We start from the raw sequence: 115,343 nt of genomic DNA on the forward strand, positions 1-115,343 counted from the left end.
GTGTCACTTTCGCTTTGGCAGCAGTGTCTTGCCCGATTGCAGGATGAGTTACCAGCCACAGAGTTCAGTATGTGGATACGCCCGTTGCAGGCGGAACTGAGCGATAACACGCTGGCTTTGTATGCGCCAAACCGTTTCGTGCTTGATTGGGTAAGGGATAAATACCTTAATAATATTAATGGATTACTCAATAACTTCTGTGGAGCGGATGCCCCGCAACTGCGCTTTGAAGTCGGTACTAAACCCGTCACGCAAACGCTGAAAACGCCGGTGAACAACGTTGTTGCGCCCGCTTACGTGGCTCAGCAAGTGCAACCGCAACGTGCCGCTCCGGCGGCGCGCTCAGGCTGGGATAACGTCCCGGCACCGGCAGAACCTACCTATCGTTCTAACGTCAACGTCAAACACACGTTTGATAACTTCGTTGAAGGTAAATCTAACCAACTGGCGCGCGCGGCGGCACGTCAGGTGGCGGACAATCCTGGCGGTGCCTACAATCCGTTATTCCTTTATGGCGGTACGGGTCTGGGTAAAACCCACCTGTTGCACGCTGTCGGTAACGGTATTATGGCGCGTAAGCCAAACGCGAAAGTGGTGTATATGCACTCCGAACGTTTTGTGCAGGACATGGTTAAGGCCCTGCAAAACAACGCGATCGAAGAGTTTAAACGCTACTACCGTTCCGTGGATGCGCTGCTGATTGACGATATCCAATTCTTCGCGAATAAAGAACGATCGCAGGAAGAGTTTTTCCACACCTTTAACGCCCTGCTGGAAGGCAATCAGCAGATCATCCTGACTTCGGATCGCTATCCGAAAGAGATCAACGGCGTTGAAGATCGTCTGAAATCCCGCTTCGGCTGGGGACTGACTGTTGCGATCGAGCCGCCTGAGCTGGAAACGCGCGTCGCGATCCTGATGAAAAAAGCCGACGAAAACGACATTCGTCTGCCGGGTGAAGTGGCGTTCTTTATTGCCAAGCGTCTACGCTCTAACGTACGTGAGCTGGAAGGCGCACTGAACCGCGTGATCGCCAACGCTAATTTTACCGGCCGGGCGATTACCATCGATTTCGTGCGCGAAGCGTTGCGCGATCTGCTGGCTTTGCAGGAAAAGCTGGTCACCATCGACAATATTCAGAAGACGGTGGCGGAGTATTACAAAATCAAAATTGCGGATCTGCTTTCTAAGCGTCGATCTCGCTCGGTAGCTCGTCCGCGCCAGATGGCGATGGCGCTGGCAAAAGAGCTCACTAACCACAGTCTGCCGGAAATTGGCGACGCGTTTGGTGGGCGTGACCATACTACCGTGCTTCATGCCTGTCGAAAGATTGAGCAGCTGCGTGAAGAAAGCCATGATATTAAAGAAGATTTCTCCAATTTAATCAGAACATTATCTTCGTGACGCTATGAAATTTACCGTTGAACGTGAACATTTATTAAAACCGCTTCAGCAGGTCAGCGGCCCGCTGGGTGGACGTCCTACACTGCCTATTCTCGGAAATCTGCTGCTGCAGGTTGCTGACGGTGCGCTTTCTCTGACCGGTACCGATCTCGAAATGGAGATGGTGGCGCGCGTGGCGCTGATCCAGCCTCATGAACCTGGTGCGACCACCGTTCCGGCGCGTAAATTCTTCGATATTTGTCGTGGGTTGCCGGAAGGCGCGGAAATTGCCGTTCAACTGGAAGGCGATCGCATGCTGGTGCGTTCTGGCCGCAGCCGTTTCTCGCTGTCTACGCTGCCTGCCGCTGACTTCCCGAATCTGGACGACTGGCAGAGCGAAGTCGAATTCACTCTGCCGCAGGCCACGATGAAGCGCCTGATTGAAGCCACGCAGTTTTCGATGGCGCATCAGGACGTGCGTTACTACTTAAACGGCATGCTGTTTGAAACCGAAGGGGAAGAGCTGCGTACCGTGGCGACCGACGGTCACCGCCTGGCGGTCTGTTCAATGCCAGTCGGTCAGCAGTTACCCAGCCATTCGGTGATCGTTCCGCGTAAAGGCGTGATTGAACTGATGCGTATGCTCGACGGCGGCGACAACCCGCTGCGCGTGCAGATTGGCAGCAACAACATTCGTGCGCACGTGGGTGACTTCATCTTTACCTCCAAGCTGGTTGATGGCCGTTTCCCGGATTATCGCCGCGTATTGCCGAAGAATCCGGACAAACATCTGGAAGCCGGTTGCGATATCCTCAAACAGGCATTTGCTCGTGCGGCGATCCTCTCTAACGAGAAATTCCGCGGCGTGCGTCTGTATGTCAGTGAAAACCAGCTGAAAATCACCGCCAACAACCCGGAGCAGGAAGAAGCGGAAGAAATTCTGGATGTCTCCTATCCTGGTACCGAACTGGAAATCGGTTTTAACGTTAGCTACGTACTGGACGTACTGAACGCGCTGAAGTGCGAGAACGTTCGTATTCTGCTGACCGATTCCGTATCGAGCGTACAGATTGAAGATGCTGCCAGCCAGAGCGCGGCTTATGTTGTTATGCCAATGAGACTGTAATGTCGCTCACCCGTCTGTTGATCCGCGACTTTCGCAATATCGAAAGCGCGGATCTCGCTTTATCCCCTGGCTTTAACTTCCTGGTTGGCGCGAACGGCAGCGGCAAAACCAGCGTGCTGGAAGCCATCTATACGCTCGGCCACGGCCGGGCGTTTCGCAGTTTGCAGATTGGCCGCGTAATTCGCCACGAGCAGGAGTCGTTTGTTTTACACGGGCGTTTGCAGGGGGAAGAGCGTGAGACATCGATTGGCCTGACGAAAGACAAACTGGGCGACAGCAAAGTGCGCATTGACGGCACTGACGGGCACAAGGTCGCGGAACTGGCGCACCTGATGCCAATGCAGCTGATCACGCCAGAGGGGTTTACTTTACTCAATGGCGGCCCCAAATACAGAAGAGCATTCCTTGACTGGGGATGCTTTCACAATGAAGCCGGATTTTTCACCGCCTGGAGCAATCTGAAGCGACTGCTCAAGCAGCGCAACGCGGCCCTGCGCCAGGTGAGTCGTTATGAGCAACTGCGTCCGTGGGATAAAGAACTGATCCCGCTGGCGGAACAAATCAGCACCTGGCGCGCGGAGTACAGCGCCGGTATCGCGCAGGATATGGCGGATACCTGTCAGCAGTTTCTACCCGAATTTTCTCTCTCCTTCTCATTCCAGCGCGGCTGGGAGAAAGAGACCGATTATGCCGAAGTGCTGGAACGCAGTTTTGAACGCGATCGCATGTTGACCTACACCGCGCACGGTCCGCACAAAGCGGATTTTCGCATTCGCGCTGACGGTGCGCCGGTGGAAGACACGTTGTCGCGTGGGCAGCTAAAGCTGCTGATGTGCGCCTTACGTCTGGCGCAAGGGGAGTTCCTCACCCGCGAAAGTGGGCGGCGGTGTCTCTACCTGATAGATGATTTTGCCTCTGAACTTGATGATGCCCGTCGTGGGCTGTTAGCCAGCCGCTTAAAAGCGACGCAATCTCAGGTCTTTGTCAGCGCAATCAGCGCTGAACACGTTCTGGACATGTCGGACAAAAATTCGAAGATGTTCACCGTGGAAAAGGGTAAAATAACGGATTAACCCAAGTTTAAATGAGCGAGAAACGTTGATGTCGAATTCTTATGACTCCTCCAGTATCAAAGTCCTGAAAGGACTGGATGCGGTGCGTAAGCGCCCGGGTATGTATATCGGCGACACGGATGACGGCACCGGTCTGCACCACATGGTATTCGAGGTGGTAGATAACGCTATCGACGAAGCGCTCGCGGGTCACTGTAAAGATATCGTTGTAACGATTCACGCTGACAACTCCGTGTCCGTTACCGATGATGGCCGTGGTATCCCAACCGGTATCCACCCGGAAGAGGGCGTTTCGGCGGCGGAAGTTATCATGACCGTTCTGCACGCAGGCGGTAAATTCGATGATAACTCCTATAAAGTTTCCGGTGGTCTGCACGGCGTAGGTGTTTCCGTAGTAAACGCCCTGTCACAGAAACTGGAGCTGGTGATTCGTCGTGAAGGCAAAGTGCATCAGCAAACTTACGTGCACGGTGTGCCGCAGGCGCCGCTGGCGGTAACCGGCGAAACAGAAGCGACGGGTACTCAGGTACGTTTCTGGCCAAGCCACGAAACCTTTACCAATGTCGTTGAGTTTGAATACGAGATTCTGGCTAAGCGTCTGCGCGAGCTGTCGTTCCTGAACTCCGGCGTCTCTATTCGTCTGCGCGACAAGCGCGATGGTAAAGAAGACCATTTCCACTACGAAGGCGGCATCAAGGCGTTTGTTGAATACCTCAACAAAAACAAAACGCCGATTCACCCGAATATCTTCTACTTCTCCACCGAAAAAGACGGTATCGGCGTTGAAGTTGCGCTGCAGTGGAACGATGGTTTCCAGGAAAACATCTACTGCTTCACCAACAACATTCCGCAGCGTGACGGCGGTACTCACCTTGCAGGCTTCCGTGCGGCGATGACCCGTACCCTGAACGCCTACATGGACAAAGAAGGCTACAGCAAAAAAGCCAAAGTCAGCGCCACCGGTGATGATGCCCGTGAAGGCTTGATTGCCGTTGTTTCCGTGAAAGTACCGGATCCGAAGTTCTCCTCACAGACCAAAGACAAGCTGGTCTCCTCTGAGGTGAAATCGGCGGTAGAACAGCAGATGAACGAACTGCTGAGCGAATACCTGCTGGAAAACCCGTCTGACGCGAAAATCGTCGTTGGCAAAATTATTGATGCTGCACGTGCCCGTGAAGCGGCACGTCGCGCGCGTGAAATGACTCGTCGTAAAGGCGCGCTGGACTTAGCGGGCCTGCCGGGCAAGCTGGCGGACTGTCAGGAACGCGACCCGGCGCTGTCCGAACTGTACCTTGTGGAAGGGGACTCCGCGGGCGGTTCTGCGAAGCAGGGCCGTAACCGTAAAAACCAGGCGATTCTGCCGCTGAAGGGTAAAATCCTCAACGTCGAGAAAGCGCGCTTTGATAAAATGCTCTCTTCTCAGGAAGTGGCAACGCTGATCACCGCGCTCGGCTGTGGCATCGGTCGTGACGAGTACAACCCGGACAAACTGCGTTATCACAGCATCATCATCATGACCGATGCGGACGTCGACGGCTCGCATATTCGTACGCTGCTGTTGACCTTCTTCTATCGTCAGATGCCGGAAATTGTGGAACGCGGCCACGTTTACATTGCACAGCCACCGCTGTACAAAGTGAAAAAAGGCAAGCAGGAACAGTACATTAAAGATGACGAAGCGATGGATCAGTACCAAATTTCTATCGCTCTGGATGGCGCAACGCTACACACTAATGCCAGCGCACCTGCTCTTTCAGGTGAGTCGTTAGAAAAACTGGTTTCTGAATACAACGCGACGCAGAAAATGATTGGCCGTATGGAACGTCGTTTCCCGAAAGCGCTTCTGAAAGAACTGGTTTATCAACCGACGCTGCCGGAAGCTGATTTGGCGAACGAGCAGACCGTTACCCGCTGGGTTAATTCGTTGATTACCGAGTTGAACGAAAAAGAACAGCACGGCAGCCTGTGGAAGTTTGATATCCACCACAACGCAGAGCAGAACCTGTTTGAGCCGATTGTGCGCGTCCGTACTCACGGTGTGGATACCGACTATATTCTGGATCACGAGTTTGTGACCGGTGGCGAATACCGTCGTATTTGTACGCTCGGTGAGAAGCTGCGCGGGCTGATCGAAGACGATGCGTTTATCGAACGTGGCGAGCGCCGCCAGCCGGTTGCCAGCTTTGAGCAGGCGCTGGAATGGCTGCAGAAAGAGTCACGTCGCGGCCTCGCTATCCAGCGTTATAAAGGTCTGGGCGAGATGAACCCGGATCAGCTGTGGGAAACCACCATGGATCCGGAAAGCCGTCGTATGCTGCGCGTTACCGTGAAGGATGCGATTGCCGCCGACCAGCTGTTCACTACGCTGATGGGCGATGCCGTTGAACCGCGTCGCGCGTTTATCGAAGAAAACGCCCTGAAAGCGGCGAACATCGATATCTAACTTGCACCCAGGTCTACAACCGTCCTGCAAAAGGGGAATCTCGATTCCCCTTTCTATCCCCCTTTTCGTAGCTGTTTTTTGAGCGGAATCGCGTTAGCATGAGGACGGACTCATTTAATCCGGGGAACTCATGGCTATCAAACTTATTGCTATCGACATGGATGGCACACTTCTGCTGCCCGATCACACCATTTCACCCGCGGTCAAAACGGCGATTGCCGCAGCGCGCGCGCGTGGCGTAAATGTGGTGCTGACCACGGGGCGCCCGTATGCCGGCGTCCACAGCTATCTGAAAGAATTGCATATGGAAGAACCCGGTGACTACTGCATTACCTACAATGGTGCGCTAGTGCAGAAAGCAGGGGATGGCAGTACTGTCGCGCAAACCGCGCTGAGCTATGATGATTATCGTTATCTGGAGCAGCTCTCCCGGGACGTTGGCTCGCATTTCCACGCACTCGATCGCAACACCCTGTATACCGCGAACCGTGATATCAGCTACTACACGGTGCATGAATCGTTTGTTGCGACGATTCCGCTGGTGTTCTGTGAAGCCGAGAAAATGGATCCCGCAACCCAGTTCCTGAAAGTGATGATGATTGACGAGCCGGAGATCCTCGATAAAGCTATCTCGCGCATACCTGCGGAAGTAAAAGAGAAGTACACCGTGCTGAAAAGTGCACCGTATTTCCTCGAAATCCTCGATAAACGCGTCAATAAAGGGACTGGCGTGAAATCGCTGGCCGATGCGTTGGGTATAAAAGCCGAAGAGGTGATGGCGATTGGCGATCAGGAAAACGACATCGCGATGATTGAATACGCAGGCGTGGGCGTTGCCATGGACAACGCTATTGGATCAGTCAAAGAAATCGCCAACTTTGTGACGAAATCTAACCTTGAAGATGGCGTCGCGTATGCCATTGAGAAGTTTGCGCTGAAATAAGATGTTATGGGCAAATGCCTTGGCGCATTTGCCCTGTTTCAGCAATTAGTTGTGATACTGAGTGGTCACCTTGAGGAATATGCGCCACGCCGCTGCGCATTATCCATTTACGGGAAAACGCCGACGTCAGGGCCCGACTTTTCAGGATCTTGCCAAACAGTTTGAGACGTAACTTGCGGGTGGCTTTGCGGTAAGCGTGATTCATATCTGGTGCATCCCGCAACAATACAGATTTGAGCGCCTCCGCGCTGTCCAGCGCATAGCTAATCCCCTCCAGTGAGCTGGCGCTGATAAAACCGGCCGCTTCGCCAATCAAAAATGCGTTGTCCTTGCCACAGACGAAGTCTTTCCAGCGTGAAGGAAACAGCACCGTACATTTTTCACTTTTCACCGGTTTGCCGAACTGAAATTGGAACGCTTCCATCTTCGCTTTCAGCGTGTCAAAGCGCGCCTGGCCGTCCTTCATCGGGTAGGCACCGCCAAAGATAAAATAGCCATCTTTGCTGATACTCCAGGAATAACAGTCGGTTGCGTCGTTATCAAAAATGCAGGAATAGAACGGGACGGGATGCTTTTCCGCAAACCATTGTTGAATAGCAACATATTTACGGATCTGGTGCCGGGGATAGAGATGACGGCGTACCAGTGAGTTCGCGCCGTCGGCTCCCACCAGATAACGCGCGGTGATCTGCTGCTCCCAACCGTCGGCGCGGAAGATAACATGCCATTTATCGCCCTCGCGCCAGATTTTCCGACACAGGCTGTCGTGGTACACCTGTACATCATCAGGAATGAGAGATTTAAGCCATAAATCAAAAGAATGGCGGTTGATATTAATGTAGCTACGCTGATAGTTACGCGTCAAAGAGGCTGCAACATCAACCGTTTTAACGCTAAATATTTGTGGGTTAGCGATGACATCAACGGGTAAGGTTATCCCGTCGCGGATAAACGAACGCTGGGCATCCGGGGCTAACAGACCGCCGCAGGGTTTGGTGAAACCTTCGTTGCCGCACTGGTGTTTTTTATCCAACGCGATCACGCGCATTTTTCCACTCAACTGCCGCGCCAGCGCTGCGCCTGCCGGGCCTAACCCGATAATGGCTACGTCAAAATGTTCCATCTTTCTGTCCGCAAAAATGAAGATGGCGATACGCTAAAGCCTGAAAGTGAAGTGCTTGTGAAGTATGATTGCTGAAATCGTCTTGTATCAGGGCATTCCATGAAGCAAATCACCTTTACGCCGCGTAATCATCAGCTTACCAATATCAATACCTGGACACCGGACAGCCAGTGGCTGGTCTTTGATGTGCGCCCTTCCGGTGCCTCTTTTACCGGCGACACAATTGAGCGCGTCAATATTCATACTGGCGAGCTGGAGGTGATTTATCGGGCCATGCAGGGATCGCACGTTGGCGTGGTGACCGTTCATCCAAAGTTGGAAAAATATGTGTTTATTCATGGGCCTGAAAATCCTGATGAAACATGGCATTACGACTTCCATCATCGGCGTGGGGTGATAGCTACGCAGGCAAAAGTGGAGAATCTGGATGCGATGGATATTACCGCCCCATATACGCCGGGTGCGCTGCGCGGTGGTAGCCATGTGCATGTATTTAGCCCGAGCGGCGAGTTTGTCAGTTTCACCTATAACGACCATGTGCTGCATGAGCGCTCACCGGCGCTGGATCTACGCAATGTCGGTGTGGCTGCGCCCTATGGTCCGGTGACGGTCTCCGCGCAGCATCCCCGTGAGTACAGCGGGAGCCATTGGTGCGTGCTGGTAACCCAGACGACACCCACGCCTAAACCGGGTAGCGATGAGATTAACCGCGCCTATGAAGAGGGCTGGGTAGGGGAAAACAGACTGGCGTTTATCGGTGATACGTTATCAGTCACGGGCGAGAAAGTGCCGGAGTTATTTATTGTTGATTTACCACAGGATGAAAGCGGTTGGAAACAGCCGGGCGACGCTCCGCTGGAGGGCACTGAGACGACAATGCCTGCGCCGCCATTCGGTATTAATCAACGCCGCCTGACGTTTACTCATGCGCGCGCCTTTCCCGGTCTGGTAAATCAGCCGCGCCATTGGGTGCGCAGTAATCCAAAGGCATCTGAGATTGCGTTTTTAATGCGTGATGACGTCGGCATTGTGCAACTGTGGCTGATTTCCCCACAAGGAGGGGAACCGCGTCAGCTTACCCGCTGCGCCACGGATATTCAGTCAGCATTCAACTGGCATCCGTCAGGGAAATGGCTGGGGTTTGTACTGGATAACAAAATTGCTTGTTGTGATGCTCAGACGGGAGAGGTTGATTTTCTAACGGACCGTCACGGCAACCCACCATCGGGCGATGCGATCATCTTCTCTCCTGATGGTCGACAGGTTGCGTGGATGGAAGACGTCGAGGGTTTCCGCCAGCTGTGGGTAACAGAGACAGGGCGTTAACTTAAGGAGCAGGCATTTCAGCCGGAGGGATAACGGCGTTCGCGGCCTGCGTTCTCTCCTCGCTTTTTTCTACCCGGGATCTCACCGAGTTATCTTTGCGAAAGAGATCCCACGGAAGTAATACTGTATCCAGTACTGCGGTAAACGGCATATCCAGAATCGCCAGTGACTTGGTTCCCCAGTTTGTATCACTTTCGCTAATCATTGTGGCGCTGGCGCGCGTGCCAGGATACGTCCCTTCTTTGCCCCCGGTATGCGACATAATGCTGGAACAGCCGCTCACAAACGCCATCCCGCTGCACATTGTCAGTGTTACCAACATTTTTTTTATCATCATTTTTTCATCTGTATTTATTGTGTTTGCATGGTGAGTTAAAGCGATCCGTTGCGAAAATAACATCACCATTTCGTCACACTGTGGCGGCTATCGCGATTTAACGATAACAACTGCTCCCACCAGTGTATGCAATAGACAACAAACTGCAAAAAAAGTCAGATGAATACGCTTGAAAAGTTTGTATTAAGACCCATTTTTAGAGCGTAGACAAATGAAGGGCATGCCTGATGGGTGTCCTGGCTACCTGACCTGTCCATGATGGAAGGTCTATTATTCTCGCTGATTTCAGGAGCTATTGATTATGCGTAACTTTGATTTATCCCCGCTGTACCGTTCTGCTATTGGTTTTGATCGCCTGTTTAACCTGCTGGAAAACAATCAGGGCCAGAGCAATGGCGGCTACCCTCCGTATAACGTTGAGCTGGTAGACGAAAACCATTACCGAATTGCGATTGCCGTTGCTGGTTTTGCTGAAAGCGAACTGGAAATTACTGCCCAGGACAATCTGCTGGTGGTGAAAGGCGCCCATGCGGACGATCAAAAAGAACGTACTTACCTGTATCAGGGGATTGCCGAGCGCAACTTCGAACGTAAGTTCCAGTTAGCGGAGAACATTCATGTTCGCGGCGCGAACCTGGTGAATGGTCTGCTGTATATCGATCTCGAACGCGTGATTCCCGAGGCGAATAAGCCGCGCCGCATCGAAATCAACTAATTCTGTGGGCCGCTTCAGGCGGCCCTGCTAAGCAATCGGCTTGCCGTCAGGGAGCCAAAAGGTACTTACTCGCTTCTTAGAAGGAGATTATTATGCGTAACTACGATTTATCCCCACTGCTGCGTCAATGGATCGGTTTTGACAAACTGGCCAATGCCTTGCAAAACACGGGCGAAAGCCAGAGCTTCCCGCCTTATAACATCGAAAAGAGCGATGATAACCACTACCGCATTACCCTTGCGTTAGCCGGTTTCCGCCAGGAAGATCTGGATATTCAACTGGAAGGCACGCGCCTGACCGTGAAAGGTACGCCGCAGCAGCCGGAAAAAGAGACCAAATGGTTGCATCAGGGGCTGGTCACTCAGCCGTTCAGCCTGAGCTTTACGCTGGCTGAAAATATGGAAGTCTCCGGCGCAAGCTTCACTAACGGCTTGCTGCATATCGATTTGAACCGGAATGAACCTGAAACCATCGCTCCACAACGTATCGCCATCAGCGAACGTCCTGCATTAGACAGTTAAATAGCTCCATGCCTTTGCCCCGCCAGAAATGACGGGGCTTTTTTGTGCGTCAGCCCACATGAAACTATGATCTGGGAGGGCAGGATGCCGGAAGCGCTGCCATTGCCAGAAAAAAGCATTCAGCAATTTCAAATCGACGTGAAGAAAAACAGTAAAGAACGCCCTTCTCAAGCGCTCCTGGGCGCTTTGTAGCATGATAATGTGCGCCACTCTGCATTCATGCCTGAACGGTTCAGTCATAATCTTCGTTAAATAAAATGTTATTCACAGGGAACAGGAAAATGAGTGATATAGCATTGACGGTCAGCGTTCTGGCAATGGTGGCAGTTGTCGGATTATGGATCGGCAACATAAAAATACGTGGTGTTGGTTTTGGCATCGGAGGCGTGCTGTTCGGCGGTATTATTGTCGGGCATTTTGTCGATCAGGCAGGGATGACCCTGAGCGGCGACATGCTGCATTTTATTCAGGAATTTGGCCTGATTCTTTTCGTCTACACCATCGGTATTCAGGTGGGGCCGGGCTTTTTTGCGTCACTGCGCGTTTCGGGCCTACGGCTGAATCTGTTTGCCGTGCTGATTGTTATCATGGGTGGCCTGGTCACCGCGATCCTGCATAAGATTTTTGCCATTCCCCTTCCCGTGGTGCTGGGCATTTTTTCCGGTGCGGTCACTAATACTCCGGCGTTAGGCGCGGGGCAGCAGATTCTGCGCGATCTGGGCACTCCTGTTGATGTGGTGGATCAGATGGGGATGAGCTATGCCATGGCTTATCCTTTTGGTATCTGCGGTATTTTGCTCACTATGTGGCTGATGCGCCTAATTTTTCGCGTTAACGTCGATGCCGAAGCCCATCAGCATGAATCCACGCTGACCAACGGACACGCGCTGATTCAGACGATGAATATCCGTGTGGAAAACCCGAACCTCAACAATATGGCGATTCAGGATGTCCCAATCCTGAACAGCGACAAAATCATCTGCTCACGTTTGAAACGTGAAGAAACATTGATGGTGCCGTCGCCGGGGACGATTATTCAGATGGGTGACCTGCTACACCTGGTTGGTCAGCCTGCTGATCTGCACAACGCGCAGGTAGTGATTGGGCAGGAGGTGGACACATCGCTGTCGACGCGAGGTACCGATTTACGCGTTGAGCGCGTGGTGGTGACCAACGAACAGGTGCTGGGGAAACGAATCCGCGACCTGCATTTCAAAGAACGTTACGACGTGGTTATCTCCCGTCTGAACCGTGCAGGGGTTGAGCTGGTAGCCAGCAGCGACGCCAGTCTGCAGTTTGGCGACATCCTCAATCTGGTCGGCCGACCTTCCTCGATTGATACTGTTGCCAATGTGGTGGGGAACGCGCAGCAAAAACTGCAGCAGGTGCAGATGCTGCCGGTATTTATCGGGATCGGGCTGGGTGTTCTGCTGGGTTCAATCCCGCTGTTCATTCCGGGGTTCCCGGTGGCGCTAAAACTGGGGTTGGCCGGTGGGCCGCTGATTATGGCGTTGATCCTGGGGCGTATTGGCAGCATTGGTAAGCTGTATTGGTTTATGCCCCCCAGCGCTAACCTGGCGCTGCGAGAGTTGGGTATCGTGCTGTTTCTTGCAGTGGTTGGTCTGAAGTCAGGCGGTGATTTTGTTCATACCCTGACGCAGGGGGATGGCCTGAGCTGGGTGGGCTACGGTATTTTCATCACCGCGATTCCGCTGATTACCGTGGGGCTGCTGGCGAGGATTTTCGTCAAAATGAACTACCTCACGCTGTGCGGCATGCTGGCTGGCTCAATGACCGATCCGCCTGCACTGGCATTTGCTAACAACCTGCATGCCACCAGCGGGGCAGCGGCGCTTTCGTATGCGACCGTTTATCCGCTAGTGATGTTCCTGCGAATTATCACGCCGCAACTGCTGGCGGTGATTTTTTGGGGGATGGGTTAGTCAGGCTGAGTCTGGGTGGACGCGCCGTAAGTGGTAGTCCACCTGGTACTCGCTGGCGTTTCTGAACATCACCGAATAATTCAAAAACTCCCCGCTATCGCTGTAGGACAGTGAGGTAATCCGCAGCAATGGCGTCTGTTCAGGTACGTTCATCTGCGCGGAAAGCTGCTTATCGGCAAGAACGGGAGTCAGACTTTCATAGTTGCCGCTGATAGTTATTCCGCACTCTTTCTCGATGTAATCGAATTTTGACCCTTCCAGATGCGCCAGCGATAAATTACGGAATAATTTTACCGGCATGTAGCTGTCTTCAAGCATCAGCGGCTTGCCGTCCACATAGCGAACGCGACGTGAGAAGTAGATGCGTTCATTAATCTGGATACGCAGTTGGCTGGCAATTGCTGGTGGTGCGGGCATCACTTCAAATACCAGTACTTCACTGGTGACCTCTTTCCCTTGTCGCTTCAGTACTTCCGCCAGTCCGGTAAGGTTTGTGGTTTCATGATGGACATCTTTGCGCGCCACATAAGTTCCACTCCCATGACGGCGTACGACCAATCCCCAGCCAATCAACATATCAATTGCTTTACGGATCGTCATTCGTGAAACCGCGAACTCTTGGGCAAGCTTTTTTTCACCAGGCAACGGGCTACCGATGTTGTAATCAGAAGAATTCAGGCGAATTCGTAGTCGTTCCGCAATTGATTTGTAGATCACTACCAGACCTCTTTTTTCTTTTAATTACCGCACCATAAACCTTTTAATGTCTAACTTTTACGTAAAAAGTAAACCTCATTGCCGAAATTAAAACCATGAAAGCGATCACGAATCGCAGCGGCATGCCATGTCTGAAGGATCGCAACTTTCTATTCTCGTATCAGGCCAGCAATCACTACAAAAAAGGCCTCTCCCCTACTGGTTGTTATATGAGGATGTGAAAATGCTCAGTCAAATACAACGCTTTGGCGGCGCGATGTTCACCCCGGTGCTGCTGTTTCCCTTTGCCGGTATCGTCGTCGGTATCGCTATTATGCTGCGCAACCCGCTGTTTGTGGGTGAAGCGCTTACCGATCCCAACAGTTTGTTCGCACAAATCGTTCATATCATCGAAGAAGGTGGCTGGACGGTATTTCGCAATATGCCGCTGATTTTCGCCGTTGGTCTGCCGATCGGTCTGGCGAAACAGGCTCAGGGGCGCGCTTGTCTGGCGGTACTGGTCAGCTTTCTTACGTGGAATTACTTCATCAATGCCATGGGCATGACCTGGGGAGATTTCTTCGGCGTGGATTTTAGCGCAGACCCGACGGCAGGCAGCGGCTTAACGATGATGGCCGGGATTAAAACACTTGATACCAGCATCATCGGCGCCATTGTCATTTCCGGTATTGTTACTGCCTTGCATAACCGTTATTTCGACAAACCCTTGCCAGTATTTCTCGGTATTTTTCAGGGAACATCGTTTGTGGTGATCATTGCCTTCCTGGTGATGATTCCCTGTGCCTGGCTGACGCTGCTGGGTTGGCCAAAGGTGCAGATGGGGATTGAATCTCTGCAAGCTTTTCTGCGTTCTGCGGGTGCGCTGGGGGTATGGGTTTATACCTTCCTTGAGCGTATTTTGATTCCGACCGGGCTGCATCACTTCGTCTATGGTCCATTTATCTTCGGCCCTGCGGCGGTGGAAGGCGGCATCCAGGTCTACTGGGCGCAGCACTTGCAGGAATTCAGCCAAAGCACAGAGTCGCTGAAAACGCTGTTCCCGGAAGGGGGTTTTGCTCTGCACGGCAATTCGAAAATCTTTGGTTCATTAGGTATTGCTCTGGCGCTTTACTTCACTGCCTCTCCGGAAAACCGGGTGAAGGTGGCGGGATTATTGATCCCCGCTACGCTAACGGCCGTGTTGGTTGGGATTACCGAACCGCTGGAGTTCACCTTCCTGTTTATCTCACCCTTGCTGTTTGCGGTACACGCCGTGCTGGCGGCCTCCATGGCGACGGTAATGTATCTCTGCGGCGTGGTAGGCAATATGGGTGGCGGCCTGCTTGACCAGTTCTTACCGCAAAACTGGATCCCAATGTTCCACAACCATGCCGGAATGATGTTCACCCAGATAGCGATTGGCCTGGCCTTTACCGCGCTCTATTTCACCATCTTCCGCACGCTGATCCTGCGCTTCAACCTGAAAACGCCGGGCCGGGAAGACAGCGAAATCAAACTCTACACCAAAGCTGACTATAAAGCCGCGCGTGGGCAAACCACCGCCGCTACGCCAGACACCAAACTGGGACAGGCGGCCGGTTTTCTACAAGCGTTAGGCGGCGCAGGCAATATCGAAAGTATTAATAACTGCGCCACTCGCCTGCGGATTGCGCTTCACGACATGGCGAAAACGCAAAGCGATGACGTCTTCAAAGCGCTGGGTGCACACGGTGTTGTGCGTCGCGGCAATGGTATTCAGGTCATTGTTGGTTTACACGTCCCTCAGGTACGCGACCAGCTCGAAACGCTAATGAAATCTAGTTTATCAAACGAACAGATCCCCATGACGGAGGCAGTATCATGAAAAAATTCTCAGTGGTTATCGCAGGTGGTGGTAGTACCTTTACGCCGGGCATCGTGCTGATGTTGCTGGCAAATCAGGACCGTTTCCCGCTTCGTGCGCTGAAATTTTATGACAACGATGGCGCGCGTCAGGAGGTGATTGCCGAGGCGTGTAAAATCATCCTCAAAGAGCAGGCGCCGGAGATAGAGTTTAGTTACACCACCGATCCCAAAACTGCGTTTACCGATGTTGATTTTGTGATGGCACATATCCGCGTGGGTAAATACCCAATGCGTGAACAAGACGAGAAAATCCCATTACGTCACGGGGTGTTAGGCCAGGAAACCTGTGGGCCGGGCGGGATTGCCTACGGCATGCGATCTATTGGCGGTGTGCTGGAACTAGTGGATTATATGGAAAAATATTCACCAAACGCCTGGATGCTTAACTACTCTAACCCGGCGGCAATTGTGGCTGAAGCCACGCGTAGACTGCGTCCAAATGCGAAAATCCTCAATATTTGCGATATGCCCATCGGTATTGAAGGACGGATGGCGCAGATCGTCGGCCTTAAAGATCGTAAACAGATGCGCGTGCGCTACTACGGGCTGAACCACTTTGGCTGGTGGACATCAATTGAAGATCTCCAGGGTAACGATTTGATGCCGAAGCTGCGTGAATACGTGGCGAAGCATGGTTATGTGCCGCCATCGAACGACCCGCATACGGAGGCGAGCTGGAACGATACCTTCGCTAAGGCGAAGGATGTGCAGGCGCTGGATCCGGACACCATGCCAAATACCTACCTGAAATACTATCTGTTCCCGGATTACGTGGTCCAGCACTCCAATCCGCAGCGTACCCGTGCCAACGAGGTTATGGATCACCGCGAAAAACAGGTGTTCGGTTCCTGCCGGGCCATTATTGAGGCAGGCCATTCTGCGGCCGGTGAACTGGAGATTGACGAACATGCTTCCTACATTGTCGATCTGGCGGCGGCCATCGCCTTTAACACTCAGGAGCGGATGCTGCTGATTGTGCCAAATAATGGTGCGATTCATAACTTTGATGATGAAGCGATGGTCGAGATCCCATGCCTGGTGGGGCATAACGGCCCGGAGCCGCTGACGGTGGGGGATATCCCGCAGTTCCAGAAAGGGTTGATGAGCCAGCAGGTGGCGGTTGAGAAGCTGGTGGTCGATGCCTGGGAGCACCGCTCTTACCAGCGTTTGTGGCAGGCTATCACCCTGTCGAAAACCGTGCCGAGTGCGTCTGTAGCTAAAGCGATTCTGGATGATTTGATCGACGCTAACAAAGAGTACTGGCCGGAACTGCGCTAACCCAGTTGACCGGCATCCTCTGGGTGCCGGTCCGCATGTTTCAATACCGCCGACGGCGCATAGCCAAATTTGTGTTTAAACGCCTTGCTGAAATGAAACGAGTCAAAGAAGTTAAGTATATCAGCGACCTGCCCGACCGTATTTCCCTCCTGCTTTAGCAGCGATAACGCCAGTTCCAGCCGCGCATCCAGATAGTATTCTTTCGGTGTTTTTCCGGTATAGCGTAAAAAAAGACGACGTAGCCAGGCTTCGCTACAGGGGATAGTGGCTGCCATATCCGCCACGCTCCACCGTTTTTGTAGACTGGCATGTAGAGTGGCAATCAGTTTTTCAATCTGTATTCGCTGTGGGTCTTTTTTACCTTCGGCGTAAATAAGACAAATCCATTGATAAATTATTTTTGTGAGAAAGGCGACTGCCAGATTATTTTTTATTGAATCTGGGGATGTAATTAATCGCGAAACTTCGGTCAGCTCATGATTATAAATATCACCATTATAAATAATGCTTTGTTGTCGTAGCGGAATATCCATTACGCTGGTTGGTGTGAATTCCATCCAGTATTGTTCCCATACCAACCCTTCACAGTGATAAGACTGTATATCGGTTGGTTTTAAAAAGATTATACAGTTTCCGGTAAGCGTGATTTGTTCACCGCCTTTAAGAAGGATTTTTCCACAGCCCTGGACGGTGTAGACCGCAACCCATGAATTAGCAATCAGCGGTTTTTTCTTATCACGTGGCCAAATAACCCGATAATGTTCGTCGGCATAGGTGTGCCACAGCGAGATCAATGAAATCCCGCTGGAGATCACACTTTCATGAATCAACAGGGGAATATTGTACGTAGTTTCGTTTTTTACATGCGAACTTTGCATCTTTCCATTCATTTTAATTTCCCACCGGAGAATTATGCCCACAACCTGAACTTAACAGAAAAAATCTGTTCAGGGATATGACGTTTTTATTTTAAGAAATCTGACTGCCTGACCCGGCGCACATTACCTTGCATTCCCCCTACAGCTGCCGGGACATAATGAAAAATAAGGGCTATGAGATGAATACGCTACAAATTCTGAGCTTTGTGGGCTTTACGCTGCTGGTGGCGCTAATCACCTGGTGGAAGGTACGTAAAACGGATACCGGATCGCAACAAGGGTATTTTCTTGCCGGGCGTTCATTGAAAGCGCCGGTGATTGCCGCGTCATTGATGTTAACTAACCTTTCAACCGAACAGTTGGTTGGTCTGTCTGGTCAGGCTTACAAAAGCGGAATGTCGGTTATGGGTTGGGAAGTCACCTCTGCGGTGACGCTTATCTTTCTGGCGCTGATTTTTCTACCTCGCTATCTGCAACGTGGTATCGCTACGATCCCAGATTTTCTGGAAGAGCGTTACGATAAAACCACGCGAATCATTATCGACTTTTGCTTTCTTATTGCCACTGGCGTCTGCTTCCTGCCGATTGTGCTTTATTCAGGGGCGCTGGCGCTGAATAGCCTTTTTCACATCGGTGAATCGCTGAATATTTCTCAGGGTACAGCAATCTGGTTACTGGTTATTTTGCTGGGCCTTGCCGGGATTATTTATGCGGTGATCGGCGGTTTACGTGCGATGGCGGTGGCCGATTCTATCAATGGTATAGGGCTGGTGATTGGTGGATTGATGGTCCCCGTGTTCGGCCTGATTGCGATGGGAAAAGGCAGTTTTTTACAAGGTGTTGAGCAACTGACCACCGTACATGCGGAGAAATTAAACTCAATTGGTGGAGCTAACGATCCGCTGCCGATAGGTGCAGCCTTTACCGGTTTGATTCTGGTGAATACCTTCTACTGGTGTACTAATCAGGGCATCGTACAACGTACGCTGGCTTCCAAAAGCCTAGCCGAAGGGCAGAAAGGAGCATTGCTCACAGCGGTATTGAAAATGCTCGATCCACTGGTGCTGGTATTACCAGGTTTAATTGCTTTTCATCTATACCAGGATCTGCCAAAGGCGGATATGGCATATCCGACACTGGTAAATAACGTGCTTCCTGTCCCTTTGGTGGGGTTTTTCGGTGCCGTTTTATTCGGCGCGGTAATCAGTACATTCAATGGATTTTTAAACAGCGCCAGTGTAGATTCAATTGGTCAACGCAACAGTTATGTGAAAACATGGGGTTGCGGAGGTTTTTTGAATGAGACGAACATTTACAGCAGAGGAAAAAGCCTCTGTTTTTGAACTATGGAAGAACGGAACAGGCTTCAGTGAAATAGCGAATATCCTGGGTTCAAAACCCGGAACGATCTTCACTATGTTAAGGGATACTGGAGGCATAAAACCCCATGAGCGTAAGCGGGCTGTAGCTCACCTGACACTGTCTGAGCGCGAGGAGATACGAGCTGGTTTGTCAGCCAAAATGAGCATTCGTGCGATAGCTACTGCGCTGAATCGCAGTCCTTCGACGATCTCACGTGAAGTTCAGCGTAATCGGGGCAGACGCTATTACAAAGCTGTTGATGCTAATAACCGAGCCAACAGAATGGCGAAAAGGCCAAAACCGTGCTTACTGGATCAAAATTTACCATTGCGAAAGCTTGTTCTGGAAAAGCTGGAGATGAAATGGTCTCCAGAGCAAATATCAGGATGGTTAAGGCGAACAAAACCACGTCAAAAAACGCTGCGAATATCACCTGAGACAATTTATAAAACGCTGTACTTTCGTAGCCGTGAAGCGCTACACCACCTGAATATACAGCATCTGCGACGGTCGCATAGCCTTCGCCATGGCAGGCGTCATACCCGCAAAGGCGAAAGAGGTACGATTAACATAGTGAACGGAACACCAATTCACGAACGTTCCCGAAATATCGATAACAGACGCTCTCTGGGGCATTGGGAGGGCGATTTAGTCTCAGGTACAAAAAACTCTCATATAGCCACACTTGTAGACCGAAAATCACGTTATACGATCATCCTTAGACTCAGGGGCAAAGATTCTGTCTCAGTAAATCAGGCTCTTACCGACAAATTCCTGAGTTTACCGTCAGAACTCAGAAAATCACTGACATGGGACAGAGGAATGGAACTGGCCAGACATCTAGAATTTACTGTCAGCACCGGCGTTAAAGTTTACTTCTGCGATCCTCAGAGTCCTTGGCAGCGGGGAACAAATGAGAACACAAATGGGCTAATTCGGCAGTACTTTCCTAAAAAGACATGTCTTGCCCAATATACTCAACATGAACTAGATCTGGTTGCTGCTCAGCTAAACAACAGACCGAGAAAGACACTGAAGTTCAAAACACCGAAAGAGATAATTGAAAGGGGTGTTGCATTGACAGATTGAATCTACAAGTACCTTATTTAGCATGGGAATATATCGGCGGATTATTAATCAACACGCCCAACCGGAACAGCTGGTTCGGGTTGGGCGTAAGTTCGGATTCTTTATCGCGGTAATTTCCGTGCTGGTAGCACCGTGGATCGCTAATGCACCGGAAGGACTCTACAGCTGGATGAAACAGCTCAACGGTATTTATAACGTGCCGTTGGTGACCATCATCATCATGGGATTCTTTTTCCCGCGCATTCCTGCGCTGGCAGCGAAAGTCGCTATGGGACTCGGTATCGTCAGCTACATCACCATTAATTATCTGGTGAAGTTCGACTTTCACTTCCTTTACGTACTGGCCTGTACCTTCTGCATCAACGTGGTGGTGATGCTGGTTATCGGCATTATCAAGCCGCGTGCGACGCCGTTTAAATTCCATGATGCTTTTGCGGTAGACATGAAGCCGTGGAAAAACGCCAAACTTGCCTCTGTCGGTATCCTGACCGCGATGCTCGGCGTCTATGCTGGACTGGCGCAGTTTGGAGGGTACAACACCCAATGGCTGACGATTCTCTGCTACTCAATTACGGCGGCAGTGATGATGTATTTAATTTACAGCACCTGGCAGACGCGTCGTTTGGCCACTGCACTTTCTGTCTCTGACGCTAAGGATAAAGCATGACCCGCCCTAATTTCCTGTTCATTATGACTGATACTCAGGCGACCAATATGGTCGGCTGTTATAGTGGTAAGTCGCTGAATACCAATAACATTGATAGCCTGGCGGCGGAAGGTATTCGCTTCAATTCTGCTTATACCTGCTCACCGGTGTGCACTCCGGCCCGCGCTGGGCTGTTTACCGGGATTTATGCCAACCAGTCCGGCCCGTGGACCAATAACGTCGCGCCGGGGAAAAATATCTCCACCATGGGACGCTATTTTAAGGATGCGGGCTATCACACCTGCTACATCGGCAAGTGGCATCTCGACGGGCACGATTACTTTGGTACCGGCGAGTGCCCGCCCGAATGGGATGCTGACTACTGGTATGACGGGGCAAATTACCTCGCGGAACTGACGGACAAAGAGATCGGTTTGTGGCGTAACGGTCTGAACAGCGTGGAGGATTTGCTGGCTAACAATATCAATGAAACCTTTACCTGGGCGCACCGCATCAGTAACCGGGCGATTGATTTCCTCCGCCACCCTGCACGTGATGAAGAACCCTTCCTGATGGTAGTTTCCTACGACGAGCCGCATCACCCGTTTACCTGTCCCGTGGAGTATCTGCAGAAATATCAGGATTTTTATTATGACCTGGGGATGAAGGCGCACGACTCTTTGAGTAACAAACCTGAACATCATCGTCTTTGGTCTGAAGCGATGCCTTCGCCGGTAGGTGATGATGGGCGCTATCACCATCCGCTCTATTTTGCCTGCAACGACTTTGTCGATGACCAGATTGGCCGGGTTATTAATACCTTAACGCCCATGCAGCGGGACAACACCTGGGTCATTTACACCTCCGATCATGGCGAGATGATGGGGGCGCATAAGCTCATCAGTAAGGGGGCAGCGATGTATGACGACATCACGCGAATTCCGCTGATTATGCGCTCGCCTCAGGGAGAATCCATGCAGGTAGACACGCCAGTCAGCCATATCGATCTGCTGCCGACGATGATGGCGCTGGCGGGTATTGAGAAGCCACAAATCCTGCCGGGTGAAAACATCCTTACCGTTGAAAAACCACGCGGTGTGATGGTGGAGTTCAATCGTTATGAGATTGAACATGACAGTTTTGGCGGATTTATACCGGTACGTTGCTGGGTGACGGATGACTGGAAGCTGGTGCTGAACCTGTTTACCAGTGATGAGTTTTACGACAGACGAAACGATCCCGATGAGCTACACAACCAGATAGATTCTCCGCAATTAGCCGATGTTCGCTGCCAGATGCACGATGCGCTGCTGGACTATATGGATAAAATCCGCGATCCATTCCGCACCTATCAGTGGAGTTTACGTCCCTGGCGTCCTGACGCCGTACCGCGCTGGATGGGCGCTTTTCGCCCGCGCCCGCAAGACGGCTATTCTCCGGTGGTACGCGATTACGACACCGGTTTACCAACCCAGGGCGTAAAAGTGGAGGAGAAAAAGCAGAAGTTCTGACTACAATGCCAATTGGCGCAGATACTCATATTTGCACTTACCTGTCGGCCGGATAAGGCATTAGCCGCCATCCGGCAATGACAGCCAGAGGAGTTTGAATGAAAATTTCCCGCCTTGGAGAAGCCCCGGATTACCGCTTCTCACTGGCAAATGAGCGTACCTTTCTGGCGTGGATCCGTACCGCGCTGGGATTTCTGGCGGCGGGGGTTGGTCTCGACCAACTGGCTCCGGATTTTGCCACGCCGGTAATTCGTGAGCTTTTGGCGCTGTTGCTGTGCCTGTTTGCCGGTGGTCTGGCGATTTATGGCTACCTGCGCTGGCTGCGTAATGAGAGGGCGATGCGCCTGAAAGAGGATTTGCCCTATACCCATAGCCTGTTAATCATCAGTCTGATTTTGTTTATTGTCGCGGTGATTGTCATGGGACTGGTGCTGTATGCCGGATAGCCGTAAGTCGCGACGTATCGCCGATCCGGGGTTACAACCGGAGCGAACATCGCTGGCCTGGTTTCGTACGCTTCTGGGTTATGGCGCGCTAATGGCGTTGGCGCTGAAGCACAACTGGCATCAGGCGGGCTTCCTGTTTTGGGTTTCAATTGTGGTGCTGGCGCTGGTGGCAATCGTTTTGTGGCGCTATACCCGCAGCCGTAATCTGATGGATGTTACGCATAGCGATTTTTCTGAATCTCGCGCGGTGCGTGACAAATTTATGATCTCCCTCGCGGTGTTATCCCTCGCAATACTGTTTGCTGTAACGCATGTCCGCCAACTTATTGCGTTTATCGGGAATTTAGCATGACAGGATGTCAGGTCATGGCCAAACCAGCCAGCTCTCGTTGTAACCTGGATTGTCGTTACTGTTTTTACATCGATAAACCCACTCAACCCGAAATGGATGACGCCACCTTAGAGACGTTTATTCGTCAGCATATCACCGCACAGCCGGGGGCTGACGTGATGTTCGCCTGGCAGGGCGGAGAGCCAACCCTCTGTGGCATCGACTTTTTCCGCCGCGTAGTGACGTTGCAAAAACAGTACGGGGAAGGGAAGAAAATCCATAACGCGTTCCAGACCAACGGGATTTTGCTCAACGACGAATGGTGTCAGTTTTTGCACGATAACGGCTGGCTGGTGGGGATTTCGTTGGATGGCCCCGCCGAGTTGCACGATGCTTATCGTGTTAACCGTAGTGGAAAACCGACTCACCATAAGGTGGTGGACGCCATTGCCAGGCTCCGTAAGCATCAGGTGGAGTTCAATCTGCTGGTAGTGGTTAATTCTCTGAACAGCCAGCAACCTGAGTTGATGTATCGCTACCTTCGCCAGCTTGGCACGCCTTTTTTGCAGTTCATTCCGCTGGTTGAATATGATGAAGACGGCGAGCTTACCGCCGAATCCGTCCCGCCTCAGGCGTGGGGAACCTTCCTGAATACCGTCTTTGATATCTGGGTCAGAGAAGATATTGGCCGCGTATTCATCCAGTTATTTGATTCAACTCTGGGCGTATGGTGCGGACACCCGGCGCAGATGTGTTCGCTAAGCTCCACCTGCGGACATGCTTTTGCTCTGGAAGCGAATGGCGATTTGTATCAGTGCGATCACTATGTTCACCCTGATTTTCGCCTGGGTAATATTCATCGCACGTCGTTGAGTGAGCTCAACGCCAGCCCGAGGGCAGCGGCGTTTGGTCAGTCCAAGAGAACCACGCTGAGCGCGGAATGCCAGGCGTGTTCGCTATTACGCTTTTGCCATGGTGATTGCCCAAAGCATCGCGACAGCAGTGGAAAGAGTGCGATTTGCGGCGGATACAGCGCTTTCTTCAATCATACCGCGCCGCATATGCGCGTGATGCGTGACCTTCTGAAGCAACATCGCTCACCGATGGAACTGATGGCGATGCTGCGTTAAGTTCAGCGGCGTTTAACGTCCTTTGGTCAGATACTGCGCCATTTCGGCTTCCGGCACCATGCCGCCGCCGGTCGCCCACACCAGGTGGGTGGCGTTATTGAGCTGCTCCGCGCTGAAGCCGTGCATTTGCTGATAGTCAGCAGAAGCGCAAACGTGCTGCGGACCGGCCATCCCGGCCAGCGCCGACGGCTCAAGGTGAATGCCTTCTTCCTGCGCCAGCCAGCCCAGCATGTCGTACATAGTCTGATCGTCCAGGGTGTACAGACCGTCGAGCAGACGTTCCATTGCCCGGCCAACAAAGCCGGACGCGCGGCCCACCGCCAGCCCATCTGCCGCTGTCAGGTTATCGATGCCAATGTCCTGCACAGAAATCGTATCGTGCAGCCCGGTATAAATCCCCAGCAGCATGCACGGTGAATGGGTCGGTTCTGCGAAGAAGCAGTGCACGTTATCGCCGAATGCCAGCTTCAGGCCAAACGCCACCCCGCCAGGCCCACCGCCGACGCCGCACGGCAGGTAAACAAACAGCGGATGGTCGGCATCCACCACGCGCCCCTGCTGCGCGAACTGCGCCTTCAGACGCTGGCCGGCGACCGCATAACCTAAAAACAACGTGCGGGAATTTTCATCATCGATAAAGAAACAGTTCGGATCGGACTGTGCCGCTTTACGGCCCTGCTCAACCGCCACGCCATAATCTTCTTCATACTCCACGACCGTCACACCGTGGCTGCGCAGTTTGGCTTTTTTCCATGCGCGAGCGTCGGCAGACATATGAACCGTCACCTTAAAGCCGATACGGGCGCTCATAATGCCGATCGACATCCCAAGGTTGCCAGTGGAGCCTACGGCGATGCTGTACTGACTGAAGAACTGTTTAAACTCAGGCGAAAGCAGAATGCTGTAATCGTCTTGTGTGGTCAGCAGACCGGCTTCCAGCGCCAGTTTTTCCGCGTGGGTTAGCACTTCATAAATACCGCCTCGCGCTTTAATTGAGCCGGAAATCGGTAGATGGCTGTCTTTCTTCAGCAGAATTTCGCCGTTGATGCGCTGCCCATACTCTTTTTCCAGCCGCTTTTGCATCGCCGGGATCGCGGCCAGTTCAGATTCGATAATGCCGCCGGTGGCTGCGGTTTCCGGGAATGCCTGCGCCAGATACGGCGCGAAGCGCGTCAGACGAGCGTGGGCATCCTGAACATCGTGCTCTGTCAGGCCAACATACGGTAAACCTTCCGCAAGAGAGGTAGTGCCAGGGTTAAACCAGGTCGTCTCCTTGAGAGCGACCAGATCTTTCACTAAAGGATGCTGGGCGATAAGTGTTTGAATGTTTTCCATAGTCAGTCTCTTTGCGCTTAGATAATAAAGGAAAGCAGGAATGTGCAAACCAGTGCAATAACGGACGCGATAAATGTCGCGGTCGTATAATATTTGAACGTCTCATTTAGGGTGGCGCCGCAGTACTGCTTCACCAGCCAGAAGAGGGAATCGGTGACGATCGTGCAGCCAATCGCGCCGGAACCGATGGCAATGGCGATGATCTCCGGGCTAACGTTGGGGTAGAGCGGCAGCATCGGGGCCACGATTGCCGTCGCACCCATCATCGCCACCGTGGCAGAGCCCACCGCAGCATGCAGGATTAACGCCACCAGCCAAGCCAGCAGAATCGGGTGCATATGCATGTTCGAGAGGATCAGCGCGAGGGTATCCGCCAGTCCGCTGCTCTTGAGGATAGCGTTGAATGCGCCGCCTGCGCCGATAATCAGCAAAATGTTAGCAATGGAGCCAAAACCGTTTTCGGTGTGGGTCAGCAGCGCACCCATGCCAATGTGCTGACGCAGGCCGAGAATGTAATAGGCCACGAAAACAGCAATAAACATCGCGGTGATCGGGTTACCAATAAACTCCAACAGCGTATAAACCGTGCTGCCTTTCGTCATGTTCAGCTCAGCGACGGTTTTTACCAGCATCAGGCCAATCGGCAGCAGTACGGTAAACAGCGTAGCGCCCAACGATGGCAGCGTACTTTCGTCGCGCACCTTGAGGTCGGAAAACTCAGCCGGAACCGGCTTAAACGGCAGACGGTTACCGAGGAATTTCAGATACAGCGGACCGCCGATCAGTGAAGCCATTAAGCCCACCAGTAAGCCGTAGACAATCACGGTGCCAATGTCCGCGCCCAGCTTGTTCGCCACGAACAGGGCGGCTGGATGCGGCGGCACGACGCAGTGTACCGCCATCAGCGCTGTACATAACGGAATCGCCAGCTTCAGTAGCGAGGTATTGGTTTTTTTGGCAATTGAAAAGGCCAGAGGAATCAACAGCACTACGCCGACTTCAACAAACAGCGTGATCCCGCAAATCAGCCCGACCAGTACCATAATGACGTCAGCGGAAAGCCAGCGACAGCGCTGTAGCGTCAGGCCGATACGTTCGGCCGCGCCGGACACTTCCATCATTTTGCCAAGAATGGTCCCAAGGCCGATAACCGCGGCGAGGAAGCCCAGCGTACCGCCGATGCCACTCTCAATGGCATTGACCATATCCAGCGGCCCCATACCCATCATCGTACCCACGAAGAAGCTGGCTAACAGCAGCGCCAGAAACGGGTGGAATTTGAACTTCACGATGGTCAAAACGATTAACACGATGCTTATCAGCAGCGTGCTCACAACCCAGATTTGAGAGTGCATAACTCACCTTGCCCTGTGATTAATATAGGGTTATTGGACAAAAATAAGGCATGGTCTGACAAACGATATAAATCCCCTTTCACATGAACCAGATTGCATCAAGTAGGTGATTTACGTCTAATTACGCTTTGTTTATGCGATATGGTTCACCTTGATTCATCTTTGTGCTGATTTTTGCAGCGAACTTTTTTACACTCCGGCGAATGAATCAGGAGGACAGGAGGTGAACATGGATCCCTTACGCGAGGTCAGAAATCGGCTGCTCAATGGCTGGCAGTTGTCAAAGTTGTATACCTTTGAAGTGGCGGCCCGACATCAGTCGTTTGCGCTGGCGGCAGATGAGCTGTCATTAAGCCCCAGCGCTGTCAGCCATCGCATTAATCAGCTGGAAGATGAGCTGGGTATTCAGCTGTTTGTTCGTTCGCATCGTAAAGTGGAACTCACCCACGAGGGCAAGCGGGTGTTCTGGGCGCTGAAATCATCGCTGGATACGCTGAATCAGGAAATCCTTGATATTAAAAATCAGGAGTTGTCCGGGACCCTCACCGTCTACTCACGGCCTTCTATCGCTCAGTGCTGGCTGGTTCCGGCGCTCGGCGACTTTACCCGTCGCTATCCATCGATTTCGCTGACCATGCTGACCGGGAACGACAACGTCAATCTGCAGCGTGCCGGGGTCGATCTGGCCATCTATTTTGACGACGCGCCCTCCGCGCAGCTCACGCACCACTTCCTGATGGATGAAGAGATCCTGCCGGTATGCAGCCCGGACTACGCTCGCCGCCATGACCTAACCGGTTCGCTGGTGAATTTACCGCACTGTACGTTGCTGCATGACAGACAGGCGTGGAGTAACGACTCCGGGACCGATGAATGGCACAGTTGGGCGCAGCATTTTTCGGTGAATCTGCCGACATCGTCGGGAATTGGTTTCGATCGTTCTGATTTGGCGGTGATTGCGGCGATGAATCATATCGGCGTGGCGATGGGCCGAAAGCGGCTGGTGCAAAAACGCCTCGACAGCGGAGAGCTGGTTGCGCCTTTTGGCGATATGGCGCTGAAATGCCATCAGCACTACTACATCACCACCCTGCCAGGCAGACAGTGGCCGAAAATCGAGGCGTTTATTCGCTGGCTTCAGGAACAGGTTAAATAAGCGGGCCGCGAATATTTTTTACGCTTTCTCGCTACACGCAAAGTGAAAAAGCATGCTAAATACGTGATATCACTCCTGATGATTTGCGTAAGGACGACCGTGTTAAAACCGATTGTTTCCCTTTTACTGTTAGCCAGCGCCACCGTGTGTGCCGCGCAACCTGTGCTGACTGCGGCGCAGTATGCGCAGCAGCTTGGCGTTGGGATGGACGTAGACTGGGCGCGCACCGATCGGGGTATCCGTGAATTCGATCCGCTGGTGGTGCGGGATTACAGGGCTAAAGGGTTAACCCACGTGCGTATTCGCGTGGCGGGAGAGCCCACGGAGGCGCGGCTTATACATCTGCGCAAGCTGGTGGAAGCCTGCGAGCAGTATGGCGTGATCCCGATAATTGCCTATCAGGCTGACGAATATAAAAAAGATCCCAGTACCGGTAACGAAAAAGAGGTGGTTAGCTGGTGGGTGGCGGTGGCGCATTACTTTGGTCAAAGCTCGCCGTTGCTGGGTTTCGACCTGATATACGAACCCTCTGATAAGCTCAACCATAATCAGGTATCGCTCAATCGGGTGTATGACAAAACCATTCGTACTGTCCATGCCATCGACCCGCAGCGGATGATTTTTATCGCGCCGCGACTACGCGCCGCGCCGGAAGATTTGCCTGACCTGAAACTGCCGCCGCAAAGTCAGAATACCGTGCTGGCTCAATGGCATATTTTTCCGTGGGGGCCGCTGAAAAATAACGGTAAATATCCGTGGACCTCAGGCACAGCGGCAGAAAAGGCCGCTATTCGCGCTCGTATCAATACCGCCATTCATTGGCAGCAGAAAACGGGTCATGTCAGTTGGGTGGGAGGGTGGTCGCCAGGAGAAACCATCAGGAACGCGCCTTCTGCCTCGCAAATGGCGTTTGCCCGCTTTATGGCGTGCGAACTGAAAAAAGCGAAAATTCCCTATGCTATCAATGCGGATACGCAGTTTTATGATGGCGAGGAAGGCGCCTGGCGTCCGGCGCTGGAGCCGTTACTGACGACTATGATCGCGCCTGAATGCGAAAAGCCCGGCGATAAGCCGGGCCATCATACGCTTAAACCGCCTGCCCCTGATGCGACACGCGTGACGCCAGCGGAAGCCAGCAAACAAAAATCAACAGTCCCATAAGGGTCATCAGCAGGCCCAAACTGGCTTGCCCGGTCTGCGGCAGCATTGCAGAGAACCACGCCAGCACGCCGGAACCAATATTCTGTAATCCCCCAACCAGCGCACCGGCAGTGCCTGCCAGGAATGGGAAAGGCTCCATTGCGCCACTGGTTGCCAGCGGAAACAGCATCCCGGCACCGAAGAAAAATAGTGCGGCGGGAATCAGCAGCGTCCAGACGTTCATCACGTCAAACAGACCCGGGATCCACATCATTAAACCGGCTACCAGACAGCAGATAACCGACTGCCACATCAGCGTCGAGAAACGCTTATTCGGGCGACCGGCGAACCAGGCGCCGAAAAATGCCGCCGGGATGGGCAGAATAAACAGGATACTGACCACCATGCTGCTTAAACCGAGCCTTGCGCCCAACAATACCCCGGAGCAGGCCTCGAAGACCGCAACGCCCGCCAGGCCGCCGATCAGCATCAGCACGTAACAGGTGAAAGAACTGTTACCAAACAGCGTTTTATAGCTGGCGATAAGGCGTGGACGCGGTGCGCCCGCAGGACGCGTTTCCGGCATCCAGCGCGCCATGCTAAACGTGACGCCCGCGCACAGAACCAGCAGGAAAATGTAACAGGCGCGCCAGTTCCACAAGGTATCCAGCATGCCGCCAATCAGCGGGGCCAGCAGCGGACTCACCAGAATCCCCATGTTTAACAAACTATTCGCGTGGCGCAGCTGCGTGCCTTCGTACAGATCGCGCGGTAAGGTTCGCGCCATTACACCGCCGACGCCTGTGCCCATGCCCTGGATTGCACTGGCGATAATCAGTACCGTCAGGCTGTGAGTGGTAATCGCGACCAGCGTGGCCAGCATAAAAATAGACATTCCGGCGAGGATCACCGGACGGCGGCCAACGCGATCGGAAAGTGGGCCGTAAAACAGTTGTGACAGGCCGTAGGTCAGCAGGTAGGCGGCCATTACGCTTTGCACCGCTCCTTCGCGAACGTTCAGTTCACGCGCCATATCAGCAATCGCGGGGATATAAATGGTTTGCGCCATCTGACCTACCGCCACCAGTAATACCAACATCAACAACAAATTGACGCTTCTATGCCTTTTCATTTCGCTGATTACTTTTAAAAAAGAGAAAAAAGAAGAATAAGGTGCTGTACTTTCCCGTAAATGCGCGTGGAATCTACCACAACAGAAAAAGAAGGCCAGATAGTGGGCTGGAATGTTTACGCGATGAACGGCAGGAAATGTAAACAAAAAGCGGCAACAAATGTTGCCGGATTGCATCGGCTTTACGGCGCGATCATGACAAGCGAAGTAAGACAGCGCCTACGGCAATACCGGCGGCCGCGACAAGGCGTATTCCGGCAACCTTTTCTTTCAGCAGTAGCCAGGCGAGCAGAGCGCCAAACAGAATGGAGGTTTCACGCAGCGCTGCGACCACCGCCAACGGAGCCTGGGTCATGGCCCACAGCGCCAGACCGTAAGAACCCATCGTACCAATTCCACCCAGAATACCTTTCTTCCACTGTTGTACCAGATAGCGTGACGCTTCCCGGCGCCGGGCGATCATCGCCCAGCCCAGCAGACAGGAACCGTTCAGAAAGAAGGTCCACAGCGTATAACCGAGCGCGGTTTCTGATAAGCGTACGCCGGTGCCATCAACCAGCGTGTAACCAGCGATAAAGCAGGCGTTAATGAGCGCCAGTACGATCCCGCGTTGTGAGCTGCTGCGTCCGTTAAATGCCATGCCGAGAATGGCCAGACAGATCGTAGCAATCCCCACCCAGGCAAACACAGACAGGCTATCGCCAAGGAACAAGACGCTGATAATCGCAACCAGCAGCGGTGCTGTCCCACGCATCAGAGGATAGGTCTGGCTCATATCCGAAACCTGATAGGTTTTGGCGACCAGGACCGTATACACCACTTGCAACGCGGTTGAGACGGCCAAAAACGGCAGGCTGGCGGTGGAAGGCTGAGGCGCGAAGGGTAAGCAGATCAATGCCATAATCGCCGCGGAGCCGCTGACGCCAATCGCCGAGTACAGTTTATCGTTTCCAGCTTTAACAATGGCATTCCAACTGGCATGCAGCAGCGCGGCAAACAGCAAAATGCAGAAAACAGAAAGCGTCATGGTGGCGTTCTTCCCTGAGAATGTCATAAAAACGTAACATATTGGCGCGAGACAAGCACCAGGGAGAAGGTGAAAGGGGAGCGGAGTGTTACCCGCTCCCCTTAGGTGCGACTTGAATCCGAATTACTTAACGTATTTCAGAACGGCATCAAGTAGTTGCAGTGCTGCAACAATGAGTTTGAGGATAAGAATAGCGATATCCACGAGGCTCATACGCTCTCCTTTTGGTACAAGGAGCACGGTGCTGACGTACCTCGCCGCTGCCTGTTGCCAGCACCTTTGTTGACATAACACAGTGTGCTCACACGGGGGTTAAGGCGCTGACGGCACCACCCGTTTCAGCCAGGACTTTGATGCGCCGGTTTACGATGCGGCCCCCGCATAACACATTGCGTACCGAGACATTATAGATATACACTGTATAAATTAACAGTATTTTGTGAACATTGTGCCATTCATGTTCCATACTCAAAACCATCAAAATTCGTGCCGAAATTGCGTGTTCTTCGCAGAACGCGTATACTTTTTCCGTTGACATAACACAGTGTGTTCGGCGGCTACCAACCGCACAGCGCTGAAAAAAAACCTCGCTCCGGCGGGGTTTTTTGTTTTCCGACTCTGCACAGCGAAATGTGATCGTTGACGCATTTTTATGCAGATGAAAAATTTTCCATTGTCACGCTGAAAAACCTGTGTTTGTATAAATCCAGTTAATCAACAAACAGACAGGTCCCTAATGAACCCTTCCATGCTGACTGCGACCCTACTAAAAACTGCGCCATCTCGCGCAGCGGTCGTCGTGCGTGTGGTGGTGGTCGTCGGCAATGCGCCGTAGGGTCCGGATCAACACACGATTCCAAAACCCCGCCGGCGCAAACCGGGCGGGGTTTTTCGTTTAAGAGACCTGCCCGAAGCAAAGGCCCAGAATAAAAGGACTGGAGCATGGCAAGTTCGGGCATAACATCCAAGCGTACGCGTTTTACGGGCGCAGAATTCATCGTTCATTTCATGGAACGCCAGGGGATTCAGGTGGTCACCGGTATTCCTGGCGGATCGATTCTTCCCGTCTATGACGCCTTGAGCCAAAGCACGCAAATCCGTCATATCCTGGCGCGCCACGAGCAGGGCGCGGGGTTTATCGCGCAGGGGATGGCGAGAACCGATGGTAAACCCGCCGTCTGTATGGCCTGCAGCGGACCGGGCGCGACCAACCTGGTGACCGCCATTGCCGACGCGCGGCTGGATTCCATCCCGCTGGTGTGTATCACCGGGCAGGTTCCGGCCTCAATGATCGGGACCGACGCCTTCCAGGAAGTCGACACCTACGGCATCTCTATCCCCATCACCAAGCACAACTATCTGGTCCGCCATATCAGTGAATTACCGCAGGTCATGAGCGATGCGTTCCGCATTGCGCAGTCCGGCCGTCCGGGCCCGGTGTGGATAGACATTCCTAAGGATATTCAAACCGCCGTTTTTGAGATTGAAGAGATGCCGGAGCCCGCGCAGAAAATGGCGGCACCGGCGTTCAGCCAGGACAGCATTCGCGATGCTGCAGCCATGATTAACGCCGCACAGCGTCCGGTGCTGTATCTCGGCGGCGGCGTGATTAACGCGCCTGAGCGGGTTCGTGAACTGGCAGAAAAAGCCATGCTGCCCACCACCATGACCTTAATGGCGCTCGGTATGTTGCCGAAAGCGCATCCGCTGTCGTTAGGCATGTTAGGTATGCACGGCGCGCGCAGCACTAACTTTATTCTGCAAGAAGCGGACTTATTGATTGTTCTGGGTGCACGTTTTGATGACCGGGCGATTGGTAAAACCGAGCAGTTCTGTCCGAACGCCAAAATCATCCACGTGGACATCGACCGCGCGGAGCTGGGTAAAATCAAACAGCCACACGTGGCGATTCAGGCGGATGTCGATGAGGTTCTGGCGCAACTGATCCCATTAATTGACGCGCAGCCGCGAGAGTCGTGGCATCAAATGGTGGCCGATTTACAACGCGAATTCCCCTGCAGCATTCCGCAGGAAAGCGACCCGCTCAGCCACTATGGGCTGATCAACGCCGTAGCGGCCTGCGTGGATGACAACGCCATTATCACCACCGACGTAGGCCAGCATCAGATGTGGGCCGCACAGGCTTACCCGCTGAACCGTCCGCGTCAGTGGCTGACCTCCGGCGGTCTGGGAACCATGGGCTTTGGCCTGCCGGCGGCAATTGGCGCAGCGCTGGTCAACCCGGACAAAAAGGTGCTGTGCTTCTCCGGCGACGGTAGCCTGATGATGAATATTCAGGAAATGGCGACGGCCAGCGAAAATCAACTGGATATTAAAATCATCCTGATGAATAACGAAGCGTTGGGTCTGGTGTATCAGCAGCAGAGTTTGTTCTATAAGCAGGGCGTTTTTGCGGCGACATATCCGGGGATGATTAACTTTATGCAGATAGCCGCCGGGTTTGGCCTCGAAACCTGCGATTTGAATAACGAAGCGGATCCACAGGCAGCGTTGCAGGAGATTATTAATCGCCCTGGACCTGCGCTGATCCACGTGCGCATCGATGCCGAAGAAAAAGTGTACCCGATGGTGCCGCCGGGTGCGGCAAACACAGAAATGGTGGGGGAATAAGCCATGCAACAGCAGACTCATGACAACGTAATCCTGGAACTCACCGTACGCAACCATCCGGGCGTAATGACCCACGTCTGCGGGCTGTTTGCCCGCCGCGCGTTCAACGTGGAAGGCATTCTCTGTCTACCGATTCAGGACAGCGACAAGAGCCGCATCTGGCTACTGGTCAACGACGATCAGCGTCTTGAGCAGATGATAAGCCAGATCGACAAGCTGGAAGATGTGGTGAAAGTGGCCCGCAACCAGTCCGACCCGTCGATGTTTAACAAAATCACGGTTTTCTTTGAGTGAGTTAGTCGCCGTCTGAATCCGGGGTGATGACTTTGACAGAACCGTTCCGGCAGTGGGTTGCGTAATCTGCCGGCAACGGGCGATCGCTTATCAGTACGTCAAAAGTGGAAAGCGGACCAATGCTGGCGGGAGCAACCTCATCAAACAGGGCGTGGCGGGTCAGCAGAATTTTGCGCAATCCGCGTTCCATCGCTTTGCGTTTGGTGGCCAGATCGTCCGGATTGAACCAGCTAACGCCGAAATGCTCATGGACTCCGCTGGCAGAGATAAACACTTTTCGTGGGTTGAGCGCATCCAGCGGAGAGGGATTGCTGGTGTCGTAAAAGGCATCACTTTTCGCCCGATAGGTGCCCCCGCAAAGAATCACCGTGGCGTTGGGTTTTTCATTTAGCGCCACGAATACCCGGTGTGAGTAGCAAATTCCGGTAAAGGTAATATCGTCCGGGATCATGCTGACGACTAATGGCATTTCGGCACCATTATCAAAAAAGACCAGATCGTTTTCACTGACCAGTCCCGCGGCCAGAATGGCAACCGGTAAATCGTCGCGATGATACTGCTTTTGCACGGGGAGCGGAGCGTTAACGAGGGTGGCGGGCTTGTTCACCATCACGATGTAACCACCGAGTAGCGTAAGCGGCAATGGTTCGTCATCCTGGCTGAGATCCCGACGGATGGTCATCACGGAAACCTCCAGCATGCGCGCCGCCTCTTTCAGATGGATTCTGTCGGTCTTCTTCAACAATTCCATCAGACGTCGAATACGTTCTTTTTGCTTGGTTTCCATGCACACTCTCCACGAATCATGTTTTCATGTTCCTTCAGTAACATTTATGTGTTTCTGGGAACATGACATTGCTGCATTACTATACGTCTGACCATTGGGAAATAAAAGCGTGTTTTTACACGTTTTATTGATTATAAGCAGCGAGTTTTCAGTCAATTGTAAGCAAGTTAATCATTTTGAGTGTGATAGAGACGCAACATTTAGCATAATAAATAAACAATAAAATGATCCTCCAATCGCGATCCTAGTCACAAATGATACGGAAGTAACATGATAATGTTATTTTAATATCATTGTTGTGTGATTGTTTCTGAGAGGTAGTAAAATGGATATCGCGGTTATTGGCTCCAACATGGTGGATCTCATCACCTACATCAACCAGATGCCCAAAGAAGGGGAAACGCTGGAAGCACCCGCCTTTAAAATTGGTTGTGGCGGTAAAGGGGCAAATCAGGCCGTTGCGGCTGCTAAGCTCAATTCCAAAGTGCTGATGCTGACGAAAGTCGGTGATGATATTTTTGCGGATAACACCATTCGTAATCTCGAATCCTGGGGGATTAATACGACCTATGTCGAAAAGGTACCCTGCACCAGCAGCGGCGTTGCACCGATCTTTGTTAATGCAAACTCCAGCAACAGCATTCTAATTATTAAAGGCGCCAACAAGTTTCTCTCCCCGGAAGATATCGATCGCGCGGCGGAAGATCTGAAAAAGTGTCAACTTATTGTCCTGCAGCTGGAAGTACAGTTGGAAACGGTTTATCACGCGATTGAATTCGGTAAAAAACACGGTATTGAAGTGTTATTAAATCCCGCCCCTGCATTACGGGAATTAGATATGTCTTATGCCTGTAAATGCGATTTCTTCGTGCCAAATGAAACCGAGCTCGAAATATTAACCGGTATGCCGGTGGATACCTATGACCATATTCGCGCCGCGGCACGTTCTTTGGTCGATAAAGGTCTGAACAATATTATCGTCACCATGGGGGAGAAAGGCGCTCTGTGGATGACGCGTGACCAGGAAGTCCATGTCCCGGCGTTTAAAGTGAACGCTGTCGATACCAGTGGCGCAGGTGACGCTTTCATCGGTTGTTTTGCCCACTATTACGTTCAAAGCGGTGATGTCGAAGCCGCCATGAAAAAAGCCGCTCTCTTCGCTGCATTCAGCGTTACCGGGAAAGGCACTCAATCATCTTATCCAAGCATCGAACAATTTAATGAGTTTCTTACCTTAAACGAATAATACTCCTGCATTGTAAAAGGTAGCACTATGAACGATAAAAACATCATTCAGATGCCCGACGGCTATCTGAATAAGACGCCTCTGCTCCAGTTTATTTTGTTATCCTGTTTATTCCCTTTATGGGGATGCGCAGCCGCATTAAATGATATTCTGATTACGCAATTCAAAAGCGTATTTTCACTCAGCAACTTTGCTTCGGCATTAGTTCAGAGTGCCTTTTATGGCGGTTATTTTTTAATTGCGATTCCGGCATCTTTGGTGATTAAAAAGACCAGTTATAAAATCGCCATCTTAATGGGACTGACCCTTTATATTGTTGGCTGTACGCTCTTTTTCCCGGCATCGCACATGGCCACCTACACCATGTTCCTCGCGGCAATTTTTGCGATTGCGATTGGCCTGAGCTTCCTGGAAACCGCAGCCAACACCTACAGCTCCATGATTGGCCCAAAAGCGTATGCCACCCTGCGCCTGAACATCAGCCAGACCTTTTACCCCATTGGCGCAGCCGCCGGTATTCTGCTGGGTAAATATCTGGTCTTCTCTGAAGGCGAGAGTCTGGAAAAACAGATGGCTGGGATGAACGCGGAGCAGATCCACAACTTTAAAGTGTTGATGCTGGAAAATACCCTTGAGCCTTACAAGTACATGATTATGGTGCTGGTTGTGGTGATGGTGTTGTTCCTGCTGACCCGCTTCCCGACCTGTAAAGTCGCGCAAACGGCGAGTCATAAACGTCCGTCAGCGATGGATACGCTGCGTTATCTGGCCAGCAATGCCCGTTTCCGCCGTGGGATTGTGGCGCAGTTCCTGTACGTGGGGATGCAGGTCGCGGTGTGGTCATTTACCATCCGTCTGGCGCTGGAATTGGGTGATATCAACGAGCGCGACGCCTCAACCTTCATGGTCTATAGCTTTGCCTGCTTCTTTATCGGCAAGTTTATCGCCAACATCTTGATGACACGCTTCAATCCGGAAAAAGTGCTGATCCTCTACTCCATCATTGGCGCACTGTTTCTGGTCTATGTTGCGCTGGCGCCAAGCTTCAGCGCCGTGTACGTTGCCGTACTGGTGAGCGTCCTGTTTGGACCCTGCTGGGCGACAATCTATGCCGGTACGCTAGATACCGTGGATAACGAACATACTGAAATGGCGGGAGCAGTCATTGTCATGGCGATTGTTGGTGCAGCGGTGGTTCCGGCAATTCAGGGCTATGTGGCCGATATGTTCCACTCGCTACAACTCTCGTTCCTGGTCTCCATGTTGTGCTTCGTGTACGTCGGTATCTACTTCTGGCGTGAAAGCAAAGTGCGCAATAACCTGGCTGAAGCGACTGTTTCCTGAGGAGAGCGATCATGACAACACGTATCACGCTGTGGCGGGAACTCTTTGCAGAGCATCCGCGAATCTTACTGAAGAATAGCGACTTCACGGTTACCGCATTTCGTTACGCCAGCGGTGTGGAAGGGCTGAAGATAGAAAACAGTCGTGGACATCTGGTTATTCTGCCCTGGATGGGGCAGATGATCTGGGATGCTCAGTTTGACGGGCATGAACTGACCATGCGCAACATGTTCAGTCAGCCGAAACCGGCTGCGGAAGTGGTAGCGACATACGGCTGCTTTGCTTTCCACTCGGGTATATTGGCTAATGGCTGCCCTTCGCCGGAAGATTCTCACCCGTTGCATGGCGAAATGGCCTGTGCCGCGATGGATGAGGCCTGGCTGGAGCTGGAGGGAGAGAATTTGCGCGTGAGCGGACGCTACGAGTATGTGATGGGGTTCGGTCATCATTATCAGGCGCATCCTGCGGTGGTTATGCGCAAAGCGAGTGCGCTGTTTGATATTCAGATGGCGGTCACCAACCTCGCCTCAGTGGCAATGCCTTTACAGTATATGTGCCATATGAACTATGCCTACGTACCGGAAGCGACCTTCAGCCAGAATATCCCGGATGAAGCCATGAAGCTGCGTGAGTCGGTACCCGCGCATGTTAAGCCTACCGAGCAGTGGCTGGCGTTTAATCAGCGGATCATTCAGGGCGAGACCTCGCTGGGGCGCCTCAACGAGCCCGATTTTTACGATCCGGAAATCGTTTTCTTCGCTGACCAACTGGACCGATACACGGATAAGCCTGAATTTCGCATGATCGCACCTGATGGCACCACGTTCGTGACGCGTTTCTCCAGCGCGGAGCTGAATTATGTCACCCGTTGGATCCTCTATAACGGCGATCAGCAGGTGGCAGCCTTTGCCCTACCTGCGACCTGTCGCCCTGAAGGCTTCCTGGCGGCGCAGCGAAAAGGCACGTTGATTCAGCTAGAACCGCAGCACACCCGCACATTTACCGTCACAACTGGCATCGCCTGATCGCTCAAGGCTTAAACAGCAGCGCGTCGGAACACAAAATCCTTCAAGCTGCATAAGGCGGCAAGTCTGCTCACCTCAGAAGCTTACTCAAGTCAGTGACTGGGGTGAGCAGACCAAGCCAACGCAGAGGCTGCTTGAAGGATAAAGTGTATATCGTTAAGGTAAGCACGTTTTTTATCCCCCAGGACAGAACCCATGATCACCGTTGCCCTTATCGACGACCACACTATCGTCCGCTCCGGCTTTGCCCAGTTGCTGGGGCTGGAACCTGATTTGCAGGTTGTGGCTGAGTTCGGCTCAGGCAGTGAGGCGCTGGCGGGATTACCGGGACGTGGCGTGCAGGTATGTATCTGTGATATCTCGATGCCTGATATCTCCGGTCTTGAACTGTTAAGCCAGTTGCCAAAAGGGATGGCGATTATCATGCTCTCCGTCCACGACAGCCCGGCGCTGGTGGAGCAGGCGCTCAACGCGGGCGCGCGTGGTTTCCTTTCTAAACGCTGTAGCCCTGATGAGCTGATCGCGGCGGTGCATACCGTGGCGACCGGCGGCTGCTATTTGACGCCGGATATCGCCGTCAAACTGGCGGCTGGTCGTCAGGATCCGTTGACCAAACGCGAACGTCAGGTGGCGGAGAAACTGGCGCAAGGCATGGCGGTCAAAGAGATTGCCGCCGAACTGGGCCTGTCGCCGAAAACGGTGCACGTGCATCGCGCTAACCTGATGGAAAAACTGGGCGTTAGCAACGATGTCGAACTGGCCCGCCGGATGTTTGACGGCTGGCAATGAACACGCTCTGTTCCCGGTTAATCACCGTTGTTGCCTGCTTCTTTATCTTCTCTGCCGCGTGGTTCTGCTTGTGGAGTATCAGCCTGCACCTGGTTGAGCGCCCGGAGCTGGCGGTACTGCTGTTTCCGTTTGGCCTGCGTCTGGGGCTGATGCTGCAATGTCCACGCGGCTACTGGCCGGTGCTGCTGGGTGCGGAATGGCTGCTTCTTTTCTGGCTGGCGCAGGAAGTGGCGCTGGCTCACTTGCCACTTTTGATGATCGGGAGCTTCCTCACGTTACTCCCGGTGATGCTGATTTCGCGCTACCGCCATCAGCGCGACTGGCGCACGCTGCTGTTACAGGGCGCGGCGCTGACGGCGGCGGCGTTGCTGCAATCGCTGCCCTGGCTTGGGCAAGGCGAAGAGGCGTGGAATGCCCTACTGCTGACGCTCACTGGTGGATTAACGCTGGCTCCGATCTGTCTGGTTTTCTGGCACTATCTTACCAGCACCACCTGGTTGCCGCTGGGCCCGGCGGTGGTGTCTCAGCCAGTGAACTGGCGCGGGCGGCATCTGGTCTGGTATCTGCTGCTGTTTAGCGTCAGCCTGTGGTTGCAGCTTGGCCTGCCCGATGAACTGTCGCGCTTCACGCCGTTTTGCCTCGCACTGCCGATCATTGCGCTCGCCTGGCACTACGGCTGGCAGGGAGCGCTGATTGCCACGTTAATGAACGCCATTGCGCTGATTGCCAGCCAGACCTGGCACGATCATCCCGTCGACCTGTTGCTCTCCCTGCTGGTGCAAAGCCTGACCGGGCTGCTGCTCGGCGCGGGGATCCAGCGTCTGCGCGAGCTTAACCAGTCGCTGCAAAATGAATTAGCGCGCAACCATCGTCTGGCTGAACGCCTGCTGGAGACCGAAGAGAGCGTGCGCCGGGATGTGGCGCGCGAACTGCACGATGATATCGGTCAGACCATCACCGCCATTCGCACCCAGGCGGGCATTGTCCAGCGGCTGGCGCCGGAAAACGCAGGGGTGAAGCGCAGCGGGGCGCATATCGAACAACTTTCTCTTGGCGTTTACGATTCGGTGCGTCGTCTGTTGGGTCGTCTGCGTCCGCGCCAGTTGGATGATCTCACGCTGGAACAAGCCATCCGCTCATTGATGCGTGAAATGGAGCTGGAAAGCCGCGGCATCGTCAGCCACCTTGACTGGCGAATTGACGAATCTGCACTCAGCGAAAGTCAGCGGGTGACGCTGTTTCGCGTCTGTCAGGAAGGGCTGAACAACATCGTTAAGCACGCCAACGCCAGCGCGGTGACGCTTCAGGGCTGGCAGCAGGATGAACGGCTGATGCTGGTGATTGAGGACGATGGCAGCGGCCTGCCGCCGGGGTCGAATCAGCAGGGATTTGGCCTCACCGGGATGCGTGAACGTATTACCGCCCTCGGGGGATCGCTCTCGATTTCCTGTACGCACGGCACGCGGGTCAGCGTGTCGTTACCCCAGCGTTATGTGTAAGGAGCGGTCATGTTTTCGTTTTTAAAAGCCCCAGTCAGCGCGCCGCTCATCACCGATAAGCGTGAAGTGGATGCCCTCTACCGCTACTGGCGGCGGCATATTCTGACCACTATCTGGCTCGGCTACGCGCTGTTCTATTTCACACGCAAGAGCTTCAACGCCGCCGTACCGGATATCCTCACCAGCGGCGTGCTGACCCGCAGCGACATTGGTCTGTTGGCGACGCTGTTTTACATCACCTACGGCCTGTCGAAGTTTGTTTCCGGTATCGTCAGTGACCGTTCCAACGCCCGTTATTTTATGGGGTTTGGGCTTATCGCCACCGGCGTGGTGAACATTCTGTTTGGCTTCTCCACCTCGCTCTGGGCTTTTGCGGTGCTCTGGGCGCTGAACGCCTTTTTCCAGGGCTGGGGGTCGCCGGTCTGCGCGCGTTTATTGACTGCGTGGTATTCGCGTACCGAACGCGGCGGCTGGTGGGCGCTGTGGAATACTGCGCACAATGTTGGCGGGGCGCTGATCCCGATCGTGATGGCGGCGACGGCGCTGCATTACGGCTGGCGTGCCGGGATGATGATCGCCGGGCTGCTGGCGATTGTAGTGGGGATTTTTCTCTGCTGGCGGCTGCGCGACAGGCCGCAGGCGATTGGTCTGCCGCCGATTGGCGACTGGCGCCATGATGAGCTGGAAATCGCCCAGCAGCAGGAAGGCGCAGGGCTGAGCCGTAAAGAGATCCTCACCCGCTATGTATTGCTGAATCCCTATATCTGGCTGCTGTCGCTGTGTTACGTGCTGGTGTACGTCGTCCGCGCCGCCATCAACGACTGGGGCAATCTGTATATGTCGGAGACGCTCGGCGTGGATCTGGTGACCGCCAATACCGCCGTGACCATGTTCGAATTGGGCGGATTTATCGGCGCGCTGGTCGCAGGCTGGGGCTCGGACAAACTGTTTAACGGCAACCGCGGTCCAATGAACCTGATTTTCGCTGCCGGAATTTTGCTCTCCGTGGGCTCGTTGTGGCTGATGCCGTTCGCCAGTTACGTGATGCAGGCGGCGTGCTTCTTCACCACCGGATTCTTCGTCTTCGGCCCGCAAATGCTGATCGGCATGGCGGCGGCGGAGTGCTCGCACAAAGAGGCAGCGGGCGCGGCAACCGGATTTGTCGGGCTGTTTGCCTATCTGGGGGCATCGCTTTCCGGCTGGCCGCTGGCGAAGGTGATGGAGGTCTGGCACTGGACCGGATTCTTTGTGGTGATCGCCATTGCGGCGGGGATTTCCGCGCTGCTGCTGCTGCCGTTTTTGAACGCCCAGGCTCCACGCGAACTCAACGAAGCGTGATGCACCTCACCTTTTTGTCCTGAGTAGGGCAAAACTAAGAAATTTTCCCGGTTTCACCTGGACGCTGTCTCAGGCGCGTCTCCCGGCTGATTTTTACAATGCCTGCCATTCGCATGTATAAAAATTAGCTCGGGAGTGTCAAATGCTGGCCTTTCTAAACCAGGTACGCAAGCCGACCCTGGATCTGCCGCTCGATGTGCGGCGCAAAATGTGGTTCAAACCGTTCATGCAGTCCTATCTGGTGGTCTTTATTGGCTACCTGACCATGTATCTGATCCGCAAAAACTTCAACATCGCGCAGAACGACATGATCTCCACCTACGGGCTGAGCATGACGCAGCTGGGGATGATTGGCCTGGGCTTCTCCATCACCTACGGCGTGGGTAAAACGCTGGTTTCCTACTACGCAGACGGCAAAAATACCAAGCAGTTCCTGCCGTTTATGCTGATCCTCTCCGCCATCTGTATGCTCGGCTTCAGCGCCAGCATGGGGGCGGGTTCAACCAGCCTGTTCCTGATGATCGCCTTCTACGCGCTGAGCGGTTTTTTCCAGAGTACCGGTGGCTCGTGTAGCTATTCCACCATCACCAAATGGACGCCGCGTCGCAAGCGGGGTTCTTACCTCGGCATGTGGAATATCTCCCATAACCTCGGTGGTGCGGGTGCGGCTGGCGTGGCGCTGTTTGGCGCCAACTATCTGTTCGACGGTCACGTCATTGGTATGTTTATCTTCCCGTCAATTATCGCCCTGATTGTCGGCTTTATCGGCCTGCGCTACGGCAGCGACTCCCCGGAGTCTTATGGCCTCGGTAAAGCTGAAGAGCTGTTCGGCGAGGAGATAAGCGAAGAGGACAAAGAGACTGAAGAAAATGAGATGACCAAATGGCAGATCTTTGTTGAATACGTGCTGAAAAACAAAGTGATCTGGCTGCTGTGCTTCTCCAACATTTTCCTGTACGTGGTGCGCATCGGTATCGACCAGTGGTCCACTGTCTACGCTTTCCAGGAGCTGAAGCTCTCCAAAGAGGTGGCGATTCAGGGCTTTACCCTGTTTGAAGTGGGCGCGTTGGTCGGCACGTTACTGTGGGGTTGGCTCTCTGACCTGGCTAACGGTCGTCGTGCGCTGGTAGCCTGTGTGGCGCTGGCGTTGATTATCGCGACCCTGGGCGTTTATCAGCACGCCAGCAACCAGTATGTCTATCTGGCTTCGCTGTTTGCGCTGGGCTTCCTGGTGTTTGGTCCTCAGCTGTTAATCGGCGTTGCAGCCGTCGGATTCGTACCGAAAAAAGCGATCGGCGCAGCCGACGGGATTAAAGGCACCTTCGCATATCTGATTGGTGACAGCTTCGCCAAGCTGGGTCTGGGGATGATTGCCGACGGCACGCCGATTTTTGGTCTGACCGGCTGGGCGGGCACGTTCGCCGCGCTGGATACCGCCGCCATCGGTTGTATCTGCCTGATGGCCATCGTGGCCGTGTTTGAAGAACGTAAAATTCGCCGCGAGAAAAAAATTCAACAATTGAAAGTCGCTTAAGTTAAGTGTGCATTGGTAACTTTTGCCCGCCTGAATGGCGGGCTTTTTTATGCCGCGGATCCATCCTGAATCGCGTTGATACGTTCAGTCGTCGACAGAGAGGAATTTGCCGTTATGATGGGCATCCTGTCTGGTAATGGATGTGCGCATGATTTGGATAATGCTGGCCACATTGGTCGTTGTTTTTGTAGTGGGTTTTCGGGTGTTGACGTCCGGATCTCGACGGGCAATTCGCCGTCTGAGCGAGCGACTGAATATTGATGTTGTGCCGGTAGAGTCGATGATCGATCAGATGGGAAAAGTACAGGGTGAGGCTTTTTTACAGTACCTCCACCGCCCAGATGAATCGCATCTGCAAAATGCTGCCCAGGTGTTGTTGATCTGGCAAATCGTTATTGTCGACGGCAGTGAGTCGAATCTGCTGCAATGGCACCGTTGGCTGCAAAAAGCCCGATTGGCCACGCCGGTTACTGATGCACAGGTGCGTCTGGCGCTCGGTTTTCTGCGCGAGATAGAGCCGGATATGCAGGAGTTTAATGCGTTTCAGATGCGCTATAACGCCTTTTTCCAGCCCGAAGATGGCGTGCACTGGCTGCACTGACAGTCATGCTTGTTGGCGTTACGTGACTCAGGCCGACAAAGGGACCCTGCCGCTGGTCGAATAAGACACGTCGACATTCAGCGGTAAAGTTGCCAAAACGTTAAATACGTCACAAATTTAATGTTACACTGCGTAACTTTTCTGCAATAACCCCACGCAGGTAACAAAATGAGTGAAGCTGTTGAACAAAAATCCCGCGCTGAGGCAAATGCCCGACCGAACTGGTCGGCGGTATTCGCCGTGGCGTTCTGCGTTGCCTGCCTGATAACCGTTGAGTTTCTGCCCGTTAGCCTGTTAACGCCGATGGCGCAGGATCTGGGGATTTCTGAAGGTGTTGCCGGACAATCGGTGACTGTGACGGCATTTGTTGCCATGTTCGCCAGCCTGTTTGTGACGCAAATTATCCAGGCGACCGATCGTCGCTACGTGGTGATCGTGTTTTCGGTGCTGCTGACGCTCTCCTGCCTGCTGGTTTCCTTTGCCAACTCTTTTTCACTGCTGCTCATTGGCCGCGCCTGCCTCGGTCTGGCGCTTGGCGGATTCTGGGCGATGTCAGCGTCGCTGACCATGCGTCTGGTTCCCGCCCGTACGGTACCGAAAGCGCTGTCGGTGATTTTTGGCGCGGTCTCTGTCGCGCTGGTGATTGCCGCGCCGCTGGGGAGTTTTTTGGGCGGTATTATCGGCTGGCGCAACGTGTTTAATGCGGCGGCGGTAATGGGCGTGCTGTGCACGATTTGGGTGGTGAGAGCGCTGCCGTCGTTGCCAGGTGAACCTTCGCATCAGAAACAAAATATGTTCAGCCTGCTGCAGCGCCCGGGGGTGATGGCCGGGATGATTGCCATCTTTATGTCCTTTGCCGGACAGTTCGCATTCTTTACCTATATTCGCCCGATCTATATGAATCTGGCAGGCTTTGAAGTTGATGGCCTGACGTTGGTGCTGCTGAGTTTTGGTATCGCCAGCTTTGTCGGGACGTCGCTCTCCTCGGTAGTTCTGAAGCGCTCGGTCAAACTGGCCTTAGCCGGTGCGCCGCTGTTGCTGGCGCTTAGCGCGCTGGTCCTGATCCTGTGGGGTAGCGACAAAGTTGTGGCGGCAGGTATTGCGATTATCTGGGGCCTGGCGTTTGCGTTAGTTCCGGTCGGCTGGTCGACGTGGATCACCCGATCGCTTGCCGATCAGGCAGAAAAAGCCGGATCCGTCCAGGTCGCCGTGATCCAACTTGCCAATACCTGCGGGGCAGCGGTGGGAGGCTATGCGCTCGATAACCTCGGACTGCTTTCACCCCTGATGCTTTCCGGCAGCCTGATGCTGCTGACGGCGCTTCTGGTCACGATGAAGGTCAGAATACAGTGAGATTGTTGCCTGATGGCGCGCAGCTTTCAGGCAACACCGTTATCTGACGACTGAATCAATCAAAACCCTTGTTTTCGGCGGTATGGGCAAACCATTCGCCGCTTTTCTTCACCGTACGTTTTTGCGTATCTAAATCTAACTGGACAAAACCGTAGCGGTTTTTATATCCGTTGAGCCAGGACCAGTTATCAATAAAGGTCCACATATGGTAGCCAAGACAATTACACCCTTCGCTAATGCCTTTATGTAGCCATTTAAGATGCGCGGAAACAAATTCAATACGGTAGCTGTCGTTGATTTGGTCCTGCTGAATAAAACGTTGCTCATTTTCGACTCCCATGCCGTTTTCAGAAATAAAACAGCGCGGGTTGCCGTAGTTATCACGCAGATTAGTAATAATATCGTAAATACCTGGCTCGTAAATTTCCCAGCCACGGTAAGGGTTCATTTTACGCCCCGGCATTTCGTAATAATCAAACAGCCACTCCGGCATAAACGGCGCGTCAGGATTGACGGCAGTATCACGACATTTCACGCGGCGCGGCTGATAATAATTAATACCGAGCAGGTCGATTTTGCCATCGGCGATGAGCTGACTGTCGCCTGGCTGACATGCTGGGAGTTGATCGTACTCTTTTAGCAGCTCTATCAGATCCGCCGGATATTCACCTTTTAGCACCGGGTCAAGGAAGCTGCGGTTAAACAGCAGATCCGCATGGTGCGCAGCTTTTACATCCGCCGGGTGTTGTGAGCGCGGATAAGAGGGCGTTAAATTCAGGATCACACCGATTTCACCGTCATAACTTCCGGCGTGGTACGCGCGTACCGCCGTGGAATGCGCCAGTACGGTGTGATACGCCACGGTGGCCGCGCGTTTGAAATCCACCACATTAGGGTAATGGAAGTCATACAGATAGCCGCCTTCTACCGGGACAATCGGTTCGTTAAAGGTGAACCAGTGCTTCACCCGATTGCCGAACAAGGTAAAACAGGTTTGTGCGTAGCGACCAAACGCCTCAACCACATCACGGTTTTCCCAGCCACCTTTCTCCTGCATCACCATCGGCATATCGAAGTGGAACAGGGTGATAAATGGCGTAATGCCTTGCGCCAGCAGCTCATCGATGACGTTGTTATAGAAATCAACTGCCTGCGGGTTGACGTCGCCAGTACCGTCCGGGATCAGTCGTGACCAACTGATTGAAGTGCGGAAGCTGTTGTGCTTCAGCTGTTTGAGCAGTGCGATGTCCTGTTTCCAGTGCTGATAAAAGGTCGAGGTGTTCGCCGGGCCAACCCCCTGATGGAAACGCCCAGGCTGGCGGTCGAACCACACGTCCCATGTCGTCTGGCTTTTGCCGCCGTTCAGACTATCCCCTTCGGTTTGCAGCGCCGAGCAGGCACTGCCCCACCAAAAGTTTTCGGGAAAACGGTATCGCATTATCTTGCTCCTTGATGTGTTTCATTTCCCTACACAATAGGCGATTTTTCAAAACAGAAACCGGTTACAGCACTCGTTTTTCAATGCGATAGTTACAAATCCGGGCATTCAACTTTGCCCAGCGCTTCCCAGTAGTTGTTCTGATTGTTTCTTTGTATGGCCAGAATGGCTTCGCGTATGTGTTGCTGATTACGGGTATCAGCCATAATCGTTTTTTCCCACACCTCATCCGATGGCGACCCCTGCGGGGTACAAATCTTGCGTAAATCCTTCAATACGGTGTTTTTTTCATGAACGGACTGTAGAGAGCCATAAGCCGAATCGGCCTGCGCCAAACCCGGCAGCATGAAAAGAATGGCAATAAGCGGTAAAACGGCTTGTTTCATGATAATAATCCTTGTTGTCGATGCGCATCATCTCAAGAGTAAGTGTAGACGGCATGCGCCTCACTCATCAGCCTGTGTTAATTTCTAAAAAGAAAATCAGCCAGAAGTTTTAGTTTTTCAGGAGGATAGGATGCAAATACAGATTACAGATACCATTACTGAAGACGATCAAAATGCTCTGCTTGTTGGACTGCGCGCCTACAATCGCCAGTTCCTGAGGACCACCAATTTTGGCGACCTGGCGGTGTACTGGCGCGATGAGCACAATGAAATACTGGGCGGGCTGATCGGTAAAATCAAAGGCGAATGGCTGTGTATTGATTTCCTGTGGATGCATGACTCGCTGCGTAAAGGCGGTTACGGCACAAAGTTGATGCAGGCCGCTGAACAGACGGCGCGTGAGAGAGGATGCCTGCATGCGCTGGTGGACACGATGAGTTTCCAGGCGCTGCCGTTTTATCAGAAAAACGGCTATCAGTTGCAAATGACCCTCGATAACTTTCCAGAAACCGGTTCCGCGCGCCATTATTTGTCGAAAACGTTTTGATGACCGGAAGGACTGCAAAAGGGATGAGCTAACGGCACATTCCGACTAACTTTCCTTTTCGCATTATGCTTTTTTCTTCTTGCTGATGCTTTTTCGTTTTTTAAACCGCAGCGGCCTTCCCGCTATAGTCATTTCATTACTCATCAGGCGGTTATTGCAAAAGGAAAAAACGTGAAACTGAAAATACCTTATTTCGGGGCTGGGGCGGCGTTATTACTGGCGGGATTATTGCTGGCAGGATGCGATCAGCAGAACAATGATGCAAAGCATATTAAAGTGGGCGTGATTAACGGTGCAGAGCAGGATGTGGCGGAAGTCGCGAAGAAAGTCGCTAAAGAAAAATATGGCCTGGAGGTGGAATTGGTGGGGTTTAGCGGTTCTCTGCTGCCCAACGATGCCACTAATCATGGTGAGCTGGATGCCAACGTCTTCCAGCATCGTCCGTTCCTTGAACAAGATAATAAAGCGCACGGCTATAAGCTGGTAGCGGTGGGCAATACCTTTGTGTTCCCGATGGCGGGTTATTCGAAGAAAATCAAAACTGTTGCTGAACTAAAAGACGGTGCGACGATTGCGATACCTAACGATCCGACCAACCTTGGGCGGGCGCTGTTGCTGCTACAAAAAGAGAAGTTAATCACTCTGAAAGCGGATACCGGCCTGCTGCCAACGGCGCTGGATATTACGGATAATCCGCGACATCTGAAAATTATGGAACTGGAAGGGGCGCAGCTACCGCGCGTGCTGGACGATCAAAAAGTGGATGTGGCGATTATCAGTACCACCTACATCCAGCAAACCGGGCTTTCTCCGGTACATGACAGCGTATTTATCGAAGACAAAAATTCACCGTACGTGAACATTCTGGTGGCGCGAGAAGACAATAAAGATGCCGAGAATGTGAAAGAATTCCTGCAATCTTATCAGTCACCGGAAGTGGCGAAGGCGGCAGAAACTATCTTTAACGGCGGCGCAGTTCCGGGCTGGTAATCATCACCCGTTGCCGCGCCGGTTGGGGTTAAACCGCTCTGGCGCGGCGACGTGAGTCCATTGAGATAAGCACGACCGATGAGAGGATCAAAAGCGTACCCAGCCAGTCTGGCAGGGTAAAGGTGATGCCTAACAGCAGCAGGGACAGCAACGCACTGCTCAACGGTTCCGCGCAGCTTAAAATGCTCGCTTTCGGTCCGCCAATCATCTGCGCGCCTTTCAGGTACAGGCTAAACGTGAGCGACGTGCCGATGACCACCAGATAGAAAAACGCCAGAATTAAACTGCCATTCACCACGAAATGAGTTCCCTGCCCGGCATAGAACGGCAGTAGGATCATTCCACCGATTAACATACTCCAGCCGACGACCGGCAACGTGCCGTAGCGCGCGATGAGCGTTGAGGGGTAGGTGGTATAGAACGCGGCGGCAAACGCCGAGGCTATTCCCCAAAACAGCGCGGCAGCTGAGATAGATAACGACGTCGGGTTACCGTGGGTGACCAGTAAGAAAGTACCGATGAGCGAGGTGAAGATCGCCGTCAGCACTAAAACCCCCGGCCGCGCTTTGCGCACCACGGAGAACCACGCCACGATAATGGTCGGTGACAAAAATTGCAGCACCGTCGCGGTGGCGGCGTTGGATTTTTCGATGGTCAGCAGGAAGGTTAGCTGTACGGTGAGTGCCCCGACCACGGAAAAAATCAGCAGGCTGATGGCGTCCTTGCGGTTTTTGATAATGGAGAATACGTTGTCGCCGTGAACGAAAGAGAGCATCAGCAGAATGAGCCCCGCGAAAATCAGGCGCGTCATGGTCAGAAACTGCGACGACATCTGGCTTTGTTCCATGATGTACTGCGCGCAAACGCCTGAACTTCCCCATAATACGGCGGCAATCAGGACGTTCATCATCCCTCTTCTGGTGGAACTCATCTTTCCCTCTGCATGTTGTTTTGTTTTATTTGTGTGCAGGCATCATAGCAGAGATAGCGAAGCGAGTGAGACATGACGGGCACAGCCCCCCACACCGCAGGGGGCTTCGGCAGTCATCTTACGGCGCAATCGGCGTCAGATAATCCAGTCGTAGCGGTTCGGCCAGCAGCTCGTTCATTTGCAGAATAAACGTCTGGAAATGGGGCAGGGCGATATGCTCGTCCAGACCGGCCTGACCGCGCCAGGATTCACGAACGTAGAAGACATCCGGTGTGTCGCGCAACTGGAACAGGGCATAGTCAATATTGCCCGGCTCCTGGCGCGTGGGCAGCAGCAGAGCCTGCAGCGCCTGTTTCAGTGCGTCGATTTTCCCCGGTCTGGCTTTCAGTACCGCAATAATTGAAATCACCTCTGAATCAGACATGTTAAAACCCCTCCAGCACAATCTTGCCGACTGAACGACCGGTTTCAATTTGCGCGTGCGCTTTTTGCAAATTCGCCGCGTTGATTGCGCCAAAATGCTCACCCAGTGTGGTGCGAATGGTGTTGTCATCGATCAACTGTGCCACGCGGGTTAATAGCTGATGCTGCGCAATGATGTCGTGGGTGGTAAACATCGAACGGGTAAACATAAATTCCCAGTGCAGCGAAATGCTTTTGGCCTTCAGTGGACGTGCATCGAGGGTTTGCGGATCGTCAATCAGCGCCAGTTTGCCCTGCGGCGCCAGGGCGGCAATAATTTGCGGGTAGTGCTGCTCGGTATTGTTCAGGCTGGCAACGTGCGTCACCTCTTTAATGCCTATCCGAGCCAGCTCTTCCATCAGCGGCTTGCTGTGGTCAATCACATGATGAGCGCCTGCTTCACGTACCCATTTCTGGCTCTGTGGACGTGAAGCGGTACCGATGACTGTCATTTTGGTCAGCTTACTGGCCAGTTGCGTCAGGATAGAACCGACGCCGCCAGCAGCGCCAACAATCAATAACACATCATTTTCATTGCCATTTTCCTCAACGCCCAGACGGTCGAACAGCATTTCCCAGGCGGTGATGGCGGTCAGCGGCAGTGCCGCAGCAGAAGCGTTGTCCAGCGATTGCGGCTTCAGCGCGGTAATACGTTCATCAACCAGCTGAAATTCACTGTTACTGCCAGCGCGACCCAGCGCACCGGCGTACCAGACTTCATCGCCAGGAGCGAACAGGGTGACTGCTTCACCCACGGACTTCACTACGCCAACGGCGTCCCAACCCAGCACGCGGGGCACATCAGCGTTAAAACCTTCGCGGACCTTGGTATCAACGGGGTTGACGGAAATGGCCTTCACTTCAACCAGCAGATCGTGCCCGGAGGCGACGGGCATGGGCAGGTCAATCTCTTGTAAAAATTCAATGTTACTGCCGTCGGTTGCGGCGCGGGTAATAGCGATGGCTTTCATAATCTCTCCGGTTAATAAACCTTCTATCTGTTGAATAATTCGATGGTAAACCGGTAGCAGAACGGGAAAAATAGCCCTTCGGCGACAGGACTTATACTCGGGGAGTGAAAATGTTCCGGCTTGAAGATCTCACGTTGTTTGTCCGCGCCGCGGCGCTAAATAGTTTTAGCGATGCCGCACGCGAAGTCGGCGTTCAGCCTGCTCAGGTCAGTTCTGCTATTAAGCGCCTGGAGTCTACGCTGGCTATCCGCTTGTTCGCCCGCTCCACGCGCAGTCTGCGCCTGACGCCGGAAGGTGAGGTCTGGCTACCCTATGCCCGCCAGATGCTGGACGTGATGCATGCCGGACTGCAAAAAATTCAGACCCCGGAAGATGAAGTTTCAGGCACGCTGCAAATCGCCGTACCTTCCGATCTCGGTCGGAACCTACTGCTGCCGGTCTTTCAGTCGTTTCGACGCCGCTATCCCGCGCTGCGCCTGCGGATTTTTTTCTCCGACCAGGTGACGGATGTCTTTAAAGACCCCGTCGATGTTGCGTTTCGCTATGGCAACACCGAAGACGCATCTTACATTGCGCTGCCTGTCGCACCGGGTAACCGACGCGTGCTGGTGGCATCACCGGAATGGGTTGTGCAAAACGGCGCGCCGCAAACTCCGGATGATTTAACACAGCTCAACGCCATGACCTTCGTCTTACGCGGACGCCTGCACGATCGCTGGACGTTTACGCATAACGGCGAGGTTAGCAGTGTGCAGGTTAACGGCACCATTATGAGCGACGATGCTGAAGTAATCCGACGGCTGGCGATTGCCGGAGAAGGCATCGCGTACAAGTCGTGGCTGGATGTCAGCGAGGATGTGCGTGATGGACAATTGCAGCTACTGATGCCTGATTACCTGGGCGAGAAAGCCCCGCTGAATATGATTTGCCCACATCGTAAGCAGCTTTCAACGGCGGTCCGTCTGCTGCATGACGCCGTGAAGGCGCGGTGTGACACGTTGGGCATTTCCCCGTGAGGTGTTCAATCGCAGGAATATTATTCGATAGCCATACGCATAAATAATAGCTAATCTCTGTTGCTGGCATTAATCTGATCGGAACGCCGATCAGTTAGTGATAATTGTTTCATTGAGTATAGTTTCTTCGATAAATATTATTTCTTAAACTAATGCAGTGTTTATAATATTTATGTTAAGAATTTTTTGGTCGATGATTTAATGACTTGTATATTTATTAAAAGATATTTGACGAGATGCCTTCCGCTACGATATAAAACATAATAGCCCCGATACATGCCTATTTCTTTACCTGATTGTTAAACGCATTGATGCTTTTTGTTATTACGTTATTTATTGGGGTAGGAGAGGGCCATTGAAGTCAAAGACTATAAATGATGTATTGTATTATATAGAAGATAATTTTGTTTCAGGCATTGGTATTGATGACATTTCACAGTTTTCCGGATACAGTCGCAGGCATATACAGAATATTTTAAAACAGCGAATAAATATGCCTGTGGGGCTTTATATTCGTAGGCGACGGATAACCAAAGCAGCAAGCTTGTTACGCCTTACTCATATGGATATTATCGATATTTCAGTGCGGGTGGGATTCGATTCTCAGCAATCTTTCTGCCGTGAATTTAAAAAACTAACCGGTTATACCCCCACAGAATACCGTAAAAATCCCAGTTGGGATCTTTCGCCGTTAATGTCGTTTGTACTGCGCAGTGATATTGTTGTCGGCGAATTGCAACTACGTACCTTACCTGCTGATACCGTGCATGGATTTCAGTACAATTATGACACACCAATCCCGCCTGCCAGTGACTCACATCTGCATCGATTAAATCTAATATTTGAGCAACTTACCAGTTCAAAACAAAATGTGTGGGCATTAACCGATTTCTCGTCTAATCCAAACTCAATGATGCGGTTGAAAGTTAAAAGCATCATTGGTAATAAAAGTCATCATTCGCCCAATGCCTATAATCGTTATGAGTGTCCTTCGGGAACGTATGCCTGTTTTTCATTCAGATTCAAGAAAGAGGACTATCCACTCTATTCAAGATATATTTATTTTAAGATGTTGCCGGAGAGTAAATTAAAAAGAAAGGCAGGTTATGATATTGAAATATTCCATTATAACCAAGAGGATCTTAAAAACAAAATAATTACCTGTGATCATTACATTCCGATAGATACGTAATGTAAAAAAGCTCCACTTGCGTGGAGCAAAGACCTCGCAGTACGCCTAGATTAGGATTGATTATTGGTACTCAGCATTGAAATACAAAACTGAACGTACAATGCCGGGACTGACATTGTTAGCTGTTTGATAATACTGAGCATAAAACGGGATGGAATGATTACCTTTATCTTGAGGTGCTACATTGATATATGAAGGTGTATTGAATTTAACAGGCTGTTGTTGTTGATCTAACACCTGAATGCCGATGCCAGCAGCGCCTTTGGGGTGGATATTCTTTAGTACGCCGATAATACTGCGGTGACCATTCTCTGTGTCGCTCCAGCTTAGAATAACCCGGGAAGGCGTCGTAAAATCACTTTTACAAAGAAGGTCGATAGTAAATGGTTTTCTTCCCGCAGTGCTTCCATAGCCTCTGAATTGCTCAAGTGCTATATCGGGCAGTTTGACGTTGATCGAGCGGTTACCTTTGATTGCGCATGACCGGTTGAGCATCGTGATATATTTTGCCGGCACAATGATATCCACCACGGGCAACGATTGAGCCTCACTTCTGATTTGCAGGTTGATGGAACCCGCAGCGGCTCCTGCCGCAAGCTGATCATCCAGTTTGATCAGCTCAATCTTTATTTTGCTGTTCCTGAATTCATCTGCCGTCGCTCTGAAAGTTGATGGCCACTGGATCGTTTGTCCGGTTGAGGTTTCCAGGGTGACTTTAATGCCAATCCCACTCACATTGCTACGTATAATACCGGGTTGTTTCATTGCGGACCGATCGCCAATAATCTGTGCGGAAAAAGGCTGGTTGTCAGTACAGCCTGACGCCTGAATATTCTGTAGCGAAAGCGTGCGCGTCTGAATAACTCCCCCTGACTGGATTGATTGCTTATCGTTAACGATTTCCGGCGACAAAATAAACTTTTGTGTGGTCAGGGTACATGCAGCACTGGCTGTCTGATGAATGCCCAAGGCACAGCCCAGAATTAAAGCGGTACGTATTACCGACATGTGGCCTCCTGGTTTTTTAACACGATCGTGCATTTCCCTGTTTCCAGTGAAACGAACACTTCTGGTGAGGTGGTTTCATCAATATAAAGCGCACCGCCTTGTCCGACGTAGCCGACATGATTATTGGCATTGTCGCGGATGATGGCACCGAATGGCATTCTCTGCTGACCCTGCAGGCGGGGATAAATAATGTTCTGTTTTCTGAGCGTCGTTTCAAAGGTGACTGGAATGACATTACCTTCGTAAGGCGCAACCTTGGCCTGGGTTTTAGTAAAGTTCAGACCTTCAGTTGAACCTTTTGGATCGATAGTAACGTCATTCACGCGCCACGGACGAAGCCATGGCAGAATGGCGTAGCCATTTTTATCGAAGCGGGTTCCAGGTACGCCTTCAAGATGAGCGCCATGCGCATCAGGCGCATAGACCAGCGCGACGGTATCTGAGCGCTCTGGCGAGAAGGTTATTCCCCCCGCGTGCCCAACCAGCATGCCACTCATTCCACCGCTTACCTGGTGCCATGAGTTACTCTGACTCCACGTCCCGTTCAGCGAGGTATAAGGCGTACGCACCATGCCGTTTGCTCCCCATTCCACACTGCCGCCGCGGAGATAGCCGGTATTGGCTCCCCAAACGATATTGTTTTCCTCATCAGTCGAGGTCGTGAAGCCGAGGCGTGTATTGCTGGCTTTGCCGTTATTGCTGTAGCTATCAGAGGAGATCTGCGTAAAACCGGCGTTATCCCGGGGCAGGAAATAGCTGAATGAGAGCATGATTTGGTCATCTTTGGTGACCGAACCCTGTTGATCCTGATTCCAGAAACGCTGGGCGGATATACTCCAGGTCAGGTTGCCCCAGGCATTGGTGTATCCCACGGCATACTGGCGATAATTATCCTGCTGATCCCAGAACTTCTTAAGAGAGCCGGATAAATAGAATGATCCCCAGGTATCGGATAACGGCTGATTAATACTGGCGCTAAACGACTGCTTCTCGCGTGACGAGAAATATTGGCTGACGAATGCCTGTGCATCCAGGGCATCCAGGGCATCGCGTTGACCGTAAAAGTGATGTGAACTGTATTTTGCCTCCAGCCAGAGCGCGGTTGCCGACCAGGGTAGGGTGCTATTCCATGTCAGACGATACTGTTGTCCTTGTTGACGATTGTCCTCAAGCTTTAGGCGCGATTGGGTGATATCAAGGGCGAATGCGCCGAGCTGGGTGTTCAGACCGCTACCGATGAGGGCTGACTGATAGCGCTCGAATCCAGAGGCCCCGGTATACAACGTTAAATAGTTGTTCAGGCCATACTGCCAGTAGGCCTGGGCTAAAAACGGATCTTCATCATAATTATCTTCATCGACGGTGCCGAGAGTGATGCCATAGCGCGAAATGCCGGGTTTTAGTAGCTGTGGTACCGAAGAGTATGGAACGGTAAAGCGGCGGATACGCCCGTCTGATTCCTGAATCGTGACCAGCAACTCGCCGCCAGTATTCGCGGGCAACACGGAATCAATCGAGAATGGCCCAGCCGGAACCGAGGACTGATGAATGGTTTGACCATCTTGGGTGACGGTGATGCGGGCGTTGGTCTCAGCTACGCCGCGAATAATCGGCGCCCAGTTCAGCGTGCTATCCGGGCGCATTAAATCCTCAGAAGCCAATCCCACTCCGAGAATAGCCATACTGTCGAACATCTGGCTGTCAGTATAGAACTTGCCAGCGCTTAACATGGATTTCCAACGAGTGATGGGCCGTTTTAGCGTCGTGCGATTATTGGCGTAATGGCTACCTAATTTGCTGTCCCAATTTTGGCTACCAAAATGTTCAATTAGCCACCCCCCAGCAGAGCTTCGGATATCCATTCCCACCCAGGCGCTGTCCGTACTTGAACGATCGTTACCACGTTGCTGGGTGCTGTAATAATCGGCGTTATAGCTGAAATTAATCGCCGGCGCCCCTGGTTGCCAGAGTTCAGGTTGGACATAATTGTTTTCGATATTATCAACATAAGCCTGCGGGATGGTGATGCGCAGCTCAAGCTGGCTGGTGTTGAGTCTCTCCGTTGCTTTCCCGCTGGTGTCCCAATCGGCAATGCTGCCGCAGCGTGAAGGGTGAGCTGCCAGCGTTTGATTCATTTTTTCTGGGTTAATGCCCACGCCTTTGAGAAATGCTTCTGAATAACAGCTAACTAAATCGCCGTGATTATCTTTTTTGAATAAGAGTTCACGACGTCCACGCCAGTTATCATTAATATAAATATCTACGATATATGTCCCAGGCAATAAGCCTGCGGCATTAAAGGATTTCAAATCGTTAAGTGAAGCATTGCCCATTAAGATGGCGTTATCGAACTCGTAGCGAGTGCTGTCTTCTGCGTGAGCTCCAACGGAAAATAATGAACCATGAAAAATAATGAAACAGGGTATGGTGAGGATCCTTTTACATAAACCCATTACTAATTCCTTTTATCCCTTTTTATTAATTAATGGTTGTTTTGTGTTCCACAATTCCGCCGTAATCGCTGATTGCTTGTAAAACAACCGATTCACCCTGGCTGACTTGTTGTTTTGCATTGATAGTCGTTCTGCTTTTCGGGGCGACCATGACCCCTTCGTTTATGAGTCCATGGCCTGATGACGTCACAATATCCGCAACCGTGATGAAGAAGGGGGTGGGGTTTACCAGCGTTATGTCACGTTGGTTAGCAATAATTTTTATCTTATTTTCCGCGTTTTGACGGTCACCTAACCCACTGGGTCGCCAGAAAAATTTAAAGCGTGAGCGAATGGCTAAATTGAGCACAGCTGAATTGTCCGTGACGCTATTCTTATCCACGGAAGGAATATCCAGTATGTTAAGCCACCACATAGACTCACGGTCGGTGGCGACAATATTTTTATCAACGGCTTTTTTTATTCTGAGTGATTGCCCATTGCCTGCGTCAACACGGGCAATGGGTGGAGAAATAATAAATGGAGTGGAAATTTCTTCCGGTAACTTTTCTGGATTTCCCTCATCCAACCATACCTGGGCCAACGATGGATAGTTTCCCGTATTCGTCATTTGTATCGTGATCTCTGCGGAATCTTCAGAGTAAATAAATCGGGTGCCATTGACAATGATATTATTTGCATGTGCGGTAGAGAGAGAAAATAGAGCTAATAAATAAATGAAAATTTTCATGAAGCCTCTATTAAAATAAATGCTATAGCGCAAGGCAGCTATAGCATTGTGTATTTAGAGATAAGTAATGCTATAGTTTGCCTGAGCGCTTACCGGTCCCGGTTGAACATATGATGAACCACTATTTTCACGTGGTATAATGTAACCCACGCTGAATTTATAAGTTAAACTCGGGCTATCATTGCCATGTAGGAGATAATCTTTCTCAGGTTCAAATCGGTCATTCTTATTCCTCAGGTTAATATTTTTTTCACGATTATCCTTAAGGACTAGCGCTACGTTTTGGGCTCCACCCCTTGTCGTATTTTTGAGATATCCATCGTGAGTTAGAGGGGAATTAACATTCCAGGCTAATTTGGGAACTATTTTTTCATTAATATAACAACCCTTCACTTTAATACTGAATTGCTGGAGTTGCGTTGCATGTAATTTGCTAACTAATGTATTGAGAACTGGGTTTAATTTTACCTGTTTATCTTTATCACCGGCTTCAATTATGCACGAATTGGAATAGACATGACCGGAAAAATTAACAACACCTTTTTGATCCCTGTTGGGGCCATGTCCAAAATCTGCCATAGCGGAAGGAATTGCGATGGCACAGCTAATTAAACTTATAATGGATAGTTTACTCATAATGCGCTCCTCATTTAGAGATAGATCGTCCCTATTATCAGTAACATTGTCTGGGCTCCTTTTTTCTTGCGCCCTGTAAGGCTGTCGCCCGCTATCAATTATGTTAGATAAATTATTGTTGTACATCGTAGATTGGACGTATTTCACTCATCCTATAATATTAATAATGATCATTAACTATGAGTATTAATGAATTATTATTATCTATAAGCAGATTGTGAGTAAGATAGTCCTTTACTCAAAGGTTAAATAAAAATACTTGGAATACAATATGTTATGTTTGTATTGTGATACTTCTTTAAGTGCTATAAAGAAAAATCGAATCCTGCGCTCGGAAAAAGCGAATGATCGAATTGCACAATTAGCTAAATTCTTATAATTCAATCAGATTATCTTTAATCTTAAGTAGTGACTTGTTATTGGCTTGGCATGCAATAACGATAAGGAATATTGTCAATCATCATTTGAATGAAGGCTACATATGCTTAACATGGACAGTAAGATAATACTCATTAGCAACCAATCAATACAGACGCAACTCTTGCTGGATTATCTCAATAAGCAAAACGATATCTTGGTTGATTTTGTTAACATTAGCAGACCAGACATGTCATTTATCGTTGAGGGAAGTATCATCCTCTATGATATACAGGCATCAAGCCGTAAATTAAAAAATGTCTGGTCAAAATTACTCAATGACAGCGCATATAGTTTGCGCGTTTATATTATTAACTGCCTGCGGTCGCTCCCACTCTATGAGAGCATGCTATGGCCAAATTTTGAGTCGATCGTACCAAATAATTGCTCTACAGAATATTTGTTAGAACTCCTTAAAGAGGGGCTAAAAACCTCCCGTCCACCACGCTCACTGTCACCGCTGCCAGAGTATGTAAACCTCACGCCATCAGATAATAACTACGGCATTTTAACCGAAAGAGAATATGAAATTTTAACTGAGTTGTCGAAAGGTGCGTCTAATGTAGAAATTGCTAACGCATTTTTTATTAGTGAAAATACAGTGAGAACGCATATTTATAATATCTTTAAAAAGATATCTGTGAATAACCGAACACAGGCAGCCTGCTGGGCCAACTTGCATCTAAGAAGTCTGGCTCTCGATCAACTGCCGCGGAAGGAAATGTAAGCCGTACTACTGGCGCAAAGTTTTGAAGCTTACTTTGCGCCAGCATGTCATCGTGTCGTTACTCAGTCTTTTTTCGCAGCGTTTGCGAAGAAGATATCAGACTGAATGTCTTTAGTGCGGATGGTAAAGAGCTGATTAGTCAGATCTTCCGTCAGCTTCTCGGCATCGGCCATGATGCGCAAGTTGAAGTCATTGAGCATCTTATCTGCGGCAGGTTTATCGGTTTTTGCCATCTTCAGATATTTTGCTTCGACCTCTTTTTGCTCCTTCGCCACTTTATCTTCCCATGCTTTGTAGGCTTTTTTGACGATTGGCGCGAGCTTCGGATAATCGGTCATCGTCAGCGTCTGTAACTTACGGTATTTCCAGTAAATGGACTGATCGTCCGCTTTATCGGTGCCCATCGTATAGTTTGCCGGATACGCTTTCAGGCCGCTGTAGTACGGAACAAACGCGGTGAGGTCGGCCATACCCAGACCAATGTAGGTCGTTTCACCAATCTCTTTTGGCAACCACGGACGGACCTGCATCACGTGCGCTTCATAGGTGCGGAAGACGCTAACCGGACGCCATGGCTCTTTGCCGTTCAGACCGTTGGTGTACGGGTCATGGCTGGTGCCTTCGTAATGGTTACGCAGCACGGCCTTCACATCATCCAGCGTCATCTTCTTCTCTGGCGTCATGAACACCGGGAATTCGCGCCCTTTGGCCATATCCTGATTTACGGAAGGATTGAACTCTTTCTGGATGGTCCATACGCGAGGATCGTTATACGTGCGGTCACGCTCATCATCACGGGTATAGGCTTTGGAGAAGTTGAATTTGCCATCTTTTGCCGGTTCGTACAGACCTTTTTCGGTCGCAAATTGAATCAGGTTTTTTGACGCCATCATGTCCGGGTTTTTAGGGTCGTAATCCTGTAAGCGGCCCTGATTACCGGTGGCAAAATACTGGTTATTCGGCAGGCGCTGCGCCATCCACTGGTGACCGCTGCCGGTTTCCAGGTACCAGATTTCGTTATCGTCGACGACGGCCACGCCAAAACCTTCCCCAGCGCCGACGGTCTCAACGATATGACCCAGTAGCGCCACGGCTTCACGCGCGGTTTTGCTCTGGGACAACAGAATATCCGGGATATCATCTTCGGTGATCCCTTTATCCTCGACATAGGGGTCGGCAGCCAGCGCTTTTGCTGAGGCAAAAATAGATTCTGTACCGCTCACGCCAACGCCCAATTCGTTAAATCCGGTCGCGCCGTGCAGTTGGGTTTTCCAGTTTGGAACGGTGGTATAACGCAGAGAGTTTTTGGGTAGCGGCCAGGTAAAGTCATTCGCGCCATTATTTGCTTTGGTGCTGTATACCCCGGTCTGATTCTGCTTGGCCGGATGAATGACAAAATGCTGCGCTTTCAGGGCATCACTGTCAGCGCTACGGGCTACCAGCATGGAGCCGTCCGCTGATGCTTCATTACCGACCAATAGGGTCGTACAAGCAAAACCTGATGAAACAACGGCCAAATTTATAGAAAGTGCAATCAGGCACTTTTTAAAAGTAAACATTACGTATCCCTCATATGTACGCCAAAAATACACCGGAAACACACCGTTTCCTGAAATGCGATAACGCCTGAACGCTCAGACATTGCTCGCGAGAGAGATAAACGCCCCTGTCCACGTCTTCTCCAAATATCCATCCGTAGGTTGAAGTCTTCTGGGCAAAATAAAACGCCCATTTCGCTTAATTATTGCGCAATGGATATCGTGGTATTCAGGATGTTTCCTGATTCGGGATGAAGAATAGCAATGGGATATGAGTGGATTCAGTGACCCATGTCGCGTAAGTCGATGATGGCAAATATGAATTCTATTGAAGGGAGCGTGCTTTTTGTATCCGGATATGACGTTACCTTTTGCGGCAATACAGCGAGGGGACATTTGAGCTGGCAAAAATCCATGCGCCCTTATACTCCTCCATGACCAGGCTCAGGTTTCGTCCGCTTTGACGGTAAAATCCGGGTAATGTGTTGTTAATATCAGCTTCATCGGCGCTATCAGCGAAGGTTTTGACCACCTGCATTGCCTGTAGCACTCGGGCTTCGTGCTGCCGGGTATAACTGAAATAGATGTTCCTGCTAATGTCTGAGGTATTACGTCCGTACAGTTTTCCGGTAATGGTCGCTAGCCCTGCATCTTTGTACATCCGAAATGAAACCGTACCTGCAAAGCGGTTGCTGCCAATATTCCATTCGACATTTCCAACGCAATTTAGCTGCTTTTCGGCATAGCGTGAATGCCATAGCCATCCGCCTGAGCCGAGCAATGTCGCCACGCCGATTACGATTAAAATAAGGTGGTGTATTTTTTTCATTGCCCGCGCATCCAGTAATAATGGGTAGTACAAAACGCGTACGCATCTACCCGTGCATCTTTATCACAAACAAATGCCACGATCCTCTCCGCTTTACGGTAGCCAGAAAGGAAAACATGCTTGTTGTTTTCACAGAGAGAAGGGTGCAGTTGCATCAGATTGAAATAATTTTCCTGATCGTGATCATTCAGTGAGTAATAAATTTTACAGTTTTGCCGAGATGGGACCTGCATAGAAACAGAAATGAATTTACTAAACGGCATAACAGGACGTGTCTGATACCACACCAGCCAGATAATCAAAGTGGCAATAACGATGCCAGCGCTAAATATAATATTCCACCAGGGGACCCGCGTCGTTTGTTGTGCCGCGGGAGGAATTATCTTTGGGGGCGCGTATTCCTCTATTAGCGGTGACTGGAAAACTTCACTCTGAAGATGCGTTATCGCCTCTACCTGCGTATTTCCATTTAATCTGAGTCCGCGTCGTGAAATAGTTTTCACCGTATCACGTGGCAGACCCACATCCGCCAGCGCGTTACGTAGCGTCAGAATAGCCTGGTAAAATGTGTTGGTTGTGGTCACATTATTTCTCTCACCCCAACCCACTTTTATCAATGTGTTCTGCGAAACAATGTCACTTGCGTGAGTAATTAAATAGAGAAAGCAAAGCGAAGCTGGGAGCTGAAGTTGTATTGCGCGCCCGGTCTGACGATTGACCAGACTTTTGCTGTCAGGATTAAATTCGACCAACTGATTGATAAGGTACAATTGCCCAGCCCTCAGTAACTATAACGTATCACCGCGTGTGCCTACACATACCTTAAATTTTACATCCAAATCGTGAATATGCCTCACTCTTTGTACGTGATCGAAGATAAGAATTTCACTTAAGGATTAAAAATACTTTAAATACAACGTGTTACGTGTGTAAATTCTTAGGTGAGTATTAACTAATGTTAAATAATGAGAATTCATTACAGTTTTATCTGAATTCTCATTATATTTATCAACAGCACTTCAAGGGGGATTGAGTTATCAGGATTGTGTAATTAATAAAAGCCCCTTTCATTGGTTAATTTTTAGCAAATAGTGCTTTTTTAATTTTTATTCTGGGATTTGGATTTATGCATAAAATTCCTAATACCCAGACTGTTATTCTGAGATAAAGCAGAAAAAAGCTTAGCGCAATCGCATTACTTATAGCCTATACATAATAACATATCAGGAGTTTATTACATTTTTTAGGTGTCACTGTTATTAACTGACAAGGAATGTCACACGTGTTGGATTGACACATTTATTTACCAATGAAATATTTATGGAAAAATAACAGGAGTCATTTTTGATGAAGAGATCACCATCACAGAGTGTTCGTTGCATAAGCTGTGAATTATCCTGTCAATTATTTCCGGATACTGTGGTACGCGCCAGCTACTGTCACCGAGCCACTTTTGCGATCTGGCCAGAGGGAAATAGTTTTCTGCAAAAAGGAATTATTGAAAAACTTCTCCTTAATAATCAAAATCATTTGTCGCGTGGGTTTATTTTTGTGGACTTTTCCTTCCCAAACCTGCGCCTGTTCGCCGATCCGCAATGGGTTGACCGGCTGGCCTACAGCGGTATGTATATTGTGTTGATAGCGGACAGGAATCTCGCACCGTTAGCCAACTACTGGCTGTCGAAAAGCAATAAAATACAAGGGATTATATATTCCGATGATGATGATGAAGTTCAGCATCAAAAAATTCGCCGATTATTTACCGGCCACCTTGCGAACAGTAAACGCGGACGCACACTCAACTATACAGAAATGATATTACTGAAGCGATTTGTGTCAGGGAAAAGTATTCAGCAAATTACCAAAATAGATAATATAGATATTAAGAAAATATATGTCTACAAGCTCAGGCTTGAAGATAAATTAGGCCATAGCATTCATCAAATACTGTCGAATATTTTATAACGCATTTTTGATTCTTACTATTTTCACATCTTTGCGATGTGGTGGACGCCCTACGCCCGAAAGCAGGAGGCTATTATGAAAAAACCTAAGCATTACTCACGCATTGCGATAGCGGTATCAACCGCGTTAACGTCAATGGTATTTTCAACCCACGCGGCCTGGATTGATATTGATAGTCTTCCTGCCAGTGGAATGGTGAGCAGTCTTTCGCCGGAGTTGCAGGCTTTATTTCCTGCACAGACGAATGACAGTTTCAAAAAAAACAGCGAAACGCCGAATTATGTTTATCAGTGGAGTGCCGGTACCATTCCCGTTTATGGTCATGGATTAACGCTGAATGGGCCAGGAGGAGAAGCCTTCGAACACACCATTACCGTTATTCAGAACAGCGCGACGGGTAGCCCGGGCGTTATTTTCGGTGACGACCTGACGATTCGCACACAGTCAAAGAATGCCGCTAATAATGGTAAAGATGTTGACGGTATCCGCACGCACGGGGCTAATACGCCGGATAATCCAGTCTTTATTATCACCGGGGATCGCACCAGTATTTATGTGGACGGCCAGGATGGTGATGGTATTAACGCCGGATACAACGCCATCGGTCAGGGTGGGATAGGCTCAGCAAACATCTACGTCGGCGACGATCTGTATATTCAAACCACCGGTAACCAGGGACGTGGCATCACCGCCAACGCGTTTAGAGACGCAACGCTTGCCAAAAATACGATTATTGTCGGCGATCGTGCCCACATTGTGACTACCGGTAACAGCTCAGAGGGAATCCGCTCCGGACAGAGCGGGTCCTCAATCCGCCTTGGCAATGACGCCACCATCGAGACATCGGGCACTTCCTCAATAGGGGTCTACGCCGCCTCATCTTCCAAAACGGAACTGGGCAATAACGCCACTATTTCGGTGAGCGGAGCCAGCGCCCATGCGGTCTATTCCTATAATGCGACGGTGAATCTGGGGGATAATGCGACGATTCGTGTTAACAGCATCGATAAAGTTTACTCATTCAGCAAGGCCCCACGCGGCCTGTATGCGATTTCACGCGGCACGGTAAATCTCGGTGGCGGCGCTACTATTGCTATGGCGGGCAATCACAGCAATGAAAGCTATGCCATCAGTACAGAAACGGGCGGCATCGTCGACGGTTCTGCTGGCGGGCGTTTCCTTATCGACGGCGATCTTCACGCCGCCGGTGCTACTGCCGCAAACAACACCCAGCCGCAGCAAAACAGTACCATCAAACTCAATATGACTGACAACTCGTTGTGGAGTGGGGCGTCATACGTCACCAGCGCCACTGCCGGGACGGGGGTTATCTCGCTGCAAATGAGCGATGCGACCTGGAACATGACCAACAGCTCAACGCTCACTGACCTGACGCTGAACGGCGGGTCAGTGGTGAACTTTGGGCATGCTGACGGCGAACCGTGGCAGACGCTTACTATCAATGAAGATTTTACCGGCAACGGCGGAAAACTCGTTTTCAATACCGTCCTGAATGACGATGCCTCCGAAACCGACAAGCTGAAAGTGCTCGGCAACACCGCGGGTAACGCGTTTGTGGCGGTGAACAATATTGGCGGAACCGGGGCGCAAACCGTTGAGGGAATTGAGATCATCGAAGTGGCCGGTAATTCTGACGGTACTTTTGAGAAAGCGGGCCGTATTGTTGCCGGTGCGTACGACTATAACGTGGTGCAAAAGGGCAGCAACTGGTATCTGACCAGCTTTATTCCTGCTCCGCCGGATCCGGAAGAGCCGGACCCCGTCGATCCGGACCCGGTTGACCCTATTGACCCAGATCCCGTTGACCCGGACCCGGTTGACCCTATTGACCCAGGTCCTGTTGACCCGGACCCGGTCGATCCTGTCGACCCGATTATCCCTGAGCCGGAAGAACCTGTTGCGCCCCCTGTCACTGAGCAGCAGTACCGCCCGGAAGCAGGCAGTTATCTGGCGAACAACTACGCTGCTAACACGCTGTTCATGACCCGACTCCACGATCGTCTGGGCGAAACGCAGTACGTCGATATGCTGACGGGCGAGAAAAAAGTCACCAGTCTGTGGATGCGTAACGTCGGGGCACATACCCGCTTCAAAGACGGTAGCGGGCAGTTGAAAACCCAAAGCAACAGCTATGTCTTGCAGTTAGGCGGTGACCTGGCGCAGTGGAGCAGCGACGGTCTCGACCGCTGGCACCTCGGCGCGATGGCTGGTTATGCCAACAGCCAGAACCGCACGCAGTCCAGTCTGACCGGCTACCATTCACGTGGTCAGGTCACTGGTTACAGCGTGGGACTGTACGGCACCTGGTATGCCAATGACGCTGACAAGACCGGCTCTTATGTAGACACCTGGATGCTGTACAACTGGTTTGATAACAGGGTGATGGGCCAGGAGCAGGCGACGGAGAAATATAAATCCAGCGGGATCACCGCTTCTGTTGAAGCCGGTTACAGCTTCAAACTGGGTGAAAATGAGCGCAACAGCTATTGGCTGCAACCGAAAGCTCAGGTGGTGTGGATGGACGTGCAGGCTGACAGCCACCGGGAAGCGAACGGTACCCGCGTGAAGGACACCACCGATGGCAACCTGATGACCCGTCTGGGGGTAAAAGCCTTTATTAACGGTCACAACGCCATCGACGACGGTAAATCTCGTGAGTTCCAGCCGTTTGTTGAAGCCAACTGGATCCACAACACGCAGACGACTCGCGTGAAGATGGACGATGTGAGCAACGACATGCGTGGCACCAAGAACATTGGCGAGCTGAAAGTCGGCGTTGAAGGCCAAATCACTCCGCGGCTCAACGTGTGGAGCAACGTGGCCCAACAGGTTGGTGACAAAGGCTACAGCGATACCCGCGGTATGCTGGGCGTGAAATATAACTTCTGACGTAACTGCAGGTGACAAAAAGCCGCTGATTAACCGATCGGCGGCTTTATTTTTTGTGGGGGGAGGCCGGATAAGCGTTAGCGCCATCCGGCAAATAAGGTGGTGAGTTACAAACGTTGTCCCAGATGTCTTGTTGGTACTCGGCTTTGGTGTAAGACTGCCAATACAACAATATTTGTGTCTCGTGCACAGTAGTAAATCATATGACTAACATAAGGAAAACTGTAAACATCTGCACCAAAATCATCAATGCGATGTTGCCCCATTCCTGGCATTTCAGCTAACTGAGAGAGCACTATTTGTAATTTCCTTAGATAATCCCTGGACTGTTTAGCGCCCCAATTTCTTGATGTGTAATCACGGATTTCAATAATATCGCGCTGTGCTTCCCCAGTAAGTTTGTAACTCACTTTTTATCCTTTGTGTTGATCCATCAACTCATCAAAAAATGCATCACCATCAACAGTATTGCCCACATGAATATCGTTTTGAGCACGCTGAATTTTGGATTTCAGTAACTGGAGCTTCATGGCTTCCATTTGTGCATAGTCCTCAATGGAAACGACAACTGCAACAGGCTTACCGTTACGATTAATTTGCACAGGTTCTCGCTGCGCTTTAAGTAGCATATCGCCAAACTGGGTTTTGGCTTCATTTGCCGTAAGAGTATGCATATTGTCACCATTTCGCATGAATCGTTCGATTCGTTCATTATAGTCGATATTTTTCTGGTGGTCACTATGAGGAGCGGTCAGACAGAGGGTATGGTGAAAGTAGGCCGGATAAGCGTTAGCGCCATCCGGCACCTGGTAAAGCTGTAAGTAACGCTTACAGCTTTACCTATACGTTACTGGAGAGTCGCCAACGTGCTCTCAATTCTATTCAACTTCTGATGTGCCTCTTTCAACTCGTCCTGCAACCGTTGCTCCTGCTCGCTATAGACCATCAGGACGATACAGCCATTCATCACTTTTACGGTAATCTGTTGCCCGGTATCAAACCCCGCTTCGCGTAGCCACTTGCCGGAAAGAATAATTTTGGGTGTGGATTTGTCGAAAACATTCGGGCGGTATCCCACAATTACCGAACGCTCGGTTCCGGATTGGTCGGTGTCTGGGGTAGAATGCGAATCAGCCATAATCAACTCCTTGATAGTTGGTGAGGTTAGACGCTCCGGTTGTGTTCCCGCACAACGGGGCGTTGCTAGTGTAGAAGGCTTTTAGGTGGCCTCCTATGTAGTTAAGATAGTTGGATAGGTAGCCCCATGTCAATCATATCGCGCGAAAAAAAACCAAAAGGCGGCGGTCAATCACCGCAGTTCAAAATGCGTATTGATCCGGCATTGAAGGAACAGTTGGATGCTGTGGCGGCGGAGGAAGGGGTTAGTCTTGCCAGTTGGTTGAAGGAGCTGGCTCGAAAAGCATTGCGAGAGAAAAAAATTGAGCCTAAGGGTTAGCGCTTACTACAGTGAGATTAATATATGCCTAAAGAAATGGAAAGATTTGGTACAGTTAAAGTTATCTCTGGGGAATTTAAAGGACGCATTGGGTACTATGACGATGACGATTATATTTTTCCAGATGGAATAGTCTTCGATGATAATGATAAAAATGAAGATATTATTGATAATGCAATCCCTGCCGCTATTGTTTATTTTGGATATTTTTCTTTAGCAGCAGAACATCATGCTATTCCATATGATGATTTAGAGTACGTTTCTATGAACGATTTGGTGAAGCGGAAATATGAACTTACCGAACTATGTTCACCATTCAATATTAATAGTAAAATCACACACAAAAAACGGTGTAGCTATTTTTCTGAATTACATTATGTTGAAACGACGTTAATAGAAAAAGTAGTGGAGCAGCGCTATATGAGTAAGCCGAATGGTGCAAAGATATTTATCTCTCATTCATCAATAGATAAACCTTTTGCTAAAATGTTATGCATGGATCTTGAAGCAAATGGATATATTCCTTGGTTGGATGAATGGGATATTAAAGTTGGTGAAAGTATTCCTGAAAAAATATCTAATGGGTTGCAAGAAGCTGATTTTATTATTGTTATTCTTTCTGAAAATTCTGTTTCATCCAAATGGGTTGAGCGAGAGTGGCAGGCTAAATATTGGAATGAGATAGAACATGGTCGAGTGAATATACTCCCAATTCTATTGAAGGAGTGTAAAATCCCTGAGCTCTTGAAAACAAAAAAATATGCTGATTTTAGAGGAGACTTTAATATTGGGTTGAATGATTTACTAGTAGCTTTAGAAAATTTTTCAGGCAATAGGTGAATTTTGGCGATCACAGTCCATCGGCTTAATATCGACGATTGGGCGTCTTCCCCTGTGAGGAAAGATATCTTTCTCGAAGGTGTCGATGATTTCATCGCGGTAACGTAATGACCAGCGATCGGCTTTCGTCTGATGCCATTCGCGGGCAATGGCCTTGAACGTATTCTTTTGGCTCATTTGTTGGGCGATTTTTTCTTCTCTCTTTACTTCACCCGGATCGCCTCCAGCCGCAATAATTTATCTAGCTTCACTGTGTTTCTCGCGTGCATCGGCTAGTGAAAAATCGGAGTATACGCCAATAGAAAGCATCTTTTCTTTGCCGGCGAAGCGGTACTTCATACGCCAGTATTTTGAACCATTAGCGCTAATCAGCAGATACATACCGCCGCCATCAGCCTGGTTATAGGGCTTTCTTTTGGCTTTGCCGTTTTCACTTTAACATCGGTTAGCGGCATTACATCCTCCGGCTTTAATGAATCCATTCTCCTAGGGGTTTCCACCAGTAACTAACCTGATCCCCCCTAATGCACCCCAAAAATCGCTTGATGCAGGTTGAAGTCGATTGACCTCGGGATACAAGTAAAGCCTGATATATAAGGGATTACAAAGGGGATTATTGACTTCGAGGGAGCTCAGGAGAGGCATTTTGGCGGAAGATCACAGGAGTCGAACCTGCCCGGGAACGCTGGCGTCCCCAACTGGATTTGAAGTCCAGCCACCTCACCGGAGATGACGATCTTCCGCGCCTCGATTGCTACATGGAGGCGGGGCGCATTATAGCTACTTCCAAAGGTTTCCACACCCCCTCACTCACTTTTTTAACTTCCGTTTCTCTATACCATGACCAGTTTCAAATAAATCCCCGCAAAATCCATTACTTACACTTAGACACATTTTTAGACGCTACGCTGATCACAGAAAACAAGAATCGTAATTTGATAACGAGATATCGGAATACCCGCGCTCACAGGGATGGTTTACAAGAACTGTAACCGGTATCAGGGCGTGTGAAAGTGCTAACAAGGATGCGTAATGAAAAGTGAAATTCTGTCTGTTAAAGAGAAGATTGGCTACGGAATGGGCGATGCGGCTAGCCACATTATCTTCGATAACGTCATGTTATATATGATGTTCTTCTATACCGATATTTTTGGTATTCCTGCCGGATTTGTCGGCACCATGTTCTTACTGGCCCGCGCGCTGGATGCCATCTCAGACCCTTGCATGGGGCTGCTGGCCGACCGTACCCGTTCGCGCTGGGGGAAATTCCGCCCATGGGTGCTGTTCGGCGCACTGCCGTTTGGTCTGGTTTGCGTGCTGGCCTATAGCACGCCGGATCTCAGCCTGAACGGCAAAATGATTTATGCCGCAATCACCTACACGCTGCTGACCCTGCTTTATACCGTGGTCAATATTCCCTACTGCGCGCTGGGCGGCGTGATCACTAATGACCCTACGCAGCGTATCTCCCTGCAATCATGGCGCTTTGTGCTGGCGACGGCGGGCGGCATGCTCTCCACCGTGCTGATGATGCCGCTGGTGAATCTGATTGGTGGCGAGGATAAAGCGTTCGGCTTTCAAGGTGGGATTGCGGTGCTCTCCGTGGTGGCGTTCCTGATGCTGGCGTTCTGCTTCTTCACTACCAAAGAACGCGTGGAAGCGCCGCCGAGCACCACCTCTATGCGTGAAGACCTGCGCGACATCTGGCAAAACGACCAATGGCGCATCGTCGGCCTGCTGACCATCCTCAATATTCTGGCCGTCTGCGTTCGTGGCGGGGCGATGATGTATTACGTCACCTGGATTTTGGGTAAGCCGGAGGTGTTTGTCGCCTTTCTCACCGCCTATTGCGTCGGCAACCTGATCGGCTCTGCGCTGGCAAAACCGCTGACCGACTGGAAATGCAAAGTCAGCGTCTTCTGGTGGACCAACGCTGCGCTGGCGGTAGCGAGCCTGGCGATGTTCTTTGTGCCGATGCACGCCAGCATCACCATGTTTATCTTTATTTTTGTCATTGGTGTACTGCACCAGCTCGTTACGCCAATCCAGTGGGTAATGATGTCCGATACCGTTGATTACGGCGAATGGTGCAACGGTAAACGCCTGACGGGGATCAGCTTTGCGGGCACGTTGTTCGTGCTCAAGCTGGGTCTGGCGCTCGGCGGGGCGCTGATCGGCTGGATGCTGGCGGGCGGGGGCTACGACGCCGCCGCGAAAACCCAGAACAGCGCCACCATTAGCATCATCATCGCCCTGTTCACCATTGTCCCGGCTATTTGTTACCTGCTGAGTGCCGTGATTGCCAAACGCTTCTATACCCTGAAAACGCCGTATCTGACGGAAATTATGAGTCAGTTGGCTCAGGGCGCGCGCCGCAACCAGCAGGATTTCACGACGAAAGAATTACAGAACTAAGGAACTGACGATGAAAATTAGCGATGGAAACTGGCTGACCCAACCTGGACTGAATTTAATACACCCAATTCAGGTGTTCGACGTTGAACAGCTGGGTAACGAGATGATTGTCTACGTTGCGCCGCGCGATGTGCGTGAACGTACCTGGCAACTGGATACCCCACTCTTCACCCTACGCTTTTTCTCGCCGCAGGAAGGCGTGGTTGGCGTGCGTATGGAACACTTCCAGGGCGCACTGGATACCGGCCCACATTACCCGCTGAACGTGTTGCAGGACGTCAATGTTGAGATGCGAAACACCGCTGAATTTGCCGAACTGAAGAGCGGCAATCTGAGCGTTCGGGTGACCAAAAGTGAGTTCTGGTCGCTGGATTTCCTGCGTAATGGTGAACGTATTACCGGCAGTCAGCTAAAGAATAGCGGTTACGTGCAGGATACCCACAGCGGGCGTAACTATATGTTTGAGCGTCTGGATTTGGGCGTGGGGGAAACGGTGTACGGGCTGGGCGAGCGTTTTACCGCGTTGGTACGTAACGGTCAGACGGTGGAAACCTGGAACCGCGATGGCGGTACCAGTACCGAGCAGTCTTACAAGAACATCCCGTTTTATCTCACCAACCGCGGCTACGGTGTGCTGGTGAACCATCCGCAGTGCGTGTCGTTTGAAATCGGCTCTGAGAAAGTGTCGAAAGTGCAGTTCAGCGTTGAAAGCGAGTATCTGGAATATTTCGTCATCGACGGCCCAACGCCGAAGGCGGTGCTGGATCGCTATACCCGCTTTACAGGCCGTCCGGCGCTGCCGCCAGCCTGGTCGTTTGGTCTGTGGCTAACCACATCGTTCACCACCAATTATGATGAAGCGACGGTGAGCCGCTTTATCGACGGCATGGCCGAGCGCAATCTGCCGCTGCACGTCTTTCACTTCGACTGTTTCTGGATGAAGGCCTTCCAGTGGTGCGACTTTGAGTGGGACCCGGTGACCTTCCCGGACCCGGAAGGTATGATCCGCCGCCTGAAAGAGAAAGGGCTGAAGGTGTGCGTATGGATAAACCCCTACATCGGTCAGAAATCCCCGCTGTTCAATGAACTGAAAGCGAAAGGGTATCTGCTCAAGCGCCCGGACGGTTCCCTGTGGCAATGGGATAAATGGCAGCCGGGCCTGGCGATTTATGACTTCACTAATCCACAAGCCTGCGAGTGGTATGCCAACAAGCTGAAAGGTCTGGTGGATATCGGCGTAGACTGCTTCAAAACCGACTTTGGTGAACGCATTCCTACTGACGTTCAGTGGTTTGACGGTGCCGATCCGCAGAAGATGCACAACCATTATGCGTACATCTACAACGAACTGGTGTGGAACGTGCTGAAAGAAACCGTCGGTGAAGAAGAGGCTGTCCTGTTTGCTCGTTCAGCTTCGGTGGGCGCGCAGAAGTTTCCGGTGCACTGGGGCGGTGACTGCTACGCCAACTATGAATCGATGGCGGAAAGCCTGCGCGGTGGCTTGTCTATTGGCCTGTCCGGCTTTGGCTTCTGGAGCCACGATATCGGCGGCTTTGAGAATACCGCTCCGGCGCACGTCTACAAGCGCTGGTGTGCGTTTGGGCTGCTCTCCAGCCACAGCCGCCTGCATGGCAGTAAATCCTACCGTGTGCCATGGGCGTACGATGACGAATCCTGCGATGTGGTGCGCTACTTCACCGAACAGAAATGCCGCATGATGCCGTACCTGTATCGTGAAGCAGCGCGCGCTAATGCGCAGGGCACCCCGATGATGCGCGCGATGATGCTGGAGTTCCCGGACGATCCGGCGTGTGATTATCTCGACCGCCAGTACATGCTGGGCGATAGCGTGATGGTCGCGCCGGTGTTTAGCGAGGCGGGCGATGTGCAGTTCTATCTGCCGGAAGGACGCTGGACGCATCTGTGGCGTAATGATGAGGTGGCCGGCAGCCGCTGGCATAAGCAGCAGCATGACTTCCTGAGTCTGCCGGTTTATGTGCGTGACAATACCCTGCTGGCGTTGGGCAGCAATAACCAGAAGCCGGACTACGCCTGGCACGAAGGGACAGCGTTCCAGCTGTTCCATCTGCAGGAGGGGCGGGAAGCACTCTGTGAAGTTCCGGCTGCTGACGGCTCGGTTATCTTCACGCTGAAGGCGACGCGTGTAGGTAATACCATCACTGTGAAAGGGAATGGTGAGGCACGTAACTGGACGTTGTGCCTGCGAAATATTCAGAAAATTGGCGGCATTAAATGCGGGTCGCATATGGGCAGCGAGCTGGGTGTAGTTATTACTCCACAGGGCAGTGAGCTGACGATTACCTTGTAAGCATGTGTCGACGTGGTGCCGGATGCGTCTTATCCGGCCCACACCGCGAGCAGCGTTCCAGATCTTAAAATCAAAAACATCCCGACTTAAATTTTTACCTCCCCATATTTGCGAGCGCTATCACTCTAATTCCCGCGAAAAATGTGATCTGCGCCGTAAATATCTTACTATTTCCTCTTTTTGTCTTATTTCTGTCCGGAATACAGGACACGATTTAGTATTGTTGGCGCATCGTAGTCCTCTTATATTTATCATCACGGATTACACGTGGAGCATAAATGCTTCTTTATTACCTAAATAATTCGAGTTGCAGGAAGGCGGCGACGCAGCGAATCCCCTGAGCGTACATAAGTACGTGACAGGGGTGAGCGAGGAAAGCCAACGCACATGCAGCTTGAAGTATGACGGGTATAGATATTTAATCTGGTATGTAATAAGGGTAAATAATGCAAATGATTACCTCGCGACAAAACAGATTATTAAAGTTTCTTCTGTCCCGGAAGGAATATGTTACGCTGCTAAAAATTGCCGAATATTTATCTGTTTCAGAGAAAACCGTCCAGCGCGATCTGCGGTTACTGGAACAATGGTTATCGGAATGGAAAATATCCATCGATAAACGTGCCGGTGCGGGCGTGATATTAAGTGCCGATAACATTACTGACCTTTTATATCTGGATCAGTTATTAGGGTCGGAGGGTGATGATGCTGACGGCATGATGAATAATTCACGGCGGGTTAAGATAGCCTCGCAATTATTAAGTGAAACGCCGCATGAAACATCGATCAATAAATTATCCGAACGTTATTTTATTAGTAGTGCATCGATTGTTAACGATCTGAAAGTGATTGAATCGTGGATTACCCCGCTGGGCCTGTCGCTGATTCGCAGCCAGAGCGGCACACACATTGAAGGCAGCGAGAGCGGGGTGCGCCAGGCGATGGCGTCGCTGATTAACGGTGTGATTAACCATAATGAACCTGGAAGCGTGATTTATTCACGACTTGATCCGGGCAGTTATAAAGCGTTAGTGCATTACTTTGGCGAAGAAGACGTTTTATTTGTCCAGACGCTGTTGCAGGAAATGGAGAACGATCTGTGCTGGTCGCTGGGCGAGCCTTATTACGTCAATATCTTTACTCATATTCTGATCATGATGTACCGCATTACGCGGGGCAATGCGCTACCGAGAAAAGAAGAAAGCATCACGTCATGTGATGAGAACATCTTTTCCATTGCCAGTCGCATGATTCAGCATATCGAAAAACGCATTGCCCATCCGCTGCCGGAAGACGAAGTCTGGTTTATTTATCAATATATTATCTCCTCCGGTATGGTGATTGAAGAGCATAACGATGTGAGCGTAATTGGCCATATGCACTCCAGCGACGAAGCACGCTTGATTACCCATCGGCTGATTGCCACCTTCGCCGAAATGGTTGACTGCGATCTTAGCCAGGACACTGCGCTGTATGACGGATTGCTGATCCATATTAAGCCGCTGATTAACCGCCTGAACTACCAGATCCGCATTCGTAATCCGCTGCTGGAGGACATTAAAGGCGAGTTGCAGGACGTCTGGCGTCTGACTCAGTGCGCGGTGAATCGGGTGTTTAGCGGCTGGGGCGAACGGGCCGTGTCGGATGATGAGGTGGGATATTTAACCGTGCATTTTCAGGCCGCGATGGAGCGTCAGATAGCGCGTAAACGTGTGCTGCTGGTCTGCTCAACCGGTATCGGCACCTCTCACTTACTCAAAAGCCGCATTCTGCGCGCCTTTCCGGACTGGACCATCGTCGGCGTGGTGTCGGCAGGCAGCTTGCCCTCCGTCCTGACGGACGATATTGAACTGGTGGTATCGACGATCAATTTACCTGCCGTTGCCATGCCGGTCGTGTATGTCACCGCCTTCTTCAATGATGCGGATATTAAGCGGGTAACAGAAACGGTTATTACGGAAAAATTACATCGGGCGACGTCGCTGGTCGTTGAAAATTAATGTCTGAACTCCATGAGGTATGATTTATGGACATCACGAAAATACTCAATACAAATCGCGTTATTTTGGACATGAAGGCCACAAACAAAACGGAGGTTATTGAGGAACTGACGGATATTCTGCAAAAAGATGGGGCAATTAGCTGCCGGGAAACGTTTATTCAGGATGTCTGGCAGCGTGAATCAGAAGGCTCGACCGGCTTCGAAAATCATATTGCGATTCCGCACGGGAAATCCTCGGCGGTGGTCAATACCACGCTGGCGATTGGGCGTACCCGCCAGGATATTCCCTGGGAAACCCTGGACGGCAGCAACGTGCGCTGCATCATTCTGTTTGCCGTACGCCTTGAAGATCAAAACACCACCCATATTCGTCTGCTTTCGCAGGTTGCCGGCGCGTTGGCGGATGACGACATTATTGAACAACTGTTAGTCGAAAGCAGTCCACAGAAAATTATTGAGCTTTTTAGCCAATATGCTGAATCCAATGTCTGCTAAATAATACGTGGAGCATGTTATGAATATTGTTTGTGTTGCCGCCTGTACGGCGGGTATTGCGCACACCTATATTGCCCGTGAGAAGTTAATTAAAGGTGCTAAAGCGCTTGGTCATAATATAAGAGTAGAAACCCAGGGCACTATCGGCACGGAAAACGAACTGCTGACAGAGGACATTTCTGCTGCTGATGTCGTGATTCTCGCTGTGGATGTAAAAATAAAAGGGGAGGAACGATTTTTAAATAAACGTATTGTGCGAGTGAAAACTGAAATTGTCATAAAGTCGCCCATTCAGTTTCTTGAAAAGGTCGAAAAATCATTAGTTAATAATAACCAGTAGCGATCCCCATTCTGGAGGGATTTCACATGAGTGAAAATAAAATTCCGCTATCTCAGGAAATAAAAAAACATTTATTAACGGGGATTTCGTGGATGATCCCGTTAATTGTTGCCGCCGGGATCTGTATTGCTCTCGGGCAAATACTTGGCGGCACTAACGTGGGTGAAAAAACAGGAACCATACCCTGGATGCTCAACCAGATTGGCGGTTGGGGGATGGGGTTAATCGTACCGCTGATTAGCGCGGCGATTGCGTACTCTATTGCTGACCGCCCCGGATTCGCACCGGGTCTGATTGTCGGCTTTGTCTGCGGTGAAATTCATACCGGTTTTATCGGCGGGATGCTGGGCGGTTTTCTGGTCGGTTATACCGTCCTGCTGCTCAAGCACTATATCCGTTTGCCGCAGTCGATGCAGGGGTTGATGCCCATCATGGTGCTGCCGGTACTGAGTACCGTCATTGGTGGCCTGTTGATGATGACGCTCATTGGCAAACCGATAGCCTGGCTGCAGGACGCGTTGATTCATCTGCTGGAGTCCATGCAGGGCGGGTCACGCTTTTTAATGGGGGCCATCCTTGGCGCAATGGCGACATTCGACTTTGGCGGACCGGTGAATAAAACCATGTCGCTATTTGCTGACGGCATGTTAGTCAGCGGCGTGTACGGTCCGGAAGCGGTGAAGTTTGTCGGTTCGATAATCCCTCCGTTCGGCATTACGCTCTCCTTTTTGCTGACGCGTCACAAGTACACCCGCGCGGAGCGTGAGGCGCTGAAAGCGGCATTCCCGATGGGGATCTGCATGATTACCGAAGGGGTCATTCCCATTGCGGCGCGCGACCTGCTGCGCGTGGTGGGGTCCTGCGTGGTGGCCTCGGCGATAGCGGGCGGTCTGATTATGGTGTGGGGCGTCGAAAGCCCGGTACCGCACGGCGGCATGTTCGTGGTCCCGCTCTTTACGCATCCGCTACTGTTTTGCCTGGCGCTGGGGATCGGCACGGTGATTTGCGGCGTCATGCTGTCGTTGTGGAAGAAGCCGGTGACCGAACGTGACGAAGAGTTTGATGAACTTAGCGATCAAAAGCTGAAAGACGAAGAGATCACCTTCACCCTGGAATAACCGGAGGCCGTATGTTTGCCGATATGAAAAGCATGGTGACGAAAGCCTGGCGCGAGCAGTACGCGCTGCTGGCCATCAACTGTATGAACCTGGAAAGCGCCCGTGCGGCGGTGCGGGCGGCTGAGAAACACCGTGCGCCCATCATTCTGAATCTGTATCAGGGGCATCTGGGCCATTTTCCTGCACCGATAGCGGTGGCGGTCGTCAAAACGCTGGCAGAGGAAGCGTCGGTACCGGTCGCGCTGGCGCTGGATCATGGAAAGGACCCAGTGCGCATTCGGCAGGCTTTTCGCGCCGGATTCAGCGGGTTAATGATCGACGCCTCCGCCTTTGCGCTGGAGGAGAACATTCGCCAGACCCGGGCGGTGGTCGAGCTCGCGGCCAGCGTTTCTCTGTGCGTGGAAGGTGAGCTGGGGCATCTGGCCGACGCCCCGCGCTATGATCACGCAGCTAACGCTGATTTGATGACCCAGGCCGCCGATGTGGAGCCCTTTATCCAACAGACCGGTATCGATTTACTGGCGGTCTCGGTCGGCACGGCACATGGCATGTACGCGCCCGGTGTCATACCCGCCATTGATTTCCAGCGACTGGAGGAAATTGCCCGTTTATCAACGGTGCCGCTGGCGCTGCATGGCGGCAGCGGGACGCCGTTTGACCAGCTACAGCGCTGCCCGACGTTTGGCGTCGCCAAGATAAACGTTGGCGCGGCGGTTTTCGAAGCCGGAAAGGCTGCGCTGCTGCATACCCTGTGTCGTGACACATCCGGTGAACTCGTTGATGCCCTGGCCCTGATGGAGCAGGCCTGCGAGGAAGCCATTATTCCGTACCTGCAGGCCAGCGGCGCTATCGACAAAGCCTGATTCATTTTCTGTAACGCCTTCTATGCCTCTGCGACGACGCACTGGCAGGGCTTTCTACACCCTGAAACTGGAGAATTAACATGTTAGTTTCGATGAAAGAATTACTGCAACCTACCCGTCAGCACGGTTTCGCCATCGGCGCATTCAACGTGGCGGACAACTGCTTTGTACGTGCAGTAGTGGAAGAAGCGGAAGCAACCAATACCCCGGCGATTATCTCCATTCACCCCAGCGAACATGATTTTGTAGGCGATGCGTTTTTTAGCTACGTCCGTGATATCACTCTGCGCAGCCCGGTTCCCTTTACTCTGCATCTGGACCACGGCGCTTCGGTCGAGCATGTCCTGCGGGCGATTCAGTGTGGGTTTACCTCGGTGATGATTGATGGCTCGTTGTTGCCGTATGAAGAGAACGTGGCGCTGACCCGCGAAGTGGTCAAGCTGGCGCATGCGGTAGGCGTTTCGGTTGAAGGGGAACTGGGTACGATTGGTCAAACCGGGACGTCAGTGGAAGGTGGCGTATCGAAGGTCACTTATACCGATCCTGATCAGGCACAGGATTTTATCGCCCGTACCGGCGCGGACACGCTGGCGGTGGCGATTGGAACCGCACACGGCATCTACCCGAAAGGGATGCAGCCAGAGCTGCAAATGCACATCCTGCGCGAGATTGCCGGGCGAGTAGACATTCCGCTGGTGCTGCACGGAGGTTCCGCGAACCCGGATGCGGAAATTGCCGAATCCGTTACGCTGGGCGTTGGCAAAATCAACATTTCCAGCGATATGAAATACGCTTACTTCCAGAAAGTCCGCGAAATCCTGGCGAAAGAAACCTGGTGGGACCCGAACGTTATTTACCCGGAAGCCATTAGCGCCGCGCGTGATGTGATCCGTCACAAAATGAAACTGTTCGGCTCAACCGGCAAAGCGTCACTTTACTAACCGCATACAGGCGGGGTGACCCGCCTTTTTCGCAACAAGGAAAAGTGGAATGAAGCGTTCACACATTAATTATGCCGTCGATAAAGCGCATGCCATCGCCGAGACTTTTCGGGTTTGCCTGCCTGACTTTTCGTATTTTACGGCTGACGCCTGGCGGCAACAGGATCACACTCTGTGGCGTGAAGTGCTCGATCTCCAACTGGGCTGGGATATAACCGACTTTGGGCGCGGAGATTTTGCGCAAACGGGGCTGACGTTACTGACGTTGCGCAATGGTCAGTTAGGGTCAGCCAGCTACCCCAAACCGTACGCCGAAAAGATGCTGCAGATTCAGCAGGATCAGCAGACGCCATGGCATTTTCATCGCCATAAAATGGAAGATATCGTTAACCGCGGCGGCGGTGATTTATGTATGCAGTTGGCGTGGGCTACGCCTGATGACGGGTATGATGCCCGGCGCATTGTTGAGGTTAGCGTCGATGGTCAGCGGCGTTCCGTTGACGCTGGCGAGACGCTGGTATTGAAACCGGGGCAGGGGGTATGCCTGCCGCCGCGGTTGTATCATCGCTTTTGGGCGGAGAAAGCGTTCGTGCTGGGCTGGGAGATCTCGATGGTCAATGACGACCTGCATGACAATCACTTCCTTGAGCCAGGCGGTCGCTTCCCGGCGATAGAAGAGGACGAGCCGGTGAAGTGGCTGTTGTGCAGTGAATATGCGCGCTTACAGCGATAAACGGCGACCCAGTCGGCAATTCGCCGCCGGGCCGTCAGATTTTACTGCGCAGCGGGTGGGGCGGTAACTTCACTACCGGATACCACGCCCGCCTGCATGGTTTGCGTTACCTGCTGTTTCTCCACGTTCACCGCATGCAACTGGCCGCTGACCGTTGGCTTGAGTGGCGCATCGGCTTGAATATTGCCGCTGGCGGTAAGCTGGATGTTACCGTCGCCGGAAAGCGGCAGTGCGGGCCATCCCCACTGCTGCAGAATCGTCATTGGCACGCCGCGCCCGTTCAGGCTGACCTGAGTTTGACGCTGAGGCAACTGTGAAATACTGGCAGTGGCCTCCAGCAACCCTTTTTCCGTATAGGCGCTTAGTTCGCTGATATTGATGGTGCTGCTGTTCGCCGTCAGCGCCAGCGAAGGACGACGCACGTCGGTGCGGTTAAAGGTGCCGGCAGCGGCGTTGAGGTTAGCGCTCCCGCTCCAGATCCCCCACTGATTGTTCTGCACCAGCCCGAGGTTAGCACCGTAGCCGTCCAGCGCGGTGAGCTGCCATGGGAAGCTCGGGTCGATATCAATCACCAGATTACGGCTGGCGCTGAATTTCTTCAGCGTCAGGCTGGCTAGCCAGGCTGGTAGAGGTTTCATCCACAGCTGTTTCCAGTTTTCCGGCAGCGTGTACTCCAGACCGGCAATGGCGGCATCATCGAGGACCAGCGCTTTGTTGTTGCGCTGCCAGTTTCCGGATGTTCTGACCATTCCCCCTTCCCAGCGGGTGGTGAACTGACGCAGCGCTATGCCCTGCGGCGAGAACTCGGCGTTCATAATCGGATCGAAAAAGTGCAGAGAGCCGTAGATAAACTCGCTGGCGTTCATCGACAGTTTTCCTTCCTGAGTTTGCCAGTCGTCCTTGCTGAAGGTCATGTTGCGCAAGCTCAGATCGAGATCCGTCACCGCCCAGTCAGGGCCTTGCAGACGGGCATCTGTTACTTCCAGACGACCAATTTGCAGGGAAGGAATAGTGCTTAACGGAGCAAAAAACTCGGCCAGAGATTTGTCGCTTTGCAGCCGAATATCGTTCAGGCGCAGATTCTCTACTACCCAACTACCGTCGGCATTGCGTTGCGCCACGCCGGTTAATGCGCCACGCGCCACGTCTGCGCCAATATTGCTCAGCATCACACGGTCATGGTCAATACTGCCTTCAATCAATACGTTGGTCGTGGGGACGTCATTCAGCGTCAACGAACTGGCGCTGAGCTGAATTTGCGCTTTACTCCCGAGAATTTTACCCGCCTCAGGACTCCAGGGAATGACTCCGCCGTTAACGCGCTGCGCGCTCAGGGTCCACTCGCTACCGGGACTGTTAAGCGCCATATCTTGCAATTGCAGGCGATCGGCCTGGAACGGCAGCGGCGCAGTTTGCTGGGAAAGATTCAGCGTGCCGTTTTGCAAAAGAATGGTGTCTACGTGCAGCGGGTCGGTGATTTGGCGGCTGCTCAGTCCAATATCGACCGTTTTGGCGACCAGCGTTGCGGGCTGACCATCCCGGCCAAAGGTGACGTTTTCCAGCAGAATATGGGAAGGAGAAGAAAACCGGTGATCGATGGCATCAAATGCCAGATGGTAGCTGCTGTTCTGCGAAACCCAGGCGCTGACGTGCTCTGCGCCCCAGCGGGTTTGCAGTAGAAAATATAAGCCGAGGATCGCCACTGCAAGGGCGATCAGCACGTAAAGAAGCAGCTTTCCAATAAATTTCATGGTCTTCCATCCCGCGAAGTGCACATAGTCAAGTTATGCACGATTTAGGCGCAATGCTCAAGGCGGGAATGGTGAAAGAGCGTTACAGCGGCGTTGATTCAGAATCAACGCCGCATTTTGCTTATTGCTTCTCTGGTGGGAACACCAGATTCAGAACGATAGCGGTAATACCGCCTGCGGCAATGCCGGAAGAGAGCAGGTTTTTCACCCAGTCCGGAGCGAACTGCAGGATCAGCGGCTGCTGGGAAACGCCGAGGCCGACGGCCAGCGACAGCGCGATAATCAGAATTGCGCGGCGGTTCAGCGGTTCGCGGGATACGATACGCACGCCGGATGCCGCGATAGTACCGAACATCACCAGCGTTGCGCCGCCGAGTACCGGCTCAGGAATATGCTGTACAAAACCGCTGACCGCCGGGAACAGGCCCAACGCGATCAGCATCAGCGCAACCACAAAACCAACGTAGCGGCTGGCAACACCTGTTAACTGAATAACCCCGTTGTTTTGTCCAAAACAGGAGTTCGGGAAGGTGTTGAATACGGCTGAAACAAACGAGTTCAGACCGTTCGCCAGTACGCCGCCTTTCAGGCGTTTCATGTACAGCGGACCAGAAACGGGCTGCTCGGAGACATCGGAGGTGGCCGTAATATCACCGATGGTTTCCAGCGAGGTAATCATAAACACTAGCATCAGCGGCAGCAGTAAGCTCCAGTCGATACCCAGGCCATAATACAACGGCGTTGGCACCATCAGCAGGTCCTGACTTACCGGCGCGGTATTTTGCGGCAGCATATCCATAAACCACGCCAACAGGTAACCTGCCGCCATCGCAATCACCAGTGACGCAACGCGCAGGTACGGGTTGCGCTGGCGGTTAAGCAGGATAATCAGCGCCAGCACGACGCCAGCCAGCAGTAAATTCTTTGGTGCGCCAAAGGTGTTGTCGCTCATTGCCGCATAGCCGCCGCCAATCGACGTCAGACCTACCTGAATCAGTGACAGGCCGATAATCATCACCACCACGCCTGAGACCAGCGGGGTAATGATACGACGCGCCAGATGCAGTACGCGTGAGATAACCATCTCAGTGCAGCTTGCCAGCATCAGTGTACCGAACAGCGCCGCCATCATGGTTGGGACATCTGCACCACCGGTTTTTAGCGCTGTACCGCCCATAATCAGTGGCGCAACAAAGTTAAAGCTGGTGCCCTGAATGGATAATAGCCCTGAGCCGACCGGCCCCCAGGCTTTGATCTGAATGATAGAAGCCACGCCGGAAGCGAACAGCGACATACTGATAATGTGTTGAGTATCCTGAGCCGGTAAACCGAGCGCCTGACAAATTAACAGCGCTGGGGTGATTACCGCGACGAACATGGCCAGCAGGTGCTGACAGGCGGCAAACAGGGTCTGGGCTAGCGGGGGGCGGTCTTCAAGACGGTAAATCAGTTCACTGTTGTGAGTCTGCGCAACCGGTTGCGCATTTGTTGACTCTACGGCGTTAACGGACATCAGAGGCAATCCCATGGTGGAAAAGCGGTGATTTTATCTGACCATGGCGGAAATGCAAACGTTTGCTACCAGGTGTTCTTAATATTTAAAACGGATAAACAAACATTTTTATATAACTTTTCATGATTTTCTGCTTAAAATCCACACCGAAAACTCAATAAGAGCTAAAAATCGGTCTGGAATGCATCGTGCGTGATTGTGCTAAACGCACTAATGGAGTTGTAAATGTTTTATCTCGATACGTTATCAACGCTGGTTGCGGCAACCCTTGTGTTGCTGCTGGGACGTAAGCTCGTCCAGTCTGTTTCCTTCCTGAAAAAATACACCATTCCTGAACCTGTAGCTGGCGGATTGCTGGTGGCGATTGCGCTGCTGGTGCTGAAAAAAAGCATGGGTTGGGAAGTGAACTTCGATATGACCCTGCGCGATCCGCTGATGCTGGCATTCTTCGCCACTATCGGCCTGAACGCCAATATTGCCAGCCTGCGCGCGGGTGGCCGCGTGGTGGGTATCTTTCTGATTGTGGTTGTTGGCCTGCTGCTGATGCAAAACGCCATCGGTATTGGTATGGCGACTCTGCTGGGTCTGGATCCGCTGATGGGTCTGATCGCCGGTTCGATAACCCTCTCTGGTGGGCATGGGACCGGGGCCGCATGGAGCAAGCTGTTTATTGAGCGCTATGGTTTCGCTAATGCGACGGAAGTGGCGATGGCTTGCGCAACGTTTGGCCTGGTGCTGGGCGGATTGATTGGCGGCCCGGTGGCCCGCTATTTGGTCAAACACTCTACCACGCCAGATGGCATGCCGGACGATCAGGCTGTGCCTACCGCATTTGAAAAGCCGGATGTCGGACGCATAATCACTTCGCTGGTGCTGATTGAAACCATTGCGCTGATCGCTATCTGTCTGACGGTGGGTAAAATCGTTGCACAAATGCTGGTCGGAACGGTGCTGGAACTGCCGACTTTCGTCTGCGTGCTGTTTGTTGGGGTGATCCTCAGTAACGGCCTGGCGTTAATGGGTTTTTATCGGGTGTTCGAGCGCGCGGTTTCGGTGTTGGGTAACGTTAGCCTGTCGCTGTTCCTGGCGATGGCGCTAATGAGTCTGAAGCTGTGGGAGCTGGCTTCTCTGGCCCTACCGATGCTGGCAATCCTGGTTGTGCAGACCATTTTCATGGCGCTGTACGCGATATTCGTCACCTGGCGCATGATGGGTAAGAACTACGATGCCGCCGTGCTGGCAGCCGGACACTGCGGTTTTGGCCTCGGTGCGACACCCACGGCGATTGCCAACATGCAGGCAATTACTGAACGTTTTGGGCCATCCCATATGGCGTTTCTGGTGGTGCCGATGGTGGGGGCGTTCTTTATCGATATCGTCAATGCGCTGGTGATTAAGCTGTATCTGCTGCTGCCGATTTTTGCGCAATAATGTCTGTGCGGCGGAGTCACATCCGCCGCCGCTATGAATCTACTATGCGTTGGAGTAGCGCTCGGTTTCCGGCATCCAGCGTTCAATCAGCGCCACAGCCTGTTGCGGGTAACGTTCGTGAATATGACGGGCAATGCGCTGAACTTCCGGGATAATCGCCTGATCGCGCAGCAAATCTGCGACTTTGAATTCTGCCGTTCCGGTCTGGCGCGTACCCAACAGCTCGCCGGGCCCGCGGATCTCTAAATCTTTTTGCGCGATCACGAATCCGTCGTTGCTGTCGCGCAGAACCTGTAGGCGTTTTTGCGCGGTTTTTGACAGCGGCGATTTGTAGAGCAGGACGCAGTGGGAGGCCACCGCGCCACGACCTACGCGACCACGTAGCTGGTGCAACTGCGCCAGGCCCAAGCGCTCCGGGTTTTCAATAATCATCAGGCTGGCGTTAGGTACGTCTACGCCCACTTCAATCACCGTGGTGGCAACCAGCAGCTGCAATTCGCCCTGCTTAAAGGCCGCCATTACCGACTGCTTCTCTGCGGGCTTCATACGGCCGTGTACCAGGCCAATATTCAGCTCTGGCAGCACCAGTTTAAGCTCTTCCCACGTGGCTTCAGCGGCCTGAGCTTCTAACAAATCAGACTCCTCAATCAGCGTACAGACCCAGTACGCCTGGCGCCCTTCATGGGTACAAGCGTTGCGCACGCGGTCAATAATATCGCTGCGGCGGGTATCCGGAATTGCCACCGTGGTGACCGGCGTACGCCCCGGAGGGAGTTCGTCAATGACCGACGTGTCGAGATCGGCATAGGCGGTCATCGCCAGCGTACGCGGGATTGGGGTGGCTGTCATGATTAGCTGGTGTGGATGGAAACCCTGCTGCTGGCCTTTCTCCCACAGCGCCAGGCGCTGATGTACGCCAAAACGGTGCTGTTCGTCGATGATAACCAGTGCCAGTCCGTTGAACTGCACCTGTTCCTGGAAAATTGCGTGCGTGCCGACAATCATCTGCACCTCACCGCTGGCGATAGCTTCCTGCTGTGCCTGGCGCGCTTTGCCTTTCTGTTTACCTGCCAGCCAGCCTACTTCAATGCCCAGTGGCGCGAACCAGTTGCGGAAGTTATTGGCGTGCTGTTCAGCCAGCAGTTCGGTGGGGGCCATCAGCGCAACTTGCTTACCATGTGCGATGGCACGTAGGGCGGCCAGCGCCGCAACCAGCGTTTTACCGGAGCCGACATCGCCCTGTACCAGACGCATCATGGGGACATCCAGTGCCATATCGCGTTCGATCTCAGCGGTAACGCGGGCCTGGGCGCCGGTGGGTTTAAACGGTAGAGCCGCCAGCAGCTTATCTTTCAGCGCGTTGTTTGCGAGCAGCGGCTGGGCGTGGAAACGTTGCGCCCCGGCGCGTAGTGCCAGCATGCTGAGGTTATGCGCCAGCAATTCTTCCAGAATCAGACGTCGCTGTGCTGGATGCTGACCGGTTTCCAGATCGCTCAACTGCAGTGACGGCGGTGGACGGTGCAATGTGCGCAGAGCTTCTGGCAGGCTCATCATACCTTGCAACAACTCTGGCGGCAGCAGTTCGGCAATGGCGCAGGTATCGAGCAGGTCCAGAGCTTGATCGGTCAGTTTGCGCAGCGTGGCCTGCTTCACGCCTTCGGTGGTTGGATACACCGGCGTGAGCGTTTCCTGCAATTCCGGCGTGCTGAGATCGCCCTGCACGCGATACTCCGGGTGGATCATTTCTGCGCCGTATTTTCCGCGTTTGGCTTCGCCATAGGCCAGCACCCGGCGACCGGTGGCGAGACTGTTTTTCATTGCGGCGCTGAAGTTGAAAAAGCGCATGGTGAGAATGCCGGAGCCATCACTGATCTGACAGGTCATCATCCGGCGTCCGCCGAAGGTGATATTGCAGTTCAGCACTTCGCCTTCTACAGTGGCGTAAACGCCCGGCAGCAGTTCGCCAATCGGGTACAGGTGCGTGCGGTCTTCGTAACGCAGAGGGAGGTGGAGCAGAAGGTCCTGCACGGTGTGCAGGCCAATTTTCGCCAGTTTACTGCTTTGCGCTGCGCCAACGCCGGTCAGAGAATTGAGTGGGATGGCATCCAGTAAACGGCCTTTCATCGCGTTTATCTCGCAGATTGCATAGTGGCCCACCACGTTGCATCGGCTTCAATTTCGCCCTGCGTGTTTACGTGGGGGTAGGGAAGACCTTTGCGCTTAGCGACATTCGCCAGCACCGGATAACCGCCTTCAAACAGCAAACGCTGCTGCTCATCTTGCGCCAGCATGCTGTTTTCTCGTCGGTACATGCCGGCGTTTTGCCGCTGGCGCTGTGCTTCGTACAGAATCAGCGCGGAGGCGACCGAAACGTTCAGCGATTGCACCATGCCAGTCATGGGAATGATGATGTCCTGATCCGCCAGATCCAACGCTTCCTGAGTGATGCCAGTTTTCTCCTGGCCCATCAGGATGCAGGTGGGGCGCGTGTAATCAATCTCGCGAAAATCCACGGCTTTATCTGACAGATGTGTTGCCAGAACCTGCATACCCTGGCTTTTTAAATGTGTGACCGCATCGCCAATAGTGCGGTGAGTCTTCACCTGAACCCAACTGTTGCTGCCTGCGGCAGAAGAGGCCATGGTGCGCATACGGCTACCAGGCCAGACGGCGTGGACTTCATGCACGCCGACCGCGTCTGCAGTACGAATGATTGCAGAAACGTTATGAGGTTTGTGGACCTGCTCCATGCAGACGGTCAGATCGGGCTGACGACGTGCGAGCATCTCGCAAATACGTGCATAACGTTGAGTATTCATAAAACGTGTTCTAGTTACGGTTACGGGTGACTTTTATCACGTCCGGCATGACGCGGATTTTGCGCATGATATTCGCCAGGTGCACGCGATCGCGAGCGGTCAGGCGAATAAAGGCGCTATAGACGCGGCCATCTTTCTCTTCCGTATTCAGACTTTGAATGTTGGAGGTGGTCGTGTTGATTGCCGCCGTCAGGTTCGCCAGAGCACCCTGGTGGTTAAACATATCCACCTTAATCTCGGTGATGAACTCCTGCTCTGTCTCTTTATCCCATTCCACCGCCATAAACTTCTCTGGCTCTTTTTGATAGCCACGAATGTTACGGCAGGATTCATGGTGAATCACCAGACCTTTACCCGGACTGACGTGGGCAATGATTGGATCGCCAGGAATCGGACGACAGCATTTCGCGAAGGTGATCAGCACGCCATCTGCGCCTTTGATCGGCAGATGACCGTGACCAGATTGTGCTGGCACGTTTGCCATTGCTTCGCCCTGCTGGAGGTTTTTCGCTACCACCACGCTCATGGCGTTACCCAGACCGATTTCCGCGAGCAGATCGTCAAGCGTGGCGAGCTTCATGCGCTCAAGCTCACGCTGGATGCTCTCTGGCGGGATCTCAGCCAGTTTACGGCTACCGCCTAAGGCATGGTTGAGCAGTCGACGACCCAGACTGACGGAATCATCGCGCTTGAGGTTTTTCAGCAGTTGGCGAATTTTGGCGCGCGCTTTCGAACTGACGACGAAGTTGAGCCACGCTGCATTCGGACGGGCGCCCGGAGCGGTAATAATCTCAACGGTCTGTCCGCTAAAGAGCGGCTGCGAAAGTGGGTAAGGTTGTCTGTCGACGCGTGCGCCGACGCAGGCGTGACCGATATCGGTATGCACGGCGTAGGCGAAGTCGACAGGCGTTGCACCGGCAGGCAGTTCGACAATGCGCCCTTCCGGTGTGAAAACATAAATCTCATCCGGGAAGAGATCAGATTTGACGCTTTCAATAAATTCAAACGAGCTACCGGCGCTCTGCTGCAGTTCCAGCAGGCTTTGCATCCAGCGTTGAGCGCGGATTTGTGCGGTGGTGCTGCTTTCGCCGCCGTGCTCTTTGTAAGCCCAGTGCGCTGCTACACCCATCTCTGCCATCTGGTCCATGTCTTCGGTACGAATCTGTACTTCAACCGGGACGCCGTGAGGGCCGATCATTGAGGTGTGCAAAGACTGATATCCGTTAGCTTTCGGAATGGCGATATAGTCTTTCACGCGACCAGGACGAGGTTTGTACAGGCTGTGCATCTGGCCGAGTACGCGATAACAGGTATCGGAATCATGAACGATAACGCGAAAAGCGTAGATATCCATGATGGAGTGAAAACGCTGCTCTTTGAGCACCATTTTGCAGTAAATAGAGTACAGGTGCTTCTCGCGGCCACTTACGCGACACGGAATGCCTGCCTCCTGTAAACGCCCTTCGATTTCCGAGAGGATTTTTTGGATCATCTCTTTGCGGTTGCCACGAGCGGCTTTAACCACTTCTTTAATCACGCGATAGCGGTTCGGGTACAGCGCTTCAAAACCCAGCTCTTCCAGCTCGGTTTTAATGTGATGAATACCTAAACGGTGTGCCAGCGGACTATAGATTTCGAGGGTTTCACGGGCGATGCGGCGACGCTTGTCCGGGCGTAATGAGCCCAGCGTGCGCATGTTGTGGGTACGGTCAGCGAGTTTGATGAGAATGACGCGGATATCCTGCACCATCGCCATAATCATCTTGCGAAAGTTTTCGGCTTGCGCCTCTTTCTTATCGCGAAACTTAAGCTTATCAAGTTTCGACACCCCTTCTACCAGTTCAGCAACGCTTTTACCAAAAAGCTGTTCCATGTCCTGGTAGGTGGCAGGGGTATCTTCAATCACGTCATGCAGCAGCGCAGCCATCAGCGTTTCATAGTCGAGTTTCATCTCGGCCAGAATGCAGGCTACCGCTACCGGGTGCGTGATATAGGGTTCACCGCTTGAACGTGTCTGGCCCTCGTGAGCGTCACGTGCAACGAGATACGCCTGCCGAAGACGCTTAATCTGGTCTTCCGGCAGGTAGTTTTGAATCAGTTGATTCAGGCTTTCAAACAGATACAAGGGCGACCCGCTTTGTGATTAACGACGACCTTCAGCAATAGCGGTAACGGCTTGTAATTCAGCGGCTTCCTGCTCTTGCTGTTCCTGGCGTTCACGCACGTCGAGGATCTGGTTGTTGATCAGACCTTCTTCGATTTCGCGCAGCGCGATAACGGTAGTTTTATCGTTTTCTTCCGGTACGAGCGGATCCTTTCCGCCTACCTGCATCTGACGAGCGCGACGCGCGGCGACCAGTACCAGGTCAAAACGGTTACCAATTTTCTCTACAGCGTCCTGAACAGTTACGCGTGCCATACTTAAAATGCTCCACAGGTGAAGAAATGACTGGGCATGATACTGAATGTGGGTTCAGTCTGCCAACAGTTTGCTGATTAAAGCGTCATGACGCTGCTTTTGGCGGCTCATGCGCAGACGTTCGGCGCGAATGATAGTTTTCAAATCGCCCAGGGCGGTATCGAAATCATCATTCACAATAAGATAATCATATTCGGCGTAATGGCTCATTTCTGCAACAGCTTGCGCCATACGTTTTGCGATCACGTCTTCGCTATCCTGACCGCGGCCACGAAGACGGCGATCCAGCTCAATCTTAGATGGCGGCAAAATAAAAATACTGCGCGCATGCGGCATTTTTTGACGAATCTGCTGCGCACCTTGCCAGTCGATATCTAAAAAGACGTCTACGCCGGATGCTAATACTTGCTCAATGGTCTCACGCGAGGTGCCGTAGTAATTACCGAAAACCTCAGCGTGTTCCAGGAACGCGTCTCTGCCAATCATGGTTCTGAATTCGTCATGGTTCACAAAAAAATAGTGTTCACCGTGCACTTCCCCCGGGCGCGGTGCGCGCGTGGTGTGCGAAACAGAAACCTGGGTGTCATACAACGGTTGGGTCTTTAATAAAGCCTGAATCAGGCTGGATTTACCCGCGCCACTGGGGGCAGAAACAATATAAAGCGTGCCTTGAGCCATGAGTATCTTAATGTATGTGATTGTCGAAAGAGAGCCTACATACGGGCTTATTATACACGTAGCCGCTATGTGACGTAGCCCTTGTCACACTTTTTGCGCATGTTTATTGCGTTTTGCGTACCAGTTTCCTGTTTTATCCGCGATTTGCAGCAATTCGTGCAAATGTCAGGAACGTTGCGCGCAGGATGAGTTTTTGCCGCTCTGTTTCCATTTCAATTCGCGTTATATCTGCCGGGAAACGTACTGTTCAGCGGAGATAGCATGGGATTATGGAAATGCATAGGGCTGGTTTTGCTAATGTGGTATCTACCCTCATGGGCGGTATGCCCCGTCTGGTCGCCTGCCAGGGCACAAGAGGAAATTTCACGACTACAGCAGCAGATAACACAGTGGAATGACAGTTACTGGAAACAAGGGGAAAGTGTCGTAGACGACGCCGTTTATGACCAGCTCAATGCGCAGCTCATCCAGTGGCAGCGCTGTTTTGGCGATGAAGCCCCATCAGATCTATCTGCGCCCCCAATAAGTGGAACCGTCTCGCACACAGTTCCCCACACGGGAGTTCGAAAACTTGCCGATAAGCAAGCGCTACAACAATGGATGCATGCTCGTAGCGATCTCTGGGTGCAGCCGAAGGTGGATGGCGTGGCGGTCACGCTGGTTTATCGCAATGGCAATCTGATACGGGCGATTAGCCGTGGTAACGGTCTGAAAGGCGAAGACTGGACGCAAAAGGTTCTTCAGATCCCTTCCGTTCCACGTACTACCAGCGGGCTGCTTTCTAACAGTACGTTGCAGGGGGAGATATTTTTGCAGCAACAAGGGCATATTCAGCAGCAGAGAGGGGGAATGAACGCCCGCTCAAAGGTTGCTGGAATGATGATGCGCCAGAGCAACCCGGAAATGTTACGCTCGCTGGCTATTTTTATCTGGGCCTGGCCTGATGGTCCAGTTGCCATGTCGGAAAGACTTGAGCAACTCACTGCTGCCGGGTTCAGTTTCACGCAACGATATACTCAGGCCGTGAAGAGTGTGGATGACGTCGAGCAGGCGCGCGCCAGGTGGTGGACTTCAGCGTTACCTTTTGTGACGGATGGTGTGGTGGTGCGAACGGGAAAAGAACCGCGGGCGCAATACTGGCTACCCGGACAGGGAGACTGGCTGGCAGCGTGGAAATATCCTCCCGTGGCCAGGGTATCTGAGGTGACAGGTATTCAGTTTTCCGTTGGCAAAAGCGGAAAAATTGCGGTGGTTGCATTGCTGGTCCCCGTCATGCTGGATGATAAGCGGGTGCAGCGCGTCAATATTGGCTCAGTACGGCGCTGGAATGAATGGGATATTGCGCCTGGCGATCAGATTCTGATAAGTCTGGCCGGACAGGGGATTCCCCGTATAGATGAGGTGGTCTGGCGCAGCACCCAGCGTAATAAGCCAGCACCACCTGAGGGGCGCTTCAATTCACTAACTTGTTTTTATGCCACAGCGGAGTGTCAGGAACAGTTTGTTGCCAGGCTCGTCTGGCTGGGGGCCAAAGATGTGTTAGGGCTGGAGGGTATGGGCGAGGCGGGATGGCGGGAGCTACATCAGACGTATCGCTTTGAACATATCTTTTCCTGGCTTGGATTAACGCAGGAGCAGCTACAGTCCACATTTGGCGTGAACAAAGGGGGGAAGCTGTGGCATCAGTTCAATCTGTCACGCCATCTTCCATTTACGCGCTGGGTGATTGCCATGGGAATACCGTTAACACAGGCAACGTTGAATGGCAGTCGGGATGGATCGTGGCAGCAGTTACGGGAACGCAGTGAACAAAGCTGGCGGCAACTTCCTTTCATGGGGGAGCGACGGGCACGACAGGTTATTCAGTGGCTGGAGGATAAAGAGATCACAGCGCTGAACAACTGGTTAGCTGCTCAGCGGATCACGGGCTTTATGCCTTAATGGCCTTCATGGCGATAGTAAAATACCGGCAGCCCCAACTTCAGGCGTAGCGCCAGCAGTCGGGCGGTAAAGCCAAAGAGCAGGGTAGAGATCACCACCACATCGTGGCTGGAGACATAATGTTGCAGCACGATATACAGCACAGCAGCGGCAAATGAAACGCCGGCATACAGTTCTTTCTGGAATACTAATGGGATGCGTTTGCAGAACATGTCACGTAATACACCACCAAAGACCCCGGTAGTGACCGCCGCGACCACGGCAATAATCGGTCCATGACCCATATCCAGCGCCACCTGGGCGCCAATAATAGAAAAGACCACCAGGCCCAGCGCATCCAGGACGAGGAATATTTTACGCAGATAGGGCATGACGGGGGCAATAATGGTGGTGAGTACCGCAGCGGTCGCCACGATAATGACGTATTCAGGGTGCTTTACCCAGCCGAGCGGATAGTGGCCGAGAAGGATGTCGCGTACCGAGCCGCCGCCAATGGCCGTCGCGGTGGCAATGATAATGACGCCAAATGTATCCATACGACGACGCCCAGCCGCAAGCGCACCGGTCATGGCTTCGGCAGTAATACCAATTAAATATAAAACGTGTAACAGCATGTATTCCCCCCTGATTTGCTGGGGCTAAGGTTAACGATTTGTGCGCATTGTCACGATTGAGATTTTCTAAGGTGAAGCGATTTTAATAACTACAGCTAATGTGATTTTGCTGTAAATGCGTTATGGCATGCGCTTTACTTTATGAATGGTGACAATAAATGATGAGAAAATATAATTCGAAGTGGATGGGTCACAACCGAAGTGTTGGGAAAAACACGTAGCCCCGCCGTTTATGGGGGGGCTACGTGGAATGGAGTTTACTCGATATTCTGAATTTGCTCGCGCATTTGCTCGATCAATACCTTCAGTTCAATTGCGGAATTAGTCACCTCGGCATTGATAGACTTGGATGCAAGAGTGTTCGACTCACGGTTGAATTCCTGCATCATGAAGTCCAGACGACGGCCAACAGCCTCTTTTTTCTTCAGAATGTTGTAGGTTTCTTTGACGTGGGCTTCCAGACGATCTAACTCTTCTGCTACATCGATGCGCTGCGCCATCAGCACCAGTTCTTGCTCAAGGCGGTTATTCTCCAGTTGCACCTGGGCGTCTTCCAGTTTGGCTACCAGACGCTCACGCTGCCATTGCAGAATTTCCGGCATATGTGCACGCACTTTAGCGACTTCAGTGCTGACGCCTTCCAGACGCTGCTCGATCAGCGCTTTCAGCGCCTGACCTTCGGTTTCACGCGCGACGATGAAGTCATCCAGCGTACCGTCAAGCGCGGCGAGGATCTCGGCGGCAATGGCGTCCAGATCTTGCTCCTGGGCAGCCATTACGCCTGGCCAGCGCAGGATATCAACTGGGTTAATTTCACCTTCATCACTCTGCATTTTGACCCAGTTAGCAGCGCTAACGAGCTGTTTAGCGAGCTTTTCATTTAGAATCAGCTCGCCCTGGGCGCTGGCATCAGGCTCAAAACGCAGCGTACACTCGACTTTACCGCGCGTCAGACGCGTGCGAATACGTTCGCGAACAACGGGTTCAAGACTACGGAACTGTTCCGGCAGGCGAAAATAAGTTTCCAGATAACGCTGGTTTACCGAGCGCATTTCCCAGGTAGCGCTACCCCATTCACCCTTGATTTCACGCCGGGCGTAGGCGGTCATGCTGCGGATCATAGACGTTCCTGTTTTTAAAGATGAGATTGGAGGATTATAGCCATCCACGTCTTGTCAGGATAGGAATAACAGTCGGAAGTCCGTATAATGCGCAGCCACATTCGTTTCAAGCCGGAGATTTTATCATGCGTCCAGCAGGTCGTAGTGCCAACCAGGTGCGTCCCGTCACCCTGACCCGTAATTATACAAAACACGCTGAAGGCTCCGTGCTGGTCGAATTTGGTGATACCAAAGTGCTGTGTACCGCTTCTATTGATGAAGGCGTACCGCGTTTTCTGAAAGGTCAGGGCCAGGGCTGGATCACCGCAGAATATGGCATGCTGCCACGCGCCACGCACACCCGTAACGCCCGTGAAGCGGCGAAAGGTAAGCAGGGCGGTCGTACCATGGAAATCCAGCGTCTGATCGCTCGTGCGCTGCGCGCCGCCGTTGATCTGAAGACGCTCGGTGAATTCACTATTACGCTGGACTGCGATGTTATTCAGGCAGATGGCGGTACGCGCACTGCATCAATTACCGGCGCATGTGTGGCGTTGGCTGATGCGCTGAACAAGCTGGTTGCGAGCGGTAAACTGAAAACTAACCCGATGAAAGGGATGGTCGCCGCGGTTTCCGTGGGCATTGTGAACGGTGAAGCGCTCTGTGACCTCGAATACGTTGAGGACTCTGCCGCAGAAACCGACATGAACGTGGTGATGACTGAAGACGGACGCATTATAGAGGTGCAGGGTACGGCAGAAGGCGAGCCGTTCAGCCATGAAGAACTTCTCACCCTACTGGCGTTAGCCCGAGGGGGAATCGAATCCATTGTAACGACGCAGAAGGCGGCGTTAGAAAATTGATTTTAAAGGCGACTGATGAGTCGCCTTTTTTTTGTCTGTAATAAAGTGAGATGAGGAGCGAATCCATGAAACCGTATCAGCGCCAGTTTATTGAGTTTGCGCTTAGCAAGCAGGTACTAAAGTTTGGCGAGTTTACGCTGAAATCCGGGCGTAAAAGCCCCTATTTCTTCAACGCCGGGCTGTTTAATACCGGGCGCTGCCTGGCACTGTTAGGCCGTTTTTATGCCGAAGCGCTGATGGATTCCGGTATTGAGTTCGATTTGCTGTTTGGTCCGGCCTACAAAGGTATCCCGATTGCGACCACCACGGCTGTTGCGCTGGCGGAACACCACGATAAAGATTTGCCGTACTGCTTTAACCGTAAAGAGGCGAAGACCCACGGTGAAGGCGGTAATCTGGTAGGTAGCGCACTTGAGGGGCGTGTAATGCTGGTGGATGATGTTATCACTGCAGGTACGGCTATTCGTGAGTCGATGGAAATTATTCAGGCTAACGGCGCTACGCTGGCGGGGGTACTGATTTCTCTCGATCGTCAGGAACGCGGTCGCGGCGAGATTTCAGCGATTCAGGAAGTGGAACGCGATTATGGCTGCAAGGTGATTTCTATCATTACCCTGAAAGATCTGATTGCGTATCTGGAAGAAAAACCAGAAATGGCAGAACACCTGGCCGCAGTACGGGCGTATCGCGAAGCGTACGGCGTATAAGAACTGCCGGATGGCGCTGCGCTTATCCAGCCTACGCACCGCGGGGTTCGTAGGCAAAATAGGCGAGGTCGCCATCCAACAACGGTGTTACTGCAATTGAGCGGCAACCAACGGCCAGCGGATGTCGAAATCATCCGTTGGGCGGTATTTAAATTCGCTACGTACAAACCGGGACAGCATACCTTCGCAGAAAGCCAGTAGCTGGCTGGCCAGCAGCGTTTCATCCACGGTGTAGCCTTCACCTTCACGCATTCTTTTTTCTCGCAGAACCTGGCGTAACTGCGCCTCAATTCGCTCAAAAAGCTGGTTAATACGGCCTTGCAGACGGTCTTGCTCGAACATCAATGCGTGTCCGGTCAGAATTCGCGTCAGGCCAGGATTACGTTCACCGAACCCTAAAATCAGCAGTACGATCAGACGCAATCGCGCGTTAGTGTCTTTTTCATCTTTCAAAATCAGATTGATACGGGTAATCAGACTATCTTCGATAAACTCAATCAGGCTATCGAACATGCGGGTCTTGCTGGGAAAATGGCGATACAAGGCCGCTTCGGAAACGCCCACAGAGGCCGCCAGTTTAGCTGTCGTGATGCGTTGGCTACCATCGCTGGACTCAAGCATCAGTGCCAGAGACTGAAGTATTTCTTCGCGACGATTCCTTTTCGCAGTTTGCTTTTCTACCATGTTACAAAATACCCCTGAAAATAAGCTCTTGCCAGGCAGGCATCCACACAGCGACCGCAAACGGGTGTTTGCGGTGTGTTATTGCGTTATTACGCTGTGAGATACTTTTCTGCGGGTTACTTGCGCCCGGAATGGCCGAAGCCACCTTCGCCACGATCGGTGGCTTCAAACTCTTCCACCAAATTAAATTCAGCCTGGACGACCGGTACAAATACCATCTGCGCGATACGTTCGCCCGGTTCAATAGTAAAGTTGTCCTGACCACGGTTCCAGATTGAAACCATCAGCTGGCCCTGGTAGTCGGAATCAATCAAACCGACCAGATTGCCCAGTACGATCCCGTGCTTATGGCCCAGCCCGGAGCGCGGGAGCATCACTGCCGCAAGAGAAGGATCGGCAATGTGGATAGCTAACCCGGTTGGCACCAGCGTTGTTGCGCCAGGCGCCAGTTCTACGGCGTCATCAAGACAGGCACGCAGGTCAAGTCCGGCAGAACCAGAAGTGGCGTACGTCGGGAGCGGAAATTGTTGCCCTACGCGCGGGTCCAGAATCTTAACGTCGATTTTTTTCATCATAACGGGTCACGATCTCGTCGAGTAATAATTGGCCCAGGAGTTCTTTGCGCTCAAGCGGTAAGACTTTATCTCCATCCTGCCAAAAAAGGTGTAATGCGTTGCTGTCGCTGTTAAATCCTTGAGTGGACAGCGAAACGTCGTTCGCACAGATCACATCAAGGTTTTTGCGGATGCGTTTTTGCCGGGCATATTCTTCCACATTATTTGTTTCGGCGGCAAACCCAACGACAAAAGGACGGTTAGCATCCAGTGCGGCAACACCAGCGATGATGTCCGGGTTTTTGACCATTTTTACTGTTAATTCATCACCCTGCGTTGCCTGTTTTTTGATTTTTTCATTGGCGACAGTTTCAGCGCGATAATCAGCGACTGCGGCGCAGCCGATAAAAATATGCTGTTGTTGCACCGCAGATTGCACGGCGGCTTCCATTTCCAGCGCGGTCATCACATCAATGCGCTGGACAAAAGGCGGTGTGGGTAACGAAACCGGACCTGATACCAGCGTGACATTTGCCCCGCGTTTTGCGGCAGCGGCCGCGATAGCAAATCCCATTTTCCCGGAGCTGTGGTTGGAAATATAACGCACGGGATCAAGCGGTTCACGCGTCGGGCCTGCTGTAATCATGATGTTGAGATGTTGCAGATCTTTGACAGGTGAAAAATGTTCTGCCGCCATATCCACAATTGTTAACGGATCCAGCATACGTCCAGGACCGACATCACCACATGCCTGACTACCGCTGTCAGGGCCCCAAATGAGCAAACCGCGCGAGGCAAGAATGCCCAGATTGTGTTGGGTAGCGGCGGCGCGGTACATCTGCTGGTTCATAGCCGGCAGCACGGCAACAGGCGCTGGCGTTGCCAGACAGATCGTAGACACCAGATCGTTGGCCATACCTGCGGCAACGCGGGCAATCAGGTCTGCCGTCGCAGGGGCCAGTATAACCAAATCGGCCCATTTCCCCAGCTCAATGTGGCCCATCGCGGCTTCGGCTGCGGGGTCAAGCAGGCTGTCGGATACGGGATAGCCCGAAACCGCCTGTAAGCTCAGAGGAGTAATAAACGCTTTTGCTGCTTCGGTCATCGCCACGCGGACGTCTGCGCCGCGTTCCCGTAAACGACGCACCAGCTCAGGGGTTTTGTACGCAGCAATCCCGCCACTGACGCCAAGTACGATTTTTTTACCGGCCAGGCTCATCATGATCTTTCCTGTTGGGTTTCACCAGAAGGCGGATATTTTATCACAATCCGCAATGTGTCGTGCTTTTGCCCGCGCTCCAGTTTGCGAGGCTCTACGAAGAAGTGAAAACAGAGCGTCGATTCGCCGCTGGCGTTATGCCACTATGCGGACGCGAAAGGAGGGGAAAAGCATGGAAAATACAGGACGTATAATGCCTCGGGAAAAGCTGTTGGCGCAGGGGGCCAGTTCGCTGACCGACGTAGAGCTACTCGCTCTTTTTCTACGCACCGGGATACTGGGTAAAGATGTGCTTACGCTGGCGAAAGAGATGCTTCAGCATTTTGATTCGCTGTATGGCCTGTTGTCTGCTGATTACATGGATTTCAGCTATGTTCAGGGTATCGGTATCGCGAAGTACGCACAGTTGAAGGGAATAGTGGAGCTGGCAAGGCGCTACTACAACGTACAGGTGATAGAGGAGCGTGCGATACTTAGCCCGGAAATGGCGCGTGAATTTCTGCAAAGCCAGCTTTCGCAAGAGGAACGCGAGATCTTCTATGTGATCTTTATGGATTCTCAACATCGCGTGATTAAACACCGTAAACTTTTTTCCGGAACGCTAAGCCACGTTGAAGTGCATCCGCGAGAAATTGTCCGCGAAGCGATAAAAATGAATGCTTCTGCGGTGATCCTTGCACATAATCACCCTTCGGGGTGTGCAGAGCCGAGCAAAGCAGATAAACTCATCACCGAGCGTGTTGTGAAATGCTGTCAGTTCATGGATATCCGGGTGCTTGATCATCTGGTCATTGGGCGCGGAGAGTACGTTTCTTTTGCGGAACGCGGTTGGATTTAACGCACTTTACGCGATCCATCGGGATCTTTGTCTGTTCGGGACTTGAGCACATCGCTGACTCAGCGTATACTACGCCACCTTTGAGAATCTCGGGTTTGGCATTTGGGCCTGGCAATCGAGAGTTCGCAAATACGCAAAATCATTCTTGTTGCGTCCAATGACGAGGCAACGATGAAAGATTTAGTGTATTGAACTGCGATAACCGGGCTGAGAAGCCTGACGAGGCGCCAATACCCCATACGAAGCTCGAGCTAATTTGATTTTTGGAGAATAGACATGTCCCGAGTCTGCCAAGTTACTGGCAAGCGTCCGGTGACCGGTAACAACCGTTCCCACGCACTGAACGCGACTAAACGCCGTTTCCTGCCTAACCTGCACTCTCACCGTTTTTGGGTTGAGAGCGAGAAGCGTTTTGTCACCCTGCGTGTATCTGCTAAAGGTATGCGTGTTATTGATAAGAAAGGCATCGAAACAGTTCTGTCTGAACTGCGTGCCCGTGGCGAAAAGTACTAAGTACTAAGAGGAAATAAATCATGGCTAAAGGTATTCGTGAGAAAATCAAGCTGGTTTCTTCTGCTGGTACTGGTCACTTCTATACCACCACGAAGAACAAACGTACTAAGCCGGAAAAACTGGAGCTGAAAAAGTTCGATCCAGTTGTTCGTCAGCACGTTTTATACAAAGAAGCGAAAATCAAATAATTTCCGCTTTGATGTAAAGAAAAACCCTGCCTCGGCGGGGTTTTTTGTTTTCTGGCCGTCCCCATATTAATGAGACCTGATACACCGCCGGAGATACTATGCCTGAATTACCTGAAGTCGAAACCAGCCGCCGCGGTATTGAGCCGCATCTGGTGGGGGCAACGATTATGCACGCGACTGTGCGTAACGGTCGTTTGCGTTGGCCAGTATCAGAGGAAATCTATCGTCTGAGTGATAAACCTGTCCTGAGCGTACAGCGGCGCGCGAAATACCTGCTGCTGGAGCTATCAGATGGCTGGGTAATCATTCACCTGGGGATGTCGGGTAGTTTGCGTATCCTTTCTGAAGAGCTTCCGGCAGAAAAACATGACCACGTCGACTTAGTGATGAGTAACGGCAAAGTCCTGCGCTATACCGATCCGCGTCGTTTTGGCGCCTGGCTGTGGACTAAAGAGCTGGATGGGCATAATGTCCTCGCCCATCTTGGCCCTGAGCCGCTGAGCGACGATTTCAATGCTGGTTATCTGCAGCAGAAATGTGCGAAGAAGAAAACTGCGATTAAACCCTGGCTGATGGATAACAAGCTGGTCGTGGGGGTGGGAAACATCTATGCCAGCGAGTCGCTGTTTGCGGCTGGTATCCATCCTGACCGTCTGGCGTCATCTTTGTCGCAGGATGAGTGCGAACTGCTGGTGCGCGTTATCAAGGCGGTTTTGCTGCGTTCTATCGAGCAGGGCGGGACCACGCTGAAGGACTTTCTGCAAAGTGACGGTAAGCCGGGTTATTTTGCCCAGGAGCTGCAGGTCTATGGGAGAGAAGGTGAACCCTGTCGCGTATGCGGCGCGCCAATCATTGCGACAAAACACGCTCAGCGCACAACGTTTTATTGCCGTCGCTGTCAGAAATAACACCATTATCGGCCGGACGTAGCGTATGCCTCATCCGGCCAGACGCATTACTTCAGTTTACTCAATAATGCCTGATGAACGTTTTCCGGCAGAAAGTGCGCTACGTCACCCTGGTGGCGGGCAACTTCTTTTACCAGTGACGATGAGATAAATGACCACTCTTTAGACGGCATCAGAAAGACGCTTTCCAGTTGTGGCATCAGATGACGGTTCATATGGGCCAGCTGCATTTCATACTCAAAATCGGCTACCGCACGCAGGCCACGGATCAGAATGTTAGCCTGATTATCGCGGGCAAAGTTTGCCATCAGGTCGCTGAATCCCAGAACCTCCACATTACCGAGATGCGCCGTTGCCTGTTGTGCCAGCTCAACGCGCTCTTCCAGAGTAAACATCGGTTTTTTACTGGGACTTGCGGCAATTGCCAGGATTACGTGATCGAACATGCTTGTCGCTCTTGTCACGATATCGATGTGGCCGTTAGTAATGGGATCAAAGGTTCCTGGATAAATCGCCCGTTTTTGCATGACTTGCCTCAATGCGTTTTGGGTGGCAGATAAGGTTCCAGCAGCTGCAGCAGACGCTGAAGCGCGCCCTGATTTTGATACAGAACTTCAACTGCGTGACGGCCATAAAAATTACGATAATCGGCATCGGTCAGTAAAGAAGAGACCTCTTTCACCAGCGTAGTTGCGTCGGTGACGGTGATCAATCCGCTTGCCTGTTCGAGGCGGGCGCAAATATCTTTAAAATTAAAAGTATGTGGCCCCATCAGTACCGGAATGGCGTGCGCCGCGGCTTCCAGTGGGTTGTGTCCACCGCGTTCAACCAGCGAACCGCCAACAAAAGCAAGGTCAGCAATGCCGTAAAGCAACATCAACTCGCCCATGGTGTCGCCGATTACGACCTGGGTTCCTGATGACGGAACTTCGCCCGAAGAACGTGTCGTATAGCTTAGCCCAGCCTGGCGTACGAGGTTAATGGCATCCGGGAACCGTTCAGGATGTCTGGGTACCAGAATCAGTAAAAGATTAGGGAACTGGTTTAATAACGCCTGATGGGCGGCAATGATAATGCTTTCTTCGCCGTCGTGCGTGCTGGTTGCAATCCATACCGGGCGGTGAGGTGCCCATTGACGACGCAATGTAATCGCTTTTGCGGCCAACTGCGGCGTGACGGAAATATCAAACTTCAGGCTACCGGTAACGGTGACCTGATTGCTTCTGGCACCAAGCGTGATAAAACGAGCGCCATCTTCTTCGTTCTGGGCGGCAATCAACGTAATTCGGCGCAGTAGCCTGCCAACAAATTTACCTAATTTAGCGTAGCCAGCAGCTGAGCGAGCGGAAAGACGTGCATTGGCAATGACCAGCGGAATATGGCGCTTATGCAGTGCCGCGATCAGATTCGGCCACAGCTCGGTTTCCATAATTAACACCAGCTTGGGGTCAACTTTATTCAGGAAACGATTTAGGGCATCTGGTAAATCGTATGGCAGATAAATATGCTGAACGTCAGGGCCAAAAGCGGATTGTACGCGCTCGGAACCGGTTGGCGTCATGGTGGTGACCGTGATCGGCAAGTCGGGGTAACGATGTCGCAGAGCGCGGACTAATGGGATAGCTGCCAGCGTTTCGCCCACGGAAACCGAATGAAGCATGATGCCGCCTGGTTTTAGCGGACGGCGGTAAAAGCCGTAGCGTTCACCCCAGCGTTTACGGTAGGCCGGAGCCTTACGTCCGCGCACCCAAAGCCGTACCCAGATCAAAGGCTGAATAAGGTAGAAAAGGGCGGTGTAAAGCAATTCGAGCATAATGGTAGCTGACTTATGAATGTGCTGGGGATTCTATGTATTTAGCTGTGGCTTTACCATCATTTTTATCCAGGTTGTCTCAAAACGATGGAATTCGTGAGGCATTGTTTTAACCGGTAGCTATTTCAAAAATGTCTATTGGTACATTTACATGACTTAACGTCTTGTGCGGCGTGAATTTTCTCGTGAATTGCTTCATTTTATATCTTAATGTTTTTAATAGGTTATTTTAAAGTTTGTTCAAAAAATATTCATTTCGGAATGCGTGATAATAAATGATATACTACTGCGCAATTTCAGGTAGCTAGCAGGCAGAAACCTTTCGAAAACATGGGAAGTAATCTTTGGTCGGTTCATGCAAGGATTACATGACTCTGATGTCGCAGATCGGGTATGTCTGGCGACGCGATGCGGATATTAATGCATGAATATTGCTTTTTGTTTGTACAAATATTTTCCCTATGGCGGGTTACAGCGTGATTTCTTGCGGGTAGCGCTTACGGTTGCTGCTCGTGGTCATCATGTCCAGGTGTTTACCCAGTCATGGCAGGGCGAGCGTCCGGAAGGACTGGAAATTATACTCGTCCCCGTCACATCCAGAACGAATCATGGGAAAAACGAGCAATATTATCAGTGGGTTCAGGCTTATTTAAGTCAGCATCCCGTCGATCGTGTCGTCGGGTTTAACAAAATGCCTGGGTTGGATGTGTATTACGCAGCCGACGTTTGCTACGCGGAGAAAGTTGCCCGTGAGAAAGGTTTTTTCTACAAGTTGACGCGTCGGTACCGGCATTACGCTGCATTTGAAAAAGCCGCATTTCAGCAAGGTGCTGGCACCATGCTGTTGATGTTAACCGATAAACAAATTGGTGACTTCAAACATCATTACCAAACTGAGAGCCAGCGTTTTCGTATTCTGCCACCAGGCATCTACCCTGACAGAAAGTATAGTCAGCAACCTGAAAACAGCAGGCAGATTGTCAGAGAAAAAAACGGTATTGGTTTCGATCAGTTCCTGCTCCTGCAGGTGGGTTCTGATTTCAAACGTAAAGGCGTGCCAAGAACATTACAGGCATTGGCTTCGCTACCTGAGGTTATACGTCACCGTACGCGATTGATGGTTGTTGGTCAGGATAAGGCCGATCGTTACCGTTCTCTGGCTTGTCAATTGGGTATCGAAGAACAAGTACAGTTCTTCTCGGGGCGAGATGATGTCGCTGAATTGATGTCTGCTGCTGATTTATTGCTTCACCCTGCTGTTCAGGAAGCTGCTGGTATTGTCTTGTTGGAGGCTGTAGTCGCCGGGCTGCCAGTATTAACTACAGAAGTATGCGGCTATGCGGGTTATATTAATGCCGCCCGATGCGGAGTCGTGATTCCTGAACCTTTTGAGCAGGTAAATCTGAATACAGCACTTTTCGATGCGCTGCAAAATAATGAGCAGAGAAGTCGTTGGGCCGAGAATGCTCGGCATTTTGCTGATACAGAAGATCTCTACAGCCTGGCGGATAAGGCTGCTGATATTATTTTAGGCCTTGATAATGATTGAGTTAAAAGAACCATTTGCCACGCAATGGCAAGGAAAAGACCCGTTTACGGAAGTTACAAAGCTGGATGGGGAAGTTTTTCGCGCGCTGGAAACACGGCGTACCCTGCGTTTTGAGATGATGGGTAAGGGTTATTTTCTTAAATATCATCATGGAACCACACTTAAAGAAGTGGTGAAAAACCTTATTTCTTTACGTATGCCAGTACTGGGTGCAGATCGGGAGTGGCTGGCAATTCATCGCTTACAAGAACTCAATGTTGACACAATGACTGGTGTTGCATTTGGGCAGAAAGGACTGAATCCGTTAGCGCGAACCTCATTTATCATCACTGAAGATCTCTCTCCTGCCATCAGTCTTGAAGATTTTTGTGCAAGGTGGGGAATTGAGCGTCCTGATTTTGTATTAAAACGGACCATTATTACCCGCGTGGCTGAAATGGTGGGTAAAATGCATCGGGGCGGAGTAAATCATCGGGATTGCTATATTTGCCATTTCCTACTCCAACAGCCAATGCCGGCAGATGTTGCGGATATCAAACTCTCTGTGATTGATTTGCATCGTGCACAAATACGTCAGCATGTACCGCGACGCTGGCGGGATAAGGATTTGATCGGACTCTATTTCTCTTCACTGGAGATCGGTTTGACGTCCAGAGATATCTACCGTTTTTTACGTGTCTATTTTTCGATGCCACTGCGCGAAATCTTTCGTCAGGAAGTCCGGTTGTTTGAACAGGCTGTCACAAAAGCGCAAAAAATAAGACAAAGAACAATAAGAAAAGCGCTATAAATACCATATGAAGTTTGAGGCTATTTTATTATGAACATTGATTTCCAGAAGCTAATCATTCAAAAACACGTTATCGACAGCTCTGCGCATGAGAAGACTAAAAAACTAAGTGTTGCGTATGGTGTCGATCGTAATTTTTTATTTGGATCCGGCATTTCTATGACCTCAGTATTAGTGAATAATCCTGATATTGATATTCACTTTTATATAGCAACAGACTATATAGATGATGATTATCTGGAGAGCGTAAAACGCCTGACACAAATGTACAGTACGACGGTGACTGTTCTTGTGTTCGATAATGCGGCATTTCGTGAGTTGCCGAGTACGAAAGCATGGACTTATGCAATGTATTATCGTTATTTCGCATTTGAATATTTAAGTACCGAGTTAAGTTCTGTACTGTATCTTGATGCTGATGTCATTTGCAAAGGTTCTCTACGCGAACTTACCGAGGTTAATTTCTGTGGGGAATATGCTGCTGTTATCAATGATATTGATGAAGTGCGTATTAAGTCCGGTAACAGGCTTGGTATTCCTGAGCTGAGTAACGGTTATTTTAATTCTGGTGTGGTATTTGCGAATCTTGGAGTTTGGCGTGAACAGCAGTTGTTGACGAAGGCATTTTCTATCTTAGATAAACGCCAAAAGGAACTTCTGTATTTTGATCAGGATGTTCTAAATATATTATTTGTCGGTAATGTGATTTTCCTGAGACGGGATTTTAACTGCATTTATGGCGTGGATCAGGAACTATACCCGTGATCATTGAAGATGCTTGATTTTTTTTAGAATCAGGATCATGCTACGAACCATGAAAATTACACTGACTCCTCAACAGAAACTGCAACTCGAACAAATGCACGATATTGAACGTGATAGTCGAGTTTGCGACCGTATTAAGGCTGTTTTGCTGGCTTCTGAAGGCTGGAGTCAGACCATGATTTCACAAGCTCTTCGGATTCATGAATCCACCGTTGCACGTCACCTTAGCGACTACGTTCTTTCTGAAAAACTTAAGCCTGAAAATGGCGGAAGTCAAAGCAAGCTTTCTGCAACTCAAACCATGCACCTAATCGAGCATTTGACTGAGAGAACCTATCCTCATACTCATCAAATTGTCGCCTACGTTAAAGAGACTTTTGGACTTGATTACACTGTCTCTGGTATGAACAAATGGCTTCACCATAACGGTTTTAGCTACAAGCAACCGAAAGGCGTTCCACATAAGTTTGATGAAGCAAAACAACAAGCTTTCATAGATGCTTACGAAGCGCTAAAGGCAAGTTGTGACGAGGATGAATCGATAGTCTTTATCGATGCTGTTCACCCAACCCTATCAACAAAAATATCTCATGGCTGGATACGAACTGGTCAAGATAAAGTGATTGAAACAACGGGAAATCGCAGTCGATTGAACATTCTTGGCGCACTGAACCTGTCAGATATCGGAGCTACTATTATTGATGATTATGAGAGCATTAACAGTGAAACGATAGTTCGCTTTTTCTGTAAGTTAAGAGAGAGTTATCCGTTAGCTCATAAGCTTCATATCATTTTAGATGGTGCGGGATATCACCGTAGTGACTTAGTCAGAGATGCGGCATTTGTCCTTAATATCGAGCTGCATTATCTTCCACCTTACAGCCCAAACCTCAATCCAATAGAGCGGCTTTGGAAAGTAATGAATGAGAAGTCGAGGAACAACGTTTACTTCAAAAGTAAACGGGACTTCAAGGCGGCAATAGACCAATTTTTTACTGTGACTCTTCCAGAGATCGCAGGCTCTTTGGCATCTCGAATTAATGATAATTTTCAGGTTCTCAAGCCTGCATCTTCAAGTTGATTCGGTATAAAAAATAAAAACGATAAAATTTACCAGGATTATATTACAGATGATACTGTTTTAATACATTATGTCGGTGTCACTAAGCCATGGCATACTTGGGCAAAATATCCGGTGGCTAAATTCTTCATCGACGCATATAAAAAATCTGCATGGGCAGGAAAGTCTTTATTAAATGCAAACACTGCAAAATTGTATAAGCGTAAATCCCGGCATGAGAGAGTGCAGCGTAAATATATCCGCTCGGTGCTTAGTCATGTTATGTATATAAAGAACAAACTACATAATGCACGGTCTCATTAGTTAATAGAAGTGCAAATAATTTCCAGATAGCATATTAAAAAGGTGTAGTACATGAATTTTGATTGTAATCAGTCTATTAAAGACATCATTGAGGTTTTTGGGGCTCCAGAGACTCAAACCCCACAACTCAATATTGCATGGGGGGTTGATCAAAACTTTATGTTTGGAGCGGCAGTTTCGATGTCGTCCGTTTTACTACATAACAAAGATATCAGCATACATTTTCATCTTTTTACTGATTATCTTGATTCAGATTACCGCAAAAGATTAGAAAAACTAGCAAAGCAGTTTTCGACCAATATAACTGTATATGTGATGGATGCAGAAGGATTAAAGATCCTTCCGTGTGGGAATGCATGGTCACATGCGACCTACTTCAGATTTATCGCGTTTGAGTATCTTAGCGAAAATATTGATAATCTTCTCTATATTGACGCTGATGTTGTATGTAAAGGGTCACTTGTTGAGTTAACACAAATCACCCTGGAACATCATGTTGCAGCGGTTATTCAGGATGTTGAATATAGTCGGGTGTATGCCGCGCAGAGGCTTAATACTCCGGAATTTAACGAACAATACTTCAATGCTGGTGTTATATATGCAAATTTAAAGGAATGGAAAAAACAAAAGTTCTTTACTAAAGCATTTTCGATCCTCCTGGATAAGACCAGGAAATTCGCTTTTCTGGATCAGGATGTCTTAAATATAATGTTTTTTGGTAAGACAATTTTTTTACCAAGAATTTATGATGCAATTTACGGAATTAAACAAGAACTTAAAAGTAAGGACACATCAAGTTATAAAGAATATATAACTGATGATACGATCCTTATCCATTATATTGGCGTAACTAAACCCTGGAATTCATGGGCAAATTACCCTTCAGCACAGTTTTTTGTTGATGCCTGGAAAGCTTCACCTTGGACGGATGTTCCATTGCTGCCAGCTAGAACGCCAAAACAGTATAAAAAGAAATCACGTCATGAAAGATTACAAGGGAAGTATTTCAACTCGATAATTAGCTATATTGGTTATTTGCGGGAAAAGTTAAAGAGTAAGTAAAAAAAACTCCCGTAAGGGAGTTTTTTTTAACGTAATTTAGCCTTAAGGTATTTCATATACCATTTGAGAGAAGCGTAGTAATTTCCCTTTTTGGCTTCCTGGCGCGAGTAAACCCGGTAATCAGTAGGCCTCATACGCGGAGCATAAGAGCGCATTTCAGCGTCTCGCCATGGTGTGAAGTGATGGTAGAAAAGAAAAAGTTGCTGTGAAAGCCCAGTATGTTCTTTATACCAAGGTTTTCTTCCACCAGTGAAATGAATGATGCGAGGCAAGATATCTTTTTGATAAAAAAAGGTGTCTTTTTGCTGATCTGTGAACCAGTTAAATAAGAAATTCCATCGTTTATCAATAAACTTAACGTTGCCGTCAATTGCGATATTCAGAGCATCTTGGTCAAAATAAGGCAAGGATTTACCTTGTTCAAATAACACTGTATTTGCTTTATTTTCAATATCAAACTTGATCCAATTTTCAATGTTAATATATAAAAAGCCAGCATTAAAATAATGATCAGTACTAAGGCCCAAGCGTTTAGCATTTTTTGTATCATGAATATCGAGGGAGTCGTGGCTGACTGCGCAAATGACGTTGCTGATATCAATGCTGTTAATATCATTGAGCTTATCAAAACATAGTGTATCAGCATCTAAATAGATAAAATGCTCTATTTTATCTTTTAGTAAGCGCGGTACGGCCAGACGCATATAGGTAGAGCGGTTCAGGTGTTTGATTGCAAAGTCATTATTATACTTTTCAATCTCTTCTTTATCGATATTGATAACCTGAATTTTATCACTGGTTGAACGTAGTTTATTGATTTCTTCGTCAGTAACATCATAGACAAAGACGAAAAATGACAGGTCTTGCTCTGGGTTGTTCATTATGACCGACATAATGGACACTGCTACATATTCCAGATAATTGGCATCTGTACAGTAAGCAATATTAATAACGTTATTTTTGCTGTCCATTTATGCTTTCTCATTACCTTTAACATTGTCACTATCATGAAGTACCGTATCGATAGCGTCAATCACGACCTGTTCCGGAATCCAAGTTAGATATTTTTTTGACCGATCGAGTTCATCTCGCGAAGGCATCGGATGGTACTCGCCAGCCCAAATCAATACGGCTTTATCAGACCACGGCTTCCATTGTCGGTAATTGGTGGCGCCAAACAGGCATACCTGCGGTGTCCTTAGCGCTGCGGCCATATGCATAGGTGCAGAATCGACACCAATGTACAAAACAGCATGGTCAATCAACGCGGCCAGTTGCAGAAAGGTCGTTTTACCTGCCAGCGTCAGGTCAGGAGACGATTGACACAGTGCAGCAATACGCTGGACCTGTTGCTGCTCACTCAATGCAGGCCCACAGGTAAGATAAACATGTAAACCACGCTGATGCAGATGGTCTATAACATGAGCGAATTTCTCATCATCCCAGCATTTAAACTCTTGTCTGGCAGTGGGTTGAATAACGACATATTTTTGCGCAGGCAGTGTAGGCAACAGAGATACCAGATGTTGATAATCCTCCTGAAGATAACTCAGTGACATCTCTTTCTTGAGTTCTGCTTCGCTAAACCCAATGCCTTTTAGAATAGATAGGTTTTGTTCAACAATATGCGTCCCAACGGATGGCGTTACTCGCGTAAAAAGTCGGTTCCACTGCTCTTTATCGCGCTTAAAGGCAATTGAAGGAAGGCGTAAAGAGGCGATAAGTGCTCCAATTGGCCATTGTTCTGTGAGGTTAATAATCAAGTCATAGTGATTTTTCTTCAGTTGTTGACGCACTGAAAGATAATTTTTTACTGTTGCCAACAGGCCTTGTTTTTTCTCAATGAGATAAAAATTATTGATATCTTTATGGGCGGCCAGAATTGCTTTGGTATCTTTATAGAGGAGCAGATCGATCTTAGCCTGTGGATAACGAGCCCGAATGCTGGCAATGACGGGCGTGATTAACAGAACATCCCCATAAAACTTGAGCTTGCAAATAAGCACATGGTCAATTTTTTCAAACATGTTAAATTCCTTTTCGAAAAAATAGGCTCTTGCAAGCAGATAATACCTTATATCTCATTTCTGAAATGGAGCGGTCAATATGGGGATATTTCATCTTAAGAATTATTTTTTTATTAACAATTTTTGTGTCACAGGATGCAAGCGCATTATGAATATCATTCAGCATACTTTCACTATAACGATAATAACCTTTTTTCTTGCGTAATAGTTTGCGTCCTTCCAGAAAACAGTTGATGATCATTAGTGTGGCAACAGTACGTTTTGCGTTATTTTTATTTATATAATTATACATTTTCCGCATAGCAAAAAAGATACTATCCGCATCGCTATCAATAATATTCTCGGTAATGCTCTTATCATTTAACCGGTAAAAATATAGTTTATTCTCAATCTTTAATATTTTATGGCATTTAAAGTATTGGAAAGGGCAGAAAATCATGTCTTCATACCGACGATGTTCTTCGAATCGATCGTTACCAATAACGTTACGATGGAAGATTTTTGTCATGAGATGCCATTGTCCTGCCCGGAATATTGGAAGTAGAGGGGTATAATCATCATCCGATAATATAATTTCGTGCTGATTAATATCATTTTTTATACCAGATGAATTCTGATACAGATTGTTCATATCTCTGGTTAGATTAAATTCGAGAATATCATATTTTTCGTCTCTCAATTTAGGAAGAAGGATAGTGAAATAATCTGTGCAGACAATATCGTCACTGTCAATAAACCCAATATATTTCCCTGTCGCATGGGTAAGGCCAACGTTACGAGTGATTGCAACGCCTTGATTTTTTTGGCTAATATACTTAACGTTGTGGCATTTCTGCTCACGATAAAATGCCTTGATACGTTCTTCAGTTAAATCTGTTGAGCCATCATTAACAATTATTATCTCCACATCATCAGTGATGCTCTGATGGATCGACGCCAACGTCGCCGTGATGAGTTCAGCATTATTGTATGTAGGTATAATAATGCTCAGTAAATAACCTGAAGCGCTATTCATAGCATGATTCTCTCGTTGGATTCGAGCTCAGCACTGCTGCAATACATAACGCCAGCATGCTGCTCAAGGCTTCACCTTTGGCATACAATAATAAATCACTCAAGCCATAGATAGCGATAGCGCCTGAGATGACGAACAATAGAGGACTACGTTGCCAGTAAGCTCTTAAAAACATAGCGGTATAGAGCAAGAGTAGCACAATAACCCCGGCGATGCCCTTTAGCGAAAAGGTATCAATAATTTCGTTATGCAAATGTACGTTAATGAACTCAAGTGCCCCTTGTAGGGAAGTATCCTGGACGGCAAGTCGCTGAATTTCCGCCCCACGTTGTTCAAGTGACTGCCCCCAGTGATGACCTTTCCCTGCTTCAATTCCTGCCCGTTGCATCGCAAGTCGCGCACCAATAGAGGTGTTGCTGTTGTTTTGATTATAAGAGTGCAGATCGATCAGGAAGTTCTGGTAGCGACTTTCAATGACTGGTTTTAAGGGGATAGCAGCAATCCCGACCAGAATTACAAAACCCAGTAGCGCCCTCACCAGTATGTTGTGGTTGTGGCGGTAGTGGATGAAAAATAGTCCGATACTCAGGAGCGGATATACCAAAATCGCAGCCCGAGTTTGTGTGGTGATGATGACCGCCAGTGAGATCAAAAAATGTAACAAGTACAGTGAAACCGTATGTCTCAGGCGCAGATTAATGATCGCATGCGAGGCTAATAATGCAATTAGTGTCAGAGAGTAAGCCGTGCCGGTTTGATGTTCAAAACCAAGAGCAACGCGGTATCTTAAAGGGTTTTGTGCTCCACTAAGTTGATAACCCGCGAAAAGATACAAACCGATTGCCGTAAGAATCACCCAGATACTGGTCAAGCGGATTTTATTAGTACTTGGTGCTTGTGATGTTAGTATGGTCATCACCAGCGCGGCAAAAATCATCACTTTGCCACCGTTCTGGTATGAACGGTAGGCGCCGGTAAAAGCTGAACCCGGTTGTTTAAATATTTCTACCCATATAATCTGGAGTAACCCGAAGAGCAGCAACATAAAAGGCAAAACCAGGTTTTGTTTGTTACTGCACACATGCTTTATGTTTTTTCCTATAAGCGGCAGAGACAGAGCTGTGGAGAAAATAAATACCTTCAGCGCTTCATCTGGATTGACCAGCACCATCGCAAGGGTTGCCAGGATCCCGGCATAAAATAAGAAGTATATAAAATCGAATGGATTGTTTTTTATACTACAAATAAAGCGAGAAAACATGTGTTGGCGAAGCATGGTTCATCTCTTAAAGTTAAAGCAAATTATTATCAACCAGCGATACGTTGACTAAGCTAGCGTCCAGATCCTGCAATTTTCCGGAATGGCTCAGCTGTGTGTATTGATTCTTCCCATACCCACCAATCAATCCTGGGTCCGTTGGACCGTACAACGTAATATTAGGGCGATCCAGCGCAGCGGTTAAATGACTCAGGCCTGTATCAACCGACACCACAAATTTTGCCCCCGCCAGTACGCGAGCGACCTCTCCCAAAGTCATCCGTGGAAGAACATCAACATAAGAAAAACCATTTGCCAGCCTACGGGCTCGTGCTTCTTCATGAGGAGCACCCCATGGCAGTTTAATACGTATGCCAGCGTTATTTAACAAGCCAATTAGCTCCCGCCAGTTGGCTTCTGGCCAGTGCTTATCATCACGCGTTGTGGCATGCAGAAATACGGCATACTGGCCCTTATCAGCATTACGTTCTTTCAGAAAATGCTGAGCGATAGCGTAATCACCCTGCGACTGGGGCCTGGAATATCCCAGGCTTTTGGCGAACAATTCACGCGTACGTTCTACCGCGTGCTGCTGTTTGGCAATGTGATGTTTGCGATTATAAAACAGGCTCGCCAATGGTTCGCGCGCCGTGCTCCAGTCCATACCATGCTTGATGCCACGTGCCAGACGCGTAACCAACGCCGCGCTTTTAACCAGACCCTGCGCATCAATTATCGCGTCATACTGATGTAAACGCACCGCATCGCGAAAGGCTTTACGCTCGGCTTTAATCGGCGCTGAAAACCAGGCTTTACGCCAGCGGCGGATCGCCACTGGAATAACCCGGTCAACGGCTGCATGCCAGGATGGGATCTGCGCGAAGCCTTCTTCCACTACCCAATCAAATTGAATATCCGGCATGACCTGCTGCGCATCGGTTAATGCCGGTAACGTATGCAGTACATCGCCCATAGACGATGTTTTAACGATCAGTACCCGCATCCGTCAGGCTTCCTCTTGTAACAACAGGTCGTTAAGTTCTTCCAGCACGCGCTGGGGTGTGATGTCAATCAGGCTCTGATGATAGCCTTCTGCTGCATCGCCCTTGCGTACTTTGTGATAACCCGTAATCAAGCGAATCACGCGCGCCTTGTGTGAAAGCGGCGGAGTAAAATCCGGGCTGCTGGGGCCATACAACGCTACCAGAGGTCGATTCAACGCTGCGGCAACGTGCATTAATCCAGAGTCGTTGGTGACCACCGCTTTGCAGGCGGCGAGCAGAATGACGGCCTGCTCCAGCTGTGTTTCGCCCGCCAGATTACGGCACCAGGGCTGCTGATCAACGCTCAGCGTCGCCAGGATCTCATTTCCGGCTTCATGGTCTTTTGCAGAGCCAAAAAGCACAATCTGATGGCCTTCATCGATCAGCTGCTTCGCCAGATCTGCGTAGTGGTAATGTGGCCAGCGTTTCGCTGGACCAAATTCCGCTCCAGGGCAAAAGCCAATGATGGGGCGTTCGGCAGAAAGGGAAAACTGGCGACAGGTCAGGGACTTTTCACCTTCGCTTACCTGCAACTGCGGCCATAGCAGAGGCTGCGGCAAATCTTTAGCTGACAGCATTACGCCTTTATCATAGGCCAGGGCTACATAGCGTTCGACCATCAGCGGCCAGGCATCTTTATCCAACACGCGCGCATCGTTTAGCAGGCCGTAGCGCATTTCACCACGCCAACCGGTACGATGGGGAATGCCAGCAAAGAACGGTACCAGCGCGGATTTAAACGAGTTAGGCAGCACATAGGCGCGGTCATAGCGTTTTTCACGCAGGCTATGACCGAGTTTACGCCGCTCACCGATCTCCAGCGCGCCGTGTCCAAGCGGCATGGCGATAGCTTCGTTAACTTCAGGCATGCGCGATAATAACGGACGGCACCATGCAGGTGCCATCACGTCGATTATCGCCTGGGGATAGCGCGCCTTAAGCGTGCGATAGAGACTTTGCGACATCATCATGTCGCCCACCCAGGACGGGCCTACCACCAAAATTTTCATACTTACGCGTCGCGGTTCAGCCAGGCCATATATTCCGTTACACCTTCAGCAACGGTTTTAAACGGCTTGTCATAGCCCGCAGCGCGCAGATTAGTTAGATCGGCCTGGGTAAACGCCTGATAGCGACCTTTCAGTTTTTCCGGGAATGGGATGTACTCAATGCTGCCTTTTTTGTGGTACGCAAGCGTTGCATCGGCAACGGCCTGGAAAGATTCCGCACGACCGGTACCAAGGTTAAAGATGCCGGAAACCCCGTTTTCCAGGAACCACAGGTTCACCGCAGCCACATCGCCTACGTAAACGAAATCACGCTTGAAGTTTTCACTGCCTTCGAACAGTTTTGGTGTTTCGCCATTATTGAGCTGGGTGTTGAGGTGGAAAGCGACGCTCGCCATGCTGCCTTTATGGCCTTCACGCG

At 51.0% G+C, this 115,343-nt stretch carries 109 protein-coding genes, 1 tRNA gene, 4 pseudogenes and 1 other annotated feature (1 of these 115 running past the window's edge); of the genes and pseudogenes, 65 read left to right on the forward strand and 49 right to left on the reverse strand.

Translation table 11 applies throughout. From position 1 onward, the window contains the following. From dnaA to yidA, 5 genes are all read left to right on the forward strand, one after another. Positions 1-1,404, forward strand: coding sequence for a chromosomal replication initiator protein DnaA (dnaA, locus tag HV237_RS00005; protein ID WP_016155069.1), 1,404 nt, complete (start codon positions 1-3; stop codon positions 1,402-1,404). A gap of 4 nt (positions 1,405-1,408) precedes the next feature. Further along, on the forward strand, positions 1,409-2,509 hold the full coding sequence (dnaN, locus tag HV237_RS00010) for a DNA polymerase III subunit beta (RefSeq protein WP_016155068.1): 1,101 nt from the start codon (positions 1,409-1,411) through the stop codon (positions 2,507-2,509). Continuing rightward, a complete protein-coding gene (gene recF / locus HV237_RS00015; protein WP_016155067.1) occupies positions 2,509-3,582 on the forward strand; it encodes a DNA replication/repair protein RecF in 1,074 nt (357 codons plus the stop codon). The genes dnaN and recF overlap by 1 nt, the downstream gene beginning before the upstream one ends. 28 nt (positions 3,583-3,610) lie before the next feature. Continuing rightward, positions 3,611-6,025: a DNA topoisomerase (ATP-hydrolyzing) subunit B gene (gyrB, locus tag HV237_RS00020; protein ID WP_016157816.1), complete on the forward strand. Its 2,415-nt coding sequence runs from the start codon at positions 3,611-3,613 to the stop codon at positions 6,023-6,025. Between the two features lie 130 nt (positions 6,026-6,155). Further along, complete coding sequence (yidA, locus tag HV237_RS00025; RefSeq protein WP_016155065.1) at positions 6,156-6,968, forward strand: sugar-phosphatase; 813 nt, start codon at positions 6,156-6,158, stop codon at positions 6,966-6,968. Between the two features lie 4 nt (positions 6,969-6,972). Here yidA and cbrA read toward each other — a convergent pair whose 3' ends face one another. Next, positions 6,973-8,091, reverse strand: a complete 1,119-nt coding sequence (gene cbrA, locus HV237_RS00030; protein ID WP_181541647.1) for a colicin M resistance lipid reductase CbrA — start codon at positions 8,089-8,091, stop codon at positions 6,973-6,975. A 99-nt stretch (positions 8,092-8,190) separates the two neighbouring features. On the opposite strand from cbrA, the gene HV237_RS00035 reads away from it, so the two are divergent. Further along, a complete protein-coding gene (locus HV237_RS00035) occupies positions 8,191-9,417 on the forward strand; it encodes a DUF3748 domain-containing protein (protein WP_047358463.1) in 1,227 nt (408 codons plus the stop codon). A 1-nt stretch (position 9,418) separates the two neighbouring features. Here HV237_RS00035 and HV237_RS00040 read toward each other — a convergent pair whose 3' ends face one another. Continuing rightward, positions 9,419-9,751, reverse strand: a complete 333-nt coding sequence (locus HV237_RS00040) for a YceK/YidQ family lipoprotein (RefSeq protein ID WP_172864455.1) — start codon at positions 9,749-9,751, stop codon at positions 9,419-9,421. Between the two features lie 238 nt (positions 9,752-9,989). Then, positions 9,990-10,062: a sequence feature (ROSE (Repression Of Heat Shock gene Expression) occurs in the 5'-region of heat shock genes and acts as an RNA thermometer to modulate expression.), on the forward strand. Here HV237_RS00040 and ibpA point away from each other — a divergent pair. Both ibpA and ibpB read left to right on the forward strand, forming a co-directional pair. Then, positions 10,056-10,469 carry a small heat shock chaperone IbpA gene (gene ibpA, locus HV237_RS00045; protein WP_003023882.1) on the forward strand — a complete coding sequence of 138 codons (414 nt, stop codon included), beginning with the start codon at positions 10,056-10,058 and terminating at the stop codon, positions 10,467-10,469. It overlaps the preceding feature by 7 nt. 92 nt (positions 10,470-10,561) lie before the next feature. Then, positions 10,562-10,990 carry a small heat shock chaperone IbpB gene (ibpB, locus tag HV237_RS00050; RefSeq protein WP_047358464.1) on the forward strand — a complete coding sequence of 143 codons (429 nt, stop codon included), beginning with the start codon at positions 10,562-10,564 and terminating at the stop codon, positions 10,988-10,990. On the opposite strand, the gene HV237_RS00055 is transcribed toward ibpB, so the two are convergent. Next, a complete protein-coding gene (locus HV237_RS00055) occupies positions 10,979-11,200 on the reverse strand; it encodes a hypothetical protein (protein WP_135107963.1) in 222 nt (73 codons plus the stop codon). The genes ibpB and HV237_RS00055 overlap by 12 nt on opposite strands. 71 nt (positions 11,201-11,271) lie before the next feature. Between HV237_RS00055 and HV237_RS00060 the strand changes: the two genes are divergently transcribed. Further along, on the forward strand, positions 11,272-12,933 hold the full coding sequence (locus tag HV237_RS00060) for a putative transporter (protein ID WP_046276202.1): 1,662 nt from the start codon (positions 11,272-11,274) through the stop codon (positions 12,931-12,933). Here the strand turns inward: HV237_RS00060 and HV237_RS00065 are convergent, their stop codons facing one another. After that, positions 12,934-13,650, reverse strand: coding sequence for a GntR family transcriptional regulator (locus HV237_RS00065; protein ID WP_046276201.1), 717 nt, complete (start codon positions 13,648-13,650; stop codon positions 12,934-12,936). Between the two features lie 223 nt (positions 13,651-13,873). On the opposite strand from HV237_RS00065, the gene HV237_RS00070 reads away from it, so the two are divergent. Together HV237_RS00070 and HV237_RS00075 are read left to right on the forward strand one after the other, a co-directional pair. Next, complete coding sequence (locus HV237_RS00070; protein WP_047358465.1) at positions 13,874-15,493, forward strand: alpha-glucoside-specific PTS transporter subunit IIBC; 1,620 nt, start codon at positions 13,874-13,876, stop codon at positions 15,491-15,493. Continuing rightward, entirely contained in the window at positions 15,490-16,812 is a 1,323-nt protein-coding gene (locus tag HV237_RS00075; protein ID WP_019078008.1) for a 6-phospho-alpha-glucosidase, read from the forward strand. The genes HV237_RS00070 and HV237_RS00075 overlap by 4 nt, the downstream gene beginning before the upstream one ends. Here HV237_RS00075 and HV237_RS00080 read toward each other — a convergent pair. Further along, positions 16,809-17,702, reverse strand: coding sequence for an AraC family transcriptional regulator (locus HV237_RS00080; RefSeq protein WP_029139706.1), 894 nt, complete (start codon positions 17,700-17,702; stop codon positions 16,809-16,811). The two genes, HV237_RS00075 and HV237_RS00080, sit on opposite strands and share 4 nt — an antisense overlap. 167 nt (positions 17,703-17,869) lie before the next feature. Here HV237_RS00080 and HV237_RS00085 point away from each other — a divergent pair. The 8 genes and pseudogenes from HV237_RS00085 to HV237_RS00115 all read left to right on the forward strand — a co-directional run. Beyond that, positions 17,870-18,928 (forward strand): annotated as a pseudogene (locus HV237_RS00085) (solute:sodium symporter family transporter); the annotation flags it as partial. Further along, positions 18,916-18,993 (forward strand): annotated as a pseudogene (locus HV237_RS26085) (hypothetical protein); the annotation flags it as partial. The pseudogenes HV237_RS00085 and HV237_RS26085, both read left to right, overlap by 13 nt. Then, the gene (locus tag HV237_RS00090) at positions 18,990-20,141 is read left to right on the forward strand and encodes an IS30-like element IS30 family transposase (protein ID WP_001254932.1); all 1,152 of its coding nucleotides are present in this window, start codon (positions 18,990-18,992) and stop codon (positions 20,139-20,141) included. The pseudogene HV237_RS26085 and the gene HV237_RS00090, both read left to right, overlap by 4 nt. 7 nt (positions 20,142-20,148) lie before the next feature. Further along, positions 20,149-20,808 (forward strand): annotated as a pseudogene (locus tag HV237_RS00095) (solute:sodium symporter family transporter); the annotation flags it as partial. Further along, positions 20,805-22,298: a sulfatase-like hydrolase/transferase gene (locus HV237_RS00100; RefSeq protein ID WP_047358466.1), complete on the forward strand. Its 1,494-nt coding sequence runs from the start codon at positions 20,805-20,807 to the stop codon at positions 22,296-22,298. The pseudogene HV237_RS00095 and the gene HV237_RS00100, both read left to right, overlap by 4 nt. 98 nt (positions 22,299-22,396) lie before the next feature. Beyond that, positions 22,397-22,744, forward strand: coding sequence for a DUF202 domain-containing protein (locus HV237_RS00105; RefSeq protein ID WP_016157812.1), 348 nt, complete (start codon positions 22,397-22,399; stop codon positions 22,742-22,744). Beyond that, positions 22,734-23,096, forward strand: coding sequence for a DUF202 domain-containing protein (locus HV237_RS00110; protein ID WP_016155058.1), 363 nt, complete (start codon positions 22,734-22,736; stop codon positions 23,094-23,096). The genes HV237_RS00105 and HV237_RS00110 overlap by 11 nt, the downstream gene beginning before the upstream one ends. After that, complete coding sequence (locus tag HV237_RS00115; RefSeq protein WP_159162434.1) at positions 23,093-24,205, forward strand: anaerobic sulfatase maturase; 1,113 nt, start codon at positions 23,093-23,095, stop codon at positions 24,203-24,205. The genes HV237_RS00110 and HV237_RS00115 overlap by 4 nt, the downstream gene beginning before the upstream one ends. A gap of 12 nt (positions 24,206-24,217) precedes the next feature. Here HV237_RS00115 and dsdA read toward each other — a convergent pair whose 3' ends face one another. Then, on the reverse strand, positions 24,218-25,540 hold the full coding sequence (dsdA, locus tag HV237_RS00120) for a D-serine ammonia-lyase (protein ID WP_047358468.1): 1,323 nt from the start codon (positions 25,538-25,540) through the stop codon (positions 24,218-24,220). Positions 25,541-25,557: 17 nt separating this feature from the next. Then, positions 25,558-26,895 (reverse strand): D-serine transporter DsdX, encoded by a 1,338-nt coding sequence (gene dsdX / locus HV237_RS00125; RefSeq protein ID WP_047358469.1) that lies wholly within the window; start codon positions 26,893-26,895, stop codon positions 25,558-25,560. Positions 26,896-27,124: 229 nt separating this feature from the next. Between dsdX and dsdC the strand changes: the two genes are divergently transcribed. Both dsdC and HV237_RS00135 read left to right on the forward strand, forming a co-directional pair. Further along, positions 27,125-28,051, forward strand: a complete 927-nt coding sequence (gene dsdC / locus HV237_RS00130; protein ID WP_016155054.1) for a DNA-binding transcriptional regulator DsdC — start codon at positions 27,125-27,127, stop codon at positions 28,049-28,051. A gap of 78 nt (positions 28,052-28,129) precedes the next feature. After that, positions 28,130-29,212 carry a cellulase family glycosylhydrolase gene (locus HV237_RS00135; protein WP_181541649.1) on the forward strand — a complete coding sequence of 361 codons (1,083 nt, stop codon included), beginning with the start codon at positions 28,130-28,132 and terminating at the stop codon, positions 29,210-29,212. On the opposite strand, the gene emrD is transcribed toward HV237_RS00135, so the two are convergent. From emrD to tisB, 3 genes are all read right to left on the reverse strand, one after another. Beyond that, positions 29,139-30,323 (reverse strand): multidrug efflux MFS transporter EmrD, encoded by a 1,185-nt coding sequence (gene emrD / locus HV237_RS00140; RefSeq protein WP_046276195.1) that lies wholly within the window; start codon positions 30,321-30,323, stop codon positions 29,139-29,141. The two genes, HV237_RS00135 and emrD, sit on opposite strands and share 74 nt — an antisense overlap. A gap of 193 nt (positions 30,324-30,516) precedes the next feature. Continuing rightward, a complete protein-coding gene (locus HV237_RS00145; RefSeq protein ID WP_016155051.1) occupies positions 30,517-31,350 on the reverse strand; it encodes a DMT family transporter in 834 nt (277 codons plus the stop codon). Positions 31,351-31,473: 123 nt separating this feature from the next. Then, positions 31,474-31,563 carry a type I toxin-antitoxin system toxin TisB gene (gene tisB, locus HV237_RS00150; protein WP_003023909.1) on the reverse strand — a complete coding sequence of 30 codons (90 nt, stop codon included), beginning with the start codon at positions 31,561-31,563 and terminating at the stop codon, positions 31,474-31,476. Positions 31,564-32,086: 523 nt separating this feature from the next. Between tisB and ivbL the strand changes: the two genes are divergently transcribed. The 3 genes from ivbL (at position 32,087) to ilvN (ending at position 34,275) form a co-directional block, all read left to right on the forward strand. Then, positions 32,087-32,185, forward strand: coding sequence for an ilvB operon leader peptide IvbL (ivbL, locus tag HV237_RS00155; RefSeq protein WP_003827118.1), 99 nt, complete (start codon positions 32,087-32,089; stop codon positions 32,183-32,185). Positions 32,186-32,292: 107 nt separating this feature from the next. Beyond that, positions 32,293-33,981, forward strand: a complete 1,689-nt coding sequence (ilvB, locus tag HV237_RS00160; RefSeq protein WP_016155049.1) for an acetolactate synthase large subunit — start codon at positions 32,293-32,295, stop codon at positions 33,979-33,981. Between the two features lie 3 nt (positions 33,982-33,984). Further along, positions 33,985-34,275, forward strand: coding sequence for an acetolactate synthase small subunit (ilvN, locus tag HV237_RS00165; RefSeq protein WP_003023914.1), 291 nt, complete (start codon positions 33,985-33,987; stop codon positions 34,273-34,275). A gap of 1 nt (position 34,276) precedes the next feature. On the opposite strand, the gene HV237_RS00170 is transcribed toward ilvN, so the two are convergent. Further along, positions 34,277-35,062, reverse strand: a complete 786-nt coding sequence (locus HV237_RS00170) for a DeoR family transcriptional regulator (protein ID WP_016157805.1) — start codon at positions 35,060-35,062, stop codon at positions 34,277-34,279. Positions 35,063-35,387: 325 nt separating this feature from the next. Here HV237_RS00170 and rbsK point away from each other — a divergent pair, with 325 nt between their 5' ends. From rbsK to nepI, 9 genes are all read left to right on the forward strand, one after another. Beyond that, positions 35,388-36,308: a ribokinase gene (rbsK, locus tag HV237_RS00175; protein WP_003827124.1), complete on the forward strand. Its 921-nt coding sequence runs from the start codon at positions 35,388-35,390 to the stop codon at positions 36,306-36,308. Positions 36,309-36,335: 27 nt separating this feature from the next. Next, positions 36,336-37,652 carry an L-fucose:H+ symporter permease gene (gene fucP, locus HV237_RS00180; RefSeq protein WP_181541651.1) on the forward strand — a complete coding sequence of 439 codons (1,317 nt, stop codon included), beginning with the start codon at positions 36,336-36,338 and terminating at the stop codon, positions 37,650-37,652. Positions 37,653-37,663: 11 nt separating this feature from the next. After that, positions 37,664-38,677 (forward strand): aldose 1-epimerase family protein, encoded by a 1,014-nt coding sequence (locus tag HV237_RS00185; protein ID WP_047358471.1) that lies wholly within the window; start codon positions 37,664-37,666, stop codon positions 38,675-38,677. Between the two features lie 195 nt (positions 38,678-38,872). Beyond that, positions 38,873-39,466 carry a transcriptional regulator UhpA gene (gene uhpA / locus HV237_RS00190; protein ID WP_016155044.1) on the forward strand — a complete coding sequence of 198 codons (594 nt, stop codon included), beginning with the start codon at positions 38,873-38,875 and terminating at the stop codon, positions 39,464-39,466. Then, positions 39,463-40,965, forward strand: coding sequence for a signal transduction histidine-protein kinase/phosphatase UhpB (gene uhpB, locus HV237_RS00195; protein ID WP_016157802.1), 1,503 nt, complete (start codon positions 39,463-39,465; stop codon positions 40,963-40,965). Before uhpA ends, uhpB begins: the two co-directional genes overlap by 4 nt. Positions 40,966-40,974: 9 nt before the next feature. Further along, the gene (locus tag HV237_RS00200; protein WP_016155042.1) at positions 40,975-42,303 is read left to right on the forward strand and encodes an MFS transporter; all 1,329 of its coding nucleotides are present in this window, start codon (positions 40,975-40,977) and stop codon (positions 42,301-42,303) included. A gap of 142 nt (positions 42,304-42,445) precedes the next feature. After that, a complete protein-coding gene (gene uhpT, locus HV237_RS00205) occupies positions 42,446-43,837 on the forward strand; it encodes a hexose-6-phosphate:phosphate antiporter (RefSeq protein ID WP_003023929.1) in 1,392 nt (463 codons plus the stop codon). A 148-nt stretch (positions 43,838-43,985) separates the two neighbouring features. Continuing rightward, the gene (locus HV237_RS00210; protein ID WP_047358488.1) at positions 43,986-44,438 is read left to right on the forward strand and encodes a DUF1198 family protein; all 453 of its coding nucleotides are present in this window, start codon (positions 43,986-43,988) and stop codon (positions 44,436-44,438) included. Between the two features lie 168 nt (positions 44,439-44,606). Then, positions 44,607-45,791 carry a purine ribonucleoside efflux pump NepI gene (gene nepI, locus HV237_RS00215; protein WP_047358472.1) on the forward strand — a complete coding sequence of 395 codons (1,185 nt, stop codon included), beginning with the start codon at positions 44,607-44,609 and terminating at the stop codon, positions 45,789-45,791. Between the two features lie 55 nt (positions 45,792-45,846). Here the strand turns inward: nepI and HV237_RS00220 are convergent, their stop codons facing one another. Both HV237_RS00220 and HV237_RS00225 read right to left on the reverse strand, forming a co-directional pair. Beyond that, entirely contained in the window at positions 45,847-47,229 is a 1,383-nt protein-coding gene (locus HV237_RS00220) for a glycoside hydrolase family 1 protein (RefSeq protein WP_047358473.1), read from the reverse strand. A gap of 92 nt (positions 47,230-47,321) precedes the next feature. After that, positions 47,322-47,615 carry a YicS family protein gene (locus HV237_RS00225; protein ID WP_019078023.1) on the reverse strand — a complete coding sequence of 98 codons (294 nt, stop codon included), beginning with the start codon at positions 47,613-47,615 and terminating at the stop codon, positions 47,322-47,324. Between the two features lie 130 nt (positions 47,616-47,745). On the opposite strand from HV237_RS00225, the gene HV237_RS00230 reads away from it, so the two are divergent. Continuing rightward, positions 47,746-48,162 (forward strand): GNAT family N-acetyltransferase, encoded by a 417-nt coding sequence (locus HV237_RS00230; protein ID WP_016155037.1) that lies wholly within the window; start codon positions 47,746-47,748, stop codon positions 48,160-48,162. A 171-nt stretch (positions 48,163-48,333) separates the two neighbouring features. Next, on the forward strand, positions 48,334-49,152 hold the full coding sequence (gene nlpA, locus HV237_RS00235) for a lipoprotein NlpA (protein WP_016157795.1): 819 nt from the start codon (positions 48,334-48,336) through the stop codon (positions 49,150-49,152). A 28-nt stretch (positions 49,153-49,180) separates the two neighbouring features. Here the strand turns inward: nlpA and HV237_RS00240 are convergent, their stop codons facing one another. From HV237_RS00240 to HV237_RS00250, 3 genes are all read right to left on the reverse strand, one after another. Beyond that, on the reverse strand, positions 49,181-50,083 hold the full coding sequence (locus HV237_RS00240; protein WP_016155035.1) for a carboxylate/amino acid/amine transporter: 903 nt from the start codon (positions 50,081-50,083) through the stop codon (positions 49,181-49,183). Positions 50,084-50,201: 118 nt separating this feature from the next. Then, a complete protein-coding gene (locus HV237_RS00245; RefSeq protein ID WP_047358474.1) occupies positions 50,202-50,507 on the reverse strand; it encodes a putative quinol monooxygenase in 306 nt (101 codons plus the stop codon). Between the two features lies 1 nt (position 50,508). Next, on the reverse strand, positions 50,509-51,516 hold the full coding sequence (locus tag HV237_RS00250) for a zinc-binding alcohol dehydrogenase family protein (protein WP_016155033.1): 1,008 nt from the start codon (positions 51,514-51,516) through the stop codon (positions 50,509-50,511). 110 nt (positions 51,517-51,626) lie between these two features. Here HV237_RS00250 and HV237_RS00255 point away from each other — a divergent pair, with 110 nt between their 5' ends. Together HV237_RS00255 and HV237_RS00260 are read left to right on the forward strand one after the other, a co-directional pair. Further along, complete coding sequence (locus tag HV237_RS00255; RefSeq protein ID WP_047358475.1) at positions 51,627-52,532, forward strand: LysR family transcriptional regulator; 906 nt, start codon at positions 51,627-51,629, stop codon at positions 52,530-52,532. A 355-nt stretch (positions 52,533-52,887) separates the two neighbouring features. Beyond that, positions 52,888-53,724 (forward strand): helix-turn-helix domain-containing protein, encoded by an 837-nt coding sequence (locus tag HV237_RS00260; RefSeq protein ID WP_016157791.1) that lies wholly within the window; start codon positions 52,888-52,890, stop codon positions 53,722-53,724. A gap of 60 nt (positions 53,725-53,784) precedes the next feature. Here HV237_RS00260 and HV237_RS00265 read toward each other — a convergent pair whose 3' ends face one another. The 4 genes from HV237_RS00265 to HV237_RS00280 are packed head-to-tail and all read right to left on the reverse strand — an operon-like array spanning position 53,785 to position 58,551. Then, positions 53,785-54,732: a fimbrial protein gene (locus HV237_RS00265; protein ID WP_047358476.1), complete on the reverse strand. Its 948-nt coding sequence runs from the start codon at positions 54,730-54,732 to the stop codon at positions 53,785-53,787. Next, positions 54,723-57,185, reverse strand: a complete 2,463-nt coding sequence (locus HV237_RS00270; RefSeq protein WP_047358477.1) for a fimbria/pilus outer membrane usher protein — start codon at positions 57,183-57,185, stop codon at positions 54,723-54,725. The genes HV237_RS00265 and HV237_RS00270 overlap by 10 nt, the downstream gene beginning before the upstream one ends. Positions 57,186-57,210: 25 nt before the next feature. Then, on the reverse strand, positions 57,211-57,915 hold the full coding sequence (locus HV237_RS00275) for a molecular chaperone (protein WP_047358478.1): 705 nt from the start codon (positions 57,913-57,915) through the stop codon (positions 57,211-57,213). 54 nt (positions 57,916-57,969) lie between these two features. Continuing rightward, positions 57,970-58,551, reverse strand: a complete 582-nt coding sequence (locus tag HV237_RS00280) for a fimbrial protein (protein ID WP_047358479.1) — start codon at positions 58,549-58,551, stop codon at positions 57,970-57,972. 481 nt (positions 58,552-59,032) lie between these two features. Between HV237_RS00280 and HV237_RS00285 the strand changes: the two genes are divergently transcribed. Then, a complete protein-coding gene (locus tag HV237_RS00285; protein WP_016157786.1) occupies positions 59,033-59,695 on the forward strand; it encodes a LuxR C-terminal-related transcriptional regulator in 663 nt (220 codons plus the stop codon). Positions 59,696-59,757: 62 nt separating this feature from the next. On the opposite strand, the gene HV237_RS00290 is transcribed toward HV237_RS00285, so the two are convergent. From HV237_RS00290 to HV237_RS00300, 3 genes are all read right to left on the reverse strand, one after another. Further along, the gene (locus HV237_RS00290; RefSeq protein ID WP_047358480.1) at positions 59,758-61,254 is read right to left on the reverse strand and encodes a C69 family dipeptidase; all 1,497 of its coding nucleotides are present in this window, start codon (positions 61,252-61,254) and stop codon (positions 59,758-59,760) included. A gap of 343 nt (positions 61,255-61,597) precedes the next feature. Further along, complete coding sequence (locus tag HV237_RS00295; protein WP_016155024.1) at positions 61,598-62,062, reverse strand: hypothetical protein; 465 nt, start codon at positions 62,060-62,062, stop codon at positions 61,598-61,600. Next, entirely contained in the window at positions 62,059-62,832 is a 774-nt protein-coding gene (locus HV237_RS00300; RefSeq protein ID WP_047358481.1) for a winged helix-turn-helix domain-containing protein, read from the reverse strand. The genes HV237_RS00295 and HV237_RS00300 overlap by 4 nt, the downstream gene beginning before the upstream one ends. 577 nt (positions 62,833-63,409) lie before the next feature. Between HV237_RS00300 and HV237_RS00305 the strand changes: the two genes are divergently transcribed. Together HV237_RS00305 and misL are read left to right on the forward strand one after the other, a co-directional pair. Continuing rightward, entirely contained in the window at positions 63,410-64,027 is a 618-nt protein-coding gene (locus tag HV237_RS00305; protein ID WP_047358482.1) for a helix-turn-helix transcriptional regulator, read from the forward strand. Between the two features lie 75 nt (positions 64,028-64,102). Continuing rightward, positions 64,103-66,937 (forward strand): intestinal colonization autotransporter adhesin MisL, encoded by a 2,835-nt coding sequence (gene misL, locus HV237_RS00310; RefSeq protein WP_047358483.1) that lies wholly within the window; start codon positions 64,103-64,105, stop codon positions 66,935-66,937. Positions 66,938-67,044: 107 nt separating this feature from the next. Here the strand turns inward: misL and HV237_RS00315 are convergent, their stop codons facing one another. The 3 genes from HV237_RS00315 to HV237_RS00325 form a co-directional block, all read right to left on the reverse strand. Beyond that, positions 67,045-67,347: a type II toxin-antitoxin system RelE/ParE family toxin gene (locus tag HV237_RS00315; RefSeq protein ID WP_072058775.1), complete on the reverse strand. Its 303-nt coding sequence runs from the start codon at positions 67,345-67,347 to the stop codon at positions 67,045-67,047. A gap of 3 nt (positions 67,348-67,350) precedes the next feature. Beyond that, a complete protein-coding gene (locus HV237_RS00320) occupies positions 67,351-67,611 on the reverse strand; it encodes a type II toxin-antitoxin system Phd/YefM family antitoxin (protein ID WP_047358484.1) in 261 nt (86 codons plus the stop codon). A gap of 173 nt (positions 67,612-67,784) precedes the next feature. Beyond that, complete coding sequence (locus tag HV237_RS00325) at positions 67,785-68,075, reverse strand: SymE family type I addiction module toxin (protein WP_047358485.1); 291 nt, start codon at positions 68,073-68,075, stop codon at positions 67,785-67,787. A 126-nt stretch (positions 68,076-68,201) separates the two neighbouring features. Here HV237_RS00325 and HV237_RS00330 point away from each other — a divergent pair, with 126 nt between their 5' ends. Together HV237_RS00330 and HV237_RS00335 are read left to right on the forward strand one after the other, a co-directional pair. Continuing rightward, positions 68,202-68,393 carry a toxin-antitoxin system HicB family antitoxin gene (locus tag HV237_RS00330; protein ID WP_047358486.1) on the forward strand — a complete coding sequence of 64 codons (192 nt, stop codon included), beginning with the start codon at positions 68,202-68,204 and terminating at the stop codon, positions 68,391-68,393. Between the two features lie 24 nt (positions 68,394-68,417). After that, positions 68,418-69,233 carry a toll/interleukin-1 receptor domain-containing protein gene (locus HV237_RS00335; protein WP_181541653.1) on the forward strand — a complete coding sequence of 272 codons (816 nt, stop codon included), beginning with the start codon at positions 68,418-68,420 and terminating at the stop codon, positions 69,231-69,233. Between the two features lie 15 nt (positions 69,234-69,248). On the opposite strand, the pseudogene HV237_RS00340 reads toward HV237_RS00335, so the two are convergent. Further along, a pseudogene (locus tag HV237_RS00340) lies at positions 69,249-69,688 on the reverse strand (integrase arm-type DNA-binding domain-containing protein); the annotation flags it as partial. Between the two features lie 192 nt (positions 69,689-69,880). Then, a tRNA-Sec gene (locus HV237_RS00345) sits at positions 69,881-69,975 on the reverse strand. 290 nt (positions 69,976-70,265) lie between these two features. On the opposite strand from HV237_RS00345, the gene HV237_RS00350 reads away from it, so the two are divergent. From HV237_RS00350 to HV237_RS00390, 9 genes are all read left to right on the forward strand, one after another. Next, on the forward strand, positions 70,266-71,648 hold the full coding sequence (locus tag HV237_RS00350) for a glycoside-pentoside-hexuronide family transporter (RefSeq protein ID WP_016155017.1): 1,383 nt from the start codon (positions 70,266-70,268) through the stop codon (positions 71,646-71,648). Between the two features lie 10 nt (positions 71,649-71,658). Then, positions 71,659-73,977, forward strand: a complete 2,319-nt coding sequence (gene yicI, locus HV237_RS00355) for an alpha-xylosidase (protein WP_047358793.1) — start codon at positions 71,659-71,661, stop codon at positions 73,975-73,977. A 446-nt stretch (positions 73,978-74,423) separates the two neighbouring features. After that, positions 74,424-75,977: a PRD domain-containing protein gene (locus HV237_RS00360; protein ID WP_016155015.1), complete on the forward strand. Its 1,554-nt coding sequence runs from the start codon at positions 74,424-74,426 to the stop codon at positions 75,975-75,977. Positions 75,978-76,003: 26 nt separating this feature from the next. Further along, positions 76,004-76,474 carry a fructose PTS transporter subunit IIA gene (locus tag HV237_RS00365; RefSeq protein WP_003842172.1) on the forward strand — a complete coding sequence of 157 codons (471 nt, stop codon included), beginning with the start codon at positions 76,004-76,006 and terminating at the stop codon, positions 76,472-76,474. A 19-nt stretch (positions 76,475-76,493) separates the two neighbouring features. Next, positions 76,494-76,814, forward strand: coding sequence for a fructose PTS transporter subunit IIB (locus HV237_RS00370; protein WP_016155014.1), 321 nt, complete (start codon positions 76,494-76,496; stop codon positions 76,812-76,814). Between the two features lie 26 nt (positions 76,815-76,840). After that, complete coding sequence (locus tag HV237_RS00375) at positions 76,841-77,932, forward strand: PTS fructose transporter subunit IIC (protein ID WP_047358794.1); 1,092 nt, start codon at positions 76,841-76,843, stop codon at positions 77,930-77,932. Positions 77,933-77,943: 11 nt separating this feature from the next. Further along, complete coding sequence (locus HV237_RS00380) at positions 77,944-78,795, forward strand: class II fructose-bisphosphate aldolase (protein ID WP_046275770.1); 852 nt, start codon at positions 77,944-77,946, stop codon at positions 78,793-78,795. Between the two features lie 80 nt (positions 78,796-78,875). Beyond that, positions 78,876-79,736, forward strand: a complete 861-nt coding sequence (locus HV237_RS00385; RefSeq protein WP_047358795.1) for a ketose-bisphosphate aldolase — start codon at positions 78,876-78,878, stop codon at positions 79,734-79,736. A 49-nt stretch (positions 79,737-79,785) separates the two neighbouring features. After that, positions 79,786-80,469, forward strand: a complete 684-nt coding sequence (locus tag HV237_RS00390; RefSeq protein ID WP_047358796.1) for a D-lyxose/D-mannose family sugar isomerase — start codon at positions 79,786-79,788, stop codon at positions 80,467-80,469. 41 nt (positions 80,470-80,510) lie between these two features. Here HV237_RS00390 and HV237_RS00395 read toward each other — a convergent pair whose 3' ends face one another. Next, positions 80,511-82,220 (reverse strand): AsmA family protein, encoded by a 1,710-nt coding sequence (locus HV237_RS00395; RefSeq protein ID WP_047358797.1) that lies wholly within the window; start codon positions 82,218-82,220, stop codon positions 80,511-80,513. A 121-nt stretch (positions 82,221-82,341) separates the two neighbouring features. Beyond that, a complete protein-coding gene (gene xanP / locus HV237_RS00400; protein ID WP_003024026.1) occupies positions 82,342-83,733 on the reverse strand; it encodes a xanthine/proton symporter XanP in 1,392 nt (463 codons plus the stop codon). Positions 83,734-83,958: 225 nt separating this feature from the next. On the opposite strand from xanP, the gene gltS reads away from it, so the two are divergent. After that, positions 83,959-85,164 carry a sodium/glutamate symporter gene (gltS, locus tag HV237_RS00405; RefSeq protein WP_016155009.1) on the forward strand — a complete coding sequence of 402 codons (1,206 nt, stop codon included), beginning with the start codon at positions 83,959-83,961 and terminating at the stop codon, positions 85,162-85,164. A 42-nt stretch (positions 85,165-85,206) separates the two neighbouring features. On the opposite strand, the gene recG is transcribed toward gltS, so the two are convergent. Genes recG through gmk form a run of 5 tightly spaced genes read right to left on the reverse strand, consistent with a single transcriptional unit; the run spans position 85,207 to position 91,080 of the window. Next, the gene (recG, locus tag HV237_RS00410; protein WP_047358798.1) at positions 85,207-87,288 is read right to left on the reverse strand and encodes an ATP-dependent DNA helicase RecG; all 2,082 of its coding nucleotides are present in this window, start codon (positions 87,286-87,288) and stop codon (positions 85,207-85,209) included. A gap of 5 nt (positions 87,289-87,293) precedes the next feature. Next, a complete protein-coding gene (gene trmH / locus HV237_RS00415; RefSeq protein ID WP_016155007.1) occupies positions 87,294-87,983 on the reverse strand; it encodes a tRNA (guanosine(18)-2'-O)-methyltransferase TrmH in 690 nt (229 codons plus the stop codon). 10 nt (positions 87,984-87,993) lie between these two features. Further along, positions 87,994-90,108 (reverse strand): bifunctional GTP diphosphokinase/guanosine-3',5'-bis pyrophosphate 3'-pyrophosphohydrolase, encoded by a 2,115-nt coding sequence (spoT, locus tag HV237_RS00420; RefSeq protein WP_047358799.1) that lies wholly within the window; start codon positions 90,106-90,108, stop codon positions 87,994-87,996. Positions 90,109-90,126: 18 nt separating this feature from the next. Beyond that, a complete protein-coding gene (rpoZ, locus tag HV237_RS00425; protein WP_000135058.1) occupies positions 90,127-90,402 on the reverse strand; it encodes a DNA-directed RNA polymerase subunit omega in 276 nt (91 codons plus the stop codon). A 54-nt stretch (positions 90,403-90,456) separates the two neighbouring features. Further along, complete coding sequence (gene gmk, locus HV237_RS00430; protein ID WP_019078035.1) at positions 90,457-91,080, reverse strand: guanylate kinase; 624 nt, start codon at positions 91,078-91,080, stop codon at positions 90,457-90,459. Between the two features lie 261 nt (positions 91,081-91,341). Between gmk and ligB the strand changes: the two genes are divergently transcribed. After that, complete coding sequence (gene ligB / locus HV237_RS00435) at positions 91,342-93,021, forward strand: NAD-dependent DNA ligase LigB (protein ID WP_047358800.1); 1,680 nt, start codon at positions 91,342-91,344, stop codon at positions 93,019-93,021. On the opposite strand, the gene HV237_RS00440 is transcribed toward ligB, so the two are convergent. Together HV237_RS00440 and HV237_RS00445 are read right to left on the reverse strand one after the other, a co-directional pair. Next, positions 93,018-93,635: a trimeric intracellular cation channel family protein gene (locus HV237_RS00440; protein ID WP_003024049.1), complete on the reverse strand. Its 618-nt coding sequence runs from the start codon at positions 93,633-93,635 to the stop codon at positions 93,018-93,020. The genes ligB and HV237_RS00440 overlap by 4 nt on opposite strands. 257 nt (positions 93,636-93,892) lie before the next feature. Further along, positions 93,893-94,756, reverse strand: a complete 864-nt coding sequence (locus tag HV237_RS00445; protein WP_019078038.1) for a YicC/YloC family endoribonuclease — start codon at positions 94,754-94,756, stop codon at positions 93,893-93,895. Between the two features lie 125 nt (positions 94,757-94,881). On the opposite strand from HV237_RS00445, the gene rph reads away from it, so the two are divergent. After that, a complete protein-coding gene (gene rph / locus HV237_RS00450) occupies positions 94,882-95,598 on the forward strand; it encodes a ribonuclease PH (RefSeq protein WP_016154991.1) in 717 nt (238 codons plus the stop codon). A gap of 65 nt (positions 95,599-95,663) precedes the next feature. Continuing rightward, positions 95,664-96,305, forward strand: a complete 642-nt coding sequence (gene pyrE / locus HV237_RS00455; RefSeq protein WP_016157763.1) for an orotate phosphoribosyltransferase — start codon at positions 95,664-95,666, stop codon at positions 96,303-96,305. Between the two features lie 87 nt (positions 96,306-96,392). On the opposite strand, the gene slmA is transcribed toward pyrE, so the two are convergent. The 3 genes from slmA to coaBC all read right to left on the reverse strand — a co-directional run bounded on the left by slmA (position 96,393) and on the right by coaBC (position 98,762). Beyond that, the gene (gene slmA, locus HV237_RS00460; RefSeq protein ID WP_016154989.1) at positions 96,393-96,989 is read right to left on the reverse strand and encodes a nucleoid occlusion factor SlmA; all 597 of its coding nucleotides are present in this window, start codon (positions 96,987-96,989) and stop codon (positions 96,393-96,395) included. Positions 96,990-97,105: 116 nt separating this feature from the next. Beyond that, a complete protein-coding gene (gene dut / locus HV237_RS00465) occupies positions 97,106-97,564 on the reverse strand; it encodes a dUTP diphosphatase (RefSeq protein ID WP_016154988.1) in 459 nt (152 codons plus the stop codon). Next, a complete protein-coding gene (gene coaBC / locus HV237_RS00470) occupies positions 97,542-98,762 on the reverse strand; it encodes a bifunctional phosphopantothenoylcysteine decarboxylase/phosphopantothenate--cysteine ligase CoaBC (RefSeq protein WP_094168838.1) in 1,221 nt (406 codons plus the stop codon). Before coaBC ends, dut begins: the two co-directional genes overlap by 23 nt. A 172-nt stretch (positions 98,763-98,934) precedes the next feature. Between coaBC and radC the strand changes: the two genes are divergently transcribed. From radC to mutM, 4 genes are all read left to right on the forward strand, one after another. Beyond that, the gene (gene radC / locus HV237_RS00475) at positions 98,935-99,600 is read left to right on the forward strand and encodes a DNA repair protein RadC (RefSeq protein ID WP_016154986.1); all 666 of its coding nucleotides are present in this window, start codon (positions 98,935-98,937) and stop codon (positions 99,598-99,600) included. Positions 99,601-99,876: 276 nt separating this feature from the next. Beyond that, on the forward strand, positions 99,877-100,113 hold the full coding sequence (gene rpmB, locus HV237_RS00480) for a 50S ribosomal protein L28 (protein WP_003024071.1): 237 nt from the start codon (positions 99,877-99,879) through the stop codon (positions 100,111-100,113). A 20-nt stretch (positions 100,114-100,133) separates the two neighbouring features. Next, complete coding sequence (gene rpmG / locus HV237_RS00485) at positions 100,134-100,301, forward strand: 50S ribosomal protein L33 (RefSeq protein ID WP_003024094.1); 168 nt, start codon at positions 100,134-100,136, stop codon at positions 100,299-100,301. Positions 100,302-100,399: 98 nt separating this feature from the next. Continuing rightward, positions 100,400-101,209, forward strand: coding sequence for a bifunctional DNA-formamidopyrimidine glycosylase/DNA-(apurinic or apyrimidinic site) lyase (gene mutM / locus HV237_RS00490; RefSeq protein WP_019078041.1), 810 nt, complete (start codon positions 100,400-100,402; stop codon positions 101,207-101,209). Positions 101,210-101,256: 47 nt separating this feature from the next. Here mutM and coaD read toward each other — a convergent pair whose 3' ends face one another. Both coaD and waaA read right to left on the reverse strand, forming a co-directional pair. Continuing rightward, entirely contained in the window at positions 101,257-101,736 is a 480-nt protein-coding gene (gene coaD / locus HV237_RS00495) for a pantetheine-phosphate adenylyltransferase (protein WP_047358802.1), read from the reverse strand. 8 nt (positions 101,737-101,744) lie between these two features. After that, on the reverse strand, positions 101,745-103,022 hold the full coding sequence (waaA, locus tag HV237_RS00500; protein WP_016154983.1) for a lipid IV(A) 3-deoxy-D-manno-octulosonic acid transferase: 1,278 nt from the start codon (positions 103,020-103,022) through the stop codon (positions 101,745-101,747). Positions 103,023-103,446: 424 nt separating this feature from the next. On the opposite strand from waaA, the gene HV237_RS00505 reads away from it, so the two are divergent. From HV237_RS00505 to HV237_RS00530, 6 genes are read left to right on the forward strand one after another with little or no spacing between them, the layout of a single operon-like run. Beyond that, on the forward strand, positions 103,447-104,571 hold the full coding sequence (locus HV237_RS00505) for a glycosyltransferase family 4 protein (protein ID WP_046275763.1): 1,125 nt from the start codon (positions 103,447-103,449) through the stop codon (positions 104,569-104,571). Next, positions 104,564-105,361, forward strand: a complete 798-nt coding sequence (rfaP, locus tag HV237_RS00510; protein ID WP_046275762.1) for a lipopolysaccharide core heptose(I) kinase RfaP — start codon at positions 104,564-104,566, stop codon at positions 105,359-105,361. The genes HV237_RS00505 and rfaP overlap by 8 nt, the downstream gene beginning before the upstream one ends. 30 nt (positions 105,362-105,391) lie before the next feature. After that, positions 105,392-106,126, forward strand: a complete 735-nt coding sequence (locus tag HV237_RS00515) for a glycosyltransferase (RefSeq protein WP_249415296.1) — start codon at positions 105,392-105,394, stop codon at positions 106,124-106,126. A 49-nt stretch (positions 106,127-106,175) separates the two neighbouring features. Next, positions 106,176-107,207, forward strand: coding sequence for an IS630 family transposase (locus HV237_RS00520; protein ID WP_102595949.1), 1,032 nt, complete (start codon positions 106,176-106,178; stop codon positions 107,205-107,207). A gap of 42 nt (positions 107,208-107,249) precedes the next feature. After that, on the forward strand, positions 107,250-107,510 hold the full coding sequence (locus tag HV237_RS00525) for a glycosyltransferase family 8 C-terminal domain-containing protein (protein WP_249415309.1): 261 nt from the start codon (positions 107,250-107,252) through the stop codon (positions 107,508-107,510). Positions 107,511-107,561: 51 nt separating this feature from the next. Beyond that, positions 107,562-108,572, forward strand: a complete 1,011-nt coding sequence (locus HV237_RS00530) for a glycosyltransferase (RefSeq protein WP_046275760.1) — start codon at positions 107,562-107,564, stop codon at positions 108,570-108,572. Between the two features lie 26 nt (positions 108,573-108,598). Here HV237_RS00530 and HV237_RS00535 read toward each other — a convergent pair whose 3' ends face one another. The 7 genes in view from HV237_RS00535 to rfaD are tightly spaced (at most 16 nt apart) and all read right to left on the reverse strand, a layout consistent with a single transcriptional unit that may run on beyond the window. Next, a complete protein-coding gene (locus HV237_RS00535; RefSeq protein ID WP_046275759.1) occupies positions 108,599-109,543 on the reverse strand; it encodes a glycosyltransferase in 945 nt (314 codons plus the stop codon). Then, complete coding sequence (rfaQ, locus tag HV237_RS00540) at positions 109,544-110,599, reverse strand: lipopolysaccharide core heptosyltransferase RfaQ (RefSeq protein WP_046275758.1); 1,056 nt, start codon at positions 110,597-110,599, stop codon at positions 109,544-109,546. A 1-nt stretch (position 110,600) separates the two neighbouring features. Beyond that, the gene (locus tag HV237_RS00545; RefSeq protein WP_046275757.1) at positions 110,601-111,614 is read right to left on the reverse strand and encodes a glycosyltransferase family 2 protein; all 1,014 of its coding nucleotides are present in this window, start codon (positions 111,612-111,614) and stop codon (positions 110,601-110,603) included. After that, positions 111,607-112,890, reverse strand: a complete 1,284-nt coding sequence (locus HV237_RS00550) for an O-antigen ligase family protein (protein ID WP_176443260.1) — start codon at positions 112,888-112,890, stop codon at positions 111,607-111,609. The genes HV237_RS00545 and HV237_RS00550 overlap by 8 nt, the downstream gene beginning before the upstream one ends. Before the next feature lie 16 nt (positions 112,891-112,906). Next, positions 112,907-113,875 (reverse strand): lipopolysaccharide heptosyltransferase RfaC, encoded by a 969-nt coding sequence (gene rfaC, locus HV237_RS00555; RefSeq protein WP_047358803.1) that lies wholly within the window; start codon positions 113,873-113,875, stop codon positions 112,907-112,909. Positions 113,876-113,878: 3 nt separating this feature from the next. Then, positions 113,879-114,925, reverse strand: a complete 1,047-nt coding sequence (gene rfaF / locus HV237_RS00560) for an ADP-heptose--LPS heptosyltransferase RfaF (RefSeq protein WP_046275755.1) — start codon at positions 114,923-114,925, stop codon at positions 113,879-113,881. A gap of 2 nt (positions 114,926-114,927) precedes the next feature. Further along, positions 114,928-115,343 carry the 3' end of an ADP-glyceromanno-heptose 6-epimerase gene (rfaD, locus tag HV237_RS00565; protein ID WP_003827312.1) on the reverse strand. Its footprint extends 517 nt past the window's final position, so 416 of the gene's 933 nt are visible here — the last part of the coding sequence; its start codon lies off the right edge, out of view — the gene reads right to left on this strand; the stop codon is at positions 114,928-114,930.

It is taken from the genome of Citrobacter sp. RHBSTW-00570 (genome assembly GCF_013739755.1).
GTDB classification, from domain to species: domain Bacteria; phylum Pseudomonadota; class Gammaproteobacteria; order Enterobacterales; family Enterobacteriaceae; genus Citrobacter; species Citrobacter braakii.

What these genes read in the sequence shown, in the direction of transcription:
- dnaN (WP_016155068.1), top strand. Translation starts at nt 1,409, where the DNA reads ATGAAATTTACCGTTGAACGTGAACATTTATTAAAACCGCTTCAGCAG.
- recF (WP_016155067.1), top strand. Translation starts at nt 2,509, where the DNA reads ATGTCGCTCACCCGTCTGTTGATCCGCGACTTTCGCAATATCGAAAGC.
- gyrB (WP_016157816.1), top strand. Translation starts at nt 3,611, where the DNA reads ATGTCGAATTCTTATGACTCCTCCAGTATCAAAGTCCTGAAAGGACTG.
- yidA (WP_016155065.1), top strand. Translation starts at nt 6,156, where the DNA reads ATGGCTATCAAACTTATTGCTATCGACATGGATGGCACACTTCTGCTG.
- cbrA (WP_181541647.1), bottom strand. Translation starts at nt 8,091, where the DNA reads ATGGAACATTTTGACGTAGCCATTATCGGGTTAGGCCCGGCAGGCGCA.
- HV237_RS00035 (WP_047358463.1), top strand. Translation starts at nt 8,191, where the DNA reads ATGAAGCAAATCACCTTTACGCCGCGTAATCATCAGCTTACCAATATC.
- HV237_RS00040 (WP_172864455.1), bottom strand. Translation starts at nt 9,751, where the DNA reads ATGATAAAAAAAATGTTGGTAACACTGACAATGTGCAGCGGGATGGCG.
- ibpA (WP_003023882.1), top strand. Translation starts at nt 10,056, where the DNA reads ATGCGTAACTTTGATTTATCCCCGCTGTACCGTTCTGCTATTGGTTTT.
- ibpB (WP_047358464.1), top strand. Translation starts at nt 10,562, where the DNA reads ATGCGTAACTACGATTTATCCCCACTGCTGCGTCAATGGATCGGTTTT.
- HV237_RS00060 (WP_046276202.1), top strand. Translation starts at nt 11,272, where the DNA reads ATGAGTGATATAGCATTGACGGTCAGCGTTCTGGCAATGGTGGCAGTT.
- HV237_RS00070 (WP_047358465.1), top strand. Translation starts at nt 13,874, where the DNA reads ATGCTCAGTCAAATACAACGCTTTGGCGGCGCGATGTTCACCCCGGTG.
- HV237_RS00075 (WP_019078008.1), top strand. Translation starts at nt 15,490, where the DNA reads ATGAAAAAATTCTCAGTGGTTATCGCAGGTGGTGGTAGTACCTTTACG.
- HV237_RS00080 (WP_029139706.1), bottom strand. Translation starts at nt 17,702, where the DNA reads ATGAATGGAAAGATGCAAAGTTCGCATGTAAAAAACGAAACTACGTAC.
- HV237_RS00090 (WP_001254932.1), top strand. Translation starts at nt 18,990, where the DNA reads ATGAGACGAACATTTACAGCAGAGGAAAAAGCCTCTGTTTTTGAACTA.
- HV237_RS00100 (WP_047358466.1), top strand. Translation starts at nt 20,805, where the DNA reads ATGACCCGCCCTAATTTCCTGTTCATTATGACTGATACTCAGGCGACC.
- HV237_RS00105 (WP_016157812.1), top strand. Translation starts at nt 22,397, where the DNA reads ATGAAAATTTCCCGCCTTGGAGAAGCCCCGGATTACCGCTTCTCACTG.
- HV237_RS00110 (WP_016155058.1), top strand. Translation starts at nt 22,734, where the DNA reads ATGCCGGATAGCCGTAAGTCGCGACGTATCGCCGATCCGGGGTTACAA.
- HV237_RS00115 (WP_159162434.1), top strand. Translation starts at nt 23,093, where the DNA reads ATGACAGGATGTCAGGTCATGGCCAAACCAGCCAGCTCTCGTTGTAAC.
- dsdA (WP_047358468.1), bottom strand. Translation starts at nt 25,540, where the DNA reads ATGGAAAACATTCAAACACTTATCGCCCAGCATCCTTTAGTGAAAGAT.
- dsdX (WP_047358469.1), bottom strand. Translation starts at nt 26,895, where the DNA reads ATGCACTCTCAAATCTGGGTTGTGAGCACGCTGCTGATAAGCATCGTG.
- dsdC (WP_016155054.1), top strand. Translation starts at nt 27,125, where the DNA reads ATGGATCCCTTACGCGAGGTCAGAAATCGGCTGCTCAATGGCTGGCAG.
- HV237_RS00135 (WP_181541649.1), top strand. Translation starts at nt 28,130, where the DNA reads ATGATTTGCGTAAGGACGACCGTGTTAAAACCGATTGTTTCCCTTTTA.
- emrD (WP_046276195.1), bottom strand. Translation starts at nt 30,323, where the DNA reads ATGAAAAGGCATAGAAGCGTCAATTTGTTGTTGATGTTGGTATTACTG.
- HV237_RS00145 (WP_016155051.1), bottom strand. Translation starts at nt 31,350, where the DNA reads ATGACGCTTTCTGTTTTCTGCATTTTGCTGTTTGCCGCGCTGCTGCAT.
- tisB (WP_003023909.1), bottom strand. Translation starts at nt 31,563, where the DNA reads ATGAGCCTCGTGGATATCGCTATTCTTATCCTCAAACTCATTGTTGCA.
- ivbL (WP_003827118.1), top strand. Translation starts at nt 32,087, where the DNA reads ATGAACCCTTCCATGCTGACTGCGACCCTACTAAAAACTGCGCCATCT.
- ilvB (WP_016155049.1), top strand. Translation starts at nt 32,293, where the DNA reads ATGGCAAGTTCGGGCATAACATCCAAGCGTACGCGTTTTACGGGCGCA.
- ilvN (WP_003023914.1), top strand. Translation starts at nt 33,985, where the DNA reads ATGCAACAGCAGACTCATGACAACGTAATCCTGGAACTCACCGTACGC.
- HV237_RS00170 (WP_016157805.1), bottom strand. Translation starts at nt 35,062, where the DNA reads ATGGAAACCAAGCAAAAAGAACGTATTCGACGTCTGATGGAATTGTTG.
- rbsK (WP_003827124.1), top strand. Translation starts at nt 35,388, where the DNA reads ATGGATATCGCGGTTATTGGCTCCAACATGGTGGATCTCATCACCTAC.
- fucP (WP_181541651.1), top strand. Translation starts at nt 36,336, where the DNA reads ATGAACGATAAAAACATCATTCAGATGCCCGACGGCTATCTGAATAAG.
- HV237_RS00185 (WP_047358471.1), top strand. Translation starts at nt 37,664, where the DNA reads ATGACAACACGTATCACGCTGTGGCGGGAACTCTTTGCAGAGCATCCG.
- uhpA (WP_016155044.1), top strand. Translation starts at nt 38,873, where the DNA reads ATGATCACCGTTGCCCTTATCGACGACCACACTATCGTCCGCTCCGGC.
- uhpB (WP_016157802.1), top strand. Translation starts at nt 39,463, where the DNA reads ATGAACACGCTCTGTTCCCGGTTAATCACCGTTGTTGCCTGCTTCTTT.
- HV237_RS00200 (WP_016155042.1), top strand. Translation starts at nt 40,975, where the DNA reads ATGTTTTCGTTTTTAAAAGCCCCAGTCAGCGCGCCGCTCATCACCGAT.
- uhpT (WP_003023929.1), top strand. Translation starts at nt 42,446, where the DNA reads ATGCTGGCCTTTCTAAACCAGGTACGCAAGCCGACCCTGGATCTGCCG.
- HV237_RS00210 (WP_047358488.1), top strand. Translation starts at nt 43,986, where the DNA reads ATGATTTGGATAATGCTGGCCACATTGGTCGTTGTTTTTGTAGTGGGT.
- nepI (WP_047358472.1), top strand. Translation starts at nt 44,607, where the DNA reads ATGAGTGAAGCTGTTGAACAAAAATCCCGCGCTGAGGCAAATGCCCGA.
- HV237_RS00220 (WP_047358473.1), bottom strand. Translation starts at nt 47,229, where the DNA reads ATGCGATACCGTTTTCCCGAAAACTTTTGGTGGGGCAGTGCCTGCTCG.
- HV237_RS00225 (WP_019078023.1), bottom strand. Translation starts at nt 47,615, where the DNA reads ATGAAACAAGCCGTTTTACCGCTTATTGCCATTCTTTTCATGCTGCCG.
- HV237_RS00230 (WP_016155037.1), top strand. Translation starts at nt 47,746, where the DNA reads ATGCAAATACAGATTACAGATACCATTACTGAAGACGATCAAAATGCT.
- HV237_RS00240 (WP_016155035.1), bottom strand. Translation starts at nt 50,083, where the DNA reads ATGAGTTCCACCAGAAGAGGGATGATGAACGTCCTGATTGCCGCCGTA.
- HV237_RS00245 (WP_047358474.1), bottom strand. Translation starts at nt 50,507, where the DNA reads ATGTCTGATTCAGAGGTGATTTCAATTATTGCGGTACTGAAAGCCAGA.
- HV237_RS00250 (WP_016155033.1), bottom strand. Translation starts at nt 51,516, where the DNA reads ATGAAAGCCATCGCTATTACCCGCGCCGCAACCGACGGCAGTAACATT.
- HV237_RS00255 (WP_047358475.1), top strand. Translation starts at nt 51,627, where the DNA reads ATGTTCCGGCTTGAAGATCTCACGTTGTTTGTCCGCGCCGCGGCGCTA.
- HV237_RS00265 (WP_047358476.1), bottom strand. Translation starts at nt 54,732, where the DNA reads ATGTCGGTAATACGTACCGCTTTAATTCTGGGCTGTGCCTTGGGCATT.
- HV237_RS00270 (WP_047358477.1), bottom strand. Translation starts at nt 57,185, where the DNA reads ATGGGTTTATGTAAAAGGATCCTCACCATACCCTGTTTCATTATTTTT.
- HV237_RS00275 (WP_047358478.1), bottom strand. Translation starts at nt 57,915, where the DNA reads ATGAAAATTTTCATTTATTTATTAGCTCTATTTTCTCTCTCTACCGCA.
- HV237_RS00280 (WP_047358479.1), bottom strand. Translation starts at nt 58,551, where the DNA reads ATGAGTAAACTATCCATTATAAGTTTAATTAGCTGTGCCATCGCAATT.
- HV237_RS00285 (WP_016157786.1), top strand. Translation starts at nt 59,033, where the DNA reads ATGCTTAACATGGACAGTAAGATAATACTCATTAGCAACCAATCAATA.
- HV237_RS00290 (WP_047358480.1), bottom strand. Translation starts at nt 61,254, where the DNA reads ATGTTTACTTTTAAAAAGTGCCTGATTGCACTTTCTATAAATTTGGCC.
- HV237_RS00295 (WP_016155024.1), bottom strand. Translation starts at nt 62,062, where the DNA reads ATGAAAAAAATACACCACCTTATTTTAATCGTAATCGGCGTGGCGACA.
- HV237_RS00305 (WP_047358482.1), top strand. Translation starts at nt 63,410, where the DNA reads ATGAAGAGATCACCATCACAGAGTGTTCGTTGCATAAGCTGTGAATTA.
- misL (WP_047358483.1), top strand. Translation starts at nt 64,103, where the DNA reads ATGAAAAAACCTAAGCATTACTCACGCATTGCGATAGCGGTATCAACC.
- HV237_RS00320 (WP_047358484.1), bottom strand. Translation starts at nt 67,611, where the DNA reads ATGCATACTCTTACGGCAAATGAAGCCAAAACCCAGTTTGGCGATATG.
- HV237_RS00325 (WP_047358485.1), bottom strand. Translation starts at nt 68,075, where the DNA reads ATGGCTGATTCGCATTCTACCCCAGACACCGACCAATCCGGAACCGAG.
- HV237_RS00330 (WP_047358486.1), top strand. Translation starts at nt 68,202, where the DNA reads ATGTCAATCATATCGCGCGAAAAAAAACCAAAAGGCGGCGGTCAATCA.
- HV237_RS00335 (WP_181541653.1), top strand. Translation starts at nt 68,418, where the DNA reads ATGCCTAAAGAAATGGAAAGATTTGGTACAGTTAAAGTTATCTCTGGG.
- HV237_RS00350 (WP_016155017.1), top strand. Translation starts at nt 70,266, where the DNA reads ATGAAAAGTGAAATTCTGTCTGTTAAAGAGAAGATTGGCTACGGAATG.
- yicI (WP_047358793.1), top strand. Translation starts at nt 71,659, where the DNA reads ATGAAAATTAGCGATGGAAACTGGCTGACCCAACCTGGACTGAATTTA.
- HV237_RS00360 (WP_016155015.1), top strand. Translation starts at nt 74,424, where the DNA reads ATGCAAATGATTACCTCGCGACAAAACAGATTATTAAAGTTTCTTCTG.
- HV237_RS00365 (WP_003842172.1), top strand. Translation starts at nt 76,004, where the DNA reads ATGGACATCACGAAAATACTCAATACAAATCGCGTTATTTTGGACATG.
- HV237_RS00370 (WP_016155014.1), top strand. Translation starts at nt 76,494, where the DNA reads ATGAATATTGTTTGTGTTGCCGCCTGTACGGCGGGTATTGCGCACACC.
- HV237_RS00375 (WP_047358794.1), top strand. Translation starts at nt 76,841, where the DNA reads ATGAGTGAAAATAAAATTCCGCTATCTCAGGAAATAAAAAAACATTTA.
- HV237_RS00380 (WP_046275770.1), top strand. Translation starts at nt 77,944, where the DNA reads ATGTTTGCCGATATGAAAAGCATGGTGACGAAAGCCTGGCGCGAGCAG.
- HV237_RS00385 (WP_047358795.1), top strand. Translation starts at nt 78,876, where the DNA reads ATGTTAGTTTCGATGAAAGAATTACTGCAACCTACCCGTCAGCACGGT.
- HV237_RS00390 (WP_047358796.1), top strand. Translation starts at nt 79,786, where the DNA reads ATGAAGCGTTCACACATTAATTATGCCGTCGATAAAGCGCATGCCATC.
- HV237_RS00395 (WP_047358797.1), bottom strand. Translation starts at nt 82,220, where the DNA reads ATGAAATTTATTGGAAAGCTGCTTCTTTACGTGCTGATCGCCCTTGCA.
- xanP (WP_003024026.1), bottom strand. Translation starts at nt 83,733, where the DNA reads ATGTCCGTTAACGCCGTAGAGTCAACAAATGCGCAACCGGTTGCGCAG.
- gltS (WP_016155009.1), top strand. Translation starts at nt 83,959, where the DNA reads ATGTTTTATCTCGATACGTTATCAACGCTGGTTGCGGCAACCCTTGTG.
- recG (WP_047358798.1), bottom strand. Translation starts at nt 87,288, where the DNA reads ATGAAAGGCCGTTTACTGGATGCCATCCCACTCAATTCTCTGACCGGC.
- trmH (WP_016155007.1), bottom strand. Translation starts at nt 87,983, where the DNA reads ATGAATACTCAACGTTATGCACGTATTTGCGAGATGCTCGCACGTCGT.
- rpoZ (WP_000135058.1), bottom strand. Translation starts at nt 90,402, where the DNA reads ATGGCACGCGTAACTGTTCAGGACGCTGTAGAGAAAATTGGTAACCGT.
- gmk (WP_019078035.1), bottom strand. Translation starts at nt 91,080, where the DNA reads ATGGCTCAAGGCACGCTTTATATTGTTTCTGCCCCCAGTGGCGCGGGT.
- ligB (WP_047358800.1), top strand. Translation starts at nt 91,342, where the DNA reads ATGGGATTATGGAAATGCATAGGGCTGGTTTTGCTAATGTGGTATCTA.
- HV237_RS00440 (WP_003024049.1), bottom strand. Translation starts at nt 93,635, where the DNA reads ATGCTGTTACACGTTTTATATTTAATTGGTATTACTGCCGAAGCCATG.
- HV237_RS00445 (WP_019078038.1), bottom strand. Translation starts at nt 94,756, where the DNA reads ATGATCCGCAGCATGACCGCCTACGCCCGGCGTGAAATCAAGGGTGAA.
- rph (WP_016154991.1), top strand. Translation starts at nt 94,882, where the DNA reads ATGCGTCCAGCAGGTCGTAGTGCCAACCAGGTGCGTCCCGTCACCCTG.
- pyrE (WP_016157763.1), top strand. Translation starts at nt 95,664, where the DNA reads ATGAAACCGTATCAGCGCCAGTTTATTGAGTTTGCGCTTAGCAAGCAG.
- slmA (WP_016154989.1), bottom strand. Translation starts at nt 96,989, where the DNA reads ATGGTAGAAAAGCAAACTGCGAAAAGGAATCGTCGCGAAGAAATACTT.
- dut (WP_016154988.1), bottom strand. Translation starts at nt 97,564, where the DNA reads ATGATGAAAAAAATCGACGTTAAGATTCTGGACCCGCGCGTAGGGCAA.
- coaBC (WP_094168838.1), bottom strand. Translation starts at nt 98,762, where the DNA reads ATGAGCCTGGCCGGTAAAAAAATCGTACTTGGCGTCAGTGGCGGGATT.
- radC (WP_016154986.1), top strand. Translation starts at nt 98,935, where the DNA reads ATGGAAAATACAGGACGTATAATGCCTCGGGAAAAGCTGTTGGCGCAG.
- rpmB (WP_003024071.1), top strand. Translation starts at nt 99,877, where the DNA reads ATGTCCCGAGTCTGCCAAGTTACTGGCAAGCGTCCGGTGACCGGTAAC.
- rpmG (WP_003024094.1), top strand. Translation starts at nt 100,134, where the DNA reads ATGGCTAAAGGTATTCGTGAGAAAATCAAGCTGGTTTCTTCTGCTGGT.
- mutM (WP_019078041.1), top strand. Translation starts at nt 100,400, where the DNA reads ATGCCTGAATTACCTGAAGTCGAAACCAGCCGCCGCGGTATTGAGCCG.
- coaD (WP_047358802.1), bottom strand. Translation starts at nt 101,736, where the DNA reads ATGCAAAAACGGGCGATTTATCCAGGAACCTTTGATCCCATTACTAAC.
- waaA (WP_016154983.1), bottom strand. Translation starts at nt 103,022, where the DNA reads ATGCTCGAATTGCTTTACACCGCCCTTTTCTACCTTATTCAGCCTTTG.
- HV237_RS00505 (WP_046275763.1), top strand. Translation starts at nt 103,447, where the DNA reads ATGAATATTGCTTTTTGTTTGTACAAATATTTTCCCTATGGCGGGTTA.
- rfaP (WP_046275762.1), top strand. Translation starts at nt 104,564, where the DNA reads ATGATTGAGTTAAAAGAACCATTTGCCACGCAATGGCAAGGAAAAGAC.
- HV237_RS00515 (WP_249415296.1), top strand. Translation starts at nt 105,392, where the DNA reads ATGAACATTGATTTCCAGAAGCTAATCATTCAAAAACACGTTATCGAC.
- HV237_RS00520 (WP_102595949.1), top strand. Translation starts at nt 106,176, where the DNA reads ATGAAAATTACACTGACTCCTCAACAGAAACTGCAACTCGAACAAATG.
- HV237_RS00530 (WP_046275760.1), top strand. Translation starts at nt 107,562, where the DNA reads ATGAATTTTGATTGTAATCAGTCTATTAAAGACATCATTGAGGTTTTT.
- HV237_RS00535 (WP_046275759.1), bottom strand. Translation starts at nt 109,543, where the DNA reads ATGGACAGCAAAAATAACGTTATTAATATTGCTTACTGTACAGATGCC.
- rfaQ (WP_046275758.1), bottom strand. Translation starts at nt 110,599, where the DNA reads ATGTTTGAAAAAATTGACCATGTGCTTATTTGCAAGCTCAAGTTTTAT.
- HV237_RS00545 (WP_046275757.1), bottom strand. Translation starts at nt 111,614, where the DNA reads ATGAATAGCGCTTCAGGTTATTTACTGAGCATTATTATACCTACATAC.
- HV237_RS00550 (WP_176443260.1), bottom strand. Translation starts at nt 112,890, where the DNA reads ATGCTTCGCCAACACATGTTTTCTCGCTTTATTTGTAGTATAAAAAAC.
- rfaC (WP_047358803.1), bottom strand. Translation starts at nt 113,875, where the DNA reads ATGCGGGTACTGATCGTTAAAACATCGTCTATGGGCGATGTACTGCAT.
- rfaF (WP_046275755.1), bottom strand. Translation starts at nt 114,925, where the DNA reads ATGAAAATTTTGGTGGTAGGCCCGTCCTGGGTGGGCGACATGATGATG.